A 101120-nucleotide genomic window follows, 5' to 3' on the forward strand; every position below is an offset into this window, starting at 1 on the left:
TTTTGAAGCACTTAATTCAACCTGACTCAGTAACCGCTTGCGCTGTCTGCCGTGTCAGTGGATGCGCATTATAGGCAGCTCACGTTTTTGCGCAAGGCCTTTTTTAAGGTTATTTGTTATTTTCGGCTTGTTTGCGGATAATTTAGCCTGACCAGCTAGTTTTTAAGCATTATACTGTCACAAACCATGAATATATAAGGATTGTTATGTCGACTAATATAAGAACTTACCAAGGAATACACCCTGATTTAGCTGATAACGTCTATGTCGACGAGTCTGCAGTGCTGGTTGGTGACATTAAATTAGACCATGACGCGAGTGTTTGGCCATTAGTTGCTGCGCGCGGTGACGTAAATAAGATACGCATAGGTAAACGCAGTAATGTGCAGGACGGCAGCATATTACATGTAAGCCGTAAGTCTGCGGCAAATCCTGATGGGCATCCATTGATTATTGGTGATGATGTCACTATTGGTCACAAAGCAATGTTACATGGCTGCAAGATTGGTCATCGTGTACTTATCGGTATGGGTGCAATTTTACTTGATGGTGCAATAGTAGAAGATGATGTGATTGTGGGAGCGGGTTCATTAGTTCCTCCCAATAAGGTTTTGCAGAGTGGTTATTTATATGTTGGCAGCCCATGCAAACAAGTGAGGCCATTAACTGAAGCCGAACGTGCATTTTTGCCACAGTCTGCTGATAACTATGTTCGTTTAAAAAATGAATACTTAGTAGACCTACAACAATAAGCCTGTTCGTTTAATGTAATGGATCTATTTTTCTTGGTCCATTGCATGTCCCCACTAAAATACCTTACTCCACACATTTTTTTATACTATCTGTTGATAAACTAATGTGGTCTTATATGATAGTAACTCATTTAGTTATGCTGTACTGCGTGTTTGATTGTTGCAACTAAATTCTAAGAGTCACTATATTGAGCTTTATTGCTAGATAGAGTGACTACATACAGTTTTGAATGCTAACCAGTATCGCCGAATATTTAACAAGGATGGTTAAGTGAAAACCCAAAAACGCGTTTCCACCAAATATATCGGCTATCTTGATATTAAGCAGCACTTACTACTCTTGGTCATCCCTTTATTACTTATCAGTATTATTTCATTTACAGCATTTGATACAGGTAGTGCTTATCAATTCCTAGCTCTTATTGGTTGTGGTTACACTACCTGTTATGCCATCACATATTTTGTCCATAGACAAAATATGTTACGCCTTTGGCAACATTTGGAACATGTAATCCACATTAACGATACGACTTATGAATTAGTCAATTTATCGAGCCAATACGATTCAGAACAAGCTTTTTTGGATGCGCTACTACTAAAAGCAATAAGTGTTATAGATGATGCTGAAATGGGCAGTATCATATTGGTAGATAATCAGACTAATCAGTTACAGTTTGAATCTGTTATTGGACTCAATATTGATGCCTTGCAAAATATTAACTTTACCCTAAAAGACACTTTTCTATATCGATTGACTCAAGGACGTTGCCATAAAACCGTTGTCATTAGTAACATCAATGCTAAAAACCCCAAGCAATATGATCAATTTGTGCTACCAAATGCTTCAATCAAACCAATTTGTTCCACCTTGTCTAGCCCCATCCGTATTGACGGAGAGCTTTACGGGATGATGAATTTAGACAGTAGCAAGATGGAAGCCTTTGGTGATTACGATATAAATCTGGTGAATATTCTTACATCAGAAGCCGCGAACGCAATTTCACTGTACCAAAAGTCTAAAAAAATTGAGCTCCTGGCTGATTATGATGGATTAACAGGACTGTATAATCGCAAAAAATTTGATGCAACAATTCTACAATGGCAACACCACCCAGAGTTAGCAAGCTATATCATTATTTTGGATATGGATAACTTAAAGCCATTAAATGATCAGTACGGACATCAAGCCGGGGACGATGCATTAAAGGCTTTTGCGCAATCACTAAAATCAATGTGGCATCCACATTTTTTAGTCGCTCGATATGGCGGTGATGAATTTATTGCACTATGCCGTGGCCCCATCGATGTCTTAGAGCAGCAAATAACACAACTGCAGCATGACCTAACGCTGTTAAACCCCGCGATTCATTTTAGCTATGGACTTGCCCAGTATAATCAAGATTGGTCTAACGCGTTTAAACAGGCAGATAATAATATGTATAGCCAAAAGCGACTGAAGAAACAACTGAATCAGCCTTAAGCTAGAATAATATTACCACTGTCACTAAAAGCTTCTTGTTCAATCAATGCTTCTGCTTGGTCTTCAAGGTCAAAACGACATTGCTCAAATAAACACACGGCATTACTTCCACTCACAATTTGCTTGTCGCAAAGCTCACTGATGGCCGAAAAACTGGCATAACAGTTGATATTAACCCCTTGCTGCTGAGCAACAAACTTCACTTGATTGGTTTCGAGGTAGACTTGATCGGTAAATATCACGCTTTGATTCATTAGTCAGCTGCCTTTTGTGCTAATGATTCACGCAGTTTTAGCATAACCGAACCAGTATCAGGAGTAACCCCACGCCACAAACTAAAGCTTTTTGCCGCTTGACCAACCAACATACCTAGCCCATCAGCAGTTTTACGAGCGTGTTGTTCTTGAGCCCATTGGTTAAAGACTGTGGTTTGTTGGCTGTAGGTCATGTCGTAACAATCTGTTGTTTCATCAACTATAACGTTAGGCAAGGAAATTAATTGTCCAGATAGACCTGCTGAAGTTGAGTTAATCACTAAATCAAATGGCGATATTAGCTCTTCAATGGGTTTAGCAAAAAAGTTACCATACTCATTGAATAAAGCTTGAAGTTGCTCTGCTTTTTCGTGGGTCCGATTACAGATAATCAACTGAGCCACATTGTGTTGTAATATCGGTAAAATGCAGCCTCTTGCCGCGCCACCAGCTCCCACCAATAACACTCGCTTACCTTTCAGCGAACCGAACAGCATTTCCAGGTCATTCACCAAACCAACACCATCGGTGTTGTCACCGCCAATTTTACCATCTGACAAATTAAACAGGGTGTTTACTGAACCTGCGAGTTTAGCCATCTCACTGAGCTCGTCACACATGGCAAATGCTTGCTCTTTAAAAGGTGCAGTAACATTAGCGCCTTTACCACCATCGGCAAAGAATGCCGTTAACGAAGAGTCAAATTGATCGACCGGCGCGAGAATAGCTTCATAGCTTAAGTCTTGCTGAGTTTGCTTGGCAAACTCAGTATGTATAAATGGTGACTTACTTTGGGCTATTGGGTTACCAAATACAGCATACTTATCTGTCATTCGCTTTGTCTCTTCATTAACGATTTAGGGAAACGCCCCACGTAAATCGTGAGATGCTATCGGCTATAGGCTTCAGGCATTGCCGTTTTTTGTAAATAGCGATCACGGAGCTTGTCTTGACGACTGTCTGTGCTTTGCTCCTCTCCTGCAATCCACATCTTTTGCACTTTACTACTGAACTCGAAAGGATCGCCGCTCCATAATACTAAATCGGCAGGCTTGCCGACCGCAATCCGCCCAGAGTCTAAATGAAAAATATCAGCCACATTTGCCGTCACAGAAGCCAGAGCATCATCATAATTCATCCCGTTAGCAACCGCATTACCAGCACTAAAGCGTAGTGCGTAAATACCATGACTATCACCGGGTAATGCAATGGCTACTTTGACACCCGCGTTTGCTAGTTTACCTGCATTTTCGAGTGAATTATGCAATGCATCAAAACTTTCTGGTAAGTTACGCATGCTATCAATAACCACAGGGATGTTTGCTTGCGCGAGCTTATCAGCCACTAATACAGCATCAGCAGCATTGACTAGGATAAGATCTATGCCTAAGTCTTGTTTAAGTTTAATTAAATGCAAAATATCGCTGGCACGGTCGACGTCGATAATTAATGGTTTTTCACCCGCGAGTACCGCGTGAATAATCTCATCTTCACGACTTGGCACTTCGCTATCATCTTCAGCTGTTTTTTTCGTTTTACTCTTTTTGGCTTGCGCTTTTTTAGCATCTTCAAGTTTATGGATCAATTGCTGCATTCCTGCTGCACGAGAGCCTTCTTCTTTGGCACCTAATGCAACCACTAATCCGGTGTTAGCGGCCAGTATACTGTCCCAATCACCACTTAAGTCTACGGTAAATATTTGTCCTGCAAAAATGCCTTCACCACCACCTGATGACACTACATTACGAGTTATTCCGCCTTTGCGAGCAAATGGCACCGTAGACGCCTTGGGGTTGTAAGCTAAACTAGGATCAAAAATGACATCCGCTTCTTTTTCGTAAGCATCACGTGAAGATGCTACCGCACCAATTTCCACTAAGCCCAAATCATTCATACTCGCGATAAAGCCTGGAGTTAATATTGCCCCTTTAGCATCTATCACGGTATCAGCAGTCGGTGACGCCGGATTTATGGCCACAATAGTGCCATCTTCAATCACAACAGTAGCATCGGTTAATACGCCTTGTTCTGTGGCGGTATGCACTGTGGCATGGATAATTGCTACGCTTTCAGCTTGAACTACACCGCAACTTAACGCAAAGCTTATAGATAAACTCAAGGCAAGTACTGATTTATTAAATAATGTCATTGTCTTGATCCTTATTGTTGACCTAACATAAAGTCACTTTGTGCCTGGTAGGCAGGGTCTTGGCGGTCATACACTTTTGCACCATCAATAAATACCTGATCAGCTTGAGCGTATACGCTAAACGGGTTGGTATTCCATACAACCACATCTGCATTTTTACCCTTTTCGAGTGAACCGGTCTTATCGCTAATACCCAATGATTTTGCCGCATTAGCAGTAATCCAACCAATTACGTGCTCAGCTTTTAAGTCAAAGCCGTTAGCATTCGCGTTATTCATGATTTTTGCCGTTTCTTGATTAAGGCGCTGAATGGTTACGCCAGAGTCTGAATGTACGACAGCACAAGAATTTTTAACGGCATCGACCATGGCAACATTTTCAAGCACCATGTCGTATGCTTCGAGTTTAAAGCCCCACCAATCTGGCCACATAGCAGCACAGTTACCATTCTCAGCAAGTAAATCGGCAATTTTATAAGCTTCTACCGCATGATGGAATGTACCTGCGTGATAACCGAACTCCTTACCTAGGTCGATCATCATTGCCATTTCTTCAGCTTTGTAACAATGGTTGTGAATTAAAATATCACCTTCAAGCACACCTTTTAGCGTGTCTTTCATTAAGTCGCGCTCTGGTGCTACAGGGTTCTTACCTGCGGCATAGTCAGCATCATATTTATCCCAAGCACGTTTGTATTCTGTTGCTTGAATAAACGCTGTACGGTAGCCCGCCATATTACCCATACGAGTCATAGGTAATTCGTTACGGCTGCCATATAAAGATTTAGGATTTTCACCACAGGCCATTTTTAATCCATAAGGCGCGGCTGGGAACTTCATCGCTTGCATGGTCGTAGCGGGAACATTTTTGAGTGTCACCCCACGGCCACCAATCAGGTTGGCTGAACCAGGTAAAATTTGTAGCGTAGTGATGCCACCTTCTCGGGCACGATTAAACCCAGGGTCTTGTGGCCATACACTATGCTCTGCCCATACCTCAGCGGTTACTGGGTTGGTCATTTCATTACCGTCATTGTGTGACTCGGCATTGGGACTTGGATAAACCCCTAAGTGTGAATGCACATCAATAATACCAGGGGTAATCCACTTGCCTTTAGCGTCGATAACTACAGCATCTTCAGCGGAAAGCTGTTGACCAACTGCGCTAATTTTACCGTCTTTAATTAATACATCGGCATCATCAATACGTTCACCAGTGCCGGTTAACACAATGGCATTTTTTAACAGTGTGGTTGAATTAGGCAGTATTTGATAAGTACTTGGATACGGATTGGCATTGATTGTGATTTTAGGGTCTTGTTGTTCTGCTGGACTACAACCTGCAATTGCAGTTGATAGCGCCACAGCAACCAAAGAAGGCATTAATTTTGCCATTGGGATCTCCTGTCTTATTTTGCGACTAATCTAACCAAGTTAACTGCCGAAATACAGCCTAATCGTTAAATAATTGGTATCAAAACGTTAACAAAAAAATGATCCTGCCATGACATTGATTTAGATATAATAACCCCGACACTCTTAAACACTGACTTAAACACTGACAATATGAACTGGTTACGTAAATTATTCGCTAAGCCGCAAACCGCTGATGACAGAGATACAGCGCAGTCAAATGCCTACGACCTTATTGGTGGCGACAAGGTTATCCGCACAATTACCCATGACTTTTATCAACAAATGCAAACACGTCCCGAAACCCAAGCGTTATTAGCGATGCATCACTCGCCAATGCAAGAGTCTGAACAAAAACTGTATGAGTTCTTAAGTGGTTGGTTAGGTGGTCCGCAACTGTATCAACAAAAACATGGTCATCCGGCTTTACGTGCCAGACACATGCACTTCGCGATTGATGAATCAATGCGAGATCAATGGTTAATCTGTATGCGTGCAGCCATTCAAAACAACATAAAAAAGCCTGAACATCAGCAAGTGATTATTCAGGCTATTTCTGCGCTAGCAGATAATATGCGTAATCGTTAGACTGCAGCTAACCAGTCTTGTGGCTTTAGGTAGATGTCATACAGCTCTGCTTCTGCAGTCCCTTCTTCTGGGGTGAATGCATATTCCCAGCGAACCAATGGTGGCATCGACATTAAAATGGATTCCGTTCGGCCACCAGTTTGCAGGCCAAATAAAGTGCCACGATCATAGACCAAGTTAAACTCAACATAGCGACCACGGCGATAAAGCTGGAACTGGCGTTCGTCATCGCCATATTCTAACTCTTTGTTGCGTTCGACTATCGGCGCATAAGCTTCAATAAAGCCATTGCCTACCGCTTGCATAAACTCAAAGCTTCGCTCAAAACCAGGTTCGTTAAGATCATCAAAAAACAATCCACCGACACCACGGGTTTCATTACGATGCGGTAAGAAGAAGTACTCATCACACCATTTTTTATACTTTGGATAAACATCTTCACCAAATGGATCGCAAATATCTTTAGCCGTTTGATGCCAGCTAACGACATCTTCTTTAAATGGATAGTAAGGCGTTAAATCAAATCCACCACCAAACCACCACACTGGGTCGGCACCTTCTTTACGGGCGATAAAAAAACGCACGTTAGCATGAGTCGTTGGAATAAACGGATTATTAGGGTGAATAACCAATGACACCCCCATAGCTTCAAAACTTCGGCCAGCTAATTCTGGACGATGTGCCGTGGCCGATGCGGGCATAGCGGCGCCCATCACATGAGAAAAGTTAACGCCGGCTTGCTCAAATACTTGGCCTTGAGTTAATACTCGACTCGTACCACCGCCACCTTCTTCACGTTCCCACGAATCAGCTTTAAACGTCGCTTTACCGTCGAGCAGCTCTAAACGCTGACAAATATTTTGCTGTAATCCCAACAAAAACGATTTTACTTGTTGTGCGTCTGGCACATGGGAAGAGGTGTTTGACATAGTATTAGCTTCCATTACGAAGAATTTGACCACTGCGAGCATCGATAATGGTTGATGGCTGACGTTGTTCGCCCAGCTTACCTAAAATCAATGCATCAATTTTATCGCTAAAATCAGTGATGATATGTTGTGCATCGACCACCGGTTGCTCACCGGCTAAATTGGCACTTGTCGATACTAAGGGTTTATTGAGGGTGTCGCATAACTCTCGAACTACTGGGTGAGCAGATACCCGTACGGCAATTGAATCAAACTCGCCGCACAATAATTTTGATACGTGTGACTGAATAGGCATAACAAATGTAAATGGCCCAGGCCACTTTGATTGAGCAAACTGCAGTTGTTGCTCAGTTAATTGAGTGATATCAAGATAAGGTAATAGTTGCTCAAATGAACTGGCCACCAAAATTAAGCCTTTTTGCCAAGGACGCTGTTTTACTGCCAACAGTTTCTCGATAGCACTGTCATTATCAGGATCGCATCCTAAACCAAATACAGCTTCTGTTGGGTAAGCTATCACGCCACCTTGTTGTATGGTGGTGGCGACAGCCGATGGCTGCAGTTGTAACATTGGATTTCCTTTCATGGTATAGAAACTATAAAGCACGCTTATATTTACAGGATTTTTGCGGACACTCGACTCGGCTACCAACCGCACCTTTACGTTCGACTAAAATTCCGAAGCCACAGTCTGGGCACGCTTCATTATGGGGAGGATAGTTTACGATAAACTTACATTTTGGGTAGGCACTGCATGCAAAAAAAGTTTTACCATACCGGCTCGTTCGAGATTCTAGATGGCCTTTTTTGCACAATGGGCAAGTTATCTGCTCAGCTTCATTGGCGTGGTCATGCTTTTCAATATGGGTGCATTCAGGATAATGCGTACAACCGATAAAAATACCAAATCGACCAGACTTAACAGCCAACTCATTACCACATTTAGGGCACTCAGAACCGCTAATAATTTGGGTTTCGATCGACTCGTGTTGCACTAGCGGACGGGTATAGTCGCAGGTTGGATAGTTATTACAGCCCACAAAACTGCCATGTTTACTGTGTTTAACCGACAACTCAGCGCCACAAACAGGACAAAGTTCAAACTCTTTCTCCAATGCATGTTCGTGGACAGTAAATAGCTGCTGATCAATTTTCGACATGGGTTTCTCTGTGAGTAATATTCTATAGACCTAAAAAAGGAGGCTAAGCCTCCTTTCTGTTATGAGTGTAAGCGCCCTTCTGGCTGCTCGAAGATTAAATCTTCCATTTGCTCATAGGCTGACTCATTTCCTGGCACATTAAATAGTACCATTAATACCACCCATTTGAGATCTTCTAACTCTAATGTTGGTTCATCTAACTCCATAACACGGTCAATAACCATTTCTCGAGTTTCGACACTGAGCACTTGAATCTGTTCTAAAAACAGTAAAAAACCACGACACTCAACATCTAATTTGGCCATTTCCGCTTTAGTATAAATACGGAATGAATGTTGTGCATGATTACACAAGTACGGTTTATCACTCTCTTGTAGATCAGCTAAGTGCTCTAACCAAGAAAGTGCTTTGATAATATCAACTTGATGAAAACCCGCACGGGTTAACTCTTTAGTGAGTTCATCTTCATCAACTAATAACTCAATCTCACTATGAACATAATTTTCAAATAAATACATGAGGATATCGAACATGGCTAACTCCTCTTTAGTCTGACGTAACCACCGGGCACAGCTGCAACCCACCCTTGTAACTCAAGTTCAAGCATTTGTATTAACACCAGATCTATCGGTTTCCCACTATCCTCAACCACCGAGTCTATCGCGGTTGTTTCATATCCTACACTAGCTAACAGCGGAGGAAATGGCAAATCACTAATATCATTATCCTGTATATGGTGCCGTAGATGCAATTGTTCAAGGTGATAATCTGATAAACAGCCTAATTCTTCTATTATATCGGCAGCAGACTCGACAAGTTTTGCACCATTTTTAATTAAATCATGACAACCTTGGCTATATCCTCCTAATACCGATCCAGGTACAGCAAACACTTCACGATTTTGCTCCATTGCCAACCGAGCACTGATTAATGAACCACTTTTACGGCTTGCCTCAACCACCACAGTACCTAAGCTTAAACCACTGACAATACGGTTACGCCGAGGAAAGTTACCAGCAAAAGGCCCTATACTTGGCCAGTATTCACTGATGACGCAACCAGTATTAATGATCTCATGATACAAGTGTTGATGACGCTTAGGATAAATACACTCTACCCCACAACCCAACACGGCCATGGTCGTTCCATTAACCGCCAAAGTCGCTTTATGGGCTGCACCATCAATACCCGTCGCCATGCCACTAGTGATCGAAAAACCTTGATTAGCTAAATGACCAGCGAGATCTGTTGCCATATCTAAGCCGCCTCGAGAGGCATTACGGCTACCAACAATCGCAATACTCGGTAATAAAAGGGATTCTATCGAGCCTTTAATAAATAATACCTGCGGTGGATCTGATATTTGCGCAAGTAATGGAGGGTAAAGTGGGTCAGAGAGGGTCACAATGTAGTGATTAGGCTGCGAATCGAGCCAGGTTAGAGCTTGCTCTACTTTATTAAAGTCGATATGGCATTTAGCCAACAGGCTTGCCGATAAAGGTAAGGCCTGTGGCTCAAACTCTAGACGTTGACGAATCTCTTCAACGTCCATTTGAGTTAACAATTGTTGAATCCGAGCAGGTCCTAGCCCAGATACTGCACAAACAACTAGCCAGTCGACCAGTTTATCTGAAATTATTCACCTTTAATCGTCAATGGATTTGGTTTGGTCAATTTATCACCCACTCGAACTGGATGGTCATTAAACATAATCAACCCTAAACTGGTTTTATCAAACACTTTAAAAACCATCAAATTACCATGGAAAATATCGGGCATTTTATACACGGTATCTTCTGAAAAATTCGCCAACACTTTATCGTAAGATGAACGATCAAGAGGGCGAACAGGATTACCATCATTATCGATAATAATGTTTTCGCCATCACGGTACATTGAAAAAACATGTCCAGTCTCAACGCCATCATTGGCACCACGATCTATATAGACAACGTCTAATTTACCTGCTTCGCGAATATTACCTGTTGTACCAATAATAGATGTAGCAACGCTTAAATCTGCCGCTTTAGGAATAAAATAAGCCGACATTAACGCTTCATCTTCTACAGGTGCAACATGAAATCCACCTTTGGTTTCACGTAAACTACTCAGTAATTCAACTTTCGAGACATCGCCAGACTCAATAACACGTCCACTAGAGGCTAAAATAAGTTCTTGGCCTAATAATTCACCGCTATCTGGAGCAAAAAACTCACGTCCAGTTTGATAAATTGCCACTTTAAGACCTTGCTCAAGCTTTGAGTTCACATAGACAACGTCATTGACCACATGATGAATTGATGAGCTTTCACCACTCATAACTATCGGTAATCCCGCCAACCAAGTTGGATCAACAACTCTGTTCTGCACTAGATAGGGCTTAATCAACGCAAGGTCAACAGGTGGGATAGGACCATCTTTCGATATCATCCGCCCTTCTGGACTCTTTTTAATGTGCTGCTTAACAACCAAACGGGGCTGACCATCAATAAAGACTAATGTCAGTCGATCCCCTGGATAAATTAAATGTGGGTTAGCAATTTGTGGGTTTTCCCCCCACAATTTAGGCCAACGCCATGGGTCATTTAAAAAATAACCAGAAATATCCCATAGAGTATCGCCTTTTTTAACGATATACGTATCTGGATGTCCAGCTTTCAAGGTTAATGTATCAGCATTGACCCAATAAGAATTTAGACATAAAAAAACAAGTAAAAGTAAGCGTTTCATGGTGCAGTCCATGTTGTTTAGCTCTTTATTAGAGCTTTTTGCTGTTATTGATAGGCTGTAAGGATTAAAATTACCCTAATCGCAAAGGCCAGTATAGCTAACTGGCTGAAATTTGACAGACTTGCTAAGAGTTTATATATGCCATTACTTAATGTTTTACGCTTTCCAGATGAACGTTTACGCACTATCGCTCAACCTGTAACGGATTTCGGTCCACAATTACAGACACAAATAGATAACATGCTCGAAACCATGTACCTAGAGAAAGGTATCGGTTTAGCTGCTACTCAAGTGGATTTTCATCAACAATTGATTGTGATGGATCTACAAGATGAGGTTGAACGGCCAACTATTTTTATTAATCCTCAAATAGTGGCTAGCAGTGGTGACTTGGCTAATGAAGAAGGTTGCCTATCGGTACCCGGTATTTACGCCAAAGTTGACCGTGCAGAATTTGTCACCTTAAAAGCGCTAGATCGTCACGGTAAAGAGTTTACTGTTGAAGCTGATGAGTTGTTTGCTATTTGTATTCAACACGAAATGGATCACCTTAAAGGTAAGCTATTTGTCGATTATTTATCGCCTCTAAAACGTCAACGCATTAAAACTAAGCTTGAAAAAGAAGCTCGTTTAGATGCTAGAGAAGCATAGGAAAAAATTTGAAACCGTTAAAAATTATCTTTGCCGGTACTCCGGATTTCGCAGCTCGACACTTACAAGCACTCATCGACTCTGAACACGATGTGATTGCCACTTATACTCAACCAGATAGGCCTGCTGGTCGAGGTAAGAAACTCACCGCAAGCCCAGTAAAAGCGTTGGCTTTAGAGCATGCTATTCCGGTATTTCAGCCTGCATCATTACGTAATGAAGAGGCACAAGCGGCATTAGCAGCTCTTAATGCTGATATTATGATTGTTGTGGCTTACGGGTTGATTTTGCCAAAGGTAGTGCTTGATACCCCACGTTTAGGTTGTATCAATGTGCACGGTTCAATTTTACCTCGCTGGCGTGGAGCCGCTCCAATACAGCGGGCTTTATGGGCAGGTGATACCGAAACCGGTGTCACCATTATGCAGATGGATATTGGCCTAGATACTGGCGACATGCTGCTCAAAACGCACTTACCGATAGAGGCTACGGATACCTCGGCTAGCCTTTATGAAAAGCTGGCAGAACAAGGGCCAAAAGCCCTAGTACAAGCGCTGATTGGTTTAAGTGATGGAAGCCTCAAAGCACAAAAGCAAGATGAAACGCTGGCTAACTACGCTGAAAAACTGTCCAAAGAAGAGGCTCGTCTTGATTGGAATAAAAGCGCAAAACAGCTTTGGCAAGACATTCGCGCATTCAATCCATGGCCAGTAAGTTATTTTGAACACCAACAAAGCGTGATTAAAGTGTGGCAAGCCGGTTACAGCGCAGAACTCTGCTCACAGGCGCCAGGGACCATTATTGCCGCGACCAAGCAAGGTATTGAAATTGCCACCGCAGACGGCAAGTTAATGATTAAAACCATGCAACTGCCCAACAAAAAGCCGCTTGATGTGGCCGATATTCTCAATGCTCGTGGTGATTGGTTTACCGCAGGTGTGTGTTTAAACCAAGAGGCTAACTAGCATGAATGTTCGCGCACTGGCAGCTAAAGCGATTTATGAAGTCCTTGAAAAAGGCATTTCGTTATCGGTGGCTCTACCCGATCAACAGCAACACTTACAAAATGGCAAAGACAAAGCCCTATTAGCTGAATTATGTTACGGCGTTATGCGTCAATTACCACAACTAGACAAGTGCGTGAGTGACTGCTTAGCAAAACCGTTTAAAGGTAAACAGCGTATATTGCATCAATTGTTGATCGTAGGTTGTTACCAACTCTACTTTACTCGTATTCCAGCGCATGCGGCGATCTCAGAAACGGCAGAAGCTTGCAGACAATTACGTTTTGATGGTTTGGTGAAAGTGGTCAATGGCGTCTTGCGTAATATTCAACGCCAAGACAATGCATTAAATACTGACTCAGACACGCTACGCTTTAATACTCCAGCTTGGTTTATTAAGCGTTTACAACAAGCGTATCCAGATAACTGGCAAGACATTATTGAGCAGAGCCACCAGCGTCCGCCAATGTGGCTACGTAATAATCAGCAATCACAGACATGTGATGCTTATTTAGCGGCACTAGCCCAACATGATATTTCAGCCCAAGCCGGTTCAAGCCCAAATGCTATATTGCTCGAAAGCGCAAAAGATGTCGCAGCATTACCCAACTTTATGGAAGGAGCTGCATCGGTGCAAGATGGTGCGGCGCAATGGGCTGCTACCTTACTAGCACCAACAGAAAATGAACTTGTTTTAGACGCCTGCGCCGCTCCTGGTGGCAAAAGTTGCCATTTACTCGAGCTTGCTCCCACTATCAATTTAGTCGCTGTCGACTTTGATCAAAAACGCCTTGCTCGAGTACAACAAAATCTGGACAGGTTGCATTTAAAAGCGCAACTTATTCACGGCGATGCGGCAGATATTCCATCATGGTGGCAAGGGCAACAATTTGATCGAATCTTGCTTGATGCGCCTTGTTCTGCAACTGGGGTCATTCGCCGTCACCCAGACATAAAATGGTTACGTAAAAATAGCGATATTGAAGAGTTAGCCAACTTACAAAAACAAATATTGGATCATTGTTGGCAATGGCTTAAACCGGGTGGCACCTTATTATATGCAACCTGTTCTATTTTACCGCAGGAAAACAGCCAACAAGTTGAACAGTTTCTAGCACGGACACCCGATGCGAGTTTAGTACCGATAGAGCAACAAGCTCATATCAGTGATATCGGTTGGCAAATTTTGCCTGGGCAAGACAACATGGACGGCTTCTATTACGCGCGCCTAGTTAAAGCAATTTAAGGATGTACCTCAAGCCATGAAAATTATTATTTTAGGGGCTGGGCAAGTAGGCGGCACGTTAGCTGAAAACTTAGTCGGTGAAAATAACGACATCACACTCGTCGACAGTGATCGCGCTCGGCTAAGGCTATTACAAGACAAGTTTGACCTACGAGTTGTTGTCGGTCATGGCGCTCATCCGAGTGTATTAAAAGAAGCGGGTGCAGAAGATGCTGACATGCTCATTGCGGTAACCAATAGCGATGAATGTAACATGGCAGCTTGTCAAATTGCTTACAGCTTATTTGGTACACCAACAAAAATTGCTCGTATTCGCTCAGAAGCTTATTTAGAACTTCAAGATAAACTGTTTATCAATAGTGAAATTAAAAGTGGTGACGCTAAGCCTCGCGGCGGTTTTATTATTGATGAGCTGATTGCACCAGAGCAGTTAGTGACCGCTTACATACAAAGATTAGTAGAATACCCAGGTGCACTGCAAGTACTTGAATTTGCTAAAGGTAAACTAAGCCTCGTTGCGGTTAAAGCTTATTATGGCGGTCCATTAGTGGGTAACGCATTAGCCACATTACGTGAGCACATGCCCAATATTGATACCCGCGTTGCCGCTATTTTTAGGCAAGGCCGGCCTATCATGCCGCGCGGCACGACCATTATTGAAGCCGATGATGAGGTGTTTTTCGTTGCCGATAGTCGTCATATTCGTGCAGTAATGAGTGAGATGCAAAAACTGGATAATTCGTACCGCAATATCATGATTGCGGGTGGCGGTAATATTGGTTTTGGTCTTGCGCAAAAGTTGCAACGTACTCATTCGGTTAAGTTAATTGAACACCGTCAAGAACGCGCGGAGTTACTTTCAGAAAAACTGGAAAAAACCACCGTGTTTTGTGGCGATGCTTCAGACCAAGAATTATTGTTGGAAGAAAATATCGATCAAACCGATGTGTTTATCGCTGTAACCAATGATGACGAAGCCAATATTATGTCTGCCCTACTTGCCAAACGCATGGGGGCGAAAAAGGTCATGGTACTTATTCAGCGTGAAGCCTATGTTGATATTGTGCAAGAAGCTAACATTGATATTGCCATATCTCCGCAGCAAGCCACTATTTCGGCGTTACTGACTCATATTCGCCAAGGTGATATATGTAATGTTTACTCATTACGCCGTGGTGCAGCAGAAGCCATTGAAGCGATTGCCCATGGAGACTCAAGCACGTCAAAAGTTGTCGGTAAACAGATTGGCAATATCAAACTACCGCCAGGCACAACTATTGGCGCCATTGTACGTAATGACGAAGTGTTAATGGGTCATGACAAAACGGTAATCGAACAGGGTGACCATGTTATTTTATTCTTAGTAAATAAGAAGTTCATCGGTGACGTAGAGAAACTGTTTCAACCAAGTGCTTTTTTCTTTTAAGTTCTTATGTTTAACGTCAAACAAATCATTTTCATCCTCGGTATTTTTCTCTCAATACTGACAGGATTTATGTTAGTTCCAATGGCTTTTGCGCTATTTTATGGCGAAGAAACCATCGGTGACTTTATGATGTCCGGTTTATTTACCGGCTTTATTGCTATTTTGTGCATTCAAAATGGTCGCAACCATCATTTTAGTCTTAATATTCGCGATATGTTTATGTTGACCAGTATCACTTGGTTTGTCGTGAGCTTATTCGCCGCGCTGCCCTTCACGCTTTATCACGGTATTAATTATACTGACGCTTTTTTTGAAACCATGTCAGGTATAACCACTACCGGTTCAACAGTATTATCCGGTTTAGACAGTATGGACCATAGTATCTTAGTCTGGCGTTCATTATTGCAATGGCTTGGCGGCATTGGTTTTATTGTAATGGCCGTGGCAATCCTGCCGTTTTTGAACGTGGGGGGAATGCGCTTATTTAGAACTGAATCATCAGACTGGAGCGACAAAACGATTCCTCGCACCCAGCACATGGCCAAACATTTATTTCTGATCTATGTCGCCTTAACACTACTGTGCACATTGTCCTATCACCTTGCTGGCATGCATTGGTTTGAGGCTATCAACCATGCCATGACCACATTATCAACAGGTGGATATTCCACTTCAGACAGCTCAATGGCGGCCTTTTCACACGAGGCACATTGGGTTGGTATTGTGTTTATGTTAGCGGGTGGACTACCGTTACTAATGTTTGTTCAAACCATACAACAACGCAGCTTACGCTTATGGAATGATCAACAAGTGATAGGCTTTTTACGCTTTGTGTTACTGGTGTCATTCTCATTAGCCTTTTGGCTGTGGCAACATCAGCAAATAGACTTTTTAGATGCATTAAGACTTGCTAGCTTCAATGTTATTTCTGTCATCACCACAACCGGTTACGGTCTAACAGATTATCAATCGTGGGGCTCTGTCGCCAGTGTCGTATTTCTGTTTTTAATGTTTATTGGTAGCTGTTCAGGCTCAACATCTGGTGGCATAAAAATATTTCGTTTTCAAATCGCATTCTCAATTATGCGTCAGCAGATTAAACAGCAATTCCATCCCAATGGCGTGTTTAAAGACAAATACAATGGCCACCGCATTCAAGATGACATTGTCCGTTCAATAATGGCTTTTTTTATGCTGATGATAGTGGTGATATTATTACTGTCGCTCACACTTGTACTAACCGGATTAGATCCAATGACCAGCTTTACCGGAGCAATAACCGCAGTGGCAAACGTAGGACCGGGCCTTGGTCCTATTATTGGTCCAGCAGGAAACTTTTCCTCACTTCCTGACGTCGCTAAGTGGGCTTTGGCAATAGGAATGTTATTAGGGCGTTTAGAAATACTGACAGTCGCAGTGTTGTTTCACCCTAAATTTTGGCGTTTTTAATACAGGCTGAGTCGATGGTTAACATAGCGCTGATTAACCTTAGCTTAACCATCTGTTGGGTATAATCACTACGCAGGCACGACAGTCGCTAGTTTGGCAATATGATCAGCATAAACCTTCACATCATTCCAATCGGTATAATCAATAATGGCTGTTGGGTCGGTGGGGCCATCGGTCATTTTCATGATAAGGCGGATCATCAAGCTGTCATACCAAGGCCAAGAAGGGTAATCGACTTTACCGGCAATAATTTTCACATCTTGCGGTTGCCACTCAGATAAAGTTAAAAACTTCTGTAGATATTTATTGTTTTCAGGAATGCGTTTTTCAGGATTACGAGCCACAACGTTGACGCAAAAAAAACTGTTTGGCAGTTGCGATAAATGCTGCTGATTTTCACGCACAAACTCAAACACCGATCTATGATACGAGCCATATAATACACAAGCCCCTAACGCAACAGCTTGGTATTTAGACCATTCAATTGGCGCTTTATCTTGAAGATTAACCACATCACAATGATCGCCTTTAGATTGAATTTGTTCTGCTATTGCACGGCTAATATGTGCAGTATGGCCACCTCGGGAATAATATAACACTAAAATATTGGCCATTTTGCGATTCTCATTGTTGGATTATTTGCCTCAGTTTGGCAAAAAAAGCCTTTTTAAACCTCTGCAATGATCACAAATTAGAAATAGCTCATATATTTAATAGTTAAAATTGAGATCTCCATGATGCGGAAGTATGATAATGAACAAAACACAGTAAAATCCAACCAGATCGTAATTTAAGGTTATATAAGGACACTCATGAAGCAAGATATCGATGTCGCAACCATGCTTAATAATGCAGAAACGGCAGCACAATGGCTAAAAGCCATTGCGAATCCTTACCGCTTAATGATTTTATGTTTATTGTTAGAACAAGAACTAAGTGTCACAGAGCTAAATGAGACTGTGCCTTTGAGCCAATCAGCTTTGTCACAGCATTTAGCGGTACTGCGCACCCAAGATTTGGTCAACACTCGTAAGAGCTCACAAGTGGTTTACTACACCCTTAAAAATGAGCAAGTCACCGAAGTGATCTCGATACTACATCGACGCTATTGTGCCTAAACAGCTATTATGGCTAAGCAACAACTGTGACTAAACAACATAGGATTTAAACATCATAGGCGCTTAAGTCACACTGAGAATAAATGGCGTTTCCAATAAGGTATATTAGGCACGCTATAGGGTTTATGAGGCTATTTTTGCGCTGCTATTTGTTTAGCATAGTCATCTACTTTACCCCAATCAGTAAACTCAAACGTTCCCTGAGTATCTGTCGGTCCCTTAGTCATCCACATGATAAATCGGATCATAAACTTATCGAAAAATCGGTAACGAGGGTAATCAATCTTACCGGCAAAAACGCCTAATAACTGAGGTTTCCAGGCAGATAAATTTGAAAATTTCTGCATATATGGGTTGGTTTCAGGGGTGTTTTTTTCAGGCTTTCTTGCCACTACGTTTACGCTAAAAAAACTGTTGAGCTTGGTGTCGAGCAGTGCTTGGTGTTGCTCAACAAACTTGAATAATTCTGGTCGATGTTTGCCATATCGAATACTGGCACCAATAACGACTTTATCAACACTCGCTAAATCATCAGCCTGAGCTTCAGCGAGATTAACCACATTAACTTGCTCACCCTGTTCAACTAATATTTGCTTAATTTTCTGACAAATTGCCAATGTTTGCCCATCGATCGTTGAATATAAAATCACAGTATTTAACATTAATTCTTCCAAAATGTGGGGGTAAATAGCACCAATAAGGTGAACACTTCTAACCGACCAAATAGCATTGCCATCACGAGTACCCACTTAGCACCGTCTGAAATACTGGCATAATTTGATGCCACATCGCCCAAACCTGGGCCTAAGTTATTTAAGCTGGCTGCCGTTGCACTAAATGCGGTAATGGCGTCCATGTCCATTGCCATTAAAATCACCATACACACCACAAACACTAAAGCATAAGCAGAGAAGAATCCCCATACCGCATCAATAATTCTGTCGGGTAATGCCGTAGAGCCAATTCTAATGGAATACATAGCTTTAGGATGAACAAGTCGTTTCAGTTCACGCGACCCTTGTAGTACTAATAGTATTAAACGAATTACCTTCATGCCGCCGCCTGTCGAGCCAGCACAACCACCAATAAAGCTTGAGAATATTAATAGAATAGGTAAAAACAGCGGCCAAGAATGGAAGCTTTCTGTACCGAAACCTGCCGTTGTTGAAATCGAGACCACTTGAAAGAAGGCGTAATCGAGTGTTTTCTCTGGAGAGTCGTATATTCCAGATTGATACAAGGTAGCGAAACAAATTGCGGTCAATACTACCTGTACAGCGATAAGCACCTTAAATTCTGCGTCTTTTAAATATACTTTGACGTTAATGCCACGACGAGTAAATGCGGCAAAGTGTAAGCTAAAATTGACTGCCGCAATCAACAAGAAAAATGCACAAATCACATTAATCAGCGGGCTTTGAAAGTAACCAATACTGGCATCATGAGTCGAAAAACCACCAATAGCGATAGTCGAAAACGAATGGCAAATAGCATCAAATGCATCCATACCGGCAAAGTAAAATGCCAATGCACAAGCAGTAGTAAGTAAAAAGTAAATGTACCATAAGGCTTTGGCCGTTTCGGCTATACGAGGAGTCACTTTAGTGTCTTTAACCGGACCAGGCACTTCAGCTTTGTATAGCTGCATACCACCAATACCAAGTAGAGGTAAAATGGCCACTGCGAGTACGATGATACCCATACCGCCCATCCACTGCAGTAAATGGCGATAAAACAATATTGACTTAGGCAAGTCATCTAGCCCGACTATCACGGTCGCACCTGTAGTCGTTAAGGCCGAAAACGATTCAAAAAAACTATCGGTCCAACTTAAATCAGGGTTATTAGAAAAAATAAATGGCAGTGCACCTATCGATCCAAGCACCGTCCAGAACAACACCACAATCAAAAAGCCTTCACGCGTTCGTAGATCACCTTTTTGATGACGGTTGGGATACCATAATAAAAAGCCTAGAAAAATACTGACAAAAAAGGCCTGAATAAATGCAGTACCACCACCATCTTTATACAAGATAGCCACCAATGCTGACGGCAGCATGGTGATTGAAAATAATCCCATCAGCAAACCGGTGATTCTAATAATTGTTTTATATTGCATTAAGGGTTCTGTTTAAGTTGTGCTGCGTCGAATTTAACAATTGAGTGACATTTTGGCATAAGTTCGTCATAGCTCAAACAGTAAACTTTACTTGTAGCTGACCCTGCGTCTGGGTCGCTAATGCTTGATTAAAAGCCTGATGGTGCGATTTAGCCAGTTCAAAGTGTATTTCAACTTTTTCGGTAAACTCTTTATCCATCACCACACCATCATATTGAGCAATTAAATACTCAACATCGGTGAGTTGAGCATAATGACATACCAAGCGTGCAGGATACCTTAAATGCTTAACCTGAGTCTGTATTTGCGTTAACCCTTGCTTTATACCCGAAGTATAAGCACGCACTAAACCGCCCACACCCAATTTAGTGCCACCAAAATAACGCACTACAATAACCCCTAGCTCACCAATGTTTGCGCCTTGTAAGCATGCTAGCATGGGTTTGCCGGCGCTACCTGACGGTTCGCCATCATCGCTAGCGCCCATATCAATGGTATTTTCTGGACTGCCGGCTACAAATGCATAGCAATAATGGTTGGCTCCTGGATATTGTTGCTTTACGTCAGTAAGCGCTAACTTCATATTATTAGGATGTGGGCAATGAAATAACAAAGAGATAAAGCGGCTATGCTTTATCTCTTCTTCTATCAGTACGTTAGCTTGTGGTATTAAATATGACTCAATCAACTAGACCAAACTCTCTCGTCATATTTTCTACTCGGTCTTGATGCACAATGACGTTATCTTCAATGCGAATGCCTCCAAATGGACGCATCTCATCAACCGTAGTCCAATTAATAGCTTGCTTAGCGGTAGCAGATAACTGATTAAGTAAGGTATCGATAATATAAAGGCCTGGCTCAATAGTCAGTACCTGATTAGCGGCTAATACTCTTGTACAGCGTAAAAAAGGATGCGCCTCAGGTGCAGCAATATGGGTTCCGCGCTCATCGTGGGAATAACCGCCCATATCATGAACTTGTAACCCCAACATATGCCCTAACCCATGCGGGAAAAAGGCACTCGTTACGCCTTGGGCAACTAACTGTTCAGCAGTGCCATTAGCCAAGCCAAAATCAATCAGTAACTGACCTATATAATGGTGTGTCGCGATGTGCAGATCGACGTACTTAACCCCTGGCTTCATCTGCTCAATAATGGCTAATTGCACTTTATCCAAGGCGACGATTAATTCGTAAAAACGATTTTTCTCGAATGAGTAAGTGCGGGTAATATCTGCGGCATAGCCATGATAACTGGCCCCAGCATCAATCAAAAAAGATAAACGCTGCGCAGGCTTAACATGTTCTAAAGCGGTGTAATGTAAAATAGCGGCATTTTGATTTAATGCCACGATATTGCCGTAAGGCACTTCATTTTCGCCTTGGCCAATTTCGAGCAAATAACGTTGCTGAATTTCAAACTCACTGGCACCATCATAAAACGCATTTTTGGCAGCCAAATGTCCTTTTACCGCAATTTGGTTCGCTCTGCGCATGCACTCAAGTTCATACTGAGTTTTGTCTGCACGATGATAATGTAGATAGTTCATTACTGCATCAGGGTTACGAGCCGCAAAGCCCAATACATCAGCCACATCTAAGTGTTCACCAATATACGCCCACGAGGCTAAGTCTTTAGGTAAAAAATCAGCAATTCGATCTGGCTTGGTCAGTAATTGAATATCAAAATGCTCAGTCCAAAAAGCTTGCGGTACATCATTCACTTTATGCCAAAAATCAACTGGGCGATAAAACACTAAAGTAGGCTTATCTTGGCCATTAGCGATAACCCAACAATTTGGCGTATCTAAAATAGGTAACCACGCTTTAAATTGCGGGTTAACTTTAAAGGGATAGTTAAGGTCATCTAAAAACTGTCGATGAGGTTGTCCCGAGTGAATCACTAAACCCGAAAGATTTTCACGCTGACAAATTTCGCCTACTCGGCGATTTAATTCCGCCATGTGCGCATGATACAGATGTGCTAACTGATCCATTGACTATCCCTTTGCATGAGTTTTAACCCAATAAGTCTATCACAAACAGAAAAAGACCTCGCTAGATGATAAAAAATTAAACGGCCGTTTAAATTGGGTGTTGTAATTTATCTCATTTAGTCGCACACTGAGAATTAGCTGGTCAATAGATGGCCGAAACTGCTGTGATTCAAGCTTGATAACTGCACAGTAAATAAGATGTGGAAGTCGCTTTTAAGCAATAAGGAAGCAAGCAATGATCTACCAAAGCCCTACCATTCAGGTTGAGTTACTTGAAGATAATATTGCCAAACTGTGTTTTAACGCACAAGGTTCGGTAAATAAATTCGACAGAGAAACAATAGCCTCTCTTGATGCAGCCCTAGACAGCATCAAACAAAATACCAATATTAAAGCCTTGCTGCTAACATCAGCAAAAAGCACCTTTATTGTTGGCGCAGACATTACCGAATTCTTAACGCTATTTCAGCAAGACGATGCCACGTTGCTAGCTTGGGTTGAACAAGCCAACGCAGTATTCAATAAGCTAGAAGACTTGCCGTTTCCGACAGCATCAGCGATTAACGGTTTTGCGTTAGGCGGTGGTTGCGAAACCATTTTAGCGACTGACTTACGCGTTGCTGATACCAATGCTCGCATCGGTTTACCAGAAACCAAATTAGGTCTTATTCCTGGTTTTGGTGGCACTGTGCGTTTACCTCGAGTAATCGGTGCAGATAATGCACTTGAGTGGATTACCACAGCTAAAGACCAACGCCCAGAAGATGCGTTAAAAGTAGGCGCTATTGATGCCGTTGTCGCACCAGAAAACCTAGAAGCTGCTGCGATTCAAATGTTACATGATGCCCTTAAAGGTAATCTTGATTGGCAAGCTCGTCGCACCAAAAAGCAATCACCATTACAGTTACCAAAACTTGAAGCCATGATGTCTTTTGCAACCGCAAAAGGGATGGTGTTCTCAGTTGCAGGCAAGCATTATCCAGCGCCAATGGCCGCTGTGAATGTTGTTGAACAAGCAGCTGGTTTGGATCGTGATGGCGCATTAAAAGTAGAAGCACAGGCGTTCATTAAATTAGCTAAAACAGATGTAGCCCAAGCGCTAATTGGTATTTTCTTAAATGACCAGTTCGTTAAAGGTAAAGCAAAGAAAGCCGGTAAACTCGCTAAAGATGTTAACCAAGCAGCAGTATTGGGTGCAGGTATTATGGGCGGCGGCATTGCTTACCAAAGCGCCAGCAAAGGCACACCAATTGTAATGAAAGACATCGCTCAGCCAGCATTAGAGTTAGGCTTGAACGAAGCGGCTAAAATTCTGACAACACAAGTTGCGCGCGGTCGCTCTACGCCAGAAAAAATGGCTAAAATATTAAACAACATCACCCCTTCTCTAGATTATGCCGCTATCAAAAATAGCGACATCGTTGTAGAAGCGGTTGTTGAACATCCAAAAGTTAAGGCCACTGTACTAGCTGAAGTAGAAGGTTACGTATCAGAAGATGCCATTATTGCATCAAATACCTCGACTATCTCAATCAACTTACTGGCTAAAAGCCTTAAGAAACCTGAACGTTTCTGCGGTATGCACTTCTTTAACCCTGTGCACAAAATGCCATTAGTTGAAATTATCCGTGGTGAGCACAGCTCTGAAGAAACCATCGCAACGGTAGTGGCTTACGCCAGCAAAATGGGTAAAACCCCAATCGTAGTGAATGATTGCCCAGGCTTCTTTGTTAATCGTGTATTGTTTCCATACTTTGCTGGCTTCAGTGGTCTACTTGCTGAAGGTGCTGACTTTGCAGCTGTCGATAAAGTCATGGAAAAGCAGTTCGGTTGGCCAATGGGCCCAGCCTACTTACTTGACGTAGTCGGTTTAGATACCGGTCATCACGCTCAAGCAGTAATGGCTGAAGGCTTCCCAGATCGCATGGGTAAAAATGGCAAAGACGCTATCGACATTATGTTTGAAAACAAACGTCTAGGTCAGAAGAACACTAAAGGATTCTATGCCTATTCAGTTGACCGTCGTGGTAAGCCGAAAAAAGACATTGATCCAACTAGCTATGAATTATTAAGCGCTGAGTTTGGTGAATTAAAGGCATTCGAGTCTGATGACATCATCGCTCGCTGTATGATCCCGATGATCATCGAAACGGTTCGTTGTTTAGAAGAAGGCATTATTGCATCACCTGCTGAAGGCGACATGGGTCTAGTTTACGGTATTGGTTTCCCTCCATTCCGTGGCGGTGTATTCCGTTACTTAGACACCATGGGCGTAGCAAACTTTGTTGCCCTAGCAGACAAATACGCACATCTTGGTGGCTTATATCAAGTTACTGATGCAATGCGTGCACTTGCAGCCAACAACGGTAGTTACTACCAAGCCTAATTAGTGGGAAAGGAATTAAATCATGAAACAAGCTGTTATCGTAGACTGCATTCGTACCCCAATGGGCCGTTCTAAGGCAGGGGTATTTAGAAATGTACGTGCAGAAACATTGTCTGCAGAATTAATGAAAGCACTGATGTTGCGCAATCCACAATTAGACCCTAACGACATTGAAGATGTGATTTGGGGTTGTGTGCAGCAAACACTAGAGCAAGGTTTTAACATTGCCCGTAATGCATCATTGTTAGCTGGCATTCCTAAATCGGCAGGCGCAGTAACGGTAAACCGTTTATGTGGTTCGTCAATGGACGCCCTTCATCAAGCGGCTCGTGCCATCATGACTGGTCAAGGCGACACCTTTATTATTGGTGGTGTTGAGCACATGGGTCACGTACCAATGAACCACGGGGTTGATTTTCACCCTGGCTTGGCAAACCGCGTAGCTAAAGCATCTGGCATGATGGGCTTAACCGCTGAAATGTTAGGTAAAATGCACGGTATTACTCGCGAACAACAAGATGCATTTGCGGTACGTTCTCATCAACGTGCACATGCAGCAACTATCGAAGGTCGTTTTGCCAAAGAGATTTGGGGCATTGAAGGCCACGATGTAAATGGCGCACTGATCAAAGTGATGACTGACGAAGTTATCCGTCCAGAAACAACACTAGAGTCACTTGCCGGTTTACGTCCAGCATTCGACCCAGTTAACGGTACTGTGACTGCCGGTACATCATCTGCATTATCAGACGGTGCTTCTGCAATGTTGGTGATGGAAGAATCTAAAGCTCGCGCTTTAGGTTTAACCATCCGCGCACGTATTCGTTCAATGGCCGTTGCCGGTTGTGATCCTGCAATTATGGGTTATGGTCCAGTACCAGCAACCAAAAAAGCATTAGCACGCGCTGGCTTATCTGTTGCCGATTTAGATCTTATCGAATTAAACGAAGCGTTCGCGGCACAATCATTACCTTGTGTTAAAGATCTTGGCTTACAAGATGTTGTCGATGAAAAGATTAACCTTAACGGTGGTGCAATTGCATTGGGTCACCCACTAGGTTGTTCTGGCGCACGTATCTCGACAACATTGATCAACTTGATGGAAGAAAAAGATGCAACGCTTGGTCTTGCCACTATGTGTATCGGTTTAGGTCAAGGTATCGCAACTGTATTCGAACGCGTTTAATCGTTCTCATACCAAGCTGATACTTTTCAGTTGTATCAAGTGAGTTGTAAAAACGAGCCAAATTGGCTCGTTTTTTTTATTTTAAAATTTTCCTACTTTGGCTAATGTTCCACGTGAAACATGTTTTATGAAAATTAAAAAATAATAAAAAAACTCAATATAACTTTAAAACCAAGCAAACTTGGCAAGCTTAAATGACAAGAGTAACATTAGCGCTAATTCGATAGGTAAACATAGACAGCATTTCATGAACGATATTTATACCCAAGCACAACACCAACTCGATGCTCTTGGTCTTCGATGCCCAGAACCTGTAATGATGATTCGAAAAACAGTACGCAAAATGGCAGAAGGTGAAACCTTATTAGTCATTGCAGATGATCCTGCCACCACTCGTGATATTCCAAGTTTTTGTGAATTTATGGATCACACGTTAATTGCCAGTGATATCAGCAAGACTCCTTACCACTATTTACTCAAAAAAGGACTGTAATGAATGACCATCACATTGGAAGCCATCGCGTATAAAACAGCAAAACGCGGCATAATGAAGTCAGCCTTTTGTGCCAATGTGACCTTAGAGCGAGGCGTCGAAAACGATATTTTTGGCAAACCAGGAAAACGTCAAGTAACCGTCATGTCTAAACAGCAGTGGCACACAGCCTGCCAAAAAATTAATGCCGATTTAGACTGGTTAACTCGAAGAGCTAATTTATTGATCAGCGGCTATGAATTTAGCGCAGCAGATGTCGGTAAAACGATCACCATAGGTACAGAGCTTAAACTACAAATCACAGGTGAAACCGATCCATGTAAGAAAATGCAACAAGCATATTCAGGTCTAGAGCAGGCATTAACGCCCGACTGGCGTGGCGGAGTCACCTGCCGCGTGATTCAAACTGGATTAATACAACTAGATGACTCAGTAAAAATAGATTAGTAAAACCGATAAATCATTTTCGTTTAAGCCTTTCATAATAAAATCTAACGCTATAGCACTCATTGTCTATTAATTGATAACAGACATATGTGTTAACGTCTGTCATTAATTGATACAGATTTGTTGTACACCTTATCGGTAATTTATGCGATAAAGGAACTATTCAAACCGACAAACGCAGTAAAGCCAAATACTCTTTAGGTCATCTAATCATGCAAAATGACATTTCCTAAACGGGTATTGGGCTTGATTAAATCCACTGAAAATAAAAACGACAACGGATAATCTACTCTATGTTGACTCAAAAACTCACTCCACTTTACACCGCAATGGCACTTACTCTAGGTATGTCTAGCTTTGCCTATGCCGAAGATGACAAAGTAAAATGGCACGTAAATGCTCCAGAAAATGCGCCATTAAGTAAAATTGATATCAATGTAACCGAAGGCACATGGATGAACGTCAATGTATCGCCAGATGGTGCACACATTGTATTTGATTTATTAGGTGATATTTATCAAATACCGGTAGCAGGAGGCGAAGCCAAACCACTGGCACAAGGTATCGCTTGGCAAATGCAGCCAGTATATAGCCCTGACGGTAAGTATATCGCTTTCACCTCTGATGAAGATGGTGGCGACAATATCTGGATAATGAATGCCGATGGTACAAATCCACACGCTATCACTACTGAAACATTTCGTTTACTCAACAGCCCGGCCTGGAGTCCTGATTCACAATACCTAGTAGCACGTAAACATTATACCGGCACCCGCAGCCTCGGAGCGGGTGAAGTGTGGATGTTTCACGTTGCTGGTGGCGAAGGCGTTAAACTAACAGAGCGCCCTAACGAACAAAAAGATTTGGGTGAACCGGCCTACTCGCCAGATGGACGCTATATTTACTTTAGCCAAGATGCGACCCCAGGCAAGACCTTTCATTACTCAAAAGATTCGGTCAAAGGTATTTATAAAATTAAGCGCTATGACACCCAAACGGGAGATATCGAAGTCTTAATTGAAGGAACTGGTGGTGCGATCCGCCCAACACCAAGCCCTGATGGCAAAACGCTTGCTTACATCAAACGCGATGGATTTCAATCGACACTATATTCACTGGATTTAAAGTCTGGTGAAGAAACTAAGCTGTATGACAAACTCGATCGTGATATGCAAGAAACATGGGCAATTCATGGCGTGTATCCAACAATGTCTTGGACCAAAGACAATAAGCACATCGTATTTTGGGCTAAAGGTAAAATTTATAAACTTGATGTCGACAGTAAAAAAATATCTGACATTCCATTCAGTGTTAAATCTCAAAGAGATATTCAGCCATCAGTCCGCTTTACTCAAAACTTAGATCAAGATGAATTTGATGTAAAAATGCTGCGTATGGCACAAGTGTCACCTGACGGCGAAAAAGTGGTATTTGAAGCCCTAGGTAAAATTTGGATTCGCGATATTAAAGATGGTAAACATAAACGATTAACCCGTTTAGATGATGACATCAATGAGCTGTTTCCACAGTGGTCACGTGACGGTAAAGACATCGTATTCACCACTTGGAACGACCAACAACAAGGCACCGTCAGTGTGGTTAGCGCCAGAGGAGGTAAAGCCAAGGTGTTGACCAACGAGCCTGGAAAATATGTCGAGCCAACCTTTTCGCCTGATGGCGAATATGTTGTTTATCGAAAGGCTCGCGGCGGATACATGACACCACGAACTTGGTCACAAGAACCGGGTTTATATAAAGTCGATATCAAAGGAAAGCAAAGCACTAAACTAACCGCCAGTGGCCATCAGCCACAATTCGGTGACGACTCAGACCGAGTTTACTTTATGGATTCAGGTGAGACACCAGAGTTTGCATCAATCGGCATGAACGGTTTTGAAAAGCGTACCCATTATACTAGCGACCATGCTACCGAGTTTCGTTTATCACCAAACGGTGAGCACTTAGCTTTTGCTGAGCGTTTTAGAGTATACGTCACTCCTTTTGCTAAACACGGTGAAACCATTGCGATTGGGCCTAAAGCAACCAACTTACCCATTACTCAACTGAGTGCTCGTGCAGGTGAAAGCATTAGCTGGAACGGTAAAAATAACCAACTGTATTGGACATTGGGCCCTGATTTATATCAAGCCGATGTAGACACTCAATATGTAAAAGCAGAAACCAAGGTCGATCCTAAAATAACCTCTATTGGCTTTAAAGATAAAGCCGATGTTCCACGTGGAACAGTAGTGTTTACTGGCGGTAAAGTGATCACCATGGAAAATGATCAGGTGATAGATAATGGTGTTGTTATCGTTAAAGACAATAAAATTGTCACTGTCGGTGATGCCAACACGGTGATCCCAAAAAATGCCCAGATTATCGATATTAGTGGTAAAACCATTATGCCGGGCTTATTTGATGCTCACGCCCACGGCGGACAAGCGGATGATGAAATTATTCCACAACAAAACTGGGCCTTATATTCTGGGCTGTCACTTGGGGTAACGGCTATTCACGACCCATCGAATGACACTACCGAAATTTTTGCTGCTTCTGAACAACAAAAAGCAGGCAATATTGTTGGCCCTCGTATTTTCTCAACCGGGACTATATTATACGGAGCCAACTTACCAGGCTATACCTCGCATGTAGATTCACTTGATGACGCAAAGTTCCACTTAGAGCGTCTTAAAAAAGTCGGTGCATTTAGTGTTAAGAGTTACAACCAACCACGCCGGGATCAACGCCAGCAAATTATTGCTGCCGCACGAGAGCTCGAAATGATGGTAGTACCTGAAGGTGGCAGTTTGCTGCAACACAATTTATCGATGATAGCGGATGGCCACACTACGGTAGAACATTCGTTGCCAGCAGCGTCTATATACAATGACATCAAACAATTCTGGAGCCAAACCGAAGTACACTACACACCGACCTTAGTTGTCGCTTATGGTGGTATTTCTGGCGAGCATTACTGGTATGACAAAACTGACGTTTGGGCTCACCCTCGTCTAAGCATGTATGTTCCGCATGATATTCTTGATGCCCGTTCAATGCGCCGCACTACCGCGCCAGATGAACATTACAACCACTTTAATGTTGCCCGCGTAGCCAATGAGTTAAACAACATCGGCGTTAAACCTAATATTGGTGCTCATGGTCAACGAGAAGGATTAGCTGCACATTGGGAAATGTGGATGTTTGCTCAAGGCGGCATGAGTAATATGGAAGTATTAAAAACCGCAACAATCAATCCGGCGACAACCTTTGGTATGGACCATCAACTAGGTTCTATTAAAGTGGGTAAATTGGCTGACTTAATAGTGATTGATGGCGATCCATTAGCCGATATCAGAACGACGGATAAAGTCACTTACACTATGGTTAATGGTAAGCTGTTTAATTCAGAAACCATGAATCAACTCAATGGTGATAAACATAAACGTAAGCCTTTTTTCTTTGAAAAAATCTAACGATTAAATTAATCCAATAAAAAGGGTGTTCCACGTGGAACACCCTTTTATTATATAAATATCAAAATCAATACTGGCAGTAACAATGACAGTCAGTCGTGTGGTCATTCACCATACCTACCGCTTGCATAAAGGCATAACAAATTGTTGGGCCAACAAAGTTAAAACCAAGCTTTTTTAACGCTTTAGACATAGCTTCAGATTCTGGTGTTTGTGCAGGAACTTGGCTTGATGAACTGAAGTTGTTTGCTCTCGGTTCACCGCCGACAAAACTCCATAAAAACTTAGAAAAATCATCACCCTGCTCCACAAATGCTAAATAAGCTTTAGCATTTCTGATGATCGAGTTTATTTTAAGACGATTACGTACAATACCTGGTTCAAGCATTAACGCTTCCACTTTAGCTTGATCGTACTGAGCAATAATACTCGGCTCAAAATTAGCAAAAAGTTGTTGGTAGTTTTGTTGCTTTTTAAGAATCGTAATCCAAGATAATCCAGCTTGTTGACCATCAAGACAAAGCTTAGCAAAAAGCTGTTTGGCATCAAACTCAGGACGTCCCCATACTGTATCGTGGTAATGCTGATATAAAGGGTCTTCACTTACCCAGCCACATCGGTTAACTTGCATGGTATGGTTCCATTAACGTTTTTAGTAGTACGTTAAAAAATAACCTACATCTGCCTTGCTCTACAAGGTATAATCATTAACATTTTCTATTAATAGCCTGACAGTAGTAGACATGACGACGAAACACGACGTAAAGACATTTCAGGGTTTCATCCTAACCCTTCAGGAATATTGGGCGCAGCAAGGTTGCGCAATTGTTCAACCTCTAGATATGGAAGTTGGCGCTGGTACTTTCCACCCGCAGACGTTCTTACGTTCATTAGGCCCGGAGCCAATGAGCAGTGCATACGTGCAACCGTCTCGCCGTCCTACTGATGGACGTTATGGTGAAAACCCAAACCGCCTGCAACATTACTACCAATTTCAAGTAGTGCTAAAGCCATCTCCAGATAATATTCAAGAGCTATATTTGGGCTCACTTGAAGCACTTGGCATCGACACCAAAGTACATGACATTCGTTTTGTTGAAGATAACTGGGAGTCGCCAACATTAGGTGCTTGGGGTTTGGGTTGGGAAATTTGGCTTAATGGTATGGAAGTGACTCAGTTCACCTACTTCCAACAAGTTGGCGGAATTGAATGTAGCCCTGTTACAGGTGAAATCACCTACGGGCTTGAGCGTTTAGCCATGTACATTCAAGAAGTTGATAGCGTATACGATCTTGTTTGGACTGACGGACCACTTGGTCGTGTCACTTATGGTGACATTTTCCATCAGAACGAAGTAGAACAGTCTACCTATAACTTCGAACATGCCGATGTCGATTTTATGTTCACCCTATTCGATCAATGTGAAAAAATGTGCATGCACTTACTATCACTAGAAAAGCCATTACCACTACCTGCGTACGAGCAAGTAATGAAAGCATCACACGCTTTTAACTTACTTGATGCTCGCCATGCTATATCAGTCACTGAACGTCAGCGTTATATCCTTCGCGTTCGAACTATGGCAAAAGGTGTTGCAGAATCTTATTATCAAGCACGTGAAGCTCTTGGCTTCCCAATGTGTAAGTAGAGGTAACGAATGAATTTTGAAAACTTACTCATTGAAGTGGGTACCGAAGAATTACCACCAAAAGCGCTGCGCACGTTAGCTGAATCATTTTTAACGAGCTTTACAGATGAATTAACTAAAGCTGATTTACCTTTTGAGTCTGCAGTTTGGTATGCCGCCCCTCGCCGCTTAGCGATTAATGTGTTGGGTCTAGCATTAGCACAAGCCGATAAAGTCGTTGAAAAACGCGGCCCCGCGGTTAGCTCAGCATTTGATGCTGACGGTAACCCAACTAAAGCAGCACAAGGCTGGGCTCGTGGTAACGGTATTACGGTTGAGCAAGCAGAGCGATTAGTCACCGATAAAGGTGAATGGTTAGTCCATCAAGCTAAAGTGGTTGGCGTTGAAACTAAAAGCTTAATAGCTGACATGGCACAACGCGCACTCGATAAATTACCGATCCCTAAACCAATGCGTTGGGGTAACAACAAAACTCAGTTTATTCGCCCGGTTCACACGGTGACTATGCTATTAGGTAGCGAATTAGTTGCTGGTGAATTACTTGGTATTACATCTAACCGCATTATTCGTGGCCACCGCTTTATGGGTAAAGCCAGCTTTGAGTTAGATCATGCCGACAATTATTTAGCCGCGCTAAAAGAGCAAGGTAAAGTTCTAGCAGATTATGAATTACGTAAATCGCTAATCAAAGCTGATGCTGAAGCAGCTGCAGCAAAATTAGGTGGTATTGCCGATATTCAAGATGGACTACTTGAAGAAGTCGCTTCTCTAGTTGAATGGCCAATAGTATTAACAGCAAGCTTTGAAGAAAAGTTTTTAAACGTACCTTCTGAAGCGTTGGTTTACACCATGAAAGGTGACCAAAAATACTTCCCAGTATTTGATAAAGCCGGCAAATTACTGCCTAACTTTATCTTTGTCACCAACATTGAATCTAAAGATCCACAACAGATTATTTCAGGTAACGAAAAAGTAGTTCGCCCACGTTTAGCGGATGCTGAGTTCTTCTTTAATACCGATAAAAAGAACACACTTGAATCTCGTATTGCCAGTTTAGAAACGGTTGTATTCCAAAAACAACTTGGTACGTTGAAAGCGCGTGTTGAACGTATTTCTGAGTTAGCAGGTTTCATTGCGACGCAAATGAACAACAACGGTGTTGAGACCAACAGTGTAGATGCTAGCCGTGCTGGTTTATTGTCTAAAACAGACCTAATGACCAACATGGTAATGGAATTTACTGATACTCAAGGCACTATGGGCATGCATTACGCCCGCCTAGATGGCGAAACAGAAGCTGTTGCTATCGCACTTGAAGAACAGTACAAACCTAAATTTTCTGGTGATACAGTACCAACGGCTACAGTGTCGTGTGCGGTTGCTTTAGCTGAAAAGTTAGATACGCTAGTGGGTATTTTTGGCATTGGCCAAGCACCAAAAGGTGCGGCTGACCCATTTGCACTTCGCCGTGCAGCCATTGGTATTTTGCGCGTTATCGTAGAAAACAAACTGCCATTGGACTTGGTAGAGTTAATTGCTAAAGCACAAGCTTTACATGCGACTAATATCACTAACACTAATACTAGTGAAGATGTACTTGAGTTTCTTCTCGCTCGTTTCCGCGCTTGGTACCAAGATAAAGGCATTCAAGTTGACGTTATTTTAGCGGTACTAGCTCGTCGTCCAACCAAACCTGCTGATTTTGACAGTCGTGTTAAAGCTGTATCGCATTTCCGTAGCTTAGAAGCTTCTACAGCGCTAGCAGCGGCAAATAAACGTGTTTCTAATATATTGGCTAAAGTTGAAGGCGAATTACCCGCAACCATCAATTCAGCTCTATTAACAGAACCAGCAGAAAAAGCGCTCGCTGATAAGCTTGTACAATTACAACCACAGTTAGCCCCGCTGTTTGCTGATGGCGATTACCAACAAGCATTAACGCTATTGGCTGACTTACGCGAAAACGTCGATCAGTTCTTTGAAGATGTGATGGTAATGGCAGATGATGAAGCATTGAAAAATAACCGTTTAGCGTTATTAACCAATCTTCGTGAGCAGTTCTTGCACGTTGCAGACATTTCGTTGCTGCAATAATGTAAATTAGCTGTAGTTGAGATAAAAGCGCCGCAAGGCGCTTTTTTTATGGATTACATCTTATGACTTACTTTTTATGGCTTAAGAGTATCAGCCACAACGTGGGGGCTATAAAAGGTTAAGGCAGACACCTTAGCCGCATTGATATCAATTTAAAACTGGATAAGCTTTTGATGCAAAACGATAAAATATTCTTCACTACACTCAACCTGAGCTAACAACACGGCTAGTGCTGGTTGAGGCAATTTGTCGACTTGCTGCAGCATTGAACACTCACTAATAATATTGGCTTTCCAAATAAGCAGTGTCATGCCATCAGTAGGTTTAATATTGGTATTGGCCAATAACGTTAACGGCGTTTCAAAGTGCAGTGGTAATTGCCAACAGCGCGCTAACAGTGCACTTAAGGTCAACGATTTTGTGGTCATCATCTGCTTAAATAGTATTGAATTAGGCTGCTCTCCAGGTTCTGCTTGATAAAAAGCATCCACCAGCATTTTAAAAATCGCAATTTTACCTACATCATGCAGTAAGCCCACTAAAAAAGCGCTGTCTCGTTGCTCGGGGCTCGCTAACTCGCTGGCCAAAAAAGCAACTTGCATAGAATGACGCCAGATTTCAGCCCCAAAGCGTCTAAAATAAATAGGCTTTATATCAATTAACTCACGGGCTAAACTCGCGGTAATAAATTGCCTTAATTGTTGTCGCCCCACTTGTACTAGCGCTTGTTGAATACTGCTAACATCATTTTCAGCTCGTTTAAAAGCAGGCGAATTACATAACTTAAGTACTTCAACACACAACAGAGGGTCTTGTTCAATAAGTTGTATTAGTTCTTGGGTTTCAATACTGTCGTCGGCTAGTTTTTTATCTAGCTCGAGTATTTTGCTGGGCAGCTTTAATACATTTTCCGCAATCGACTGAGGTGAGCTTAATGCCAGTTCAATATTGTGCATCACGCTTCGCTCTAAATTATTCGCTATTCCTGTTGTTGTAGTTTGTTGGTTTGCAAATAATAAACTGTAAAATAAAGCCGACAGATCTAACTGCGATTCAACTGCTTGATGTTGCGTAACCTCTATTGCAGGTACTGGTGCTTTGGATTTGGTTTGCTGACGTTTCTCTGCAGTGCTAATGCCAGTGAATTTGGCCTGTTCATTGCGGTCTCGAACATTAAACAATTTTTTAAAGAAACCAATAACCACTGTAAATAGCCTTATTAAATGTTAAGTAAATACTATTATAACCATAGCACTAAAAACAAAAATGGGTGCCAAAGGCACCCATTTATACACTAAAATTTTGTTATACGTCTAAGTTGGCCACATTAAGCGCGTTAGTTTCGATAAACTCACGACGCGGCTCAACTTGGTCACCCATCAAACATGTAAATAGCTGATCAGCAGCAACTGCATCTTCAATAGTAACGCGTAACATACGACGAGATTCTGGATCCATTGTAGTTTCCCACAATTGTTCAGGGTTCATTTCACCCAATCCTTTATAACGTTGAATATATAGGCCGCGTTTAGCTTCACTAATAGTCCAATCTAATGCTTCTAAGAAGCTTTCAACTTCTTTAACACGTTCGCCACGTTGTACATAACCACCTTCTTCAATCATACCCTCTAATGCAGCACCTAGCTTAGCGATACGCTGATAATCAGATGATGTAAAGAAGTCATAACCAAATAGATAGTTAGTATCAATACCGTGCTTGCGGATTGTCACGCTAGGAGTGTAAACCTTGCGCTCAGGGTCAAGCATTACATTAGCTGTAAAAATAATACCGCTACTTTCACGTTCAACTAGATCTGCAATGAAGCCATTACACCATACAGTCATTTGCGCTTCGTCACTTAACACTGCTGTAGTCACTTCTGGGTGATACAACATACGGTCAAGTAGGTTAGTTGGGTAGCGTTTTTCTAAGCGCTTAATAATGCGCTCAACTTCACGATACTGCGCCACTAAACGCTCTAATGGCTCACCAGACATACCAAAAGCACCTGGGCTTGGATAAATATTGGTGCCATCGAGTGCTTGAGTGGTTAAATACTCAGTTAATGCTGGCTCATCTTTCAAATACTGTTCTTGCTTACCTTTTTTCACTTTGAAAAGTGGTGGTTGAGCAATATAAATATAGCCACGTTGGATCAATTCAGGCATTTGACGGAAGAAGAAGGTCAACAGCAAAGTACGAATGTGTGAGCCGTCGACGTCAGCATCGGTCATGATGATGATGTTGTGATAACGAGTCTTATCTGGGTTGTATTCATCGCGGCCAATACCACAACCTAATGCAGTAATCAGCGTTGCCACTTCTTGTGAAGATAACATCTTGTCAAAACGCGCTTTTTCTACGTTTAAGATCTTACCTTTTAGTGGAAGAATAGCTTGGTTTTTACGATTACGTCCCTGCTTGGCTGATCCGCCAGCAGAGTCCCCTTCCACTATGTATATTTCAGAAAGACCAGGATCTTTCTCTTGGCAGTCAGCTAACTTACCTGGCAAACCACCTAAATCTAGTGCGCCTTTACGACGAGTCATTTCACGGGCTTTACGCGCCGCTTCACGAGCACGTGCTGCATCAACAATTTTACCCACAATTAATTTAGCATCTGCTGGGTTTTCTAATAGATAATCGTTTAACTGCTCACCCATTGTTTGTTCAACAGCGCTTTTCACTTCACTAGACACAAGTTTGTCTTTAGTTTGCGAGCTAAACTTTGGATCAGGTACTTTTACTGAAATAACCGCAGTTAAGCCTTCGCGCGCGTCGTCACCTGTCGCGTTAGTTTTGCCTTTTTTGTTAAAACCTTCACGTTCCATGTAGTTGTTCAAGTTACGTGTTAAAGCACCACGGAAACCGGCTAAGTGAGTACCACCATCACGCTGAGGAATATTATTAGTAAAACAGAAAATATTCTCTTGATAACCATCGTTCCACTGCATCGCAACTTCAACGGTGATACCATCTTCGCGCTCATGAGAAAAATGGAAAACATCTTTGTTAATCGGCGTTTTATTACGGTTTAAGTAATCAACAAAAGCACTAATACCGCCTTCATACTTAAAGAACTCATCTTTACCGTCGCGCTCGTCAACTAAACGAATGCCGACACCTGAGTTTAAGAATGATAGTTCACGTACGCGTTTGGCTAAAATTTCAAAATGAAATTCAACATTAGTAAACGTGTCACCACTTGGCCAAAAGCGGAGTTCGGTACCGGTTTTAACCGCATCACCAATTTCTTTGATAGGCGCATCGGGTACACCATGAGTATAGAACTGCTCATAGACTTTACCTGCTCTACGAATGGTTAACTGTAGTTTTTTCGATAACGCATTAACGACCGAAACACCCACACCGTGCAGACCACCAGAGACTTTATAAGAGTTATCATCAAACTTACCGCCAGCATGAAGTACGGTCATAATAACTTCAGCGGCAGAGATACCCTCTTCTTCATGTATCGAAACAGGAATACCACGACCATCGTCTTTTACTGAGACTGAACCATCTGAATGAATGCTAATGGTGATATCACTACAATGGCCTGCTAAAGCTTCATCGATAGAGTTATCGACCACTTCGAATACCATGTGATGAAGACCTGTGCCATCATCAGTATCACCAATGTACATACCAGGTCTCTTACGGACTGCATCAAGGCCTTTTAATACCTTGATACTCGAAGAATCGTAACTATTCTCTGACATATTTATCTCTCGTTGTTATTCAATAACCGTTACCAACCCTTGTTCCACATGAAACATCCTGTTTGGAGGGCTAGATAACGAATCGACTATTGCTTGCGGTTCGATCGCAGTGACAAAAATTTGTGCACCGGTTTCGGTTAACTGCTGTAGCAATAGCTGCCTATGCTGTGCATCCAACTCCGACGGTAAATCGTCGACTAGATAAATACTATTTTTATCTAGTTGTTGTTTGAGCAACTTTCCCTGTGCAATACGCAGTGCACAGACTAATAATTTTAATTGTCCACGGGACAACGCATCCTGCGCCGGTAAATTACCCACGCGCAAACGTAAATCTGCTTTGTGGGGGCCGCTGCCCGTATTTCCAGCGGCTAAATCTCTTGAGTATTGGTTTTCAAGTAATTGGGCAAAATCCGTTTTACTGTCCCATCCTCGAGTAAAAGAAACCTTAATATCAATCTGAGGTAAAAACACTCCGATTATACCCTTTAGTAGCACATTTAACGAGTCTACATATTGATTTCGTATATCGGTAACCTGTTCAGCATACCGCACCAACTCCTTATCCCAAAACTGTATTTGGTTATAGGGAGAGTGATTTCTAAGCAATTGGTTTCGTTGCTTTAATACCTTTCTAGTGTTCACCCAAGCTTGATAAAAATGTGGGTCAGAATGAAATGCACCCCAATCAATAAATTGACGGCGGGCTTTAGGTCCCTCGAACAACAAAGAAAAACTTTCGGGAGTAATAACTTGAATGGGTAACGTTTCGGCCAGGGTTGATAAACGCTTTACTTTCTCGCCATCAATTTTTACTTCGATCTCACCGCTTCGATGACGACGTAAGCCAATTTTACAATCTCTGTCAGCATCAATTAAATGCGCAAACAAAGTCAGTTTATCGTCATCATGGTTGATCACACGTTGGGATAAATGGCTTCTAAACGAACGGCCCATACCCAAAAAATAAATAGCTTCGAGAATACTGGTTTTGCCACTGCCATTTTGACCGTAAATCAAATTTAAGCCATCACCCGGTTGTAATGATGCTGAGGTAATATTACGAAATGAACCTATGGTAATACGCGATAAACTCATGAAGACCTATTGTGATAACCCAATAAAACGGTAGAAATAAAGAAGGTGCTTTGCAGCACCTTTCATATAGCAATAACACAATAACGCATTACAGACGCATTGGCATCACGACATACATAGAATCTTCTTCTTTGTGGTTCTCAATCAAGGCACTTGAATTGCCATCAATTAAAGTAATTCGTACTTCATCACTGGCTAAGTTATTTAACACATCAAGTAGATAACTGACGTTAAAACCAATTTCTAGCTTATCAGAGTCATATTCAACATCAATGATCTCTTCAGCTTCTTCTTGTTCAGGATTATTGGCAGTTATTTTCAATAAGCCAGATTCAAGCTGAATACGTACTCCACGGAATTTCTCATTCGAAAGAATAGACGCACGAGTTAACGCTTGTTTTAATTGGTTACGACTGGCGATAACCACCTTATTGCCACCCTTAGGTAACACTCGGCGGTAATCAGGGAAACGGCCATCGACAAGCTTACTGGTAAATACCGCGGAACTGGTAATCGCTCTAATGGCATTATCACCAATGGCAATGGTAATGTCCTGGTCGTCACTGTCGAGCAAGCGCGCCATTTCAACCACCCCTTTACGAGGCACAATCACTTGTTTTTCGGGTAATGAAACATCAAGCGTACGATGACTTAAGGCTAAACGGTGTCCGTCGGTGGCAATAGCACGTAATACATTACCTTCAGTTTCAAATAACAAACCATTGAGGTAGTAACGTACATCTTGGTTAGCCATTGAAAACTGAGTTGAATCAATAATCGACTTCAACACGCCTTGCTTTAAGCTAAATTCGATATCCGCTTGGAATTCTTCAACGTTGGGATAATCTTCGGCGGGTAATGTTGCCAATGAAAAACGGCTGCGACCTGAACGCAATAACCATTTATTATCTTGTTGCTCGACCTTTAATTCGCTCTGCTCTGGTAATGACTTAACAATATCCAGTAACTTTTTAGCCGGAACCGTCGTACGACCGATATCAATGTCACCATGAATAGCCGCTTGGCCCACCAATTCAACCTCTAAATCAGTGCCTGTTAGCTTAAGTGATGACTCACTAACTTCAACTAATAAGTTGGCTAAAATAGGTAAGTTGTGTCTGCGTTCTACCGCGCCGCACACTAGCTGCAACGGCTTTAATAGGGCATCCCTATCAATTGAAAATTTCATCGTGTCAACATTCCCTGAATTAAGAAGACAAAGTTCTAATCAAGTTAGCATAATCTTCTTTAATATCATGACTTTCTTCGCGCAATTGGGCGATTTTACGACAAGCATGTAATACTGTCGTATGGTCACGACCACCAAAAGCATCACCAATTTCCGGTAAACTTTGGTTAGTAAGTTCTTTAGATAGCGCCATCGCCACTTGTCTAGGCCTTGCCACACTGCGAGAACGGCGTTTAGACAGCATATCTGCCATTTTTATTTTGTAGTATTCAGCAACAGTCTTCTGAATATTATCTATAGTGACTAATTTTTCTTGTAGTGCCAAGAGATCTCTTAATGCTTCACGCACAAAGTCGATAGTGATTGGGCGGCCAGTAAAGTTAGCATTAGCAATCACGCGGTTTAGTGCTCCTTCTAATTCACGTACGTTTGAACGTAAACGCTTGGCAATAAAGAATGCCACTTCATCAGGTAGGTTTATTCCGCTCTCTTGTGCTTTACGCATTAAAATCGCTACGCGGGTTTCTAATTCAGGTGGCTCAATAGCAACCGTTAAGCCCCAACCAAAGCGAGATTTTAAGCGATCCTCTACCCCGTCGATCTCTTTCGGATAACGGTCTGAGGTTAAAATAATTTGATGATTACCTTCTAACAATGCATTAAAGGTATGGAAAAACTCTTCTTGTGAACGATCTTTATTGGCAAAAAATTGAATATCATCAATAAAGAGCGCATCAACACTACGGTAATAACGCTTAAATTCTTCGATCGCGTTATTTTGCAGCGCTTTAACCATGTCCTGAACAAAACGCTCAGAATGCATATACACCACTTTGGCATTGGGATTATTTTTAATAATGCCATTACCTACAGCGTGTAAAAGGTGAGTTTTACCTAAACCAGTGCCGCCATATAAAAATAACGGATTATAAGCACCACCAGGATTTTCAGAAACTTGCAATGCAGCAGCTTTACCTAACTGGTTTGATTTACCTTCAACGAAGTTATCAAATTGGTAAGTAGGATTAATATTGCTGCGATGATTAGGGTTAATAATCGGTTCAGCCTGGGTATTAAAGGACGTGGTTCCTACCTGGGCTTTAGTTTGGCGATTAACAGGCTTAGCCGCTACAGGAGCTGGCGCAACCGGACGAGCTGAAGGACGGCTACCAATATCAAAACGTAACTTAGGTGCATTACTGCCCATTTGTTCAGTAAAAAATTGATTAATGATATTGATGTATTTATCGCGTACCCAATCCAGCACAAAACGATTTGGCGCATACAAAACCAAAGTATCACCATCCATTTCAGCCTGTAACGGACGGATCCACATACTGAACTGCTGTGCTGATAACTCGTCTTGCAGTCTGCCGATACATTGTTGCCAAAGTGAAACCGCCACTTATTTATCCCCAAATATCTTTAATCAAAGGAGGTGTATTCTATAGGGAGATCACAATGATCGCTATCCTTTAAAGAAGAATTATCCCCAGCGGGATCATTCTGTGTATATATCTGAGATCAGCGAAGATCAAAATCGATCCATTAATTGCAAGATTCAAGCAAATCCAGCTTTATTAACCGATCCACCTTGATCTATAATAGCATTTCTTTGATCTACTGAAACAACGAAAGATCCACAAGATATAGTGTCTGTACACAGACTTATCCACATCTTCTGGTGCTTAATCGATAGTAGCTTCAAATAAAGATTGGCAGAAATTTGTCATATAAGTACTTTCGTTATTGACGAGGCTACTTAAAGTGATTACAATTCGGCCTCTTTTTTGCCCTTACCTCTAATGTTGGAGATAAGGTAAATTCACTAACAAAGACGGATTGCCATCATGAGTAAACGTACTTTTCAACCTAGCAACCTGAAGCGCAAGCGTTCTCACGGCTTCCGCGCTCGTATGGCTACTGTAGGCGGCCGTAAGGTCCTTGCACGTCGCCGTGCGAAAGGTCGCGCTCGTTTATCTGCGTAAGTAGATAACTAGGTGACTAGCTATACCTTTTCGCGGGAGTTACGTTTGTTAACTCCCGCGCAATTTAAATCTGTATTCTCCAATCCAATCAAAGCATCCTCTGCTGAAATAACTCTGCTCGCAATTCCAAATTCAGAGCAACATCCTCGTTTAGGATTAACTGTGGCCAAACGTTTTGTTAAACGTGCAAACCAACGTAATCGTATTAAACGTGTGATAAGAGATAGTTTTCGTTTACATCAACACGACATCCCAGATATAGATATCGTTGTATTAGTCAGAAATGGCGTGATGGAAATGGAAAATGCAGAACTACACAAATTAATAGAAAAGCTATGGCGCAAACTCAGTCGCCGTTACAATGGCTAGCAACTACGGTTATCCGTGGTTACCAAATTCTTATCAGCCCTTTATTGGGACCGCGGTGTCGGTTCAATCCAACTTGTTCTTATTATGCTATCGAAGCAATAAAAACACATGGAACAGTGAAAGGTAGTTGGTTTGCAATGAAACGCATATTAAAATGTCACCCTTTACATCCCGGCGGTAGTGATCCCGTCCCCCCTAAAAATGACAGGTGTAATAAATAGGCTATGGAATCTCAACGCAATATATTGCTAATCGGTCTGCTGTTTGTCAGCTTTTTAATGTGGCAACAATGGCAAACAGATAAAGCACCAAAACCGGCAACAGCTCAAACTGTTACCCAAACTAACGCCGCCTCACAACACAGTGCTGACGTTCCAGAAGCAGATATCTCTGGGGAACCAATAGAATTACCTGCAAATAAAAACCTTATTAGCGTTAAAACTGATCAGCTTGATATTAAAATCAGCCCGATTGGTGGTGACATAGTTTATGCCGCATTAGTGGAACATAAACGCGAAATTGACAGTAGTGACCCATTTGTCATTTTAGAACAAAAGAACAATTTCACTTATATCGCCCAAAGCGGACTTATTGGTCGTGATGGTATTGATAGTAGTGCCAATGGTCGAGCTGCTTATAGTGTTCAAACCAATTCATATTCTTTAGCTGAGGGTAAAGACACATTAACCGTGCCATTTACTTATACAGCAGACAACGGTGTCACCTACGTAAAAACCTTTACGTTCACCCGTGGTCAATATGATGTCGGCGTAGATTACAGCATCAACAATACTTCGGCTGCACCGTTACAAGTGCAAATGTATGGTCAAATTAAGCAAACGATTAAAGAATCTGAAAGCAGCATGATGATGCCAACCTATCGTGGTGGTGCTTTCTCGGCTCAAGATACTCGTTATGAGAAATATAACTTTGACGATATGGCTGACAAAAATCTTGCTAAAGTAACACAGGGTGGTTGGGCAGCAATGCTACAACATTACTTTGTGTCAGCTTGGGTGCCGCCAGCAACAGATTCAAACACCATTTTCTCAAGTATGAGTGCTGGTGGAATGGCTAATATTGGTTTCCGTGGTGCGGTATATGATATTGCTCCTGGCGCAACTCAAGAAATTAGCTCGCAGTTTTATGTTGGCCCTAAAAACCAAAAAGAGCTTTCAGCTATTTCTGAAACCTTAAACTTGGTTGTTGATTACGGTTTCTTATGGTGGTTAGCGATTCCAATCCATTGGTTATTGATGTTCTATCAATCATTTGTGGGCAATTGGGGTGTGGCTATTATTTTGATCACTCTCACCGTCCGTGGTGGTCTATATCCGCTGACTAAAAAGCAATATACCTCTATGGCCAAAATGCGTAATCTACAGCCTAAATTGGCAGAGATGAAAGAACGCTTTGGTGATGACCGTCAAAAGATGGGTCAAGCTATGATGGAGCTGTATAAGAAAGAGAAAGTAAACCCTATGGGCGGTTGCTTACCTATTCTGTTACAAATGCCAATCTTCATTGCACTATATTGGGTACTACTAGAAAGCTATGAATTACGCCACGCGCCATTCATGCTTTGGATTAATGATTTATCGGTCCAAGATCCATACTATGTATTGCCATTGTTAATGGGCTTATCAATGTTCTTGATGCAGAAAATGCAACCGGTAGCGCCAACAATGGATCCAATGCAAGTAAAAATGATGCAGTGGATGCCAGTTATCTTTACCGTATTCTTCTTATGGTTCCCAGCAGGTCTAGTACTTTACTGGCTAGTGGGTAACTTAGTTGCAATCACACAGCAGAAAATTATTTATGCTGGCCTTGAGAAAAATGGCATAAAATAAGCCTAAGCTCAATGTTGTATAACTGATTAAAAAGGCGGCTGATTAGCCGCCTTTTCCTTTATCAATTTTATAGGTAATACCGTGACAACAGACACTATTGTGGCACAAGCCACCGCCCCTGGACGAGGTGGCGTAGGCATCATTCGTATTTCTGGTGATTTAGCCACTAATGTCGCGACAGCGATTATTGGCCACATACCCAAAACGCGTTACGCAGAATATTGTGACTTTAACAATGCTGACGGTCAGGTGATTGATCAAGGGATTGCGCTATTTTTTAAAGGACCAAATTCATTTACCGGCGAAGATGTCCTAGAACTGCAAGGCCATGGCGGTCAAATAGTACTCGACATGCTAATTAAGCGAGTGATGGAAATAGACGGTATTCGTATTGCTAGACCAGGTGAATTTAGCGAACAAGCCTTTATGAACGATAAACTCGACTTAACTCAAGCAGAAGCGATTGCTGACTTAATTGACGCCACCAGTGAACAAGCAGCAAAAAGTGCCTTGCAATCACTACAAGGTGAATTCTCAAAAGAAGTTCATGAGCTTGTCGACCAAGTCACCAACCTGCGTTTATATGTAGAAGCAGCGATTGATTTCCCCGATGAGGAAGTCGACTTTCTATCCGATGGTAAAATAGCCAACGCCTTATATAAAATCATCGATAAGCTAGACACAGTGCAAGCCAGCGCCAAACAAGGTTCAATCATCCGTGAAGGAATGAAAGTTGTGATTGCCGGCCGTCCTAATGCTGGTAAATCAAGCTTACTCAATGCATTAGCCGGTAAAGAATCGGCAATTGTGACTGAAATAGCAGGCACAACTCGTGACGTATTGCGAGAACATATCCACTTAGACGGTATGCCACTGCACATTATCGATACGGCTGGGTTACGAGACACACTCGATACGGTTGAACAAATAGGTATCGAACGCGCATGGGCAGAAATAGCCAGTGCCGATAGAGTCTTGTTTATGGTCGATGGCACCACAACTGACGCCATAGATCCGCACGAAATTTGGCCTGACTTTATCGACCGTCTACCAGTAAAGCTGGGAGTGACAGTGATACGTAATAAAGCTGACCTAACCGGTGAAACCTTAAATAACACCGAAGAGCAAGGTTACAGCGTTTATAGGATATCAGCTAAAACAGGTTTAGGGGTTGATGAGTTAAAGCAACACCTCAAATCATTAATGGGTTACCAAAGTAACTTAGAAGGTGGTTTTATTGCCCGCCGCCGCCATTTAGAAGCACTCGATCTTGCTGCAAATCACTTACAACTGGGTAAAGAACAACTTGAAGTGTATTTAGCTGGAGAGTTACTGGCAGAAGAACTGCGCATGACACAAATGGCCTTATCTGAGATCACCGGTAAATTCACCTCAGATGATCTATTGGGCAAGATTTTTGGCTCATTCTGTATTGGTAAATAGTGTATTGGTAAATAGGTGTAAATTGATGAAACTCGCCAATCACGTCGTAATACTCGACTTTGAAACCACAGGATTATCACCAGATAACGGTGACCGAGCCATAGAAATTGGTGCGGTTAAGTTAGTTAATGGTCAAATAGTCGATACTTTTCAGGAATTGATTAATCCTGGTCGGCGAGTCAATAGTTTTATTGAGCAATACACTGGTATTAGTAACGATATGCTCAAACATGCCCCAGCGTCCAAACAAGTCATGGGGCAGTTTGCTAAGTTTATTGATGGTTTTAATTTGGTGGCACACAATGCCAGCTTTGATAAAAAGTTTCTCGATGCCGAGTTTAGCCATAGCAAACTGTATTACACTGGTCAGTTTGCTTGCTCGTTATTATTATCAAGGCGGATAAGCCAAGATGCCCCCAACCATAAGCTTGGCACGCTTGTAGATCATCACCAGTTACCTAACGATGGTGTGTTTCACCGCGCTTTAGCCGATGCCACCATGACCAGCCATTTATGGTTACATCAAATAGATCTATTACAACTACAGCTGCCCAAGCAAGCTATTACCATTGATATGATCAATAAAATATCCAGCCTACCAAAAGCTCAAATTGCGCGTTATTTGCGAACGATGAGCTAGTTACAACTCTTGCGATAACTTATCGACCAGCAATCTCACTTTGGGTGATAAATGGCGATTATGCGGATACAAAGCCCAAATACCTTCTTTAGGTTGTTGAAAAGGTGCCAGCAATACCACTAACTGTCCCTCTGCTATAGCATCATTGACGTAATATCCCGGTAACTGCACAATCCCCAAACCACAAATAGCCGCATTTAATAAACTCAAACCACTACTACAGGCTAAAGATCCATGCACTTTTACCGTCTTGGGTTTACCTTGCTCAACAAAATGCCAATGAGACTGACTGCCGATTAAACAATTATGCTGACTTAACTCCGATAACGCATAAGGCGTACCGAATTTAGCGATATAACTCGGGGCTGCGCAAACATATTGGCTGCGACTCGTAAGTCGTTTTGCCATCATGGTTGAATTAGTTAACCGCCCTAACCTAATCGCCAAGTCATAACCACCATCCACTAAGTCAAGTTGCTGATTAGTCAGCTCACAAATCACTTCAATGTCAGGATATTGCTGCATAAAATCAATCACTATCGGCATGATAAACTTTTCACCGTAAGTCACTGGTGCAGTAATTCTAATAAGTCCTTGTGGCTTATCTTTTAAACTTGAAATAGCGCGTTCTGCTTCATCAAGACTGTTTAATACTTGGCGACAATGCTGATAATAGACCGTACCTTCTTCGGTTAACGATACTTTACGAGTGGTGCGATAAAATAATTTGGTGTTTAAACGGTTTTCAAGCTGACTAATTTGTCGACTCACTTGCGCGGTAGAAATACTCAAACGCTTGCCAGCCACAGTAAAGCTGTCCGTTTCGGCCACCGCCACAAATTCAAAAATGCCTTCCCACTTCATCATTATTACATTCTCGTAAAAGTCATTTGCAAAATAAGCTAATTATCATTCTATGATAAACAAATACAATGACTAAATACACTACACTGTAGTAATACCTCTTAACCATGTTGACCATGGTCGTTAATGTTAAGGAAATCATTTATGTCAGCACAATTTATTAAATCAAAAGCCGCTATTGCTTGGGGACCTGGCCAGCCACTATCGGTAGAAGAAGTCGACGTCATGTACCCAAAAGCAGGTGAAGTCATGGTACGTATTGTGGCATCTGGTGTTTGTCATACTGATGCTTTCACGCTTTCAGGTGATGATCCTGAAGGGGTATTCCCAGCGATTCTTGGTCATGAAGGTGGCGGTATTGTTCACATGGTAGGTGAAGGCGTTACTAGCGTACAAGTCGGCGATCATGTTATTCCGTTATACACAGCAGAATGTGGAGTATGTAAATTCTGTACTTCTGGTAAAACTAATCTTTGTAGTGCAGTACGTGAAACTCAAGGAAAAGGATTAATGCCAGACGGCACCACGCGTTTCTTTAAAGATGGTGAGCCAATTTTTCACTACATGGGCTGTTCAACATTTTCTGAGTACACCGTATTACCCGAAATATCATTAGCCAAAGTCAGTAAAGATGCGCCTTTAGAAGAAGTCTGTTTATTAGGTTGTGGTGTGACTACCGGTATGGGCGCTGTCTTGAAAACAGCTAAAGTTCAAAAAGGTGATACTGTCGCTATTTTTGGTTTAGGCGGTATTGGTCTATCGGCAATTATTGGTGCCACCATGGCTGGCGCCAGCCGAATTATTGGTATTGACCTTAACGAATCTAAATTCGAACTTGCCAAAAAATTAGGGGCAACAGACTGCATTAACCCTAAAAACTTTGATAAGCCGATTCAAGAAGTGATTGTAGAAATGACCGACGGTGGTGTCGATTTCTCATTTGAATGTATTGGTAACGTCAATGTAATGCGCAGTGCATTAGAATGCTGTCATAAAGGTTGGGGCGAGTCCGTCATTATTGGTGTAGCCGGTGCAGGCCAAGAAATATCAACCCGTCCATTCCAATTAGTTACTGGTCGCGTATGGCGTGGCAGTGCATTTGGTGGCGTTAAAGGACGCAGTGAATTACCGGGTATTGTTGAGCAATACCTAGCTGGCGAATTTAAACTTGACCACTTTATAACTCACACCATGGGTATTGAAGGCATTAATGATGCATTTGATTTAATGCACAAAGGTGAAAGTATTCGCAGCGTGATCCACTTTGCCAAGTAACACTTAATTTATCATGACAGATGCAGTTAAGTGTAAAACGACTTAACTGCGTTCTGACAAATAAGGACACATCATGACCATTGAAAGTATCAGCAGTACCAAAGCATTTGGTGGTTGGCATAAACAATACAGTCATCAATCAAGTACGCTTAATTGCACCATGCGGTTTGCTATTTACTTACCGCCACAAGCCGAAAGCCAAAAAGTGCCGGTTTTATATTGGTTGTCAGGGCTCACCTGTACTGATGAAAACTTTATGCAAAAAGCAGGTGCACAACGCATAGCAGCAGAGTTAGGCATGGCTATTGTCGCACCCGATACCAGCCCTCGAGGTGAAGGTGTTGCAGATGATACCGACGGCGCTTATGACTTTGGTTTAGGTGCAGGCTTTTATCTAAATGCCACCAAACCACCCTTTAGTCAGCATTACCAAATGTATGATTACGTGGTAAACGAATTGCCAGCACTGATTGAAGCCCATTTCCCAGTAACAGAGCAACGCAGTATTAGCGGCCACTCAATGGGTGGACATGGCGCGTTAACCATAGGATTAAAAAATCCGCACAGATATAACAGCCTGTCAGCATTTAGTCCGATTTGTCACCCAATGGACTGCCCATGGGGCATCAAAGCATTCCGTGGTTATTTAGGTGATGATCAGCAGCAATGGCAACAATACGATAGCTGCGAGTTAATGGCCAATAGCCAACAATTTGTGCCCACGCTGGTGGATCAAGGCAGTAATGACAACTTTTTAGACGAGCAGTTAAAACCACAAGCCTTAGTTCAAGTAGCTAAAGACAAAGGTTATCCGCTTGAACTAAGAATGCAGCCAGGTTATGACCACAGCTATTATTTTATCGCAACGTTTATTGAAGACCATCTGCGTTTTCATGCTAAACACTTAGCACTTAGCACTTAAATAAAATACAATATTTGATAGTTGTAATGAATCAATAAAAATGAAAACGAGCCATTTTGGCTCGTTTTTTTATACATTACAGTTAACGATTAGCATCTAACCGAGAGAAATAATCTTTTGCTGCAGCCCTAACTTTAGGAGCTAACAATAAAGCAGACGTCATCGTCGGTATCGCCATCAATGCATAAGCAGCATCAATAATATTCACAATTTCTTGCAAGCTGGCTGTCGCAGCAAACAAAATAGCTAATAAATAAAAGTACTGATAAAAACGAATACGTTTACGACCAAATAAAAAGGCAAAACATTGGCCACCATAAAATGCTTGAGTAAAAATGGTGCTAATACTAAAAAACACCACACATAAAATAAGCAAATATGGTCCAATACCTGGCATCGTAATTTCAAATGCCTGCGCCGATAAATTTACCCCTTCAGCATCAGTACCTTGCCACACACCCGAGATTAAAATAATCATCGCTGTTGCAGTGCAGACTAATAATGTATCAATAGCAGGGCCTAACATGGCCACTAAACCTTCTTTTACTGGTTCATTAGTTTTGGCACTGCCATGAGCCATAACCTCTGTACCAATTCCAGCCTCATTCGAAAATGCAGCTCGGCGAATACCAATTAACATTGTCCCTAAAATTCCGCCGCCAACCGAATTTAACGAAAATGCTTCACTGAAAATAAGACTAAAATAGCCAGGTACTTGCTCAATATTTGACACAATCACATAAGCGGCACAACTCATGTAAATTAAGATCATCATCGGCACAACTTTAGATGCTACGGTCGCAATACGCTTAATTCCACCAAGAATAACGCTTGCCACTATCACCATAACAACGATCCCTAAACTCAAATCAAGCCAAAAAGTCGATTGATCCGCCGGAAAATGACCCGGTTTAACAAATAACCACTCGCGAATTATCTGTACTAATTGATTTGAGTTAAACAGCGGGAAATTACCAATTAAGCCAACAACACAGAAAAATACCGCTAAAAAATGCCATTTTTTAGTTAACCCTTGAGTAATAATGTACATAGGGCCACCCTGTACATCACCATTTTCATCTTTACCACGATACATAATAGCCAAAGTACAAGTAAAAAACTTGGTCGCCATACCAACAATAGCGCTGATCCACATCCAGAAAATAGCTCCCGGACCACCGACCATAATAGCCACAGCAACACTACCAATATTTCCCATTCCCACGGTACCGGCCATAGCACTGGATAACGCCCCAGCATGGCTGATATGCCCTTCGGCGCCATCATCAGGATATTTACCTCTCACGACATTAATAGCGTGACCTATGTACCTAAAAGGCACAAAACGAGAATAAATAAGGAAGAATAAGCCACCGCCAACGAGTAAAATAAGCATGTGAGGACCCCATGCAAGGTCAGCTAGCTGTTTAGTAATATCAGCAAGATTCATTAAAACCTGTTGTTTTATTGTTAAATAGTAATTAAGAAAATACTGATATTACTCGCACAGCGCAATGAAAAATAAGCGTAAAATAGATGAATAAATTTAATAATTCGGAGTCAAGATGGCAAAAGTAGCATTATTAGTAGGCACAACATTAGGCTGTTCAGAATATGTTGCCGATGAAATGGCAGCTCAACTTGATGAGTTAAACCATCAAACAAAGGTATTTATTGAGCCTAATATAGATGAATTAGCAGATTTTCCAGTGTGGATCCTTGTATGTTCTACTCATGGAGCAGGCGATCTTCCCGACAACATAGTGCCATTTCATAAGCAATTAATGATCGAAATGCCCGATCTTAACCATATAAAGTTCGCTTTATGTGCAATTGGTGACTCTAGTTACGATACTTTCTGCCAAGGGCCAGAAAAAATAACCGCACTACTTTTACAAAATGGATCTAAAGCCATTGTGGATAAGATCCAAATCGATGTGCAACGAGACCCAATACCAGAAGAACCTGCTCTAGCGTGGTTATTGCAATGGCAACATCTTATCTAAGCATATAGATATCCGATCATTGTCTGCATAAATCGTGATCAACTCACAGATTAGATTATACTTATCCACAATATATTACTTATAAGTATAAGTTTGTGGATAAGCTATTATTTTTAGCGATCATAACTCTGTACTATTCACAGTCCGATCTGCTCAATGATCACCCTTGTGGATAACTACCCGATCTATCCCCATGTTATCTTGAGTTTGATCGCGATCAGATCACAGGTTAGTTTTAACTTTACCGTATGATTTTAAACAGAAATAAAAGTTATCAACAGAAAAGTCCGATCCTAATAATAAACATAATAAAAAGATCTATATAAAGATCTTAAGATCTATTAAGCAAACCGCATCTTGATCAATCAATGAAAAATGATCGTTCACGTTCAGACGAGCAAGTGCTAAAATGATCCAATCGAAAAAAGAATAAATTCGAATTTAACTTTCTTAGCTATCAAAGGTCAGATAATGCATTTTCATGAACGGTTTGATGTAATTGTTGTTGGTGGTGGTCATGCCGGAACTGAAGCAGCACTTGCAGCTGCAAGAATGGGCTCAAAAACATTATTGTTGACCCATAACATCGACACACTTGGCCAAATGTCTTGTAATCCTGCAATAGGCGGGATTGGTAAAGGCCACTTGGTAAAAGAAATTGACGCCTTAGGTGGAGCAATGGCAACCGCCACTGACTTTGCAGGTATTCAATTTAGAACATTAAATTCAAGCAAAGGTCCTGCCGTTCGTGCAACACGTGCCCAGGCAGACAGAGCGCTGTATCGTCAAAAAATCCAACATATATTACAAAACCAACCTAATTTACGTATATTCCAACAGGCTGTTGATGACTTAGTTGTTGAAAGCGATAAAGTTGTTGGTGTAGTAACACAAATGGGTTTAGCTTTCGAAGCACCAGCAATTGTGTTAACAACCGGTACATTCTTAAGTGGTAAAATCCATATTGGTATGCAGAATTACAGTGGTGGTCGCGCAGGTGATCCACCGGCAATTGCATTAGCTAATAGATTACGTGAATTAAATATCCGTGTTGGCCGTTTAAAAACTGGGACACCACCACGTATCGATGCTAATACCATTGATTTTACACAAATGACTGAGCAAAAAGGTGACACACCACTGCCAGTAATGTCATTTGTTGGTGATGTTAGTCAGCATCCAAGACAAGTTTCATGTTTTATCACTCATACCAATGAGAAAACCCACGATATTATTCGTGGAGGACTTGATCGTAGCCCTATGTATTCAGGTGTTATAGAAGGGATTGGACCGCGTTATTGTCCGTCTATCGAAGACAAGATCCACCGTTTTGCAGATAAATCATCACATCAGATATTTATTGAGCCTGAAGGCCTAAGCACTAATGAAATTTATCCAAACGGTATCTCAACCAGTTTACCGTTTGACGTACAGTTAAATTTAGTCCGTTCAATTAAAGGCATGGAAAACGCTGAAATTATGCGTCCTGGCTATGCTATTGAATATGATTACTTTGATCCACGCGATCTTAAAAACTCATTAGAAACTAAAGCCATCGAAGGACTTTATTTCGCTGGTCAAATTAACGGTACTACTGGTTATGAAGAAGCCGGAGCTCAAGGTTTACTTGCTGGGATGAATGCATCACTGCAAGTTCAAGGCAAAGCAGCTTGGTGTCCTCGTCGTGATGAAGCTTATTTAGGTGTTTTAGTTGACGATTTATCAACCTTAGGTACAAAAGAACCATACCGCATGTTTACCAGCCGTGCGGAATATCGTTTATTACTTCGTGAAGATAATGCCGATTTACGTTTGACTGAAAAAGGCCGTGAATTAGGCTTAGTTGATGACAAGCGATGGGAATCATTTATTGCCAAAAGAGAATCGATCGAATTAGAACTTCAGCGCTTGCGCAGCCAATGGGTTCACCCAAATTCAGCTTTATTAGGGGTACTTAATCCACAATTAAACACCCCCTATTTCACGTGAAGCATCATTTGAAGACTTGCTACGCCGTCCTGAAATGGATTATGCAAAGCTTATGTCATTAGAGGGTTTTGGTCCTGGACTTGAAGATCAACAAGCAGCTGAACAAGTACAAATTCAAGTTAAGTACTCTGGTTACATTCAGCGTCAGCAAGATGAAATTGATAAAGCGATCCGTCATGAAAACTCATTATTGCCACTTGATCTGGATTATCAAGAAGTGCCTGGTTTATCAAATGAAGTGATCGCAAAACTCAATAATCATAAACCTGACACAGTTGGACAAGCATCACGGATCTCAGGCATTACTCCTGCAGCGATCTCAATTTTGCTAGTACATTTGAAAAAACGAGGATTATTGCGAAAAATCGCATAAATATAGTTATTTTTTCAACTCAATACCACAAGGGAAGCCATAAGGCTTCCCTTAGTGCTTTTACGGCTTCATAATAACTGCCGTCTTTATCATGCAACCTACGAGGCTTTCTGTGTTATCTGCCCAACTTAAAACCTATTTAGCTGAAATGAATATGTCGGCCACTGAATTACAACAAAAACAATTAATAGGTTTTGTTGAAATGCTTGATAAATGGAATAAGGCTTATAATCTCACCGCCGTTCGTGATCCTGAGCAAATGTTAATCCGTCATGTTATGGACAGTTTAACCGTTTCTCCTTATCTTGAAGGACAACGTTTTATCGATGTGGGAACTGGCCCTGGTTTACCCGGGATCCCATTAGCGATTATGAATCCAGATAAGCAGTTTGTGTTGTTAGACAGTTTAGGTAAACGGATCCGTTTTCAAAAACAGGTTCAATTTGAATTAAAAATTAATAATATTACCTCGGTAGAAAGCCGTGTTGAAGCTTATAACCCAGAGATTAAATTTGATGGTGTGTTAAGTCGAGCATTTGCATCTATTCAAGATATGCTCAGTTGGTGTCATCATTTACCGACTGAGAAAGGCACTTTTTATGCGTTAAAAGGCCAGTTAAATCAGCAAGAATTACAAGATATGCCAACAGGATTTTTGTTGGTAGAAACCATTGTATTGCATGTACCAACGTTAGATGAACAGCGACATTTATTAAAAATTGCTAAGCAATAACTCGCATTTCTTTCGCTAATTAAGCTAACCGGACATCAATAACTTTAAGACAGGATGACATTGTGGGTAAAATCATTGCCGTAGCCAACCAGAAAGGTGGCGTTGGAAAAACAACAACTTGCGTTAATTTAGCCGCATCACTTGCCGCCACAAAGCGTAAAGTGTTGTTGATCGATTTAGATCCTCAAGGTAATGCGACTATGGGCAGTGGTGTCGATAAATATGAAGTCGATAACACCGCTTATGAATTATTAGTCGAAGAAAAACCCTTTGCCGAAATAGTCATTAAAAATACCATAGGTAAATATGATTTGATCGCGGGTAATGGTGATGTCACTGCTGCTGAAATTAAATTAATGGAATTTTATGCGCGTGAGATCCGTTTACGCAACGCATTAGCACCGATCAAAGATGATTATGACTTTATCTTTATTGACTGCCCTCCATCACTCAATATGTTAACTGTAAATGCCATGTCGGCTGCTGATTCTGTACTTGTGCCAATGCAATGCGAATATTATGCCTTAGAAGGCTTAACGGCATTAATTGACACTATTACCAAGCTAGGCGCCATGGTTAACCCTACATTAAGCATAGAAGGCATTTTGCGGACTATGTATGATCCGCGTAATCGTTTATCTAATGATGTATCTGATCAACTCAAACAGCATTTTGGTGAGAAAGTGTATCGCACTGTCATACCGCGAAATGTTCGTTTAGCTGAAGCACCTAGTTTTGGTGCACCTGCCATGTATTACGACAAATCAAGTGCCGGAGCCAAAGCCTATTTAGCCCTGGCAGGTGAAATAATCCGTCGTGCAGAACAGCAAACTCAACCAAAACAAGCGTAGGATACAAAAATGACCATAAAAAAACGCGGTTTAGGTAAAGGCTTGGATGCCTTATTAAGCCACAGTAATACTGCTAGTCGTAAAAATGATCAAGTAGAAGAGCAGCAATCTGCAACGTTAAATGACTTACTACACCTTGATCTTGATTTATTACAACCAGGTAAATATCAACCACGTAAAGATATGTCGCCAGAAGCACTAGAAGAGCTAGCTGAATCAATTCGTGCTCAAGGTGTTATACAACCTATTATTATTCGTAAAATATCTGCAACTAATTATGAAATTATTGCCGGTGAACGTCGTTGGCGTGCCGCTCAACTAGCCAAACTTGATAAAGTACCGTGTATTGTAAAGCAAGTAGCTGATGATGCTGCGGTCGCTATCGCGCTAATTGAGAATATTCAACGTGAAGATTTAAATGCAATGGAAGAAGCCATTGCCTTGCAACGATTATTAGAAGAATTTGAATTAACCCATCAACAAGTGGCTGATGCAGTTGGTAAATCCCGTGTTAGTGTGTCTAATTTATTGCGTTTAAATAGCCTTAATGAGCCTGTTAAACGTTTGTTGGAAAATGGTGATATCGACATGGGCCACGCGCGGGCTTTATTGGCGGTAGAAGGCGATGAACAGACTAATTTAGCTCGATTAGTGGCCTCAAAAGAAATGACTGTTCGAGAAACTGAACGATTAGTTAATAAAGCCCTAAATCCGGCTAAAGACGCCGAAACACCAGCTAAAGATCATGATGTTAGTCGTTTAGAACAAGAGTTAATTGAAAGACTCGGTGCCAAGGTTGCCATCAATCATGGCAGTAAAGGTAAAGGCAAAATTGTAATAAATTACCAGAATCTAGCTGAATTAGACGGAATTTTAAGTAAAATCCGCTGAAATGTGCAACAAACCAATTTCATTAGTAAGTTTGTGACATAGCTCTAATTTTAGTTTTTGATTATTTAGCGCTGAATCGTGCGTAAAATCGTTGTTTTACTATCATCAAAGTTGCAAACAAAGCGCGAAAAGGTATACTTTGCAGGCTTTTTGAATCTTAAGGCTAGTTTAATATATTAAATTTAACATTAGGACCGCGAAAGGCAATAATGCGGAGATATGAAGTTGGGTAATGTTTTAGCGCGTCGTGGCAGGTTAGCAGCCTATAAATTAGTGCTGGTACAAGCGACAGTCGCGTGTATTATTTCAACACTATTTTTCGTTATGTGGGGAGCACAGTATGGCCTATCTGCGCTAGCAGGTGGCGTAATTGCTGTACTTCCTAATTTTGTATTCGCAACCCTAGCTTTCTCACATAGTGGGGCAAGCTCTGCAGCAAAAGTGATTAAAAGCTTTTACTGGGGGGAAGCGGTAAAGATGCTATTAACCATTGCATTATTTTCGTTAGTGTTTATCAATATAAAAGTTGGATTTATGCCGCTTTTTACCTGTTACTCATTAGTGTTAGTTGTACATTGGATAGCACCTTTATATTTCAAGCAAAGTTAAGTGGGATGAATCATGTCTGCAACTGGTGAAGAAATGACACAGCAGAGCTATATCCAACATCACCTTACCAATCTAACAGTTGGTGAAGGATTTTGGACTTGGAACATTGATTCGTTGCTCTTTTCGGTTGGGCTTGGAATGTTGTTCTTATGGCTGTTTTACCGTGCCGGCAAAAAAGCGACCACAGGCGTTCCTGGCAAATTTCAATGTTTTGTCGAGATGATTGTTGAGTTCGTTGATAGCAGTGTGAAAGAAACTTTTCACGGCCGCAATCCTGTTATTGCGCCTTTAGCTCTGACAATTTTCGTCTGGATTTTCATGATGAACTTCATGGATATGATCCCAGTCGATTGGTTACCTTCACTGGCTTTATTAGCTGGTGTTCCATACCTAAAAGTTGTCCCGACTACAGACGTTAACATTACCTTCAGCTTAGCTCTTGGTGTGTTTGTGCTGATTATTTATTACAGCATTAAAGTCAAAGGTGTTTCAGGTTTTGTTAAAGAACTAACATTTCAGCCTTTTAACCATTGGGCAATGATACCCGTCAACTTATTATTAGAAACAGTAACTTTAGTTGCGAAGCCGATTTCATTGGCTCTACGACTATTTGGTAACTTGTACGCTGGTGAGTTGATATTTATCCTTATTGCATTGATGTACGGTTCTAACGTGGCGTTATCTGCTCTAGGTGTAGGATTACAACTAGGTTGGTTAATTTTCCATATTTTAGTTATTACTTTACAAGCATTTATTTTCATGATGTTGACCATTGTTTATTTAAGCATGGCGCATGAAGATCACTAAGGGTAACCGAAAATTTTTTTGACCTAAATCATTAATAACAACGATTTAGAATATTGGAGATAGATATGGAAACTGTATTAGGAATGACGGCAATTGCTGTTGCTCTACTCATTGGTATGGGTGCATTAGGAACAGCTATTGGTTTCGGCCTTTTAGGTGGAAAGTTTTTAGAAGGTGCAGCTCGTCAGCCAGAAATGGCGCCTATGTTACAAGTTAAAATGTTCATCGTAGCGGGTCTTCTAGATGCCGTAACTATGATTGGTGTAGGTATTGCGCTATTTATGCTATTTACTAACCCATTGGGTGCAATGCTTTAACTAACGCTTCTGTCTTTAATCTAACTAGGAGGCTGTTGTGAATTTCAACGCTACCCTATTCGGTCAGACGGTTGCCTTTATTCTCTTCGTGTGGTTTTGCATGAAGTTTGTATGGCCTCCGTTGATGAATGCCATCGAAGAACGCCAGAAGAAAATTGCTGATGGTCTGGCTGATGCCGGCCGTGCAGCAAAAGATCTAGAGTTAGCACAAATTAAAGCTACTGAGCAACTAAAAGAAGCAAAAGTAACTGCCAACGAAATTATTGAGCAAGCTAATAAGCGTAAGGCTCAAATCGTTGAAGAAGCTAAAGTTGAAGCGCAAACTGAGCGAGCTAAAATTATCGCTCAGGGTCAAGCAGAAATTGAAAACGAACGTAATCGCGTGAAAGATGATTTGCGTAAGCAAGTTGCTCTACTAGCTATCGCTGGTGCAGAGAAAATTCTTGAACGCGTGATAGATCCAGAAGCCCACAGTGACATAGTTAATAAACTTGTTGCTGAAATTTGATTAAGGGAGTTGAGTTATGGCTGAATTAAGCACCATCGCTCGCCCTTACGCAAAGGCAGCTTTTGATTTTGCTGTTGAGCATAAAGCAGTAGAAAGTTGGACAGAAATGTTAACTTTCGCTTCATTGGTAAGTGAAAACGAATCAATAAAGCCACTGCTTAATGGTACTCTCGCGAGTACACAACTTGCCTCACTTTTTATAAAAGTATGCGGTGAGCAAGTCAATGAGCAAGGTCAAAACCTGATAAAGGTAATGGCTGAAAACGGTCGTTTAGGGATACTGTCAACAGTATCGCTACTTTTTGCTGAATACCGTAATGAGTGGGCAAAAGAAGTTGAAGCCGATGTGGTTTCTGCTACTGAGCTAAGCTCTGAGCAACAGCAGCAAATTAGTGTTTCTTTAGAGAAACGTCTCGCACGCAAAGTTAAGCTGAATTGCAGCATCGACGCATCGCTTATTGGCGGTGTAATTATTAAATCAGGCGACCTAGTCATTGATGGCTCGGTAAGCGGTAAGTTATCGCGTTTGTCTGAAAAGCTGCAGTCGTAATTGGGAGTTTGAGCATGCAACTGAATTCCACTGAAATCAGCGATCTGATTAAGCAGCGGATCCAGCAGTTCGACGTCGTTAGTGAAGCTCGCAACGAAGGTACAATCGTTGCAGTAAGTGACGGCATCATTCGCATTAACGGCCTAGCCGATGTAATGCAAGGTGAAATGATCGAACTGCCTGGTGGCTGTTTTGCAATCGCGTTGAATTTAGAACGTGATTCTGTCGGCGCCGTAGTAATGGGGCCTTATGCTAATTTAGCAGAAGGCGATAAAGTAAGAACCACTGGTCGTATTCTTGAAGTACCGGTGGGTCGTGGTCTACTTGGCCGCGTTGTTAACACTCTAGGTGAGCCTATTGACGGAAAAGGACCTATCGACAACGATGGTTTCTCTCCTGTTGAAGTGATTGCCCCAGGTGTTATTGAACGTAAGTCAGTATCACAACCAATTCAAACTGGTTATAAAGCCGTTGATGCCATGATCCCTATTGGTCGTGGTCAACGTGAATTGATTATTGGTGACCGTCAGACTGGTAAAACAGCGATGGCAATCGATGCAATTATCAACCAGAAAGAGTCAGGCATTAAGTGTGTCTATGTAGCTATTGGTCAGAAAGCTTCTACCATCGCTAACGTAGTACGCAAGCTTGAAGAACATGGTGCATTAGCTAACACTATTGTTGTTGTTGCCTCAGCTTCTGAAGCTGCCGCACTACAATATTTAGCGCCATATTCTGGTTGTTCTATGGGTGAATACTTCCGTGACCGCGGTGAAGATTCTTTAATCGTATATGATGATTTGTCTAAGCAAGCAGTTGCTTATCGTCAAATTTCACTACTATTAAAGCGTCCACCAGGACGTGAAGCATACCCAGGTGATGTTTTTTATCTACACTCTCGTTTATTAGAGCGTGCTTCACGCGTAAACGTGAATTATGTAGAAAAGTTCACTAAAGGTGCAGTAACAGGTAAAACCGGTTCGTTAACCGCTTTGCCTATTATTGAAACCCAAGCTGGTGATGTATCAGCGTTCGTACCGACTAACGTAATTTCTATTACAGATGGTCAAATCTTCCTTGAGACTGATTTGTTTAACTCTGGACTACGTCCAGCAGTTAACCCAGGTATTTCAGTTTCTCGTGTTGGTGGTGCTGCGCAGACTAAAATCATCAAGAAACTGTCTGGCGGTATTCGTACTGCACTTGCACAGTATCGAGAGCTTGCTGCGTTCTCACAGTTTGCGTCTGATTTAGATGATGCAACTCGTGCTCAACTTGAGCATGGTGAGCGTGTAACCGAATTAATGAAGCAAAAGCAATATGCTCCTATGAGCGTTGCTGCCCAGTCTGTGTCTATTTTCGCAGCTGAAAAAGGCTACCTTAAAGGTGTTGCTTTAAATGAAATCGGTCGCTTCGAGGCCTCTCTGCTTTCATACATGAACAGTCAACATGCTGACCTAATGAACACCATCAATGCTACTGGCGATTATAACGCTGATATCGAAGGTGAGTTAAAGGCAGGCATGGACAAGTTCATTGAAACCCAAACCTGGTAATAATGAACACGGGGTGTCATTAGGCACCTCAGGTCCCAGATTGGAGAGTAGAGATGGCCAGCGCTAAAGAGATTAAAACCAAGATCGCGAGTGTTAAAAATACTCAGAAGATCACTTCCGCTATGGAAATGGTTGCCGCCAGCAAAATGCGCAGAGCGCAAGAACGCATGGCAGCTAGCCGTCCATATGCAGAAAATATGCGTAAGGTGATCGGTCACGTAGCGCAAGGTACTCTCGAGTATAAACACCCCTATTTAGAGGTGAGAGATGCCAAGCGGGTTGGTTACATTGTTGTAGCAACCGACCGTGGCCTTTGTGGTGGTTTGAACGTCAACCTCTTTAAAAAGGTTGTGTCAGACGTTAAAAAATGGAAAGAACAAGGTGCAGACGTTGAGTTTTGCCCAATTGGTGCCCGTTCTGTTCAGTTTTTTAAAAGCTTTGGTGGTGAAGTTTCCGCCCATGCATCAGGTTTAGGCGATGCGCCAAAACTTGTTGATTTGATTGGCACAGTACGTGTCATGTTAAAAGCTTACAACGAAGGTAAATTGGATCGTCTGTACATTGTGTTTAACAAGTTTGTTAATACAATGACCCAGACTCCGGTGATCGAACAGCTGCTACCTTTACCTAAGTCAGATGAAGAAGTAGCTAGTTATCCTTGGGATTATATTTACGAGCCAGATCCAAAAGAAGTTTTAGATCTATTGTTAACTCGTTATGTAGAGTCTCAAGTATATCAAGGTGTTGTTGAGAATATTGCCTCTGAACAAGCTGCCCGTATGGTAGCTATGAAGGCGGCAACAGACAACGCTGGCGAAATGATCGATGATTTGCAACTCGTCTATAACAAGGCCCGTCAGGCTGCGATTACGCAAGAACTGTCGGAAATTGTATCAGGCGCTGCAGCGGTTTAGGTTTAGGTAACGAAATCAAGTTTAGAGGATTAATCATGAGCACAGGTACTGTTGTCCAAGTAATTGGCGCGGTTGTGGACGTAGAGTTTCCACAAGATTCTGTACCTCGAGTATATGACGCTCTGAAGATCACTGGTGAAGGCGCCTGTAATGGTTTGGTGCTGGAAGTTCAGCAGCAACTAGGTGGTGGTGTTGTTCGTACCATCGCTATGGGTTCTTCTGATGGTCTGCGTCGTGGTCTAGAGGTAGCAAACTCAGGTTCACCAATTACTGTTCCGGTAGGGGTTGCAACCCTTGGCCGTATTATGAACGTATTGGGTGAGCCTATCGATGAAGCGGGTCCTATTGGTGAAGAAGAGCGTTATGTTATTCACCGTGCAGCCCCTTCATACGAAGATCAGTCAAATTCAACTGAGCTATTAGAGACGGGTATCAAGGTTATCGACCTTGTTTGTCCTTTCGCTAAAGGTGGTAAAGTCGGTCTGTTCGGTGGTGCTGGTGTTGGTAAAACAGTCAACATGATGGAACTGATTAACAACATCGCTAAAGCTCACTCTGGTCTTTCTGTTTTCGCTGGTGTTGGTGAGCGTACCCGTGAGGGTAACGACTTCTACTACGAGATGGAAGATTCAGGCGTATTAGACAAAGTAGCCATGGTTTATGGTCAGATGAACGAGCCTCCAGGTAACCGTTTACGCGTAGCGTTAACTGGCCTGAGTATCGCTGAAAAGTTCCGTGACGAAGGTCGTGACGTATTGTTGTTCGTGGACAACATTTACCGTTACACCTTAGCGGGTACTGAAGTATCTGCACTACTAGGTCGTATGCCTTCTGCAGTAGGTTATCAGCCAACACTAGCTGAAGAGATGGGTGTTCTTCAAGAACGTATCACTTCAACTAAGTCTGGTTCGATTACTTCTGTACAAGCAGTATATGTACCTGCGGATGACTTAACTGATCCGTCACCAGCTACAACCTTCGCTCACTTAGATGCGACTGTTGTATTGTCTCGTCAAATTGCATCTTTGGGTATTTACCCAGCGGTTGACCCATTGGATTCGACTTCACGTCAGTTAGATCCACAGGTTGTTGGCCAAGAGCATTATGATGTTGCAAACGGTGTACAAACTGTATTACAGCGTTATAAAGAGCTGAAAGACATTATTGCTATCTTGGGTATGGATGAATTGTCAGATGATGACAAAACCATGGTATTCCGAGCACGTAAGATTGAGCGTTTCTTATCTCAACCTTTCTTCGTAGCAGAAGTCTTCACTGGTTCTCCAGGTAAGTACGTTTCTCTTAAAGACACAATTCGTGGCTTCAAGGGTATCTTGGAAGGTGAGTTCGATCACATCCCAGAGCAAGCGTTCTACATGGTTGGCTCAATCGATGAAGCTGTCGAAAAAGCTAACAAAAAGAAATAACTAGGCCGTAAAGCTTAGTTCTTTAAGGAGAACTTGATGGCAGCCAAAACAGTCCAACTTGATATTGTTAGTGCCGAAAACAGCATCTTCCATGGCCAAGTTAGCTTTTTAGAAGTTAATGGTGCTGAAGGTGAGTTAGGTATTATGCCTAACCATGTTGCGTTACTGACAAAAATCAAGCCTGGTATGGCGCGCTTTATCAAGCAAGATGGCAGTGAAGAAGTGTTGTATTTATCAGGTGGTTTACTTGAAGTACAACCTACTGCAATTTCAGTGCTTGCTGATGTAGCATTACGTGCCGATGATATTGATGAGAAAGCTGCTTTAGAAGCCAAAGAACGTGCAGAGCAAGCAATTGCTAATGCCGGTACTGACTTCAATTATGAAGCTGCTGCAATCGAATTAGCCAAATCTATGGCTCAATTACGTGTTGTTGAATGCATCAAGAAAAATATCACCAGATAATCTGATTATTTGACGCTTAAAAGGCGACTCTTACGAGTCGCCTTTTTTATTGCCTATTACTGGCTAACTTAGCGCCTTTATTTTCACTTTGGTTCGTATTCCGCTAAAATGTCTGCAAATCTCTATCTGTTCATTAAAGGAATGCTCAATGTCGTTAAATGTTGTGATCTTAGCTGCAGGAAAAGGAACTCGGATGCGCTCAGATCTGCCTAAAGTGCTGCATCCCATTGCCCATAAAAGTATGGTGCAACATGTTATTGATACTGCCAATTCTTTAGGGTCATCGGCTATTCAGTTAGTGTATGGCTATGGTGCAGATAAATTACAAGCGGCTTTAGGTGAGCAAGCATTAAATTTGGTATTGCAAGCAGAACAACTCGGTACTGGCCATGCCGTTGCCCAAGCTAATCCAAATATTAACGACGACGACACGGTATTGATTCTTTATGGTGATGTGCCACTAATTCAACAATCAACCTTAGAAGCTTTATTGGCCGTTCGTCCTGCTAATGGTCTTGCTATCTTAACGGTCAATTTACCTAATCCAACAGGTTATGGTCGTATCGTTCGTGAACAGGGTAAAGTCGTCGGAATTATTGAGCAAAAAGATGCTAATGCTGAACAGTTAGCCATTAACGAAGTAAATACCGGCATTATGGCGGTACCCGGTAAGCAGTTAAAAGCATGGTTAAATCGTTTATCTAATAATAATGCTCAAGGCGAATACTATTTAACTGACATTATCGCTATGGCTAATGCCGATGGTGTTGAAATTACTACCTCACAACCACAATCAGCTATTGAAGTTGAAGGTGCTAATAACCGCGTACAACTTGCGCAGTTAGAGCGAGCTTACCAAGCTCGAGCTGCTGAAAAAATGATGCTTGAAGGCGCTAATTTACGCGACCCTGCCCGTATTGATATTCGCGGTAACGTGACCGTTGGTATGGATGTGATGATTGATGTTAACGTTATTTTTCAAGGTCAAGTGACCTTAGGTAATAACGTCACAATTGGTGCTGGTGCTATTTTGATTGATTGCGACATTGCCGATAATGCCGAAATTAAACCTTATACTATCGTTGAAGGCGCTAAGCTTGGACAAGCTGCGAGCGCAGGACCTTTTGCTCGCTTACGCCCAGGGGCAGAGCTTAAAGAAGATGCTCATATAGGCAACTTTGTTGAAATTAAAAAGAGTGTATTAGGTAAAGGTTCAAAAGCAGGCCACTTGGCTTATTTAGGCGATGCACAAATTGGCGCAGGCGTTAATATCGGTGCCGGTACGATTACCTGTAACTATGACGGTGCCAATAAGTTTATTACTACTATTGAGGATGGTGTATTCGTCGGTAGTGATACCCAGTTAGTTGCGCCTGTTACCATAGGCAAAAATGCCACGTTAGGTGCCGGCTCAACCATAACCAAAGATGTAGCAGAAAATGAACTGGTGATTACACGCGTTAAACAGCGTCATATTACCGGTTGGCAACGGCCGATTAAAATAAAAAAATAAGCTTTAATATTCTAAAATCTAAAAGCCTCTGCATATGTCAGAGGCTTTTTTTGTACTTTTATTTCAATTTTTGAGCGATAAGATCTAGATAAAGTTTCATTTGGTGCTAAAATATCTTTCGTTTCGAAACTTATGTGAAAGATAGTTAATTTAAATGACTAAACGTAACACCCAGCAACGTCGCCACTCGATTATTAAATTGGTTAATGAACAAGGCGAAGTCAGTGTCGATGAGCTAGCAAATCTATTTGCCACTTCAGAAGTCACTATTCGCAAAGACTTAGCCATGCTTGAAACTCATGGGCTATTGTTACGACGTTATGGTGGGGCGGTGCCTGTACCTCAAGAAATGACTCAAATTACCAATGAACAACTGTCTTTAAACAAGCAAGCTATTGCAGCTAAAGCCGCTGAGCTTATTCGTGATCATAACCGAATTATTATTGACAGCGGCAGTACGACTTCAGGTCTTGTGCAACAGCTAAATGACAAGCGCGGCTTGGTGGTGATGACTAATTCATTGCAATTGGCAAACGCCATTCATGAACTTGAAAATGAGCCGACATTATTGATGACCGGTGGCACCTGGGACCCTCACTCAGAGTCTTTTCAGGGCCAAGTGGCAGAGCAAGTATTACGTTCATATAACTTTGACCAACTTTTTATCGGTGCCGACGGCATTGATCTCGATCGTGGCACCACCACATTTAACGAACTAACCGGCTTAAGTAAAGTAATGGCTGAAATGTCTCGTGAAGTCGTGGTGTTATTAGAGTCGACTAAAATTGGCCGACGGATCCCTAATCTAGAATTACCTTGGGATGTGGTTAATGTCTTAGTTACCGACGACAACATCACCCAAGAAGCCGTTAACACTATTTCAGCGCATGGCGTCAGAGTCATACTCGCGCCATACACTAAGTAAACAAAATTAAATTGAAACAGTAAAGGAAACAACTAACATGTGTGGAATCGTAGGCGCAGTGGCGCAAAGGGATGTTGCAGAAATTTTAGTAGAGGGCTTACGTCGTCTAGAATACCGTGGTTATGACTCAGCTGGCATTGCTGTTATCCATCAAGGTGAGTTAAGCCGTACTCGCCGCGTTGGTAAAGTACAAGAGTTGTCGTCTGCACTTGATGCCGCACCGTTAAGTGGCGGCACCGGTATTGCCCATACTCGTTGGGCAACTCATGGTGAGCCAAGCGAACGCAATGCACACCCACATTTATCTGAAGGTGATATTGCCGTTGTTCATAACGGTATTATTGAAAACCACGGTAAATTGCGCCAGATGTTAAAAGGTTTAGGTTATGTATTTTCATCAGACACCGACACCGAAGTTATTTGTCACCTTGTTCATCATGAACTAAAGACAGCAGCGACATTATTAGTGGCAGTACAAGCGACAGTAAAACAGCTTGAAGGTGCCTATGGTACAGTTGTTATCGACCGTCGTGATAGCGAACGTATGGTTGTTGCCCGTAGCGGAAGCCCATTAGTGATTGGTTACGGTTTAGGTGAAAACTTTGTTGCCTCTGATCAACTAGCACTGTTACCTGTAACACGTTCATTTGCCTTTTTAGAAGAAGGTGACGTTGCTGAAATTACGCGCCGTGAAGTTAACATTTTTGACGTTAATGGCAACGCCGTTCAGCGCGAAATGAAAGAGTCTGAAGTGACTCATGATGCCGGTGACAAAGGTGAATACCGTCACTACATGCTGAAAGAGATTTACGAGCAACCAACCGCCATTACACATACTCTAGAGGGTCGTATTGCGGGGGGTAAGGTTTTAGATTCAGCTTTTGGTGAAAATGCTGCTGAATTTTTAAAAGACATTAAACACGTGCAAATTATTGCCTGCGGTACCAGTTATCATGCGGGTATGGCCGCGCGTTACTGGTTAGAGGATTGGGCTGGCGTATCGTGTAATGTTGAAATTGCATCTGAGTTCCGTTATCGCAAGTCGCACTTATTCCCAAATAGCTTATTAGTGACTATTTCACAGTCTGGTGAAACAGCTGATACATTAGCGGCAATGCGCCTAGCAAAAGAAATGGGCTACAAAGCCACCTTAACTATTTGTAACTCAGCTGGTTCATCGTTAGTCCGTGAATCTGACATGGCTTACATGATGAAAGCTGGCGTAGAAATTGGTGTTGCATCAACTAAAGCCTTTACCGTTCAACTAGCTGGCTTGTTAATGTTAACAACGGTTATTGGCCGTCATAATGGCATGTCTAGCGACATGGAAGCGGCTATTACTCAAAGCTTGTTATCAATGCCAGCAAAAGTAGAACAAGCACTTGGCTTAAATGATGCAATTGCAGAATTAGCAGAAGACTTTGCCGACAAACAACATGCATTATTCTTAGGCCGTGGTGATCAATACCCCATCGCTATGGAAGGGGCATTAAAGCTAAAAGAGATTTCATATATTCACGCAGAAGCTTACGCATCTGGTGAGTTAAAGCACGGTCCATTAGCTTTGATTGATGCCGATATGCCAGTTATCGTGGTTGCGCCAAACAATGAATTACTCGAAAAGCTTAAATCGAACGTTGAAGAAGTGCGTGCTCGTGGCGGACTAATGTATGTGTTTGCCGATGTTGATGCTGAGTTTGAATCAGACGACACCATGAAAGTTATCCAGGTACCACATTGTGATCAGTTCATGGCACCGTTAATTTACACTATTCCATTACAGTTATTGTCATATCATGTGGCATTAATTAAAGGTACTGATGTAGACCAACCACGAAATTTGGCTAAATCAGTTACAGTTGAATAAGATTTTGATTTAATTGTTTATTTTAATAAAAACGGTTTCTTAGGAAGCCGTTTTTATTGGGTGAAATAATATTATAGCGTAATGGGATAATTGACCATTAATAGTCTGGTTGTTAAATCTGTCTATTTCGATAGGGGCATTTTATTCCCGACGAAGATTATCGCCGCCCCAGTTTTAAATGGGGTTTAGCTAATTAAAGATACTATTGGAGTCGTTGAAGGCTATTGAGGATTGTTTAAATATGGCTATTAAGCTGTCTCGGCAGCCAGTTAACTACGTCACAAGCAAGGTATTATCAAAGCATTGATTGGTTACTATTGTGTGCTGGCTTAAATCGTTCAGCACAACAGAATCGGGGGCGTGGAATGTATCCTATGCCCCCGACAGTGATTAATTGCTTAGTAATTGCTTAGTAATTAGTTAGGTAGTAGCACTGTGTCAATCACGTGGATGACGCCGTTGCTAGCGTTAACATCTGTCATGATAACTTTTGCATTGTTTACCATCACATTACCGTCTTTTACTTCAATGGTAACTGTTTGTCCTTCAACTGTTGTTGCGCTATCTAGCTTAACTACATCAGCAGCTAACACTTTGCCAGCTACAACATGATAAGTTAATACCGCGACAAGCTTATCTTTGTTCTCTGGTTTTAGTAGCATTTCTACAGTGCCTTCAGGCAACTTTGCAAATGCATCATCTGTTGGTGCAAATACCGTAAATGGACCTTCGCCTTTCAGCGTTTCAACAAGTCCTGCCGCTTTAACTGCAGCTACGAGAGTGGTAAACGAGCCATTTTCAACCGCTACATCAACAATGTCTTTTTTCATACCATGATGTTCGGCATAAGAAACAGATGAGAACGCTAAACTAGCCACTACAAGAGTCAGTATCGTAGATATTTTCTTTAACATTTTATCTTCCTTTTAGGTGTGTACCATTTTGAGTTCAGCATTAGTTACGCAGTAGTTAATCAACTAGATCAATTTTGTTTCAATGAACTTGTGAGATGACGTTGTGTGCACTTAGGGGGTCAATACCACTGAAATAAGTCTAATTGCATAAAGCTGACAGGAAGATATAACGATGGTGATATTCATCATGGATGTTTTTATGGGTCGGTATTCTGAATATTGTCTTAGCTGTACTTGGTTTAGATACCATTTCAGCGATAGTGAGTCTTGCGCTATTAGTTCCAAGTCTTAGTATTGCAGCTAGAAGGTTACATGACACTGGCCGTTCTGGCTGGTGGCAATTAATACTATTAATCCCAATTATTGGTTTAATTGTTCTGATTGTTTTCTTAGCTCAAGACAGCCATGATGTAAATGATTACGATGTTAACCTTAAGTTGGGTGTTCCAACATAAAACCGATCAAGATATCGTGAGGCGGCTAATACTCATGTTGACTTAAATGCGTTTTGATTGCGTGACTGATATTATCGGCATAAGACTTCGTAGAGCTTACAGTGATTTTACCCAACAAAAAGGGAACAGATACTGTTCCCTTTTTGCTATCTATCATTCGCTAATTTACCAGACTCTGGCAACCAAACCCTTTAGGTAATAACCTTCAGGGAATGCGCTGCTAATTGGGTGATCGCTGGCTTGGTGCATGCGTTCAATAAATTGCACTTCACGCTTAGCATCAAGTGCGGCATCGGCAACCACTTTTTGGAATAGGTCTGACTGCATTAAGCCTGAACACGAGAACGTCAGTAATATTCCACCTGGATTAAGTAATTGCATCGCAATCATATTGATGTCTTTATAACCGCGACATGCGCCATCGAGTTGCGACTTATTGTCGGCAAACTTAGGCGGGTCTAAAACAATAACATCAAAGGTTTTACCTTCATCTCGGTACTGGCGTAGTAATTTGAATACGTCAGCTTCGTTATAGCTTACATGGTCATCATTAAGGTTATTAATGGCCATATTATCGCGAGCAGTTTGCAGCGCTAAGGTTGATACATCGACGTTTTCAATACTCGCAGCGCCTGCTTTGGCGGCATATAAGCCAAAAGTACCGGTGTAACAGAAACAGTTAAGTACTGACTTACCCTTGACGAAACGAGCCGCCATAGCACGGTTGTCACGCTGATCCAGATAGAAACCTGTTTTATGACCTTTAATAACATCGACGGCAATCTTAATACCGTTTTCTTCGATGATGACGGGCATAGCAGGTAACTCCCCGTGCAGTAATCCTACAACCGGAGTCAGGCCTTCTTTCTTTCTTGAGTCGACATCTGAACGCTCATAGACAGCGCAGTCCGGATATTGAAGAACCAGTTGCTCAACGATAGTGTCGCGCCATTTTTCAGCACCAGTGCTTAACAGTTGGCAAACCAATACGTTGGCATAACGGTCTATGGTGATACCGGGTAAACCGTCCGATTCAGCCGCGATTAAGCGATAACCCGTTAGACCTTGTTCGCGGATCAAATCATCACGTCCTGCTTGGGCTCTTTTTATGCGTCGGGCGAAGAAGTCGGCATCGATAGTTTCGTCTTTGTCGAAAGTCCATATCCGCACTTGGATTTGAGATTCTGGCGACCAGGCACCGCGTCCGAGCCAATGCCCGTCGTGCGCCACTACTTCAACAGTGTCACCAGCTTGCGGTTTTCCGCCATTGACGTTGTGAATTCCATTGGAAAATATCCAAGGGTGGCGACGCTCTAATGAACGCTCGCGGCCAGGTTTAAGTTTAATTCTGATAGCCATGGTATTGCCTAATGTAAAGTATAAAAGGGGTAAAAAAGAGTTATCGCGCATCTAATAACGATGCCATATAAGCCTAATCGAAATTGAATATAGGCTTGGGGTAATGCCTCAATAATTGAGTGCATTAGCCAGGGGGCGACAAAATGGGATCATAGCCTGTTTTGAGCCTAAAAACCTGACAAATAATTAAATGGTTGGCTTAGTGTGGTGCGGTTAATGTCTATTCTGGCGGTTGAGTCGGTAATTATTGCTTATTCCATCCAGCATTAAAGGTATTTTGTTGCGTTATAGCGAGATTAAACGGTGCTGGTGGTTGATGCACAATCAAATATGCCTACAGACTTGTGATGATGTTTTAGATCGAGTGATTAACGTGATGCTTTTGCTAACCGTCAAACACAAGGCCACAAGCATTCGGTAGCAATTATGCCAGGCGTTGCTGAATCCCAGTATTTGAACACACTGATTACTCGTACTCGATAGTGGCAATAATACTTGATTAGGTGACGATATTACCACGTGAAAAAACCAGAATGTAGCCTTTAAAGGGTAGAGCTAAATAGTCGGTGTGTATTGGTTTAAAATGGCTGCTGATGAAACCGAACTCAGCTAATTTTACACTGAGTTTATTCTTTCTACCTCTACCGGGGTCTACAATGATGACGTCACATTTTTTACTGGCATGGTTTTTAATAAAATAAGCCAATAACTGCACATGCTCATCTTCATAGAGTAAATCGCTGCCAATGATGACGTCAAAAAGTCCCAGCTTACTGGTGTCATTGGCCCAATCTACTCGCTCAAAAGCAATGTTTTTACCATTGTTGAGTTTTGTATTTCGGTTAAGGAACTGCTCAACTTCTGGGTGATAGTCGGTTGCGGTAATATCGGCATGTTTTTCGTTGAGGAGTAAGCTTGATAATGCGATTCCACAGCCTATTTCTAGAATTCTTTTACCTTCGGTTTTGTAATCCAACATATAGTTTGCCAGCACTAAGCTTGATGGCCATACAATGCCAAAAATAGGCCAGCTTGCAGAGGATATTCCGAGTTTTTCAGCAACACCTGTAGGGTCATAAAATTCTTGATTATTACGTAAGGTGCATAGATGAACATCTATGTCACCAAATTCAACGGTTTGGTAGCTTAAGCGAAGAGCTGTCATTGGGCCGTCTCAAAAATTGAGCGCTCAGCCAGCTATCGAGGACAAATAAATGACAAAACGAAGAGGTTTTAGTTAGGTTATAGCAGTTCGTTAGAAAGGCAATGTATTTAACTAACTGTTAGGTTTTGTTAGACTTAGATCTTTGTTAAAAGCATTATAGTATTGTATTTTTACCTACTCGATGGAACTCAGTTGGATTAATGTTCTGTACAGATATTAACTCATCTATAACTGATAATGTCGGCGCGAAAAGTTGGTTTTTACTCACTCCGGCACCAGATTAGCACCTCTATTTGTATTTCAATAAAACCCCGTTTCTACCAATTTATAACATCATTCTGGCCCGTCATCAGTGTTAACTCTTTTTATCAATATTTGTATCTGTTGTGACATTTCACTGTTATTTGTGATTGTTAATAATGTGACATGCGTATCACAAACTTAATGATAATGGTTTGCATTAACATGTTCGTTATGTATAATTCACGAAAATTTACATTGGTTTACACAACACAGTAGTTGTTTACATTGTCTAATCGGGATGAGATATGAAAAAAACGTTAATTGCTGCAACACTATTTAGTCTTTTGGCTAGCAATCAAGCTATGGCTTCTGACGAAACGACTGAACTACGTCAGATTATTGAGCAGCAGCAGAAAGTGCTTAAAGATCTTGAAAAGCGTCTTGAGCAAACTGAAAAGCGTGTAGAAACTACTGCAGATGTAGTAGAAGCGAGCGCATCAAGTAAGTCGGCTACCACTATTGGTGGTTATGGTGAATTACACTATAACAATATTAGCAATAACCAAACCGGTACCGACAAAAAAGAATTCGATTTTCACCGTTTTGTATTGTTTGTGGGTCATGAGTTTAACAGCACCACTCGTTTTTTCTCTGAACTAGAAGTTGAGCACTCAATTGCCGGTGAGAGTCAAAATGGCGAAGTTGAGCTAGAGCAAGCTTATATCGAGCACGATTTTAATGAGATGCTTACCGCTAAAGCAGGTTTATTCTTAATGCCAGTAGGTATTATCAACGAAACTCACGAACCAACGGTATTTTACGGTGTTGAGCGTAACCCGGTAGAAAAAGATATTATTCCTGCAACATGGTGGGAAGGTGGTTTAAACCTTAATATTAAAGCCGCTCCAGGTTTAGCTTTTGACACTGCAGTGACTTCTGGTTTGTATTTGGACGAAAGCTCAGGCTATAAAATCCGTAACGGTCGTCAAAAAGTATCTGAAGCGAAAGGCGAAGATTTAGCTTATACCGGCCGCGTAAAATACACTGCAGTACCGGGTTTAGAATTAGCTGCCACGGTTCAGTATCAGTCTGACTTAACTCAGGGGACTGCTGGTGTTGATAGCGCTTCTGCTACATTGTTAACAGCACACGCTATTTACAGCATTGAAAACTTCACTGTTAAGGCATTATTCGCCCAGTGGGATATTGATGGTAAAGAAGCTGAAGCATTAGGTCGCGATAAGCAAAATGGTTTCTATATTGAGCCTTCTTACCGCATTAATGAACAGTTTGGTGTGTTTGCTCGTTATAACGAGTGGGACAACAATGCGGGTGATAGTGCCGATACTAAGAAAAAACAAACCAACGTGGGTGTTAACTACTGGTTACACGAAAACGTAGTGTTTAAAGCTGATTACGAAAACATTGGTGGAGCTGCAGATTCAGACGGTTTCAACCTAGGTGTTGGTTACCAGTTCTAATTGCTGAGCATTCAGTAAAAGCACGCATCGATGAAACAGATTATCGGTAAAATTTTGGGTGCCAACAGTGTATATTGTCGGCACCCTTATTTTTGTTCTTGGCTAAGGATTGATATGCAGGCAATATTACGATCATATTTGATGTTATTTATGATGGGGTTAGCTGTTTATTTTTCGGCATTTAGCGCTGTAGCAACACAGTATCAGTCAAATGACGCCTTTATTAGCCAAGCATTTAATGGCAATGCTGGCGAGTCTAAAGTGTTGTGGTTAGATGATGATCTCAAACAAGCCGTAGAAGCTATTTTAGCCCATCGTTTTAATAAAATGCGTATGCGTTACTGGCTACACAATGATGAAACCGTTTGGATAATGGACGAAATAGGCAAGGAATCGCCGATTACGGTGGCTATTCATATTAAAGACCATCAAATTATGCGGACTAAAGTGCTAATTTATCGTGAAAGTCGCGGTGACGAGGTTCGTCATGATTTTTTTACAGACCAATTTAAGCTGGCCAAGTTAGATGACCAACATCAGCTTGATAAGCATATAGACGGGATTACTGGTGCAACATTATCAGTAAGAGCGTTAACTAAGTTATCGCGCATTGCATTGTTACTTCATGCGCATGTGGTGCAATAAACCACGTTTCAATTCTAGCGGATCATTTCAAGCAGGTTAGTGTGACAAAAACATCTCGACGTAACCGTTTTAGACTTAAGATTTTGCGAGCCCTTCGTCCTTGGCACCGTCGCTTAGGATTAGCGAGTGCGTTATTTATCTTATTGTTAGTGCTGACTGGCGTAGCGATAAATCACAGTGATGATTTTGGTTTAGACCAAGCACCGGTTACCCAGTCGTGGTTGCTTGATTATTATGGTATTGCTCCTCCTTCTCATGTTGCTCAGTTTGGTGTTGCACCTACTGCATTATATATTACCGATAATCTATTGTGGCAAAACCAACATATGATTTTAGAGTCCAATGCGACCTTAATTAGTGCCAGCTATGTCGGTAACATGCTGGTGGCCATAGATGCACAGCAACTGTATTTATTTAATGATCTTGGTCAGTTACAAGAAACTCAAAATGCCAGCACCGGACTTCCGTCTGGTTTGTTAGCGCTAGCGATTGTTGATGGCCGGGTGTGGTTAAATACTGAAGATGGTGTATTTCAAGCAGATGAGCAACTCATCGATTGGCAAGCTATTGCGCCGTTAACAGCACCTGTTTGGCTGAGTGAAAGTAAATTTGTGGATAAAGAGGTTGTTAATCTTGCGCGCAGCGCTAACTTACATTGGCAACGCGTAATGCTAGATCTGCATAGTGGTCGCTTATTTGGATCATTAACGGTTTGGCTGTGGGACTTATTCGCGCTAGCATTACTAATGGTATCTCTCAGCGGCTTTTGGATTTGGTTAAAACAAAAACCACCGAGATAATCTATTCAATTACCATTTTTAGCGTTCAAACTGATCGACTGTGTCGGTTAGCTTATCGGCTAAATTACTCAACTTATTACCTGCCTCGCTAATTTGATGATTCCCCTCAGATACAGATTCACCTAATAGCGTAAAGTCTTGTACTTTAAGCTTAACGGTATGAGCCTGCTGCTGTGATGCTTGTGCTAGCATGGCTGATTCTTGGCTTACTGTGGCAAGAGACAAAATAAGTTGGCGGCTCTGTTCAAGTGTTACTACTAACTGATTTGCTAATGATACTGAGTGTTGTGCTTTTTGTTGGTTGGATGCCATATTGTCGACCGCAGATTGAATTGAATCAACGATATTAGCGAGCATTTTATTTATTTCTACAGTTGAATTATGTGTGCGTAAGGCTAACGTTCTAACCTCATCTGCAACTACCGCAAAACCTCTTCCTGTTTCACCGGCTCTAGCCGCTTCAATAGCTGCGTTCAATGACAATAAATTAGTTTGTGAGGCGATATCGGCAATGGTTTTTACCACGGTAGCCACTTGTTTACCTGAATTTTGCAGTGTGAGTAGCATGCTGGCAGTCGTTTCAATGTCTTGAGCTAATACGCTAATGCTGTCAGCTGTTTGTTTAACTTCTTTTTGCCCTTCAACCATGCTCTGCGCACCCTGTTGAGCAGAATCTGATGCACTTTGTGAATGTTCGACACTTTGCTCCATTTGCTGCTCAAGTTGCGACATCACATCTACTAAACTCACAATAGTGTGTTGAAGCTCATCCACAGAGGCTGATGATTTACCTGTTGTGTTACTTAACTGGGCAACGGTTTGGCTAATACTGGCGATGGCGTCATGTACTTCATTCATTCCTAAACGGAATACGTTAATTAAGCCATTAACACTGGTGGCCACATTACTAATTTCAACAATGCATTCATCAGACAGTTTGGCTTTTAAATTACGATTTTGCGCAATGCGGGTGAGGTCGTTTGACAGTTGCTGTATAGGAGTGGCTATTTGTTTTTGTGCAGCTAAGTAGGCCCCAACTGCAACAACCAACATGAGTCCAACTAATACAAAAATGAGCATAGTATTGTAGCCAAGTTCGCTTTGAATGTTCATTGCATTTTGGTTGGCTTGAGTCGAAATTTCTTCGGCGAGAATGTCTAGACGATCTTTGAGATCGTTAGCACTATCATTTAATGTACTTAAATGATTGCGGGCATTGTCCCAATCTACCGATGATTTACTCATGGTGTTTTCAAGTGCCGATAACGCCGCGTTAAGCGCGTCAATTTGCGGCATTAATTGGGTAGATGTTACGGTATTTAATTGTTGATACTGCTCGTTAAGACTTTTTTCTAGTTGAACTTTATTCTGGTTAAACTCTGTAACGTCGATGGTTGTACCGTATAAAGAATAACCCATTAATACCAGTTCTTTGGCAAGACTTTGTACCCGTGTAATGCTGTTAAGCGCAGGTAATGTGCCATCAACAAACCCGCCAACTTCTTGTTTTACGGTTTGGTTGCTGTTATTGAGTAAAACCGCCGCCACTAGGGTCATGAATAAAATAGCTGCATAGCCTAGTAGAATACGAGCTTTGATAGTATTAAAAGCGTTAAACATGGGTTAATACCTTAATCGGGTCATTTTTTGATCTCAGTGTAACTAAGACCGGAGACAAGAGAAGTTATATTCATTTTTTTCTAATGCTAATCATATCGGCACAGTACTAACATTCTTGATTAGTAAGGCCTAAATTATCATTAATTTAGATTTTTAGGGTAAAAAAAAGAGCGAACATTTTGTCAATGTTCGCTCCGGTATCGATGTTACCTACTAAGCCGTTTCTATCTCGTCGCCTTTGGCAAATTGAATCGTGTTGCCAAACACAAAGCGGTTTGAGACTAACGCAAAGGTGATGCAGGCGGCTAATGTGACTGGCATTAAGTGAATGTAGTGCCAGCTTGAATAGAATGGGGAAAATTCAAATGTTAGTGAGGCATATAGCATTACTCCAAATATAACCGCACCGATCCCCGCTCTGGCATCTATATTTTTAAACACTAAGCCTACAATAAATATCGACAGAATAGGCATGCTGAGTAAACCATTTAACTGTTGTAATAAGTTGATGATACTTTCGGCTTGTTGATAAATAGGCACTAATGTAAGAGTTAAAATACTGAGTAATAATGTAACCCAACCGCTTAAGCGCACCACGTTAGGGTCTTTTTTAATATAGGCTTCGTGAATGTCACACACATACAGCGCCGTCGCTGAGTTTAGTAAACTGTTGTATGTCGATAATACTGCCGCAGCCATTGCGGCGGCAAATACACCCGTTAACCACGTTGGCATGAGGTCACCTACAATTCGCCCGTATGCAGCGTCACCAATATCACCATACAGTTTGTATGACACAATCCCAGGAATAACCACGATAGCCGGTACGATTAGAATACGAATACCTGCTGCAGCAAATACGCCTTTTTGAGCTTCTTTTAGTGTGGGTGCGGCCATGGCACGTTGAGTAATGGTTTGGTTGGTACCCCAATAGAACATTTGGATGAAAATCATTCCGGTTAGTAGTGTGTGCCAAGGTAAAGGCGAATCATCACCACCAATGAAGGTGAGTCGTTCTACCGGAATATCAGATAAGTCATAATTAATCGCATTTAGGGCTAGATACACCACAAAAATGGCCATGCCCAGTAATAATACTCCAGAGTAGGTGTCTGATACGGCTACCGCGCGTAACCCTCCGAAGAAAGCATAAACTGCGCCTAGCGTCGCAAATGCAACAGCAATATACATAAGTGGAATGTCGACATTAAACATGGTCTGCATAAACAGAGAGCCTGAATAAATCACTGCTGGCATGTAGATAAAAGCATTACCTAAAAAGAATATAGACCCAATAACGGCTCGTATATGCTTGTTATTATATCTTTTTTCCAACAACTCAGTTGTGGTGGTACAGTTATACTTGTAATAAACGGGTAAGAATAATTTAGCCAGAATAATCAGGCCAATCACAGCAGAGAACTCCCACCATGCTAGCAGTGCCATTTGGTTACCGTTCATGCCCACCAGCTGATCAGTACTTAAATTTGTTAGGGTGATAGACCCTGCCACAAACACCCAACTTAAGCCGCCCCCAGCGAGAAAATATTCTTTATTTTGTGTGCTTTGTTGACGGTTGCTGCCACGACATTTTATGTACGTTAATAACCCAATCATTGCCGTTACAATGGTAAATACGGATATTTGAATAATATTTTCAGACATTATTGTTCCCTTTCCCAAGTTTTTATTGGGTATTGTTATGCCGTAGCTGAATTTTTACTGACTTCTAATTTGATGCTTTTTATTGGGTTCAAGCCTGGGGTTTTATTGTGCTTTTTGATCAGCGCATTGAGTTGAAATAATGACATTAGCATGGCTTGTAATGGCGCAAGATAACCTTTCTGGTGTAGCTCAAAGAGTGCTTCTTGGCTGAGGGCTTGTAGTTTGTCTTCATCAATAGTGAATAAACCCGATAAACTAGGTGTTGAGCCATCTTGATACTGGATTAAAATACTAATTGGGCGTAGCAGGCCAAGTTGGCTAATATGCTGATTAAATGCTTGGGTCTGGAGATCATTGTTAATGTCAGATTCAAGCAAAGCTTTTACTCTAGATAAATGCAGCGATGCTTTGCCGTTGGTTTCAAAAATGGCTTGTCCTGTTGTGGCAGAAAACACCCCATGTTGTTCGTCAATACCAATGGTGTAACGTTGTGGGTCGTCAGGTGACATCATCAAAAAAAATGGAAAAGTTTGCATGTTAGTTGGCGTGTGTAGCGCGGTCCACTTACCTTGTTCGACAAATAGGTTGCTACCTTGCTCGAAGCTAGTAAATGCCGTTAATACCCATTGACCATTGTTACCATCACGGACATAAACAATTGGCATACTGCAAGCCGTTTGGCTGACTTCAGATACCCGCAGGTTCATGATGTTTTGTTGATGAGCAAATTGGATGGCGCTGTCGTTTGCTAATCGTAAGTTTTGGTGCTGTTGAGGCGTTAATTCTGTTAGTTTTTTCATATTTTTATTCTATTGTTGAGAATGAGTTAACCATTGTTCAATGAAGTCTCGATGAGGCGGCAATGTATTGAGCATCTGCTGCGTAAGCTGAACATTACGGTTAAGTATCTGAGTGGCTTGGGCTTGTTGTTGGTATAAGTGCGCATGTTGAGAATAGTCAGGGCTGAAACCCATACCATAAAGTACATATTGATAACTTGCGGCTGGAAATAACTCATTTGGGCCATTGAAGTCTTTGCTGGTGGGGCCTCGATAAGCCCAAATGCTTAAGTCTTCTTGTAAGCTCTGTGGAATAGAGTCGGGATGACAATGTGCTTGCCAATAGGGTTCGGGTCTTTTCGTCAGCATGTAATGTAGTTTTAAAAAATCAACAATACGTCCCCAGCGATATTCCATTTGTTGGTTAAACCGTTTGGCCGTTAATGCCATGATGGTATCGTTAACCGGTAGGTTATCGGCAATGTAGCGTGCAGATATTTCGACTAGCATAATCGCAGTGGCTTCTAGTGGTTCAACAAATCCTGCCGCCATACCAACAGCAACACAATTTTTTTGCCAATAGCGTTCACGATGACCACTTTGATAGCTGATTTTTTTTACGCTTAAACCTTCGGCTTGGGGGCCAATATAACGGCGTAAATTGGCTTCAGCCTGTTCGTCGGTCATATAACGACTTGAATACACATGACCGACACCGCGGCGATGTGTTAAGCCAATATCCCAAATCCAACCTGAGTCCTGCGCCGTGGCGATGGTGTGCGATGCAATCGGGCTATGCTGATCTGTATAGGGCACTTGCATTGCAATGGCGCGGTCGTTAAATAGCACATGATCCAGTTTAACAAACGGCACATTAAGCGTTTTACCCAGTAATAAAGATGCAAAACCGCTGCAATCGATAAATAAATCACCGTCAATTGAACCTTGGTCAGCAAGTGAAATATGGCTGATGTTACCTTGGCTATCGACATGGGCTTGTTCTACTGTTCCGATGACATGCTCTACTGCTAGCTTGGCTTTACAATGCTGTTTTAATAAGTCGGCAAAGGCGCCAGCATCAAGATGGTAAGCATAATTGCAGCTGCCTTGATATTCGCCTTCTGCCATGCTGCGAGGAGCAAGGCCTGACTCACAAATAGCATGTTGGAAGTTGGTGTGTTCGGCATAGTCTTTGATGTTGTCGATATAAGGTGCTAAGTCGATACGACCATAACCTAATGGAACCGTAAATGGATGGTAGTAAAAGTCGCCATTTCCATGGACCCAGTTAACAAACTTGCCGCCTTGTTTAAACGTGGCGTGACAAGCCTTAAAGACTTCGCTTTCGCTTAAACCTATTTGTTGTAAGGTATTTTTCATGGTTGGCCAAGTACCTTCACCAACACCGACCGTGGGAATGTCTGATGATTCCACTAAAATAATTGTTAAGTCATTACCTGTCTGGCTTTTATGGTGCGATGCAATGATAGCTGCGGTTAACCAACCCGCTGTACCTCCACCCACAATGATTATTTTTTTAACTGCTTTTGCCATTGGGTTAACATCCTATTTGCAATGAAATGTGCTTAATTACCGGCGTAGTTAAACACTATCACAAGGTGTGTTTTATATATCATAAACAAAAAAGACAGGTGCTAAGCACCTGTCTTTTATTACTTATAATTTAAAACTTGCCTCTAACGCCTAGAGAATAGCGCGATCCGTTATCTTCAACCGAATAAATTTGGTTGGCGAAACGACCTGTTTGAACGAGCTCTTCTTCAGTGATGTTAATGCCTTCAACAAACACCGATACATGTTCAGTGATGTCATAGCTGGCGCTAATATCCCACTGGCCAAACGTTTCGGTATTGATTGGTTCACCATTAAAACCATTGTCTAGCTGACGTAAGAAGCCTTCGCGGTTGTTAAATGCAACACGGGCTTGGAAGTTATCTTGCTCATAGAACACGATTAAGTTTTGTGAATTACCTAAACCTTCAAGTGCGAAACTTTGAGTGCTGTTAGCATCTACTGTCACATTGCTATCAACCACAGTCGCGTTGGCGGTAACACCAAAGCCGTTGTCGAAGATATGAGTTAAGGCAACTTCATAACCAGTAATACGTGCTGATTCACCGTTACGAGGGCGGGTTACAGTGTACTGTTCTGACTGACCATTTAACTCTTCTGTTGTGCCAACAACTGGGTCAGAACATAAGTCTGAGTTAGCCGTGCTACAGTTAAAGTCTGGGCCAGTTCGGTCAGTCATTTGGTAAGTTTCATCACCCGTTAACGTCACGATAAAGTCGTCAACTTCTTTACTGAAAAATGCAAAGCTGAAGATGCTGGCGTCATCGTAATACCACTCGTAAGAGATATCCCAGTTTTCAGAACGGAACGGTTCAAGTGATGGATTACCACCGCTAGCTGTTAAGTTCTGACGACGTGGTTCGTTAAAGTTAGTCGCTGGAGATAGCTGTGACATGGTTGGACGGGTTAACGAGTCATACATGGCAAAACGTAGCACCATGTCGTCTTGTAGGTCTAACTTCACGTTTACGCTTGGCAACAAGTTTGAGTAAGTTGTGCCTTGAGTAATATTTGTCGCTGGACCGTATATGTTTTGGAACAATGTCGCATCACTGGTTGGTACTACGTCAGAAATATAACTCTGTACGGCACTGACTTCTACATCAGTCGTTGAGTAACGAGCCCCTAAATCAACCGTTAATGGCATATCACCTACGTCATACACAAACGTGAAGTTCATGTATAAGCTGCTGACATCTTCATTAATGGTATAGCGATTGTTTTGCAGTGTTGGGGTGATTGGATAACCTTCAGCGGCTAAATAATCGACCATAGCATCACCATCATAGGTGTAGAAGGTGTCGATTAAACCAGAGAAATAGTTATTCGCAGTATAGGGTCTGAAGTTAATGGCTTCATTGGGTGCAGGAGTACCATAACCACAGAATTGACACTGACTACCAAAAATCTGGTAACTGGATTTTTCACGCTCTTGACGGTAAACACCAAATTTCGCTTTCGTGAACACCAATGAATCAGGTGAATATTCGAAATCAGCTTTAAACTCAGTAATCTCATCTTCGTCAGTAAATTGATTACCTTTTTCGTTATAATGTAAACGAGAAAGGCCGGCATCAGGTAAGTTGCCATTTTCAAAACCACCATGGATAACGGTAGGGGTTCCACCCGTGCCATCAAATTCATAGCTGTTGGTCATACCGACAACGTTGAAACGGTCGCGGCCAGCACGATCGTTTTCAGCATTTGAGTTTGAAACATCAAAGTTAACTTTTAATTGGTCTGTAATATCCCATTTAACATTTAAGCCGACACCGCTGTTTGTCACGTCGCGAGAGTTGCGAGTGTGCGACACAAAGTCAGTTGCTGGGTCGCCACTGCCTTGATGTAAACCCACATCTTGGCTAAAGGTTAATAAGGTGCCTGTTGCTGGGTCTATAGTGGCATTGCCAACGCGGTCTGGCTCAAACCATGATGCTAAATCGGTAACTTCAGAATCCACTTCAAATTTTGAAATAAAACCATCCAAGGTAATGCTGACGTCGTCAGACGGAGCATACTGGAATACTAAGCTACCGTTAGTACGAGTTCGGTCCTGTTGATCAACGATTTGGTCCCAGTTACGTGGAATATAAGCATTAGTAAACAACACGCCATCACGTGAATTGGAAATAGTTTGACCACCACGCCAACCGGCGGTGTTGATTTGGTTAATTTGAACTTGGCGCTCTTGATGGCTTACGGCAAGTAATACACCCATAGTTTCATCATTGAAGGTGTTACTGATCAAACCTGAGATAGAAGGTGAAATTTCTTCTGAAAGACTTTCATACATTCCTTTCACAGAACCGACAAGTTGGAAGCCTGAATAATCAAACGGACGCGCGGTAGTGACGTCGACCGTACCGCCTATACCACCTTCTTGCATGCTGGCACTGCTGGTTTTATAGACGTTAGCACCCGTAATTTGGTCAGCGGCTAAGATGTCGAAATTAAACTCACGACCAGCGCTATCTGTCGCTAATTGACGACCGTTAACCAATACTGTATTGAATTGTGGGCCAAAGCCACGAACCGTTACTGCCTGACCTTCACCACCACTTCGGTCAATCGATACACCAGTAATACGTTGTAATGATTCGGCTACGTTTAAATCTGGAAACTTACCTAAATCTTCGGCTGAAATACCATCCGACACAACCGAAGCAGATTTCTTATCGGCCATTGAATTTTTTAAACTGCTGCGTATCCCCTTTACAGCAATAACTTCTATTGTTTGTTCATTAGCTTGAGTTTCTGCTTCTGCTGCAGAGACGCCGTTAACACTTCCTAATGCCCCAGCAATGGCAAGTGCTATCGTTGTCCTCTTACCAAAAGTTGTGATTCCTTTTGTCGACATTTTTCTTCCCCCAGTTGATGTTGTTGCTTTTTTATAAAATCTTTATTTTTAATTAAAGCTTATTTATCTTATAAATATATTAATTGAGCTTAAATATCAACCTTTTCTTAACAAGTATGGTGTAATTTAATGATGAATTTTTAGACTAATCACTGACATCATGGTGATATACATTGCAATAAATAGTACCAAAACCTAAGGTTGTAAATGAATTTAGTCTTTGTAATTTAAAGATATTACTGTCATCGCTCAATGTTTATTCAGACAGTAATCAGACTGTATTTTTTGTGTTTATTACACTTTGGTATAGTTCATTTCTTGTAAAAAAAAACAGTCTGATAACAATCAAAACAATTTCAAAATGGTTATTTATTGCGGTGCAGATTTCATATCCCATGACATGCCTGTGGCATAGCGGTGGGCAAAACCTTTCCAGGCTGTCGTTGGATTGCCTTGTTGATCTTGCTCATTAGACTGAGCGCTTAATTGTAGGTATGAACACTTATCTTGTTGATTTTTAACATGGCAATCCATCATAGCTAATGCAAAGTGTTTATTGATGGTATTAAGCTGTGTCGTATTCCAGGCGGGTTCAAAATAGTGGCCTAAATCTATTTCATTTTGGTAAGCCACTTTAGGTGCTGGATGTGGGGCAATATTATGGCGAGCATTATGATAGGTGAGCATATAGGTATGTTCACCGCCAGTTTGCTGGTATAGCGATTGAATGCTTTTATAACCAGAAATATCATCAAGATCGCCAGCAACATACAGTGTTGGGACGGTTATTTTTGCTAATGCTACTGGGTCAAATAGTTGATGATTGCCTCCCCAGGGGGCCATAGCAATCATGGCTTTCCATTTAGGATCTACCGTTACAGGGGCTGTTTGGCCACCAGCACAGGTGTTGAGTAAAGTAATGGCACCATTGATAACATTTTGGTCTTTGCTGCCGGTAAAGGTAGCGGCAGTTTGTGGGTTAAATTGATAACAGCCGCCCACAGTGTTGACCGCACCATAGCCGCCCATTGAATAGCCAATTAAGCCTGATCGTTTCGTGTCGATAATGCGACTGACAAAATTGTCGCTGCCGGTAAAATAATCAAGGGCAAATTGTTGATCACGCGAACGATTTAATAATGTGCTAAAAAAACCGCTAAACGGAGCATTAACCATATCGACATCAGCATTAGTAGAGTCGGTGTGATCCAGTGCCGCAACAATATATCCGTGTGACGCTAGATGCTCAGCTAAGTAAAACATAATGGTGCGATAGCCAGTATAACCATGGGATAACACGATGAGTGGAAATGGCTGATCCGTTAATGAGGCCACTTCTGCGTCACGAGTGGCATTGCCTTGCAGTGAAAATGGTAATCCTAAACGGGTTTCATCATTATAAACGGCATTTAATACTGCCGGTTGGTTTTGCTTGGTCGCGGCAGTTTTGTTACTTGGGTACCACACCTCAATGTTGAGTTTTCGGTCTTCAGCTATTTGGGTTTTGGGATTAAATTGATTTTTATGAATCAAGTTAACAGTTTTAACACCGACTTGATAAAGCCCTGTTTGCGCTAGCTCTGGCAACGCTTCCTTTGGCAGTGTGTTGGGGTAAAGCTGTTCGGCGACTAGAATGGTATTTTTTGTGTCACTGTCTGTTGCGTTTGCGGCAATGGCGCTTGAGTGGGTGCCTAAACATAACAACGCGATAGAAATAAGTGATTTGGTCATCATTAATGCTGTCCTTTTCAGTAATGCATGCTCTTCAGCATGGGCAGTAGTACTTGGTCATTTTTATTATGTAATGTGGGCGGGTCCTCAACCCACATCATTTTTTGTTATCGACTCATTTACAGAGTTACTGCGGAAACGTTTCTACGGTTAATCCTTTGCCTGCGGTGCAAACATAAATGTCCGCTTGCAAATTAAACTGCGCAAAATAGTGTTGCTCAACCGCTTGCTGAATAGCGGCTACGTCTTCATTACGGCATAAACACACTATCGCGCCGCCAAATCCACCACCGGTCATGCGTACGGCGCCTCTGTCTGCTAAAGCTTGTTGGCAAATTTGCACTAAACCATCGGTGGCAGGTACGGTCACTTCAAAGTCATGCTTTAACGATTGATGTGATGCGGTCATTAAAATGCGCAGTTGTTCGATGTTATTACTGGCTAAGGCTTGGGTTGCGGCAATGACGCGGGCATTTTCGGTGATCACATGGTGAGCTCGGGAGAATTCATTCGCGCTCATTTGTGGCTTAGTTTGCATTAACAACGCTAAGTCAGCATCGCGCAGGGTGGTTAAGCCCATTTTACTGGCGGCTTGCTCGCAGTCGATACGGCGTTGGTTGTATTCGCTGTCGACTAACTTTCTAGGGTAGTTAGAGTTAACAATAACAATCGATAAGTCTGTTGGAATGGTCACCGATTTTGTGTGTAAATTTTGGCAATCGATTAATAACGCTTGGTCTTGTTGACCTTTAGCTGAAATTAACTGGTCCATTATGCCGCACTGGCAATCCATAAAATCATTCTCGGCTTGTTGACCGAATAAGGCGATTTGCTCTTCGGTTAAATTTAGGCCGCAAACATGATTAAACATCCCTGCAATCGCCACTTCTAGTGCTGCCGAAGATGACAAACCACTGCCTTGTGGCACATTACTTTCAATTAACAAATCAACACCTTGTAGCTGGTGGCCAGCACGGTTAAGCACAAATGCAACCGCACGGATGTAGTTGCCCCATTGTGACTGACCAGCACTAATTGGTTGATTAATGTCAAAACTTTCTTGTTCATTCGGATACATGGTTGATAGTACATTAACCGTGTTGTCATTTCGTATATGGTAAAAAACTTGAGTGCGGAAAGTGAGTGCGCAAGGTAATACGAAACCTTGATTGTAGTCGGTGAATTCACCAATTAAATTAACCCTACCAGGAGCACTAACTACCCCTTGTGGTAATGATGAAAACTGCTGCTGATAGAATGCCTGTAGCGCGTCGTTATTCATTATTGTTTCCTTGAGAGTAATGGATGTCGCTGGCATTTTGTAAAATTTTTGCAGCTGTTTCTGGGCTTAAATCGCGTTGACTTTCGGCGAGCATCTCGTAGCCGACCATGTGTTTTTTTACGGTGGCTGAGCGTAATAGTGGTGGATAAAAATGGCCATGTAAGCGCCAGTGGCTATTGTCGTCAAGTTTGCTTGGTGCACTGTGCCAACCCATTGAGTACGGGAAGCTACAATTAAACACATTGTCGTATCGGGTGGTGAGTATCTTAATCGCTTGGGCTAAAGCAGTTGATTGCACATCGGTTAGCTCACCAAAATGGCGTACATCATCTTTGCATACGAGTAAGGTTTCAAAAGGCCATGCAGCCCAAAATGGTACAACCACAAGCCAGTGGTCATTTTGATAAACAACTCGCTCACCGTCGGCAATTTCATGTTTAACATAATCGCCGAGCAAATTGCGGCCATGATGTTGTTGGTAGTTACGCTGGTTGTCTTCTTCTAATTGTATTTCGGTCGATAAATGATTGTGGGCCCATACTTGTCCGTGGGGATGAGGTTGTGAACACCCCATGACTTCACCTTTGTTTTCAAAAATGTGTACACATGCATACTGAGCAGATAATTCGATGTAGTTCAGTTTCCAGGTATTAACTACATCATTGATCTCAGCCACGGATAATTCTGGTAAGGTTTTATTGTGCTTAGGTGAGAAACAAATCACTCGGCATTCACCCGTAGCCTGCTCTATTTCAAATAATGGATTGTCATGATTGAGCGCGGCGGAATGTTCGGTCACTTGTGACGTTAGTGCGCCAAAGTCGTTAGTAAACACAAAGGTTTTATCATAAGCAGGATTGATACTGTCGTTTGCACGATGATTGCCGGGGCATAAAGGGCATGTGTTATCGTACTCTGGTAAATTCGAAGGGGCATTTTTTTCTGTCGCACCTAACCAAGGACGATTATTTCGATGTGGCGACACTAGCACCCAATTACCTGTTAACGGATTTTTTCGTCTGTGGGTAAATTCAAACTGACTCATGGCAATCCCTTTCATCTATATGTGTCTGGAGCAATAACCAGAAAATGCATATTATTATCTCAATTGTACTGTTGATAAATGCTGCAAATTTAATTTATATGATAAATACTACTATTAAGTATTTTATTTAACAAGATGTAATCAATTTCGACAAGATCTTTCTAATTCAGCTTGTCAATTGACCGTCTGTCACTCTATGATGTTGCTAATATATATTATTTATCATATTTATTTAGTGGTGGGATACGTAAATGGAAGCCGATAGAGAAATTGTTGATGTTGTCGTGATTGGTGGCGGCATAAACGGTGTTGGAATAGCGGCCGATGCAGTGGGGCGTGGTTTACGTGTCTTGCTGTGTGAACAGAATGACTTAGCGTCTGCAACCTCATCAAATAGCAGTAAACTGATCCATGGTGGACTTCGGTATTTAGAACATTATGAGTTCCGTTTGGTTAAAGAAGCATTAGCAGAGCGTGAAGTGTTGCTTAAAAAAGCCCCTCATTTGATCACTCCGTTGACATTTAGGCTTCCCCATCAGTCTCATTTACGTCCAGCGTGGATGATCCGTCTTGGGTTATTTTTATATGACAATTTAGCATCACGCGTCACTCTGAATGCGTCTAAAAAAATTAACTTCACACAAGATAGCCCATTAAAACCTGAAATTACTCAAGGGTTTGAATATTCTGATGCTTGGGTCGATGACTCTCGTTTAGTGGTATTAAATGCCCTTGCAGCGAAAGAGTTAGGGGCACAGATTTGTACTCAAACCCGCTGTATTACTGCCGAACGCGACAATGGTATCTGGAAACTCACCTTACAACATCAAGGGGACAAGTCATTACGTCAGGTGCATGCAAAAAGTATTGTTAACGCTTCTGGACCTTGGGTGTCGAGCTTATTTTCAAATGTATTAAAGCAGCCTTCACCACAAAAAATTCGTTTAGTAAAAGGTAGCCATATTGTGGTGCCTAAAATCCATCAACAGCCACACGCTTATATTTTGCAAAATGTCGATCAGCGGATTGTGTTTGTGATCCCATTTGAAGATGACTTTTCTCTGATTGGTACCACTGATGTTGATTTTACCGGCGACCCTAAAGATGTGCGTATCGACCAGCAAGAAATTGATTATCTGATTAGCATTACCAATCACTATTTTAAAAGCACCATTAGCGAACAAGATATTGTGCATACGTTCTCAGGGGTGAGACCATTAATGGATGACGAGTCAGATTCGGCGCAGTCGGTGACCCGTGATTACACCTTTATTGTCGACGCCCCTAAAGATAAGGCGCCGCTATTGTCAGTGTTTGGCGGCAAAATTACGACATATCGAAAACTGGCCGAAGCGGCAGTCAATCGATTAAAACCTTTCCATCCTCAAATGGGTAAACCTTGGACAGCAACTCAAACGCTACCTGGTGGTGATTTTACTGATTTAGGCGATCTTAACCGGATTTATCAGCAACAATATCCTTGGATAAATACACGATCTATTAATCGTTTATTACGAACTTACGGAACCCGTACCCAATCCATTTTAAATGATGCTGCGAGCAGCGAGGCATTGGGGATTGATTTTGGTCATGGTTTATATCAAGCGGAAGTCGATTATGTTATTACCAATGAATGGGCCAGTTGTAGTGCAGATATTTTATGGCGACGGACTAAGCTAGGCTTGCATTTTACTGAGGAACAGCAGCAAGTACTGAGTGATTATGTCGCGAGTAAGCAAGACGTTGCACCAGAGGTTGTTGCAGATGTGAGTTAACCTAAACGGGTTAACTCTACCACCCTAAATGATAAAAAGTTTGGGGTGTTTTTTTATCAGCCATTGCTGAGATTTACGATTGGTTGATGTTGATACTACAAGGTGTGTCGACGATCCCAGTAACGTGATGCAACTGATAAATAAACACGTTACCCGATAATGGATAATCAACGAGTTGCTGTTGAGTCAGTTCAATGCGTGATGTTGTCACAATTAACCAATCTAAATTTGGGCCACCAATGGCGACACTAGAGGGTTGTACAGCAGGTAAGATTAACTTTTCGACGATATGACCATCTGGATGATAACGTACCACGCTATGATCGCCCCATTGGGCATTCCACATAAAGCCATGCGCATCAATAGTTGAACCATCAGGAAATACATGATCTTCGGTGGTCGCAAACAAGGTTTTATTCGTTAATGTTTTGTGTGTTGGGTTATAGCGATATTGATGGATGCAATGTTTTTCAGAGTCTGCGTGATACATAATGTTACCGTCAGGGCTCCAACACAAACCATTAGAGATCAAAATATCTTCAATGGTTTTATGGCATTCACCGTGGTTATCTATCCGGTACAAGTTGCCTTGTTGATGTTGATCATGACGGGTTTCAACCATGGTTCCCGCCCAAAAATGTCCACTGCGATCGGTGCGGCCATCATTAAAACGGTTACCTTTCTGTGCAACTTCAGGTTGGCTAAGCCATGTTAATGCATGTGTATCGAGATGATACAGTGCAAAACCTTGCTCAAAGGCGACAATTAACTGAAATGTTTGCTGTTCTGCTAAAAACGCAAAGCTGCCAATACGATAGGGTAAACTGTATTGATCGTGCAGCTGAGTCTCGACACTATATTTGTGAATTTTTCCTTGTATGATATCGATCCAATAAATGGCTTGTTGTTGTGGGTGCCATAAAGCATTTTCACCCAAATCATTTTGTGATGGGATAACCTGTATAAGCTCACCGATGCTCTGGGTTAGTGTATTATTCATCTGTCGAATGATGTGCGTGTTGGTACACAACATTAAATCCTGCCAATGTCGCGTCTGTAACATCCCATAATGTTGTGTTGATATTACAGTGATGTAATACTTCAACAAAACATTGGCTTAAGTGAGGTGGACCAATAATCGCCACTGATTCTAATTCTGTTAATTGCCACTCTTGCGCGCTCATCGCTGCGCGAACATCACTTCCAATCAATAGTCCTGATAAATACGCATGTGCTTGTTTGGTTGAGAAATCCTCAAAAAGCTGTTTACTGCGGACGCTATATAATCCGTGATAAAAATTATCGTTAGTAGATGACAAGATAAAATCAGCACCTTCAATAAATGCGCCAAAATCAAATTCTAAATCTGATACTTTTTCTTGGATCAATACGCTGTTAGATGACAATAGGTCATACAGTTCACCGGTTAGCGCTGTTTTGAATAAAATGACTTTACCTTCTTCAATGAGCACCCATTTAGTATGGGTTCCAGGCAAGCATACAAAATGTCGACCAACTAGATGCTGTGGAGCCATCGCAAGCCAGCCCAGTAAATGAAATTCTTCTCCACGCATCGAGTCATGGAGTTGGTTATAAAGCTGGCAACTTAATCCTGGGAATATGGTGACTTGATGACCTTGACTGTCAAAGCGCGCCCCGGCAGAGATCACCTCTTGGGGCGAAATAGGACAAGCAAGATATTGGGTTTCTTTCCAGCCAATGCTTGAACCTATTTGACCTATCATCAATATAGGTAGTTTTCCAAAACGATTAGCCCAAGGTGCAATACTGTCCATTAGTGTGGTTTCAAAATCGGTTTGAATTTTCTTCACGCCGACATTATTGGCTTGTTCAAGCACTATTAATGGTTTACCGACTTCGGCTAAACATAGATAAGCACGTAAATGGCTTGTGCCCCAATCGACAGCAATAAAATGTTGATATTTAGCAAGCAAGCTAAGCTCTCCCACCGTCAATATTGATACACTGACCGGTGATCAATTCACTATTGTTTGAGGCTAAAAATAGGGCGAGTTTGGCAACATCTTGAGGGGTGATTCGGCGTTTTAATGCCATCGCATCAGTCCATTTTTGCTCTTCTTGTTCTGTTAGCCAGCTGGCCAGCTGCTTTTCGGTGGCGACCCAACCGGGCAAAATGGCATTGACACGAATACCAGATTCTCCAAACTCACGCGACAATGAGCGTGTCATACCAATTAAGCCTGCTTTTGCTGTCACGTAGCCAGTCATTTGTTGTGAGCCTAATAACGCGGTGATTGAACTGAAATTAATAATGCTACCGGAATGCTGTTGCTTCATTAAAATATAAGCCGCTTGAGATGCAAAAAAAGCAGGGTCTAAATTAATTTGCATGCACTTATGCCAATCATGGGCTGAAATAGTTTCGACATCTTGGCGCGCATCATTAGCGACATTATTTATCAGTACGTCAAAACGGCCAAAGTGTTGACCAACATCTCTAATGGCTTGTTGTAATGATTCGGAATCGGTGGCATCGACAGCGCGAAACCAAATTGATGAAGCATCAATTTTGGCCATTTTGCTAAGTAGATTGGCTGCTGTTTTATGATCGATATCAATAAAAGCCACTTTAGCTTGTTGATGTATGAAGGCTTCGACCATAGATGCGCCAATACCACTGGCGCCGCCGGTAATAAAGATGACTTTGTCTTTCAAGTCTTGATATTGGGTTAACAAACTCACTTATAACGCTCCAAACCTACTTTTTATGATTATGGTTAACTAGCGGTATTTGTTGGATTTAATGATTAATCCGAAAAATAATGATGATTATTATGTCTATTTCTAACATTAACACCACTGAAAACAAAGTTATATCGTAATTGCGTTTAAATATGATATAACAGATTTATGTACTGAATATTGGACAGTAAAAGCATGAATAATTCTCCACGTCAAAATTTAACACATCAATTAACTCACGATTTGGGCATTGCCATTGTAAAAGGGGTTTACCCTGTTGGCGAAGGTTTACCCTCTGAAGCTGATTTGTGTATTGAATATGATGTTAGCCGTAGCTCAACGCGTGAAGCGGTAAAAATGCTGTCTGCAAAAGGCCTTATTTCATCTCGGCCTAAACAAGGCATTCGGGTGTTGCCTGAAAGCAATTGGAATATGTTTGATACCGACGTATTAAAATGGATTTTAAGCAGTAAACCGTCATTGTCTTTACTGAAAGAGTTTACTCAAGTGAGGGTTGCGCTAGAACCGCAAGCGGCGGCACTTGCAGCAATGAACGCATCTGATGAGCAATTAGCGTCTATCGAGAAGGCACTCGAACGTATGGTTGAAGCTGAACAAGGTTTAGATGACCCGTTAGAAGCTGATATTGCATTTCATACCAGCATCCTAATCGCCAGTGGTAACCGTTTTTTTGTGCAATTAACCGAGTTTATTGGTACCGCACTCAGGGTGAGCATTCGTTACACCAACAAGATAAAAGGCGTGCCGGGTGCGGATGTGAAAAAGCATGCCGAAATTTTTAATGCGATTAAAGCGCGCAATCCTGAATTATCTAAAGCCGCTGTTTCAATGATTTTAGATGAAGCACTTGAGCTGATTGAGTTGAAGTTGTAGTCGGTCGAAACAATCATAAAAAGAGCACCTAAAGGGTGCTCTTTTGCTTAATGGGGATAAATAATGTGCGCTATAAAGAGGCGCGCGATAAAGTATTATTTCACTTCATTTAACTCAAAAATCAACGACGTTTGTGGGAAGGTAATCGGCAACTGCATGCCAAAGGTCATTAATGCTTCACCACTAAAGGTTTGATTGTCTGTCATGGCTAATACAGACGGTGAGTAGAATGAAAATCCGGCCGGCCAAATTAGTGATAGTTGATAATCTCTGTCGGCATCTAATCCTGCAAAATGATATTTTGGCGGATTAGTTCGTTGGGTCTCTTTGACGCTGTTGTAAGCAAACAAAGCTTGGGTTTGGTTTGTATTAACAATACCAAAGTTGATTGAGTCGCCATCGCTGTTTAATCGTACCAACTTGCCACTGTGAATTAACTGACGATGCTGTTTGTGCAGCTTGATTATCTGCTGTAACTGCTCACGTTCATCATGGGTTAACTCTCGAGGATCCATTTCAATCCCCATGTGGCCAAAGAAAGCGACCGCGGCTCGCATGGCAATATTGATGTGTCGCCCGGTAATGTGGCAATCGCGCGGGCCAACATGCGCCCCCATCACTTCTGCTGGGAAAAAGAACGAACAACCACGTTGAATTGTGAGTCGATCTAATGCGTCATTTGAATCTGAAGTCCATACTCGATCAGTGTGTTGTAATACCCCGTAATCAACTCGCGCACCACCAGAGGAACAACTTTCAATTTCAATGTGTGGATGACTATCTTTAAGACGCTTGATTAAAGCATAAGCGGCTTTAGTTTGTTGATGTACTGCCGGCTTACCCAATAAATTACCTGCATGATTGAGGTCGCGGTTCATGTCCCATTTGAGGTAGAGAATTTGTGGGTATTCAACCAAGATATCGTTAATCGCATTAAACAGATAGTCAGTCACGTCTGGGTTCGTCATGTCTAGCACTAGCTGTTTTCTAAATTGCAGCTGCTCGTTACCTTGGGTTTGCAGCGCCCATTCAGGGTGGTTGCGATATAAATCGCTGTCTGGATTAACCATTTCAGGTTCAAACCATAAACCAAATTCCATGCCCACGTTATTAACATGATCAATCAGTGGTTGCAGTCCGTCTGGGTAAATTTCACGATCAACAGTCCAGTCACCTAAACCGGCAAAGTCACCACGGCGACCTTTAAACCAGCCGTCATCGAGTACAAATCGTTCTGCACCAATGTCAGCCGCTTGGGTCGCTAATGATTGTAAAACAGCAACATCATGGTCAAAGTAAATTCCTTCCCAAGTGTTGTAGTGCACTGGGCGTGGCTTTAGGCGTACCTTTTCAGTGATAAGTGATTGACGAACATACTGATGGAAGCAATGAGATAAGCCACTAAAACCGTCATTAGAATAGGCTGTATATAACGTTGGGCTGATATAAGACTCGTTAGGCGCGAGTATCATTTCACCAGGCATTAATAATTCACCTAATTGGGCATAACTGCGGCCTTCTGCAAGTAACTCCGCTCGCATTTTATGGTTGCCACTCCAACCTAAATGAAAACCATAACACTCACCGCCTTGTTCATGGGTGAGTTTGTTGTGCATTACCATGCCCGGGAAATTGTCGTGTGAGGTTTTACCTTTACGGTTTTCACGCACAAAGCTGCCTAAGAAGGTATCAAAAGACTTGCGTTGGAATTCGTTCGACCAACGGCCTTCAAACGACATTACTTGGTCAATATGCAGAGGCATCGGAATGGTTGGCGCTGCACACCAATTCACATTAACTGAGGTTTGGCCTAAATTGGTTAATTCTGTTGTCGCACTGAGTACGTCACTGCGTGGGTTAAGTTGTAAGTGATGTTTAACGCTTAGCTGACGTAGCGTATCAACTGACTCGAAATACACTTCGTTTTCATTCGGTTGGTTCACTTGTGTTAGTGCACCACCAATTGACCATGCAATGTTGTTATCAAAAATTTCAATGCCAGGTGCACCGGTAAAACCTTCACCCATTAACGGCGATAATGAAATAGGCGCTTCAACAACAACTGAGCATTTAGCTTCTTGTCTGGTGCTTAACCGTTTCATCATGTCAAAGCTGGTCTTTTCAGATAACTTTTTACCAAAATACAAAATGGCAGGAGTCTTGTTTAAGCAATCAACGATCAAGCTAGTATGTTGGCCATTAAGCAAAACGAACTGGGGATGTGACATGATATTGTCCTTGATTGACGTTTTTGTGTTTATACACACTGATTAAGCATACATATTCGAATGTGTTGGATTGAGCCAGCAACATTCTGCAGTGTGTTAATGATGTATTCGGATTATTTTAAAATACTATATATCATATAAATACTAGGTTAGTATATTGATCGTCATTAAAAATTGGTTAAATAACCCCGTAATTTTGCTTGTGACGGTAGGGTATAGCCTTAACTATATCCTAGTATGAGCCAACGGTTTTACGCACTATATATTGGAGATTAACATGTTAGGAGTTTGCTACTACCCTGAGCATTGGCCTGAATCTATGTGGCAACAAGACGCAAAAGAAATGCGTCAGCTTGGATTACAGTATGTGCGTATTGGCGAGTTTGCGTGGTCTAGAATTGAGACCGGTGATGGTGAGTATTCTTTTGAGTGGCTGGATCGTGCCATTGAAACGTTAGCTAACGAAGGGCTGCAAGTGATTATGTGCACGCCAACGGCTACGCCTCCTAAATGGTTAATCGACAAATACCCAGACATTTTACCTGTCGATATTAAAACAGGTACTACCCGTGGCTTTGGTTCGCGCCGTCATTATGATTTTTCAAGTGATAACTACTTTCGTGAAGCAATGCGTATCTCTAGCGTTATTGCACAACGCTATGGTCAACATCCTGGCATCTGTGGCTGGCAAACGGACAACGAGATTGCTTGTCACGATACTACTCATAGTGGCTCATTGGTGGCTAAGTCAGCATTTCAACAGTGGTGCAAAGCCTATTATCACAACGATATTGAAAAGCTCAATACTGCCTGGGGTAATGTTTTCTGGTCGATGGAATATCAAGATTTTGAACAAATCGAATTACCTATTCTAGCGGTAACTGAAACCAATCCTGCTCATCAACTGGCTTACCGTCGTTTTAGTTCTGACCAAGTGGTGAAATTTCATGATGCAATGGTTGAGATCATTCGTGCTCATGCGCCAAATCGTTTTGTAACCCATAACTTTATCCCGTTAGTCGATACTCAAGCCGATAACTTTGCATTAGCCAAAAACCTCGATTTTGTCAGTTACGACAATTACCCGCTCGGTCGTTCAGATATGTTTTTTAAACATATGCCAGCAGAACAATTTAAACCGTACATGCGTACCGGACACCCTGACTTTTCAAGTTACTCGTTTGACCAAAGCCGTGGTGTGAGTAATAAAAACTTTTGGGTAATGGAGCAGCAACCTGGTCCAGTAAATTGGGCGCATCACAACCCTCGTCCTGAAAAAGGCATGGTTAGACTGTGGTCATGGCAGGCGTTTGCCCACGGTGCAGATTGCGTGTGTTACTTCCGTTGGCGCCAAGTGCCATTTGCGCAAGAGCAAATGCATGCAGGCATTAAACGTAACGATAATTCGAAAGCTGCAGCTTGGGCTGAAGTTGAGCAAATGCGTGACGAGTTGGCCAAAGTCGATTTTACCATTAGCGATCCAGTACAAGCGAAAGTGGCTATCGTGACAGGTGCTAACAGTCAGTGGGTGACCGAGATTGAACGCCAAGGTGACAGTTACAATCATCAACGCGTTGAGTTTGCTTATTACTCGGCATTACGTCAGTTAGGGTTAGCTGTAGATTTTGTCTCTGTAGATCATGATTTGACACAGTATGCTTTAGTTGTCGCACCGTGTTTACCGATTGTGCCGCAAGCCTTTGTTGATAAATGTCAGCAAGCCAACGTACATTTGGTTATCGGTCCTCGCTCAGGCAGCAAAACGGATGAATTGTCATTAGTGCCTACGTTAGCACCGGGAGCATTCCAAGTTTTAGTTCCTGTAAGAGTATTATCAACTGAAACCATTCGTCCAGACTGCAGTGAAGTATTGCATTTTAATGGGATTGAGTTTGAAAGCCAGTGTTGGCGAGAAGAGCTAGAGCTCGGCGATGGTGTTGATGTGGTGGCGACGTATCATGATGGTAGTCCTGCTGTGGCTCGTCATCAAAATACTAGCTATGTAGCGACATTGACCTGTGATGGATTTTTACTCGAGTACTTTAAAATGCTTGCAGTAGAGTTAGGATTAACCACATTAGCGTTACCTAAAGATATGCGTGTGGTTAAGCGTGGTCAGTATGCTTACTTGTTTAACTACGCAGGTTATTCGCAAACTGTACCAAGTGAGTTACAAGGCCAATACGTTTTAGGCAGTGCAAACCTTGCTGCTTACGATGTTGCTATCATTAAACTCGTATAGTGTAGCAACAAGTATATGTTAGTAAGATTATGGCCATCAATCTGGCCATAATCTTAGCTCACAAGCTGAATTGACTCTGTTGTTATCTCAGCTTGTTGCATCTTTTTCAACTCAATGTTTTTCCACACCTTGTCATGAAAGTAGAACACAACTGTATTAACGGCAGGTTCAAGCAGGGCAATGGTACCACCGATAATAATGCTACCGGTTAATAGGTAGGTAATCGTAAAAGCGACACTGAAGTGTAAAATGGCAAAGCTAATAGTCTTTTTCATGATGAATCCCCTGTTTGATTTGTTTAAATGATAACAGTTATCATTATCAAGTAAAGAGGGTTGATTCGATTATTGCAAATGAAAATTTCGATTACGTTTATTATTTTTAATCTTGAAAAAAATAAAGACCCTAAGTAGGGTCTTTCATAAAGTTAATCACATGAATAAATGCAGTCTATAACATCAGGTGTTGAGATTAGTAATGCCAAGGAAAACGTGAAAAGTCTTGATCTCGTTTTTCTAAAAAGGCATCGCGACCTTCTTGAGCTTCTTCACTCGCATAGGCTAAGCGTGTTGCTTCACCAGCAAACAGTTGTTGGCCTACTAAACCATCATCAGCCATATTGAAGCCATATTTAAGCATACGCATTGCAGTGGGGGATTTAGAGTTAATCTCTTTGGCCCAAGCTAAGGCTTCAGTTTCTAGTTCGGCATGTGGAATGGCACGATTTACCATACCCATGTTAAATGCCTCTTCTGCAGAGTAATTAAACCCAAGAAAGAAGATTTCGCGGGCTCGCTTCTGACCAATCATCTTGGCTAAATAAGCACTGCCATATCCGGAGTCAAAGCTACCTACATCAGGGTCGGTTTGCTTAAAAACAGCGTGTTCTTTTGACGCCAATGTTAAATCACAAACCACATGTAAACTATGTCCACCACCCACAGCCCAGCCAGGTACAACCGCAATGACCACTTTAGGCATGAAGCGGATCATTCGCTGCACTTCTAATATATGTAGGCGCCCCATTCGAGCTACATCAGGAGTACCTTCTTCAGCACCTTCATATTTATAGCCATCTTTACCACGAATACGCTGATCGCCACCTGCGCAAAATGAGTATTGACCTTTTGCTGATGGTCCATTTCCTGTAATAAGTACACAACCTACATCGGACCATTGTCTAGCGTGGTCTAGAGCCATATAGAGTTCATCTACTGTTTTAGGACGAAATGAGTTAAGGCAATCAGGCCTGTTTATTGCGATACGCACCGTGCCTTGGGATTTTGCCCGGTGGTAAGTGATGTCTTCAAAATTGAATCCTTCGACAAGATTCCATAACTCAGGGTCAAAGATGTCAGATACTGATTCAGTTTGTGATGGTGTCATAAAAAAACCTAGCCCCTATTGCAGATATTACACAAAGGCTAGGCTTATTTGATACTTAGGTCAATTCGTCAGCATAAAATCGTTAACGAGCACAAGTTATTAGATTTTATCGCAAATAAATTGCAAATTTTCTGTTGAAAAAACAGGGTGGCGAGCACTACTATGGCAGTATTCGATTTTAAACTCACTAATGGCTTCGTTACTGGTAAATACACCATCTAATTCACGAATTTCAATTGTCGATAAACGCTTATAAATTTCCTCTTTAACTTGTGGAATGTGCTTATCGATTTTAATGATTTTTGTACCCGTCATCGAATCAAGCTTTTTATCTGCCTTAGTAAACATCGTTTTAATGTCATTAATTGGCTTATCAAGCTTGTCTGTTTCTGTCGCGAAATAATAAATAATCCCCGCGATTATTGCTAATCCTATCCAGCCTCTCATCTTTTTATCCAATAATGTGTTATTACCTATATAATAAGCTAGTTATCGTTCAATATTAAAGCAGTAAGGCTGTAACATGACGACAGAATCCAACTCCAAGGACTTTTCCAAACAACAACGTATTCAAATCCATCAACCTGATGCTAGTAAAGCAGACAGCTTCAATCCGCGCAACCGTATTTACGTAAGAGCTGTCGATGGCTTATGGACAACCTTACGACGTTATATGGGTTGGATAGCCATGTTATTTTTCTTACTTCTGCCTTGGTTACCCTGGGGAGACCGTCAAGCCGTTTGGTTTAATCTTGCTGAGCAAAAATTTCACGTCTTTGGTTTAACTATTTGGCCACAAGATCTCACCTTGCTTGCCGCACTCTTTATGATAGCCGCATTTGGGCTGTTTTTCGTTACCACTTATCTCGGTCGAGTGTGGTGTGGCTATACTTGCCCACAAACCGTGTGGACCTTCATCTTTATCTGGTTTGAAGAAAAATTTGAAGGCGCGCGTAATAAACGTATCAAGCTTGACCAAATGCCGTGGAGTGTCAATAAACTCTGGCGTAAAACAGCAAAACATACTTCTTGGTTATTAATATCACTATTAACAGCCACTACGTTTGTATCCTATTTTGTTCCAAGTCGTGAACTCTATATTGACTTCTTTACCCTTAATGCTGGTGGCGGGATATATTTTTGGGTGGTTTTCTTCACTATTGCTACTTACGGTAATGCCGGATGGATGCGTGAGATCATGTGTATTCACATGTGTCCCTATGCCCGCTTCCAAGCTGCCATGTTTGATAAGAATACCTATATAGTAGGCTACGACACCCAACGCGGTGAAACCCGTGGTCCTCGTACACGTAAACAAGATCCTAAAGAGATGGGTTTAGGCGACTGTATTGACTGTGACTTGTGTGTACAAGTGTGCCCAACTGGAATCGATATTCGTAATGGTCTGCAATATGAATGTATTAACTGTGGTGCTTGTATCGATGCATGCGATAACACAATGGAACGCATGGGATACGACAAAGGGTTAATCAGTTACACAACAGAAAACAAACTTGATGGTGTGCAAGAAAAGGTATTGCGACCTAAGTTAGTGGGTTACGGTGTGGTACTCACGGTGATGATATTAATATTCATATATGCCAGCGCAACGATTGCACCTGTTCGTATGGATGTTATTAGAGATAGAAACTCACTTTATCGAGAAAACAACCAAGGCAATACAGAGAATACCTTTACGATTAAAATTCTCAATAAAACAGAACAGCCGCAAGAATATGAGCTAAGCGTCGAAGGATTGCCTAATGCCAGATGGATTGGCCCACAGCATGTATCGATAGAAGCGGGTGAAGTATTAACCTTACCAATTAGTATTGCTGTTGATCCTATTGAGTTGAAGAGAAGTATCACCAAAATCGATATCAAAATAACTGCGCAAATAGATGGCAGCCCAATAGAAATAAAACAGGAAACTCGATTCTTTGGTGATTAGAACTGAGTGAAATAGCCGAAAAAGGGACGGATAGTCCCTTTTTTGTTCTTTTCGATTGAAAAAGCACCTCTCAGTCATGTTTTTGCAATATTTAGCCTATTTATGCTTGCACAAATAATTAAGCTCCCTATAATGCGCAACCACTGACACGGCATACGTCGCTGGCAGGTTGTAGGGTTCAAATTGAAGTTTACAACGGCGAAAAGAAAGTTTGAAAAAACACTTGACGCCAACCCGGGAAAGCGTAGAATACGCACCCCAAGCCAACGACCTAGCGTCAACGGCCGCTGAATGAAAAGTCGAAAGATGTTCATGTTAGCAACGTTCTTTAACAATCTAAACAAGAAATCTGTGTGGACATTCACAGGTAGTGAGTTATTCGAAATTGTCTTCTGTTCTTCGGAATGTTGGCAATCAAAAAAT

Annotated in this window: 89 protein-coding genes and 1 pseudogene; 49 read left to right on the forward strand and 41 right to left on the reverse strand. The window is 41.8% G+C overall.

Annotation, left to right across the window (positions count from 1 at the left end):
* Window positions 1-206: 206 nt before the first annotated feature.
* Together AAEY99_RS11650 and AAEY99_RS11655 are read left to right on the forward strand one after the other, a co-directional pair.
* Complete coding sequence (locus AAEY99_RS11650; RefSeq protein ID WP_162021974.1) at window positions 207-752, forward strand: gamma carbonic anhydrase family protein; 546 nt, start codon at window positions 207-209, stop codon at window positions 750-752.
* Window positions 753-1023: 271 nt separating this feature from the next.
* A complete protein-coding gene (locus AAEY99_RS11655) occupies window positions 1024-2232 on the forward strand; it encodes a sensor domain-containing diguanylate cyclase (RefSeq protein ID WP_351010578.1) in 1209 nt (402 codons plus the stop codon).
* On the opposite strand, the gene AAEY99_RS11660 is transcribed toward AAEY99_RS11655, so the two are convergent.
* Genes AAEY99_RS11660 through AAEY99_RS11675 form a run of 4 tightly spaced genes read right to left on the reverse strand, consistent with a single transcriptional unit; the run spans window position 2229 to window position 6029 of the window.
* Window positions 2229-2486 carry a DUF1488 family protein gene (locus tag AAEY99_RS11660; protein ID WP_162021972.1) on the reverse strand — a complete coding sequence of 86 codons (258 nt, stop codon included), beginning with the start codon at window positions 2484-2486 and terminating at the stop codon, window positions 2229-2231. The genes AAEY99_RS11655 and AAEY99_RS11660 overlap by 4 nt on opposite strands.
* Window positions 2486-3319 (reverse strand): shikimate dehydrogenase, encoded by an 834-nt coding sequence (aroE, locus tag AAEY99_RS11665; RefSeq protein WP_162021971.1) that lies wholly within the window; start codon window positions 3317-3319, stop codon window positions 2486-2488. The genes AAEY99_RS11660 and aroE overlap by 1 nt, the downstream gene beginning before the upstream one ends.
* Window positions 3320-3375: 56 nt before the next feature.
* Window positions 3376-4635, reverse strand: a complete 1260-nt coding sequence (locus tag AAEY99_RS11670) for an amidohydrolase family protein (RefSeq protein WP_162021970.1) — start codon at window positions 4633-4635, stop codon at window positions 3376-3378.
* An 11-nt stretch (window positions 4636-4646) separates the two neighbouring features.
* Window positions 4647-6029, reverse strand: a complete 1383-nt coding sequence (locus tag AAEY99_RS11675) for an amidohydrolase (RefSeq protein ID WP_162021969.1) — start codon at window positions 6027-6029, stop codon at window positions 4647-4649.
* Window positions 6030-6200: 171 nt separating this feature from the next.
* Here AAEY99_RS11675 and AAEY99_RS11680 point away from each other — a divergent pair, with 171 nt between their 5' ends.
* Complete coding sequence (locus AAEY99_RS11680) at window positions 6201-6635, forward strand: group II truncated hemoglobin (protein ID WP_162021968.1); 435 nt, start codon at window positions 6201-6203, stop codon at window positions 6633-6635.
* Here the strand turns inward: AAEY99_RS11680 and hemF are convergent.
* The 6 genes from hemF to AAEY99_RS11710 form a co-directional block, all read right to left on the reverse strand.
* A complete protein-coding gene (hemF, locus tag AAEY99_RS11685) occupies window positions 6632-7564 on the reverse strand; it encodes an oxygen-dependent coproporphyrinogen oxidase (RefSeq protein ID WP_011635522.1) in 933 nt (310 codons plus the stop codon). The two genes, AAEY99_RS11680 and hemF, sit on opposite strands and share 4 nt — an antisense overlap.
* Before the next feature lie 4 nt (window positions 7565-7568).
* Window positions 7569-8135: an L-threonylcarbamoyladenylate synthase type 1 TsaC gene (gene tsaC / locus AAEY99_RS11690; RefSeq protein WP_059746088.1), complete on the reverse strand. Its 567-nt coding sequence runs from the start codon at window positions 8133-8135 to the stop codon at window positions 7569-7571.
* Between the two features lie 25 nt (window positions 8136-8160).
* Entirely contained in the window at window positions 8161-8724 is a 564-nt protein-coding gene (locus tag AAEY99_RS11695; RefSeq protein WP_351010580.1) for a DNA topoisomerase family protein, read from the reverse strand.
* A 59-nt stretch (window positions 8725-8783) separates the two neighbouring features.
* Window positions 8784-9257, reverse strand: coding sequence for a DUF494 family protein (locus tag AAEY99_RS11700; RefSeq protein WP_011635519.1), 474 nt, complete (start codon window positions 9255-9257; stop codon window positions 8784-8786).
* Window positions 9258-9259: 2 nt separating this feature from the next.
* Window positions 9260-10288, reverse strand: coding sequence for a DNA-processing protein DprA (gene dprA, locus AAEY99_RS11705; RefSeq protein ID WP_502959501.1), 1029 nt, complete (start codon window positions 10286-10288; stop codon window positions 9260-9262).
* 71 nt (window positions 10289-10359) lie between these two features.
* Entirely contained in the window at window positions 10360-11466 is a 1107-nt protein-coding gene (locus AAEY99_RS11710; RefSeq protein WP_101087381.1) for a LysM peptidoglycan-binding domain-containing protein, read from the reverse strand.
* Between the two features lie 126 nt (window positions 11467-11592).
* On the opposite strand from AAEY99_RS11710, the gene def reads away from it, so the two are divergent.
* Genes def through AAEY99_RS11735 form a run of 5 tightly spaced genes read left to right on the forward strand, consistent with a single transcriptional unit; the run spans window position 11593 to window position 17230 of the window.
* Window positions 11593-12105, forward strand: a complete 513-nt coding sequence (def, locus tag AAEY99_RS11715; RefSeq protein ID WP_101087380.1) for a peptide deformylase — start codon at window positions 11593-11595, stop codon at window positions 12103-12105.
* Window positions 12106-12113: 8 nt separating this feature from the next.
* On the forward strand, window positions 12114-13070 hold the full coding sequence (fmt, locus tag AAEY99_RS11720; protein WP_351010582.1) for a methionyl-tRNA formyltransferase: 957 nt from the start codon (window positions 12114-12116) through the stop codon (window positions 13068-13070).
* Between the two features lies 1 nt (window position 13071).
* Window positions 13072-14355 carry a 16S rRNA (cytosine(967)-C(5))-methyltransferase RsmB gene (gene rsmB / locus AAEY99_RS11725; RefSeq protein WP_351010584.1) on the forward strand — a complete coding sequence of 428 codons (1284 nt, stop codon included), beginning with the start codon at window positions 13072-13074 and terminating at the stop codon, window positions 14353-14355.
* A gap of 16 nt (window positions 14356-14371) precedes the next feature.
* Complete coding sequence (gene trkA, locus AAEY99_RS11730) at window positions 14372-15781, forward strand: Trk system potassium transporter TrkA (RefSeq protein ID WP_011635513.1); 1410 nt, start codon at window positions 14372-14374, stop codon at window positions 15779-15781.
* 6 nt (window positions 15782-15787) lie between these two features.
* Window positions 15788-17230 carry a TrkH family potassium uptake protein gene (locus tag AAEY99_RS11735; protein WP_351010586.1) on the forward strand — a complete coding sequence of 481 codons (1443 nt, stop codon included), beginning with the start codon at window positions 15788-15790 and terminating at the stop codon, window positions 17228-17230.
* Between the two features lie 68 nt (window positions 17231-17298).
* Here AAEY99_RS11735 and hemG (AAEY99_RS11740) read toward each other — a convergent pair whose 3' ends face one another.
* Entirely contained in the window at window positions 17299-17844 is a 546-nt protein-coding gene (gene hemG / locus AAEY99_RS11740; protein WP_351010588.1) for a menaquinone-dependent protoporphyrinogen IX dehydrogenase, read from the reverse strand.
* Between the two features lie 198 nt (window positions 17845-18042).
* Between hemG (AAEY99_RS11740) and AAEY99_RS11745 the strand changes: the two genes are divergently transcribed.
* Entirely contained in the window at window positions 18043-18348 is a 306-nt protein-coding gene (locus AAEY99_RS11745) for an ArsR/SmtB family transcription factor (protein WP_011635510.1), read from the forward strand.
* 131 nt (window positions 18349-18479) lie between these two features.
* Here the strand turns inward: AAEY99_RS11745 and hemG (AAEY99_RS11750) are convergent, their stop codons facing one another.
* From hemG (AAEY99_RS11750) to pepQ, 4 genes are all read right to left on the reverse strand, one after another.
* Complete coding sequence (gene hemG, locus AAEY99_RS11750) at window positions 18480-19010, reverse strand: menaquinone-dependent protoporphyrinogen IX dehydrogenase (protein WP_162021962.1); 531 nt, start codon at window positions 19008-19010, stop codon at window positions 18480-18482.
* Window positions 19010-20467: a TrkH family potassium uptake protein gene (locus tag AAEY99_RS11755; protein WP_059746096.1), complete on the reverse strand. Its 1458-nt coding sequence runs from the start codon at window positions 20465-20467 to the stop codon at window positions 19010-19012. The genes hemG (AAEY99_RS11750) and AAEY99_RS11755 overlap by 1 nt, the downstream gene beginning before the upstream one ends.
* A gap of 73 nt (window positions 20468-20540) precedes the next feature.
* Window positions 20541-21155 carry a YigZ family protein gene (locus AAEY99_RS11760; protein ID WP_101087373.1) on the reverse strand — a complete coding sequence of 205 codons (615 nt, stop codon included), beginning with the start codon at window positions 21153-21155 and terminating at the stop codon, window positions 20541-20543.
* Window positions 21148-22467, reverse strand: coding sequence for a Xaa-Pro dipeptidase (gene pepQ, locus AAEY99_RS11765; RefSeq protein WP_011635506.1), 1320 nt, complete (start codon window positions 22465-22467; stop codon window positions 21148-21150). The genes AAEY99_RS11760 and pepQ overlap by 8 nt, the downstream gene beginning before the upstream one ends.
* A 235-nt stretch (window positions 22468-22702) precedes the next feature.
* Here pepQ and fadB point away from each other — a divergent pair, with 235 nt between their 5' ends.
* From fadB to AAEY99_RS11790, 5 genes are all read left to right on the forward strand, one after another.
* Window positions 22703-24853, forward strand: coding sequence for a fatty acid oxidation complex subunit alpha FadB (fadB, locus tag AAEY99_RS11770; RefSeq protein WP_351010590.1), 2151 nt, complete (start codon window positions 22703-22705; stop codon window positions 24851-24853).
* A gap of 22 nt (window positions 24854-24875) precedes the next feature.
* Entirely contained in the window at window positions 24876-26039 is a 1164-nt protein-coding gene (gene fadA, locus AAEY99_RS11775; protein WP_101087370.1) for an acetyl-CoA C-acyltransferase FadA, read from the forward strand.
* A gap of 247 nt (window positions 26040-26286) precedes the next feature.
* The gene (tusA, locus tag AAEY99_RS11780) at window positions 26287-26532 is read left to right on the forward strand and encodes a sulfurtransferase TusA (protein WP_011635503.1); all 246 of its coding nucleotides are present in this window, start codon (window positions 26287-26289) and stop codon (window positions 26530-26532) included.
* 3 nt (window positions 26533-26535) lie between these two features.
* Window positions 26536-26979 carry an MOSC domain-containing protein gene (locus AAEY99_RS11785; protein WP_351010592.1) on the forward strand — a complete coding sequence of 148 codons (444 nt, stop codon included), beginning with the start codon at window positions 26536-26538 and terminating at the stop codon, window positions 26977-26979.
* Between the two features lie 293 nt (window positions 26980-27272).
* Window positions 27273-30455 carry an amidohydrolase family protein gene (locus AAEY99_RS11790; RefSeq protein WP_351010593.1) on the forward strand — a complete coding sequence of 1061 codons (3183 nt, stop codon included), beginning with the start codon at window positions 27273-27275 and terminating at the stop codon, window positions 30453-30455.
* 67 nt (window positions 30456-30522) lie between these two features.
* On the opposite strand, the gene AAEY99_RS11795 is transcribed toward AAEY99_RS11790, so the two are convergent.
* A complete protein-coding gene (locus AAEY99_RS11795; protein WP_351010595.1) occupies window positions 30523-31086 on the reverse strand; it encodes a DNA-3-methyladenine glycosylase I in 564 nt (187 codons plus the stop codon).
* Window positions 31087-31198: 112 nt separating this feature from the next.
* Here AAEY99_RS11795 and glyQ point away from each other — a divergent pair, with 112 nt between their 5' ends.
* Window positions 31199-32104 (forward strand): glycine--tRNA ligase subunit alpha, encoded by a 906-nt coding sequence (glyQ, locus tag AAEY99_RS11800; protein ID WP_011635499.1) that lies wholly within the window; start codon window positions 31199-31201, stop codon window positions 32102-32104.
* A gap of 9 nt (window positions 32105-32113) precedes the next feature.
* Entirely contained in the window at window positions 32114-34198 is a 2085-nt protein-coding gene (gene glyS / locus AAEY99_RS11805; RefSeq protein ID WP_351010597.1) for a glycine--tRNA ligase subunit beta, read from the forward strand.
* 152 nt (window positions 34199-34350) lie between these two features.
* Here glyS and AAEY99_RS11810 read toward each other — a convergent pair whose 3' ends face one another.
* The 5 genes from AAEY99_RS11810 to dnaA form a co-directional block, all read right to left on the reverse strand.
* A complete protein-coding gene (locus AAEY99_RS11810) occupies window positions 34351-35403 on the reverse strand; it encodes an HDOD domain-containing protein (RefSeq protein WP_351010599.1) in 1053 nt (350 codons plus the stop codon).
* Window positions 35404-35503: 100 nt separating this feature from the next.
* Window positions 35504-37921: a DNA topoisomerase (ATP-hydrolyzing) subunit B gene (gene gyrB / locus AAEY99_RS11815; RefSeq protein ID WP_351010600.1), complete on the reverse strand. Its 2418-nt coding sequence runs from the start codon at window positions 37919-37921 to the stop codon at window positions 35504-35506.
* Window positions 37922-37936: 15 nt separating this feature from the next.
* A complete protein-coding gene (gene recF, locus AAEY99_RS11820) occupies window positions 37937-39019 on the reverse strand; it encodes a DNA replication/repair protein RecF (protein ID WP_162021954.1) in 1083 nt (360 codons plus the stop codon).
* An 88-nt stretch (window positions 39020-39107) separates the two neighbouring features.
* A complete protein-coding gene (dnaN, locus tag AAEY99_RS11825; protein WP_101087363.1) occupies window positions 39108-40208 on the reverse strand; it encodes a DNA polymerase III subunit beta in 1101 nt (366 codons plus the stop codon).
* 19 nt (window positions 40209-40227) lie between these two features.
* Entirely contained in the window at window positions 40228-41613 is a 1386-nt protein-coding gene (gene dnaA / locus AAEY99_RS11830; RefSeq protein ID WP_011635493.1) for a chromosomal replication initiator protein DnaA, read from the reverse strand.
* 445 nt (window positions 41614-42058) lie between these two features.
* Here dnaA and rpmH point away from each other — a divergent pair, with 445 nt between their 5' ends.
* From rpmH to AAEY99_RS11860, 6 genes are all read left to right on the forward strand, one after another.
* Window positions 42059-42196: a 50S ribosomal protein L34 gene (gene rpmH / locus AAEY99_RS11835; RefSeq protein WP_006083827.1), complete on the forward strand. Its 138-nt coding sequence runs from the start codon at window positions 42059-42061 to the stop codon at window positions 42194-42196.
* A 12-nt stretch (window positions 42197-42208) separates the two neighbouring features.
* Window positions 42209-42565, forward strand: coding sequence for a ribonuclease P protein component (rnpA, locus tag AAEY99_RS11840; RefSeq protein WP_011639470.1), 357 nt, complete (start codon window positions 42209-42211; stop codon window positions 42563-42565).
* Complete coding sequence (gene yidD, locus AAEY99_RS11845; RefSeq protein ID WP_011639469.1) at window positions 42532-42786, forward strand: membrane protein insertion efficiency factor YidD; 255 nt, start codon at window positions 42532-42534, stop codon at window positions 42784-42786. Before rnpA ends, yidD begins: the two co-directional genes overlap by 34 nt.
* Before the next feature lie 3 nt (window positions 42787-42789).
* On the forward strand, window positions 42790-44418 hold the full coding sequence (yidC, locus tag AAEY99_RS11850; RefSeq protein WP_101087362.1) for a membrane protein insertase YidC: 1629 nt from the start codon (window positions 42790-42792) through the stop codon (window positions 44416-44418).
* A gap of 81 nt (window positions 44419-44499) precedes the next feature.
* Entirely contained in the window at window positions 44500-45861 is a 1362-nt protein-coding gene (gene mnmE / locus AAEY99_RS11855; protein ID WP_351010602.1) for a tRNA uridine-5-carboxymethylaminomethyl(34) synthesis GTPase MnmE, read from the forward strand.
* A 25-nt stretch (window positions 45862-45886) separates the two neighbouring features.
* Window positions 45887-46501, forward strand: a complete 615-nt coding sequence (locus AAEY99_RS11860) for a 3'-5' exonuclease (RefSeq protein WP_101087360.1) — start codon at window positions 45887-45889, stop codon at window positions 46499-46501.
* Here the strand turns inward: AAEY99_RS11860 and AAEY99_RS11865 are convergent, their stop codons facing one another.
* Window positions 46502-47368 carry a LysR substrate-binding domain-containing protein gene (locus tag AAEY99_RS11865; RefSeq protein WP_351010604.1) on the reverse strand — a complete coding sequence of 289 codons (867 nt, stop codon included), beginning with the start codon at window positions 47366-47368 and terminating at the stop codon, window positions 46502-46504.
* 141 nt (window positions 47369-47509) lie between these two features.
* Between AAEY99_RS11865 and AAEY99_RS11870 the strand changes: the two genes are divergently transcribed.
* Together AAEY99_RS11870 and fghA are read left to right on the forward strand one after the other, a co-directional pair.
* Window positions 47510-48640, forward strand: a complete 1131-nt coding sequence (locus AAEY99_RS11870) for an S-(hydroxymethyl)glutathione dehydrogenase/class III alcohol dehydrogenase (RefSeq protein ID WP_011639464.1) — start codon at window positions 47510-47512, stop codon at window positions 48638-48640.
* A gap of 73 nt (window positions 48641-48713) precedes the next feature.
* Entirely contained in the window at window positions 48714-49562 is an 849-nt protein-coding gene (fghA, locus tag AAEY99_RS11875; protein ID WP_162024242.1) for an S-formylglutathione hydrolase, read from the forward strand.
* An 82-nt stretch (window positions 49563-49644) separates the two neighbouring features.
* On the opposite strand, the gene AAEY99_RS11880 is transcribed toward fghA, so the two are convergent.
* On the reverse strand, window positions 49645-51012 hold the full coding sequence (locus tag AAEY99_RS11880; protein WP_101087357.1) for an alanine/glycine:cation symporter family protein: 1368 nt from the start codon (window positions 51010-51012) through the stop codon (window positions 49645-49647).
* Window positions 51013-51127: 115 nt separating this feature from the next.
* On the opposite strand from AAEY99_RS11880, the gene mioC reads away from it, so the two are divergent.
* From mioC to glmS, 17 genes and pseudogenes are all read left to right on the forward strand, one after another.
* Complete coding sequence (gene mioC / locus AAEY99_RS11885) at window positions 51128-51568, forward strand: FMN-binding protein MioC (protein WP_351010606.1); 441 nt, start codon at window positions 51128-51130, stop codon at window positions 51566-51568.
* A 471-nt stretch (window positions 51569-52039) separates the two neighbouring features.
* A pseudogene (mnmG, locus tag AAEY99_RS11890) lies at window positions 52040-53930 on the forward strand (tRNA uridine-5-carboxymethylaminomethyl(34) synthesis enzyme MnmG).
* Between the two features lie 112 nt (window positions 53931-54042).
* A complete protein-coding gene (rsmG, locus tag AAEY99_RS11895; RefSeq protein ID WP_101087354.1) occupies window positions 54043-54663 on the forward strand; it encodes a 16S rRNA (guanine(527)-N(7))-methyltransferase RsmG in 621 nt (206 codons plus the stop codon).
* Window positions 54664-54725: 62 nt separating this feature from the next.
* Window positions 54726-55514: a ParA family protein gene (locus AAEY99_RS11900; RefSeq protein ID WP_101087353.1), complete on the forward strand. Its 789-nt coding sequence runs from the start codon at window positions 54726-54728 to the stop codon at window positions 55512-55514.
* Window positions 55515-55523: 9 nt separating this feature from the next.
* Complete coding sequence (locus AAEY99_RS11905; RefSeq protein WP_101087352.1) at window positions 55524-56405, forward strand: ParB/RepB/Spo0J family partition protein; 882 nt, start codon at window positions 55524-55526, stop codon at window positions 56403-56405.
* A gap of 225 nt (window positions 56406-56630) precedes the next feature.
* Complete coding sequence (locus tag AAEY99_RS11910; protein WP_101087392.1) at window positions 56631-57014, forward strand: ATP synthase subunit I; 384 nt, start codon at window positions 56631-56633, stop codon at window positions 57012-57014.
* A 12-nt stretch (window positions 57015-57026) separates the two neighbouring features.
* Window positions 57027-57821, forward strand: a complete 795-nt coding sequence (gene atpB / locus AAEY99_RS11915; protein ID WP_101087351.1) for a F0F1 ATP synthase subunit A — start codon at window positions 57027-57029, stop codon at window positions 57819-57821.
* Between the two features lie 65 nt (window positions 57822-57886).
* Window positions 57887-58138 carry a F0F1 ATP synthase subunit C gene (gene atpE / locus AAEY99_RS11920; protein ID WP_011639455.1) on the forward strand — a complete coding sequence of 84 codons (252 nt, stop codon included), beginning with the start codon at window positions 57887-57889 and terminating at the stop codon, window positions 58136-58138.
* A gap of 37 nt (window positions 58139-58175) precedes the next feature.
* Window positions 58176-58646, forward strand: coding sequence for a F0F1 ATP synthase subunit B (gene atpF / locus AAEY99_RS11925; protein ID WP_101087350.1), 471 nt, complete (start codon window positions 58176-58178; stop codon window positions 58644-58646).
* 16 nt (window positions 58647-58662) lie between these two features.
* Complete coding sequence (atpH, locus tag AAEY99_RS11930) at window positions 58663-59196, forward strand: F0F1 ATP synthase subunit delta (protein WP_101087349.1); 534 nt, start codon at window positions 58663-58665, stop codon at window positions 59194-59196.
* A 14-nt stretch (window positions 59197-59210) separates the two neighbouring features.
* Window positions 59211-60752, forward strand: coding sequence for a F0F1 ATP synthase subunit alpha (atpA, locus tag AAEY99_RS11935; RefSeq protein WP_101087348.1), 1542 nt, complete (start codon window positions 59211-59213; stop codon window positions 60750-60752).
* A gap of 53 nt (window positions 60753-60805) precedes the next feature.
* The gene (atpG, locus tag AAEY99_RS11940) at window positions 60806-61666 is read left to right on the forward strand and encodes a F0F1 ATP synthase subunit gamma (RefSeq protein WP_101087347.1); all 861 of its coding nucleotides are present in this window, start codon (window positions 60806-60808) and stop codon (window positions 61664-61666) included.
* Between the two features lie 35 nt (window positions 61667-61701).
* Complete coding sequence (gene atpD, locus AAEY99_RS11945) at window positions 61702-63093, forward strand: F0F1 ATP synthase subunit beta (RefSeq protein ID WP_101087346.1); 1392 nt, start codon at window positions 61702-61704, stop codon at window positions 63091-63093.
* A 36-nt stretch (window positions 63094-63129) separates the two neighbouring features.
* Window positions 63130-63558: a F0F1 ATP synthase subunit epsilon gene (locus AAEY99_RS11950; protein ID WP_101087345.1), complete on the forward strand. Its 429-nt coding sequence runs from the start codon at window positions 63130-63132 to the stop codon at window positions 63556-63558.
* A 148-nt stretch (window positions 63559-63706) separates the two neighbouring features.
* On the forward strand, window positions 63707-65071 hold the full coding sequence (glmU, locus tag AAEY99_RS11955; protein WP_351010608.1) for a bifunctional UDP-N-acetylglucosamine diphosphorylase/glucosamine-1-phosphate N-acetyltransferase GlmU: 1365 nt from the start codon (window positions 63707-63709) through the stop codon (window positions 65069-65071).
* Window positions 65072-65225: 154 nt separating this feature from the next.
* Window positions 65226-65996: a DeoR/GlpR family DNA-binding transcription regulator gene (locus AAEY99_RS11960; protein WP_351010610.1), complete on the forward strand. Its 771-nt coding sequence runs from the start codon at window positions 65226-65228 to the stop codon at window positions 65994-65996.
* A gap of 37 nt (window positions 65997-66033) precedes the next feature.
* Window positions 66034-67863: a glutamine--fructose-6-phosphate transaminase (isomerizing) gene (gene glmS / locus AAEY99_RS11965; RefSeq protein WP_162024237.1), complete on the forward strand. Its 1830-nt coding sequence runs from the start codon at window positions 66034-66036 to the stop codon at window positions 67861-67863.
* Between the two features lie 416 nt (window positions 67864-68279).
* Here glmS and AAEY99_RS11970 read toward each other — a convergent pair whose 3' ends face one another.
* Window positions 68280-68777, reverse strand: a complete 498-nt coding sequence (locus AAEY99_RS11970; protein WP_101087341.1) for a fasciclin domain-containing protein — start codon at window positions 68775-68777, stop codon at window positions 68280-68282.
* A 191-nt stretch (window positions 68778-68968) separates the two neighbouring features.
* Here AAEY99_RS11970 and AAEY99_RS11975 point away from each other — a divergent pair, with 191 nt between their 5' ends.
* Window positions 68969-69232, forward strand: coding sequence for a DUF805 domain-containing protein (locus AAEY99_RS11975; protein WP_351010611.1), 264 nt, complete (start codon window positions 68969-68971; stop codon window positions 69230-69232).
* A gap of 165 nt (window positions 69233-69397) precedes the next feature.
* On the opposite strand, the gene AAEY99_RS11980 is transcribed toward AAEY99_RS11975, so the two are convergent.
* Both AAEY99_RS11980 and AAEY99_RS11985 read right to left on the reverse strand, forming a co-directional pair.
* Window positions 69398-70591 carry a class I SAM-dependent rRNA methyltransferase gene (locus tag AAEY99_RS11980; RefSeq protein WP_351010612.1) on the reverse strand — a complete coding sequence of 398 codons (1194 nt, stop codon included), beginning with the start codon at window positions 70589-70591 and terminating at the stop codon, window positions 69398-69400.
* Between the two features lie 499 nt (window positions 70592-71090).
* Window positions 71091-71756, reverse strand: coding sequence for a class I SAM-dependent methyltransferase (locus AAEY99_RS11985; RefSeq protein WP_335692765.1), 666 nt, complete (start codon window positions 71754-71756; stop codon window positions 71091-71093).
* A 548-nt stretch (window positions 71757-72304) separates the two neighbouring features.
* Here AAEY99_RS11985 and AAEY99_RS11990 point away from each other — a divergent pair.
* The 3 genes from AAEY99_RS11990 to AAEY99_RS12000 all read left to right on the forward strand — a co-directional run bounded on the left by AAEY99_RS11990 (window position 72305) and on the right by AAEY99_RS12000 (window position 74925).
* Window positions 72305-73480 (forward strand): porin, encoded by a 1176-nt coding sequence (locus AAEY99_RS11990; RefSeq protein ID WP_101087337.1) that lies wholly within the window; start codon window positions 72305-72307, stop codon window positions 73478-73480.
* A 114-nt stretch (window positions 73481-73594) separates the two neighbouring features.
* Window positions 73595-74125: an FMN-binding protein gene (locus AAEY99_RS11995; protein WP_101087336.1), complete on the forward strand. Its 531-nt coding sequence runs from the start codon at window positions 73595-73597 to the stop codon at window positions 74123-74125.
* A gap of 11 nt (window positions 74126-74136) precedes the next feature.
* On the forward strand, window positions 74137-74925 hold the full coding sequence (locus AAEY99_RS12000; protein ID WP_351010628.1) for a PepSY-associated TM helix domain-containing protein: 789 nt from the start codon (window positions 74137-74139) through the stop codon (window positions 74923-74925).
* Window positions 74926-74943: 18 nt separating this feature from the next.
* Here AAEY99_RS12000 and AAEY99_RS12005 read toward each other — a convergent pair whose 3' ends face one another.
* The 8 genes from AAEY99_RS12005 to AAEY99_RS12040 all read right to left on the reverse strand — a co-directional run bounded on the left by AAEY99_RS12005 (window position 74944) and on the right by AAEY99_RS12040 (window position 87497).
* Window positions 74944-76545, reverse strand: a complete 1602-nt coding sequence (locus AAEY99_RS12005; protein ID WP_351010613.1) for a methyl-accepting chemotaxis protein — start codon at window positions 76543-76545, stop codon at window positions 74944-74946.
* Between the two features lie 213 nt (window positions 76546-76758).
* Window positions 76759-78210 carry an SLC5 family protein gene (locus AAEY99_RS12010; RefSeq protein ID WP_162024232.1) on the reverse strand — a complete coding sequence of 484 codons (1452 nt, stop codon included), beginning with the start codon at window positions 78208-78210 and terminating at the stop codon, window positions 76759-76761.
* Window positions 78211-78245: 35 nt separating this feature from the next.
* Complete coding sequence (locus AAEY99_RS12015) at window positions 78246-79010, reverse strand: SapC family protein (protein WP_351010615.1); 765 nt, start codon at window positions 79008-79010, stop codon at window positions 78246-78248.
* A 9-nt stretch (window positions 79011-79019) separates the two neighbouring features.
* On the reverse strand, window positions 79020-80543 hold the full coding sequence (locus tag AAEY99_RS12020) for a tryptophan halogenase family protein (protein WP_162024230.1): 1524 nt from the start codon (window positions 80541-80543) through the stop codon (window positions 79020-79022).
* A 130-nt stretch (window positions 80544-80673) separates the two neighbouring features.
* A complete protein-coding gene (locus AAEY99_RS12025; protein ID WP_182744926.1) occupies window positions 80674-83439 on the reverse strand; it encodes a TonB-dependent receptor in 2766 nt (921 codons plus the stop codon).
* A gap of 369 nt (window positions 83440-83808) precedes the next feature.
* Window positions 83809-85170 (reverse strand): alpha/beta hydrolase family protein, encoded by a 1362-nt coding sequence (locus AAEY99_RS12030; RefSeq protein WP_502959409.1) that lies wholly within the window; start codon window positions 85168-85170, stop codon window positions 83809-83811.
* A 127-nt stretch (window positions 85171-85297) separates the two neighbouring features.
* Window positions 85298-86452 carry a galactokinase gene (gene galK / locus AAEY99_RS12035; protein WP_351010617.1) on the reverse strand — a complete coding sequence of 385 codons (1155 nt, stop codon included), beginning with the start codon at window positions 86450-86452 and terminating at the stop codon, window positions 85298-85300.
* Entirely contained in the window at window positions 86445-87497 is a 1053-nt protein-coding gene (locus AAEY99_RS12040) for a UDP-glucose--hexose-1-phosphate uridylyltransferase (protein WP_351010618.1), read from the reverse strand. The genes galK and AAEY99_RS12040 overlap by 8 nt, the downstream gene beginning before the upstream one ends.
* Before the next feature lie 251 nt (window positions 87498-87748).
* Here AAEY99_RS12040 and glpD point away from each other — a divergent pair, with 251 nt between their 5' ends.
* Entirely contained in the window at window positions 87749-89272 is a 1524-nt protein-coding gene (gene glpD / locus AAEY99_RS12045) for a glycerol-3-phosphate dehydrogenase (protein ID WP_351010620.1), read from the forward strand.
* Window positions 89273-89345: 73 nt separating this feature from the next.
* Here the strand turns inward: glpD and AAEY99_RS12050 are convergent, their stop codons facing one another.
* The 3 genes from AAEY99_RS12050 to AAEY99_RS12060 are packed head-to-tail and all read right to left on the reverse strand — an operon-like array spanning window position 89346 to window position 91996.
* Window positions 89346-90272, reverse strand: coding sequence for an SMP-30/gluconolactonase/LRE family protein (locus AAEY99_RS12050; RefSeq protein WP_351010621.1), 927 nt, complete (start codon window positions 90270-90272; stop codon window positions 89346-89348).
* Window positions 90265-91227 (reverse strand): 2-dehydro-3-deoxygalactonokinase, encoded by a 963-nt coding sequence (locus AAEY99_RS12055; protein ID WP_351010622.1) that lies wholly within the window; start codon window positions 91225-91227, stop codon window positions 90265-90267. Before AAEY99_RS12055 ends, AAEY99_RS12050 begins: the two co-directional genes overlap by 8 nt.
* A 1-nt stretch (window position 91228) precedes the next feature.
* Window positions 91229-91996, reverse strand: coding sequence for an SDR family NAD(P)-dependent oxidoreductase (locus AAEY99_RS12060; RefSeq protein ID WP_254439841.1), 768 nt, complete (start codon window positions 91994-91996; stop codon window positions 91229-91231).
* A gap of 195 nt (window positions 91997-92191) precedes the next feature.
* Between AAEY99_RS12060 and AAEY99_RS12065 the strand changes: the two genes are divergently transcribed.
* The gene (locus AAEY99_RS12065; protein WP_101087323.1) at window positions 92192-92890 is read left to right on the forward strand and encodes a FadR/GntR family transcriptional regulator; all 699 of its coding nucleotides are present in this window, start codon (window positions 92192-92194) and stop codon (window positions 92888-92890) included.
* 95 nt (window positions 92891-92985) lie between these two features.
* Here AAEY99_RS12065 and AAEY99_RS12070 read toward each other — a convergent pair whose 3' ends face one another.
* A complete protein-coding gene (locus AAEY99_RS12070; protein WP_192116424.1) occupies window positions 92986-95118 on the reverse strand; it encodes an alpha-galactosidase in 2133 nt (710 codons plus the stop codon).
* Window positions 95119-95395: 277 nt separating this feature from the next.
* Between AAEY99_RS12070 and AAEY99_RS12075 the strand changes: the two genes are divergently transcribed.
* Window positions 95396-97360, forward strand: a complete 1965-nt coding sequence (locus tag AAEY99_RS12075; RefSeq protein ID WP_351010624.1) for a beta-galactosidase — start codon at window positions 95396-95398, stop codon at window positions 97358-97360.
* Between the two features lie 53 nt (window positions 97361-97413).
* Here the strand turns inward: AAEY99_RS12075 and AAEY99_RS12080 are convergent, their stop codons facing one another.
* From AAEY99_RS12080 to AAEY99_RS12090, 3 genes are all read right to left on the reverse strand, one after another.
* Complete coding sequence (locus AAEY99_RS12080; RefSeq protein ID WP_101087320.1) at window positions 97414-97635, reverse strand: DUF2061 domain-containing protein; 222 nt, start codon at window positions 97633-97635, stop codon at window positions 97414-97416.
* Window positions 97636-97831: 196 nt separating this feature from the next.
* Window positions 97832-98746 (reverse strand): 1,4-dihydroxy-2-naphthoyl-CoA synthase, encoded by a 915-nt coding sequence (locus AAEY99_RS12085; RefSeq protein WP_101087319.1) that lies wholly within the window; start codon window positions 98744-98746, stop codon window positions 97832-97834.
* Between the two features lie 99 nt (window positions 98747-98845).
* Window positions 98846-99193 (reverse strand): hypothetical protein, encoded by a 348-nt coding sequence (locus AAEY99_RS12090; RefSeq protein ID WP_101087318.1) that lies wholly within the window; start codon window positions 99191-99193, stop codon window positions 98846-98848.
* Between the two features lie 76 nt (window positions 99194-99269).
* Here AAEY99_RS12090 and ccoG point away from each other — a divergent pair, with 76 nt between their 5' ends.
* Window positions 99270-100697, forward strand: a complete 1428-nt coding sequence (gene ccoG / locus AAEY99_RS12095; protein ID WP_101087317.1) for a cytochrome c oxidase accessory protein CcoG — start codon at window positions 99270-99272, stop codon at window positions 100695-100697.
* Window positions 100698-101120 lie beyond the last annotated feature (423 nt).

Origin of the sequence: Shewanella sp. S1-58-MNA-CIBAN-0166 (assembly GCF_040310085.1) — a bacterium.
In the GTDB taxonomy this organism is placed as follows: Bacteria; Pseudomonadota; Gammaproteobacteria; order Enterobacterales; family Shewanellaceae; genus Shewanella.

Excerpts from the sequence above, each read along its gene's own strand:
- AAEY99_RS11995 (WP_101087336.1), top strand. The coding sequence starts at position 73,595 with ATGCAGGCAATATTACGATCATATTTGATGTTATTTATGATGGGGTTA.
- tsaC (WP_059746088.1), bottom strand. The coding sequence starts at position 8,135 with ATGTTACAACTGCAGCCATCGGCTGTCGCCACCACCATACAACAAGGT.
- fadB (WP_351010590.1), top strand. The coding sequence starts at position 22,703 with ATGATCTACCAAAGCCCTACCATTCAGGTTGAGTTACTTGAAGATAAT.
- AAEY99_RS11905 (WP_101087352.1), top strand. The coding sequence starts at position 55,524 with ATGACCATAAAAAAACGCGGTTTAGGTAAAGGCTTGGATGCCTTATTA.
- glyQ (WP_011635499.1), top strand. The coding sequence starts at position 31,199 with ATGACGACGAAACACGACGTAAAGACATTTCAGGGTTTCATCCTAACC.
- pepQ (WP_011635506.1), bottom strand. The coding sequence starts at position 22,467 with ATGGATCAGTTAGCACATCTGTATCATGCGCACATGGCGGAATTAAAT.
- AAEY99_RS11880 (WP_101087357.1), bottom strand. The coding sequence starts at position 51,012 with ATGAATCTTGCTGATATTACTAAACAGCTAGCTGACCTTGCATGGGGT.
- AAEY99_RS11710 (WP_101087381.1), bottom strand. The coding sequence starts at position 11,466 with ATGGACTGCACCATGAAACGCTTACTTTTACTTGTTTTTTTATGTCTA.
- gyrB (WP_351010600.1), bottom strand. The coding sequence starts at position 37,921 with ATGTCAGAGAATAGTTACGATTCTTCGAGTATCAAGGTATTAAAAGGC.
- AAEY99_RS12050 (WP_351010621.1), bottom strand. The coding sequence starts at position 90,272 with ATGAATAATACACTAACCCAGAGCATCGGTGAGCTTATACAGGTTATC.
- yidC (WP_101087362.1), top strand. The coding sequence starts at position 42,790 with ATGGAATCTCAACGCAATATATTGCTAATCGGTCTGCTGTTTGTCAGC.
- AAEY99_RS12020 (WP_162024230.1), bottom strand. The coding sequence starts at position 80,543 with ATGGCAAAAGCAGTTAAAAAAATAATCATTGTGGGTGGAGGTACAGCG.
- AAEY99_RS11975 (WP_351010611.1), top strand. The coding sequence starts at position 68,969 with ATGTTTTTATGGGTCGGTATTCTGAATATTGTCTTAGCTGTACTTGGT.
- rpmH (WP_006083827.1), top strand. The coding sequence starts at position 42,059 with ATGAGTAAACGTACTTTTCAACCTAGCAACCTGAAGCGCAAGCGTTCT.
- AAEY99_RS11680 (WP_162021968.1), top strand. The coding sequence starts at position 6,201 with ATGAACTGGTTACGTAAATTATTCGCTAAGCCGCAAACCGCTGATGAC.
- glpD (WP_351010620.1), top strand. The coding sequence starts at position 87,749 with ATGGAAGCCGATAGAGAAATTGTTGATGTTGTCGTGATTGGTGGCGGC.
- AAEY99_RS11660 (WP_162021972.1), bottom strand. The coding sequence starts at position 2,486 with ATGAATCAAAGCGTGATATTTACCGATCAAGTCTACCTCGAAACCAAT.
- AAEY99_RS11790 (WP_351010593.1), top strand. The coding sequence starts at position 27,273 with ATGTTGACTCAAAAACTCACTCCACTTTACACCGCAATGGCACTTACT.
- atpE (WP_011639455.1), top strand. The coding sequence starts at position 57,887 with ATGGAAACTGTATTAGGAATGACGGCAATTGCTGTTGCTCTACTCATT.
- AAEY99_RS12015 (WP_351010615.1), bottom strand. The coding sequence starts at position 79,010 with ATGAAAAAACTAACAGAATTAACGCCTCAACAGCACCAAAACTTACGA.
- AAEY99_RS12005 (WP_351010613.1), bottom strand. The coding sequence starts at position 76,545 with ATGTTTAACGCTTTTAATACTATCAAAGCTCGTATTCTACTAGGCTAT.
- AAEY99_RS12040 (WP_351010618.1), bottom strand. The coding sequence starts at position 87,497 with ATGAGTCAGTTTGAATTTACCCACAGACGAAAAAATCCGTTAACAGGT.
- AAEY99_RS12085 (WP_101087319.1), bottom strand. The coding sequence starts at position 98,746 with ATGACACCATCACAAACTGAATCAGTATCTGACATCTTTGACCCTGAG.
- rsmB (WP_351010584.1), top strand. The coding sequence starts at position 13,072 with ATGAATGTTCGCGCACTGGCAGCTAAAGCGATTTATGAAGTCCTTGAA.
- AAEY99_RS11735 (WP_351010586.1), top strand. The coding sequence starts at position 15,788 with ATGTTTAACGTCAAACAAATCATTTTCATCCTCGGTATTTTTCTCTCA.
- recF (WP_162021954.1), bottom strand. The coding sequence starts at position 39,019 with ATGAGTTTATCGCGTATTACCATAGGTTCATTTCGTAATATTACCTCA.
- AAEY99_RS11795 (WP_351010595.1), bottom strand. The coding sequence starts at position 31,086 with ATGCAAGTTAACCGATGTGGCTGGGTAAGTGAAGACCCTTTATATCAG.
- AAEY99_RS12075 (WP_351010624.1), top strand. The coding sequence starts at position 95,396 with ATGTTAGGAGTTTGCTACTACCCTGAGCATTGGCCTGAATCTATGTGG.
- AAEY99_RS12010 (WP_162024232.1), bottom strand. The coding sequence starts at position 78,210 with ATGTCTGAAAATATTATTCAAATATCCGTATTTACCATTGTAACGGCA.
- AAEY99_RS12080 (WP_101087320.1), bottom strand. The coding sequence starts at position 97,635 with ATGAAAAAGACTATTAGCTTTGCCATTTTACACTTCAGTGTCGCTTTT.
- AAEY99_RS11695 (WP_351010580.1), bottom strand. The coding sequence starts at position 8,724 with ATGTCGAAAATTGATCAGCAGCTATTTACTGTCCACGAACATGCATTG.
- AAEY99_RS11755 (WP_059746096.1), bottom strand. The coding sequence starts at position 20,467 with ATGCAATATAAAACAATTATTAGAATCACCGGTTTGCTGATGGGATTA.
- AAEY99_RS12025 (WP_182744926.1), bottom strand. The coding sequence starts at position 83,439 with ATGTCGACAAAAGGAATCACAACTTTTGGTAAGAGGACAACGATAGCA.
- trkA (WP_011635513.1), top strand. The coding sequence starts at position 14,372 with ATGAAAATTATTATTTTAGGGGCTGGGCAAGTAGGCGGCACGTTAGCT.
- glyS (WP_351010597.1), top strand. The coding sequence starts at position 32,114 with ATGAATTTTGAAAACTTACTCATTGAAGTGGGTACCGAAGAATTACCA.
- atpH (WP_101087349.1), top strand. The coding sequence starts at position 58,663 with ATGGCTGAATTAAGCACCATCGCTCGCCCTTACGCAAAGGCAGCTTTT.
- glmU (WP_351010608.1), top strand. The coding sequence starts at position 63,707 with ATGTCGTTAAATGTTGTGATCTTAGCTGCAGGAAAAGGAACTCGGATG.
- AAEY99_RS11960 (WP_351010610.1), top strand. The coding sequence starts at position 65,226 with ATGACTAAACGTAACACCCAGCAACGTCGCCACTCGATTATTAAATTG.
- glmS (WP_162024237.1), top strand. The coding sequence starts at position 66,034 with ATGTGTGGAATCGTAGGCGCAGTGGCGCAAAGGGATGTTGCAGAAATT.
- AAEY99_RS11990 (WP_101087337.1), top strand. The coding sequence starts at position 72,305 with ATGAAAAAAACGTTAATTGCTGCAACACTATTTAGTCTTTTGGCTAGC.
- atpB (WP_101087351.1), top strand. The coding sequence starts at position 57,027 with ATGTCTGCAACTGGTGAAGAAATGACACAGCAGAGCTATATCCAACAT.
- fghA (WP_162024242.1), top strand. The coding sequence starts at position 48,714 with ATGACCATTGAAAGTATCAGCAGTACCAAAGCATTTGGTGGTTGGCAT.
- AAEY99_RS12030 (WP_502959409.1), bottom strand. The coding sequence starts at position 85,170 with ATGACCAAATCACTTATTTCTATCGCGTTGTTATGTTTAGGCACCCAC.
- fadA (WP_101087370.1), top strand. The coding sequence starts at position 24,876 with ATGAAACAAGCTGTTATCGTAGACTGCATTCGTACCCCAATGGGCCGT.
- AAEY99_RS11650 (WP_162021974.1), top strand. The coding sequence starts at position 207 with ATGTCGACTAATATAAGAACTTACCAAGGAATACACCCTGATTTAGCT.
- hemG (WP_351010588.1), bottom strand. The coding sequence starts at position 17,844 with ATGGCCAATATTTTAGTGTTATATTATTCCCGAGGTGGCCATACTGCA.
- AAEY99_RS12070 (WP_192116424.1), bottom strand. The coding sequence starts at position 95,118 with ATGTCACATCCCCAGTTCGTTTTGCTTAATGGCCAACATACTAGCTTG.
- galK (WP_351010617.1), bottom strand. The coding sequence starts at position 86,452 with ATGAATAACGACGCGCTACAGGCATTCTATCAGCAGCAGTTTTCATCA.
- AAEY99_RS11985 (WP_335692765.1), bottom strand. The coding sequence starts at position 71,756 with ATGACAGCTCTTCGCTTAAGCTACCAAACCGTTGAATTTGGTGACATA.
- AAEY99_RS12090 (WP_101087318.1), bottom strand. The coding sequence starts at position 99,193 with ATGAGAGGCTGGATAGGATTAGCAATAATCGCGGGGATTATTTATTAT.
- AAEY99_RS11860 (WP_101087360.1), top strand. The coding sequence starts at position 45,887 with ATGAAACTCGCCAATCACGTCGTAATACTCGACTTTGAAACCACAGGA.
- AAEY99_RS11675 (WP_162021969.1), bottom strand. The coding sequence starts at position 6,029 with ATGGCAAAATTAATGCCTTCTTTGGTTGCTGTGGCGCTATCAACTGCA.
- tusA (WP_011635503.1), top strand. The coding sequence starts at position 26,287 with ATGAACGATATTTATACCCAAGCACAACACCAACTCGATGCTCTTGGT.
- atpG (WP_101087347.1), top strand. The coding sequence starts at position 60,806 with ATGGCCAGCGCTAAAGAGATTAAAACCAAGATCGCGAGTGTTAAAAAT.
- hemF (WP_011635522.1), bottom strand. The coding sequence starts at position 7,564 with ATGTCAAACACCTCTTCCCATGTGCCAGACGCACAACAAGTAAAATCG.
- AAEY99_RS11700 (WP_011635519.1), bottom strand. The coding sequence starts at position 9,257 with ATGTTCGATATCCTCATGTATTTATTTGAAAATTATGTTCATAGTGAG.
- mioC (WP_351010606.1), top strand. The coding sequence starts at position 51,128 with ATGGCAAAAGTAGCATTATTAGTAGGCACAACATTAGGCTGTTCAGAA.
- aroE (WP_162021971.1), bottom strand. The coding sequence starts at position 3,319 with ATGACAGATAAGTATGCTGTATTTGGTAACCCAATAGCCCAAAGTAAG.
- AAEY99_RS11865 (WP_351010604.1), bottom strand. The coding sequence starts at position 47,368 with ATGATGAAGTGGGAAGGCATTTTTGAATTTGTGGCGGTGGCCGAAACG.
- AAEY99_RS11670 (WP_162021970.1), bottom strand. The coding sequence starts at position 4,635 with ATGACATTATTTAATAAATCAGTACTTGCCTTGAGTTTATCTATAAGC.
- ccoG (WP_101087317.1), top strand. The coding sequence starts at position 99,270 with ATGACGACAGAATCCAACTCCAAGGACTTTTCCAAACAACAACGTATT.
- AAEY99_RS11745 (WP_011635510.1), top strand. The coding sequence starts at position 18,043 with ATGAAGCAAGATATCGATGTCGCAACCATGCTTAATAATGCAGAAACG.
- yidD (WP_011639469.1), top strand. The coding sequence starts at position 42,532 with ATGGCGCAAACTCAGTCGCCGTTACAATGGCTAGCAACTACGGTTATC.
- dnaN (WP_101087363.1), bottom strand. The coding sequence starts at position 40,208 with ATGAAATTTTCAATTGATAGGGATGCCCTATTAAAGCCGTTGCAGCTA.
- atpA (WP_101087348.1), top strand. The coding sequence starts at position 59,211 with ATGCAACTGAATTCCACTGAAATCAGCGATCTGATTAAGCAGCGGATC.
- hemG (WP_162021962.1), bottom strand. The coding sequence starts at position 19,010 with ATGTTAAATACTGTGATTTTATATTCAACGATCGATGGGCAAACATTG.
- atpD (WP_101087346.1), top strand. The coding sequence starts at position 61,702 with ATGAGCACAGGTACTGTTGTCCAAGTAATTGGCGCGGTTGTGGACGTA.
- AAEY99_RS12065 (WP_101087323.1), top strand. The coding sequence starts at position 92,192 with ATGAATAATTCTCCACGTCAAAATTTAACACATCAATTAACTCACGAT.
- AAEY99_RS11785 (WP_351010592.1), top strand. The coding sequence starts at position 26,536 with ATGACCATCACATTGGAAGCCATCGCGTATAAAACAGCAAAACGCGGC.
- AAEY99_RS11980 (WP_351010612.1), bottom strand. The coding sequence starts at position 70,591 with ATGGCTATCAGAATTAAACTTAAACCTGGCCGCGAGCGTTCATTAGAG.
- AAEY99_RS11870 (WP_011639464.1), top strand. The coding sequence starts at position 47,510 with ATGTCAGCACAATTTATTAAATCAAAAGCCGCTATTGCTTGGGGACCT.
- AAEY99_RS11950 (WP_101087345.1), top strand. The coding sequence starts at position 63,130 with ATGGCAGCCAAAACAGTCCAACTTGATATTGTTAGTGCCGAAAACAGC.
- def (WP_101087380.1), top strand. The coding sequence starts at position 11,593 with ATGCCATTACTTAATGTTTTACGCTTTCCAGATGAACGTTTACGCACT.
- AAEY99_RS11970 (WP_101087341.1), bottom strand. The coding sequence starts at position 68,777 with ATGTTAAAGAAAATATCTACGATACTGACTCTTGTAGTGGCTAGTTTA.